This is a genomic window from uncultured Tateyamaria sp. (genome assembly GCF_947494755.1).
Taxonomy (GTDB): domain Bacteria; phylum Pseudomonadota; class Alphaproteobacteria; order Rhodobacterales; family Rhodobacteraceae; genus Tateyamaria.
Genome location: NZ_CANLVZ010000011.1, coordinates 1 through 115,343, shown reverse-complemented (window position 1 = coordinate 115,343; position 115,343 = coordinate 1). Strand labels below are relative to the sequence as shown.

Annotated in this window: 103 protein-coding genes and 1 pseudogene (1 of these 104 running past the window's edge); 51 read left to right on the top strand and 53 right to left on the bottom strand. The window is 61.7% G+C overall.

Translation table 11 applies throughout. The annotated features are described in order from the left end of the window. A protein-coding gene (locus Q0908_RS14355) for an L-rhamnose isomerase (RefSeq protein ID WP_299285779.1) crosses the window boundary here: on the bottom strand, positions 1–734 show its 5' portion. 505 nt of this gene lie to the left of the window's left edge; the window shows 734 of its 1,239 coding nt (coding positions 1–734); its start codon is at positions 732–734; its stop codon lies beyond the left edge, outside the window. 9 nt (positions 735–743) lie between these two features. After that, positions 744–2,846: a bifunctional rhamnulose-1-phosphate aldolase/short-chain dehydrogenase gene (locus Q0908_RS14350; RefSeq protein WP_299285776.1), complete on the bottom strand. Its 2,103-nt coding sequence runs from the start codon at positions 2,844–2,846 to the stop codon at positions 744–746. 185 nt (positions 2,847–3,031) lie between these two features. Between Q0908_RS14350 and Q0908_RS14345 the strand changes: the two genes are divergently transcribed. The 8 genes from Q0908_RS14345 to serS all read left to right on the top strand — a co-directional run bounded on the left by Q0908_RS14345 (position 3,032) and on the right by serS (position 11,623). Next, on the top strand, positions 3,032–3,832 hold the full coding sequence (locus Q0908_RS14345; protein ID WP_299285773.1) for a DeoR/GlpR family DNA-binding transcription regulator: 801 nt from the start codon (positions 3,032–3,034) through the stop codon (positions 3,830–3,832). A 38-nt stretch (positions 3,833–3,870) separates the two neighbouring features. Further along, positions 3,871–4,872, top strand: coding sequence for a rhamnose ABC transporter substrate-binding protein (gene rhaS, locus Q0908_RS14340; RefSeq protein WP_299285770.1), 1,002 nt, complete (start codon positions 3,871–3,873; stop codon positions 4,870–4,872). A 74-nt stretch (positions 4,873–4,946) separates the two neighbouring features. After that, positions 4,947–6,479: a sugar ABC transporter ATP-binding protein gene (locus Q0908_RS14335; RefSeq protein WP_299285767.1), complete on the top strand. Its 1,533-nt coding sequence runs from the start codon at positions 4,947–4,949 to the stop codon at positions 6,477–6,479. Positions 6,480–6,491: 12 nt separating this feature from the next. Then, a complete protein-coding gene (locus tag Q0908_RS14330; protein WP_299285764.1) occupies positions 6,492–7,475 on the top strand; it encodes an ABC transporter permease in 984 nt (327 codons plus the stop codon). Beyond that, a complete protein-coding gene (locus Q0908_RS14325; protein WP_299285761.1) occupies positions 7,472–8,458 on the top strand; it encodes an ABC transporter permease in 987 nt (328 codons plus the stop codon). Before Q0908_RS14330 ends, Q0908_RS14325 begins: the two co-directional genes overlap by 4 nt. Then, on the top strand, positions 8,458–8,772 hold the full coding sequence (gene rhaM, locus Q0908_RS14320; RefSeq protein WP_299285758.1) for an L-rhamnose mutarotase: 315 nt from the start codon (positions 8,458–8,460) through the stop codon (positions 8,770–8,772). Before Q0908_RS14325 ends, rhaM begins: the two co-directional genes overlap by 1 nt. Beyond that, the gene (locus Q0908_RS14315) at positions 8,769–10,154 is read left to right on the top strand and encodes an FGGY-family carbohydrate kinase (RefSeq protein ID WP_299285755.1); all 1,386 of its coding nucleotides are present in this window, start codon (positions 8,769–8,771) and stop codon (positions 10,152–10,154) included. The genes rhaM and Q0908_RS14315 overlap by 4 nt, the downstream gene beginning before the upstream one ends. Positions 10,155–10,330: 176 nt before the next feature. After that, the gene (gene serS / locus Q0908_RS14310; protein WP_299285752.1) at positions 10,331–11,623 is read left to right on the top strand and encodes a serine--tRNA ligase; all 1,293 of its coding nucleotides are present in this window, start codon (positions 10,331–10,333) and stop codon (positions 11,621–11,623) included. On the opposite strand, the gene Q0908_RS14305 is transcribed toward serS, so the two are convergent. Then, positions 11,620–12,696 (bottom strand): DUF2235 domain-containing protein, encoded by a 1,077-nt coding sequence (locus Q0908_RS14305; RefSeq protein WP_299285749.1) that lies wholly within the window; start codon positions 12,694–12,696, stop codon positions 11,620–11,622. The genes serS and Q0908_RS14305 overlap by 4 nt on opposite strands. A gap of 91 nt (positions 12,697–12,787) precedes the next feature. Between Q0908_RS14305 and Q0908_RS14300 the strand changes: the two genes are divergently transcribed. Further along, positions 12,788–13,483 (top strand): hypothetical protein, encoded by a 696-nt coding sequence (locus tag Q0908_RS14300; RefSeq protein ID WP_299285746.1) that lies wholly within the window; start codon positions 12,788–12,790, stop codon positions 13,481–13,483. On the opposite strand, the gene der is transcribed toward Q0908_RS14300, so the two are convergent. The 3 genes from der to Q0908_RS14285 all read right to left on the bottom strand — a co-directional run bounded on the left by der (position 13,480) and on the right by Q0908_RS14285 (position 17,082). Further along, positions 13,480–14,931 (bottom strand): ribosome biogenesis GTPase Der, encoded by a 1,452-nt coding sequence (gene der, locus Q0908_RS14295; RefSeq protein WP_299285743.1) that lies wholly within the window; start codon positions 14,929–14,931, stop codon positions 13,480–13,482. The two genes, Q0908_RS14300 and der, sit on opposite strands and share 4 nt — an antisense overlap. Positions 14,932–15,005: 74 nt before the next feature. Beyond that, positions 15,006–16,397, bottom strand: coding sequence for a PQQ-like beta-propeller repeat protein (locus tag Q0908_RS14290; RefSeq protein ID WP_299285740.1), 1,392 nt, complete (start codon positions 16,395–16,397; stop codon positions 15,006–15,008). Positions 16,398–16,407: 10 nt separating this feature from the next. After that, positions 16,408–17,082 carry a tetratricopeptide repeat protein gene (locus Q0908_RS14285; protein ID WP_299285737.1) on the bottom strand — a complete coding sequence of 225 codons (675 nt, stop codon included), beginning with the start codon at positions 17,080–17,082 and terminating at the stop codon, positions 16,408–16,410. Between the two features lie 246 nt (positions 17,083–17,328). Between Q0908_RS14285 and Q0908_RS14280 the strand changes: the two genes are divergently transcribed. Next, positions 17,329–18,642 carry an efflux RND transporter periplasmic adaptor subunit gene (locus Q0908_RS14280; RefSeq protein WP_299285734.1) on the top strand — a complete coding sequence of 438 codons (1,314 nt, stop codon included), beginning with the start codon at positions 17,329–17,331 and terminating at the stop codon, positions 18,640–18,642. Beyond that, the gene (locus tag Q0908_RS14275; RefSeq protein ID WP_299285731.1) at positions 18,639–22,529 is read left to right on the top strand and encodes an efflux RND transporter permease subunit; all 3,891 of its coding nucleotides are present in this window, start codon (positions 18,639–18,641) and stop codon (positions 22,527–22,529) included. The genes Q0908_RS14280 and Q0908_RS14275 overlap by 4 nt, the downstream gene beginning before the upstream one ends. Here Q0908_RS14275 and Q0908_RS14270 read toward each other — a convergent pair. From Q0908_RS14270 to Q0908_RS14260, 3 genes are all read right to left on the bottom strand, one after another. Next, the gene (locus tag Q0908_RS14270; protein ID WP_299285728.1) at positions 22,513–22,875 is read right to left on the bottom strand and encodes a hypothetical protein; all 363 of its coding nucleotides are present in this window, start codon (positions 22,873–22,875) and stop codon (positions 22,513–22,515) included. The genes Q0908_RS14275 and Q0908_RS14270 overlap by 17 nt on opposite strands. 64 nt (positions 22,876–22,939) lie before the next feature. Then, entirely contained in the window at positions 22,940–24,793 is a 1,854-nt protein-coding gene (locus Q0908_RS14265; protein WP_299285724.1) for an ABC transporter ATP-binding protein/permease, read from the bottom strand. Between the two features lie 70 nt (positions 24,794–24,863). Then, positions 24,864–26,285, bottom strand: a complete 1,422-nt coding sequence (locus tag Q0908_RS14260) for a LysM peptidoglycan-binding domain-containing protein (RefSeq protein WP_299285721.1) — start codon at positions 26,283–26,285, stop codon at positions 24,864–24,866. A 129-nt stretch (positions 26,286–26,414) separates the two neighbouring features. Between Q0908_RS14260 and Q0908_RS14255 the strand changes: the two genes are divergently transcribed. Beyond that, the gene (locus Q0908_RS14255) at positions 26,415–26,975 is read left to right on the top strand and encodes a TIGR00730 family Rossman fold protein (RefSeq protein ID WP_299285718.1); all 561 of its coding nucleotides are present in this window, start codon (positions 26,415–26,417) and stop codon (positions 26,973–26,975) included. A gap of 310 nt (positions 26,976–27,285) precedes the next feature. Here Q0908_RS14255 and Q0908_RS14250 read toward each other — a convergent pair whose 3' ends face one another. The 6 genes from Q0908_RS14250 to Q0908_RS14225 all read right to left on the bottom strand — a co-directional run bounded on the left by Q0908_RS14250 (position 27,286) and on the right by Q0908_RS14225 (position 32,629). Further along, positions 27,286–27,885, bottom strand: a complete 600-nt coding sequence (locus Q0908_RS14250; protein ID WP_299285715.1) for a superoxide dismutase — start codon at positions 27,883–27,885, stop codon at positions 27,286–27,288. Positions 27,886–28,004: 119 nt separating this feature from the next. Beyond that, positions 28,005–28,574 (bottom strand): sarcosine oxidase subunit gamma family protein, encoded by a 570-nt coding sequence (locus tag Q0908_RS14245; RefSeq protein WP_299285712.1) that lies wholly within the window; start codon positions 28,572–28,574, stop codon positions 28,005–28,007. Beyond that, the gene (locus Q0908_RS14240) at positions 28,567–31,581 is read right to left on the bottom strand and encodes a sarcosine oxidase subunit alpha family protein (RefSeq protein ID WP_299285709.1); all 3,015 of its coding nucleotides are present in this window, start codon (positions 31,579–31,581) and stop codon (positions 28,567–28,569) included. Before Q0908_RS14240 ends, Q0908_RS14245 begins: the two co-directional genes overlap by 8 nt. A 67-nt stretch (positions 31,582–31,648) precedes the next feature. Continuing rightward, positions 31,649–31,978 carry a sarcosine oxidase subunit delta gene (locus Q0908_RS14235; RefSeq protein WP_299285706.1) on the bottom strand — a complete coding sequence of 110 codons (330 nt, stop codon included), beginning with the start codon at positions 31,976–31,978 and terminating at the stop codon, positions 31,649–31,651. 87 nt (positions 31,979–32,065) lie between these two features. After that, positions 32,066–32,284, bottom strand: a complete 219-nt coding sequence (locus Q0908_RS14230) for a hypothetical protein (RefSeq protein WP_299285703.1) — start codon at positions 32,282–32,284, stop codon at positions 32,066–32,068. Positions 32,285–32,437: 153 nt separating this feature from the next. Beyond that, positions 32,438–32,629 (bottom strand): hypothetical protein, encoded by a 192-nt coding sequence (locus Q0908_RS14225; RefSeq protein ID WP_299285700.1) that lies wholly within the window; start codon positions 32,627–32,629, stop codon positions 32,438–32,440. Positions 32,630–32,760: 131 nt separating this feature from the next. Between Q0908_RS14225 and Q0908_RS14220 the strand changes: the two genes are divergently transcribed. Next, a complete protein-coding gene (locus Q0908_RS14220; protein ID WP_299285697.1) occupies positions 32,761–32,964 on the top strand; it encodes a hypothetical protein in 204 nt (67 codons plus the stop codon). Positions 32,965–32,984: 20 nt separating this feature from the next. On the opposite strand, the gene Q0908_RS14215 is transcribed toward Q0908_RS14220, so the two are convergent. After that, positions 32,985–34,229, bottom strand: coding sequence for a sarcosine oxidase subunit beta family protein (locus Q0908_RS14215; protein ID WP_299285694.1), 1,245 nt, complete (start codon positions 34,227–34,229; stop codon positions 32,985–32,987). A 224-nt stretch (positions 34,230–34,453) separates the two neighbouring features. Here Q0908_RS14215 and ccmI point away from each other — a divergent pair, with 224 nt between their 5' ends. From ccmI to Q0908_RS14200, 3 genes are read left to right on the top strand one after another with little or no spacing between them, the layout of a single operon-like run. Next, positions 34,454–35,671, top strand: a complete 1,218-nt coding sequence (gene ccmI, locus Q0908_RS14210) for a c-type cytochrome biogenesis protein CcmI (RefSeq protein WP_299285690.1) — start codon at positions 34,454–34,456, stop codon at positions 35,669–35,671. Further along, positions 35,668–36,144 (top strand): Holliday junction resolvase RuvX, encoded by a 477-nt coding sequence (gene ruvX / locus Q0908_RS14205; RefSeq protein ID WP_299285687.1) that lies wholly within the window; start codon positions 35,668–35,670, stop codon positions 36,142–36,144. The genes ccmI and ruvX overlap by 4 nt, the downstream gene beginning before the upstream one ends. After that, positions 36,141–36,383 carry a DUF1289 domain-containing protein gene (locus Q0908_RS14200; protein WP_299285684.1) on the top strand — a complete coding sequence of 81 codons (243 nt, stop codon included), beginning with the start codon at positions 36,141–36,143 and terminating at the stop codon, positions 36,381–36,383. The genes ruvX and Q0908_RS14200 overlap by 4 nt, the downstream gene beginning before the upstream one ends. On the opposite strand, the gene Q0908_RS14195 is transcribed toward Q0908_RS14200, so the two are convergent. From Q0908_RS14195 to Q0908_RS14180, 4 genes are all read right to left on the bottom strand, one after another. After that, positions 36,380–37,114 (bottom strand): hypothetical protein, encoded by a 735-nt coding sequence (locus Q0908_RS14195; RefSeq protein WP_299285681.1) that lies wholly within the window; start codon positions 37,112–37,114, stop codon positions 36,380–36,382. The genes Q0908_RS14200 and Q0908_RS14195 overlap by 4 nt on opposite strands. Beyond that, positions 37,111–37,932, bottom strand: coding sequence for a sulfite exporter TauE/SafE family protein (locus tag Q0908_RS14190; protein ID WP_299285678.1), 822 nt, complete (start codon positions 37,930–37,932; stop codon positions 37,111–37,113). Before Q0908_RS14190 ends, Q0908_RS14195 begins: the two co-directional genes overlap by 4 nt. A 45-nt stretch (positions 37,933–37,977) precedes the next feature. Then, positions 37,978–38,988: a tRNA dihydrouridine(20/20a) synthase DusA gene (dusA, locus tag Q0908_RS14185; protein ID WP_299285675.1), complete on the bottom strand. Its 1,011-nt coding sequence runs from the start codon at positions 38,986–38,988 to the stop codon at positions 37,978–37,980. Between the two features lie 538 nt (positions 38,989–39,526). Then, positions 39,527–40,639: an FAD-binding oxidoreductase gene (locus Q0908_RS14180; RefSeq protein WP_299285672.1), complete on the bottom strand. Its 1,113-nt coding sequence runs from the start codon at positions 40,637–40,639 to the stop codon at positions 39,527–39,529. A gap of 215 nt (positions 40,640–40,854) precedes the next feature. Here Q0908_RS14180 and Q0908_RS14175 point away from each other — a divergent pair, with 215 nt between their 5' ends. The 7 genes from Q0908_RS14175 to Q0908_RS14145 are packed head-to-tail and all read left to right on the top strand — an operon-like array spanning position 40,855 to position 48,612. Further along, on the top strand, positions 40,855–41,754 hold the full coding sequence (locus Q0908_RS14175; protein WP_299285669.1) for a MurR/RpiR family transcriptional regulator: 900 nt from the start codon (positions 40,855–40,857) through the stop codon (positions 41,752–41,754). Positions 41,755–41,796: 42 nt separating this feature from the next. Beyond that, positions 41,797–43,380 (top strand): ABC transporter substrate-binding protein, encoded by a 1,584-nt coding sequence (locus Q0908_RS14170; protein ID WP_299285666.1) that lies wholly within the window; start codon positions 41,797–41,799, stop codon positions 43,378–43,380. A gap of 39 nt (positions 43,381–43,419) precedes the next feature. Then, positions 43,420–44,346 carry an ABC transporter permease gene (locus Q0908_RS14165; RefSeq protein ID WP_299285662.1) on the top strand — a complete coding sequence of 309 codons (927 nt, stop codon included), beginning with the start codon at positions 43,420–43,422 and terminating at the stop codon, positions 44,344–44,346. Then, positions 44,346–45,191, top strand: coding sequence for an ABC transporter permease (locus Q0908_RS14160; RefSeq protein WP_299285659.1), 846 nt, complete (start codon positions 44,346–44,348; stop codon positions 45,189–45,191). The genes Q0908_RS14165 and Q0908_RS14160 overlap by 1 nt, the downstream gene beginning before the upstream one ends. A gap of 1 nt (position 45,192) precedes the next feature. Then, complete coding sequence (locus Q0908_RS14155; protein WP_299285656.1) at positions 45,193–46,143, top strand: ABC transporter ATP-binding protein; 951 nt, start codon at positions 45,193–45,195, stop codon at positions 46,141–46,143. Then, on the top strand, positions 46,143–47,129 hold the full coding sequence (locus Q0908_RS14150; protein WP_299285653.1) for an ABC transporter ATP-binding protein: 987 nt from the start codon (positions 46,143–46,145) through the stop codon (positions 47,127–47,129). Before Q0908_RS14155 ends, Q0908_RS14150 begins: the two co-directional genes overlap by 1 nt. 7 nt (positions 47,130–47,136) lie before the next feature. Further along, positions 47,137–48,612, top strand: a complete 1,476-nt coding sequence (locus tag Q0908_RS14145) for a M81 family metallopeptidase (RefSeq protein ID WP_299285650.1) — start codon at positions 47,137–47,139, stop codon at positions 48,610–48,612. Positions 48,613–49,413: 801 nt separating this feature from the next. On the opposite strand, the gene Q0908_RS14140 is transcribed toward Q0908_RS14145, so the two are convergent. From Q0908_RS14140 to Q0908_RS14130, 3 genes are read right to left on the bottom strand one after another with little or no spacing between them, the layout of a single operon-like run. Further along, positions 49,414–50,598: a pyridoxal phosphate-dependent aminotransferase gene (locus Q0908_RS14140; RefSeq protein WP_299285647.1), complete on the bottom strand. Its 1,185-nt coding sequence runs from the start codon at positions 50,596–50,598 to the stop codon at positions 49,414–49,416. Between the two features lie 8 nt (positions 50,599–50,606). Further along, complete coding sequence (locus Q0908_RS14135) at positions 50,607–51,797, bottom strand: saccharopine dehydrogenase C-terminal domain-containing protein (protein ID WP_299285644.1); 1,191 nt, start codon at positions 51,795–51,797, stop codon at positions 50,607–50,609. After that, on the bottom strand, positions 51,710–53,212 hold the full coding sequence (locus Q0908_RS14130) for an aldehyde dehydrogenase family protein (protein ID WP_299285641.1): 1,503 nt from the start codon (positions 53,210–53,212) through the stop codon (positions 51,710–51,712). The genes Q0908_RS14135 and Q0908_RS14130 overlap by 88 nt, the downstream gene beginning before the upstream one ends. A gap of 156 nt (positions 53,213–53,368) precedes the next feature. Here Q0908_RS14130 and Q0908_RS14125 point away from each other — a divergent pair, with 156 nt between their 5' ends. Beyond that, positions 53,369–55,108, top strand: a complete 1,740-nt coding sequence (locus tag Q0908_RS14125; protein WP_299285638.1) for a thiamine pyrophosphate-binding protein — start codon at positions 53,369–53,371, stop codon at positions 55,106–55,108. A gap of 111 nt (positions 55,109–55,219) precedes the next feature. Here the strand turns inward: Q0908_RS14125 and Q0908_RS14120 are convergent, their stop codons facing one another. Then, a complete protein-coding gene (locus Q0908_RS14120; RefSeq protein ID WP_299285635.1) occupies positions 55,220–55,354 on the bottom strand; it encodes a hypothetical protein in 135 nt (44 codons plus the stop codon). Positions 55,355–55,601: 247 nt separating this feature from the next. After that, positions 55,602–56,084 carry an Lrp/AsnC family transcriptional regulator gene (locus Q0908_RS14115; RefSeq protein WP_299285632.1) on the bottom strand — a complete coding sequence of 161 codons (483 nt, stop codon included), beginning with the start codon at positions 56,082–56,084 and terminating at the stop codon, positions 55,602–55,604. Positions 56,085–56,255: 171 nt separating this feature from the next. Between Q0908_RS14115 and Q0908_RS14110 the strand changes: the two are divergent. The 8 genes and pseudogenes from Q0908_RS14110 to Q0908_RS14075 all read left to right on the top strand — a co-directional run. Then, positions 56,256–56,672, top strand: a pseudogene (locus tag Q0908_RS14110) (acyl-CoA dehydrogenase family protein); the annotation flags it as partial. 9 nt (positions 56,673–56,681) lie between these two features. Continuing rightward, on the top strand, positions 56,682–58,868 hold the full coding sequence (locus Q0908_RS14105) for an alpha-ketoacid dehydrogenase subunit alpha/beta (RefSeq protein ID WP_299285629.1): 2,187 nt from the start codon (positions 56,682–56,684) through the stop codon (positions 58,866–58,868). Beyond that, a complete protein-coding gene (locus Q0908_RS14100; RefSeq protein ID WP_299285626.1) occupies positions 58,865–59,902 on the top strand; it encodes an ACP S-malonyltransferase in 1,038 nt (345 codons plus the stop codon). The genes Q0908_RS14105 and Q0908_RS14100 overlap by 4 nt, the downstream gene beginning before the upstream one ends. Next, positions 59,899–61,131 (top strand): FAD-binding oxidoreductase, encoded by a 1,233-nt coding sequence (locus tag Q0908_RS14095; RefSeq protein WP_299285623.1) that lies wholly within the window; start codon positions 59,899–59,901, stop codon positions 61,129–61,131. The genes Q0908_RS14100 and Q0908_RS14095 overlap by 4 nt, the downstream gene beginning before the upstream one ends. A 162-nt stretch (positions 61,132–61,293) precedes the next feature. Beyond that, positions 61,294–62,262: a TRAP transporter substrate-binding protein gene (locus Q0908_RS14090; protein WP_299285622.1), complete on the top strand. Its 969-nt coding sequence runs from the start codon at positions 61,294–61,296 to the stop codon at positions 62,260–62,262. Beyond that, a complete protein-coding gene (locus tag Q0908_RS14085; protein WP_299285618.1) occupies positions 62,225–62,851 on the top strand; it encodes a TRAP transporter small permease in 627 nt (208 codons plus the stop codon). Before Q0908_RS14090 ends, Q0908_RS14085 begins: the two co-directional genes overlap by 38 nt. Further along, positions 62,848–64,149, top strand: coding sequence for a TRAP transporter large permease subunit (locus Q0908_RS14080; protein WP_299285615.1), 1,302 nt, complete (start codon positions 62,848–62,850; stop codon positions 64,147–64,149). The genes Q0908_RS14085 and Q0908_RS14080 overlap by 4 nt, the downstream gene beginning before the upstream one ends. A 28-nt stretch (positions 64,150–64,177) precedes the next feature. Then, the gene (locus tag Q0908_RS14075) at positions 64,178–64,576 is read left to right on the top strand and encodes a universal stress protein (RefSeq protein WP_299285612.1); all 399 of its coding nucleotides are present in this window, start codon (positions 64,178–64,180) and stop codon (positions 64,574–64,576) included. Positions 64,577–64,869: 293 nt separating this feature from the next. On the opposite strand, the gene Q0908_RS14070 is transcribed toward Q0908_RS14075, so the two are convergent. From Q0908_RS14070 to Q0908_RS14055, 4 genes are read right to left on the bottom strand one after another with little or no spacing between them, the layout of a single operon-like run. Next, positions 64,870–65,358 carry a DUF6505 family protein gene (locus Q0908_RS14070; RefSeq protein ID WP_299285609.1) on the bottom strand — a complete coding sequence of 163 codons (489 nt, stop codon included), beginning with the start codon at positions 65,356–65,358 and terminating at the stop codon, positions 64,870–64,872. 1 nt (position 65,359) lies between these two features. Beyond that, positions 65,360–66,064 carry a biotin/lipoate--protein ligase family protein gene (locus Q0908_RS14065; RefSeq protein WP_299285606.1) on the bottom strand — a complete coding sequence of 235 codons (705 nt, stop codon included), beginning with the start codon at positions 66,062–66,064 and terminating at the stop codon, positions 65,360–65,362. Next, a complete protein-coding gene (locus tag Q0908_RS14060; RefSeq protein ID WP_299285603.1) occupies positions 66,061–67,116 on the bottom strand; it encodes an Mrp/NBP35 family ATP-binding protein in 1,056 nt (351 codons plus the stop codon). Before Q0908_RS14060 ends, Q0908_RS14065 begins: the two co-directional genes overlap by 4 nt. Further along, positions 67,117–67,308: a DUF6494 family protein gene (locus Q0908_RS14055; protein WP_299285600.1), complete on the bottom strand. Its 192-nt coding sequence runs from the start codon at positions 67,306–67,308 to the stop codon at positions 67,117–67,119. A gap of 95 nt (positions 67,309–67,403) precedes the next feature. Between Q0908_RS14055 and Q0908_RS14050 the strand changes: the two genes are divergently transcribed. Next, complete coding sequence (locus tag Q0908_RS14050) at positions 67,404–68,129, top strand: hypothetical protein (protein WP_299285597.1); 726 nt, start codon at positions 67,404–67,406, stop codon at positions 68,127–68,129. Here the strand turns inward: Q0908_RS14050 and Q0908_RS14045 are convergent. After that, complete coding sequence (locus Q0908_RS14045; protein ID WP_299285594.1) at positions 68,123–70,069, bottom strand: 4Fe-4S binding protein; 1,947 nt, start codon at positions 70,067–70,069, stop codon at positions 68,123–68,125. The genes Q0908_RS14050 and Q0908_RS14045 overlap by 7 nt on opposite strands. 349 nt (positions 70,070–70,418) lie before the next feature. Between Q0908_RS14045 and Q0908_RS14040 the strand changes: the two genes are divergently transcribed. The 11 genes from Q0908_RS14040 (at position 70,419) to Q0908_RS13990 (ending at position 80,293) form a co-directional block, all read left to right on the top strand. Further along, positions 70,419–70,949, top strand: a complete 531-nt coding sequence (locus Q0908_RS14040; protein WP_299285888.1) for a DUF3305 domain-containing protein — start codon at positions 70,419–70,421, stop codon at positions 70,947–70,949. Further along, positions 70,946–71,521, top strand: a complete 576-nt coding sequence (locus Q0908_RS14035; protein ID WP_299285591.1) for a DUF3306 domain-containing protein — start codon at positions 70,946–70,948, stop codon at positions 71,519–71,521. The genes Q0908_RS14040 and Q0908_RS14035 overlap by 4 nt, the downstream gene beginning before the upstream one ends. Next, on the top strand, positions 71,518–72,123 hold the full coding sequence (locus Q0908_RS14030) for a molecular chaperone (protein WP_299285588.1): 606 nt from the start codon (positions 71,518–71,520) through the stop codon (positions 72,121–72,123). Before Q0908_RS14035 ends, Q0908_RS14030 begins: the two co-directional genes overlap by 4 nt. A gap of 56 nt (positions 72,124–72,179) precedes the next feature. Beyond that, entirely contained in the window at positions 72,180–72,383 is a 204-nt protein-coding gene (locus tag Q0908_RS14025; protein ID WP_299285585.1) for a twin-arginine translocation pathway signal protein, read from the top strand. Between the two features lie 70 nt (positions 72,384–72,453). Beyond that, the gene (locus tag Q0908_RS14020; protein WP_299285582.1) at positions 72,454–75,522 is read left to right on the top strand and encodes a formate dehydrogenase subunit alpha; all 3,069 of its coding nucleotides are present in this window, start codon (positions 72,454–72,456) and stop codon (positions 75,520–75,522) included. Between the two features lie 13 nt (positions 75,523–75,535). Next, on the top strand, positions 75,536–76,132 hold the full coding sequence (fdh3B, locus tag Q0908_RS14015) for a formate dehydrogenase FDH3 subunit beta (protein WP_299285579.1): 597 nt from the start codon (positions 75,536–75,538) through the stop codon (positions 76,130–76,132). Between the two features lie 93 nt (positions 76,133–76,225). Then, positions 76,226–77,425: a formate dehydrogenase subunit gamma gene (locus Q0908_RS14010; RefSeq protein ID WP_299285576.1), complete on the top strand. Its 1,200-nt coding sequence runs from the start codon at positions 76,226–76,228 to the stop codon at positions 77,423–77,425. Continuing rightward, the gene (locus Q0908_RS14005) at positions 77,426–78,721 is read left to right on the top strand and encodes a c-type cytochrome (protein ID WP_299285573.1); all 1,296 of its coding nucleotides are present in this window, start codon (positions 77,426–77,428) and stop codon (positions 78,719–78,721) included. Continuing rightward, positions 78,718–78,846: a hypothetical protein gene (locus Q0908_RS14000; RefSeq protein ID WP_299285570.1), complete on the top strand. Its 129-nt coding sequence runs from the start codon at positions 78,718–78,720 to the stop codon at positions 78,844–78,846. The genes Q0908_RS14005 and Q0908_RS14000 overlap by 4 nt, the downstream gene beginning before the upstream one ends. Before the next feature lie 32 nt (positions 78,847–78,878). Continuing rightward, positions 78,879–79,583 carry an ABC transporter permease gene (locus Q0908_RS13995; protein ID WP_299285567.1) on the top strand — a complete coding sequence of 235 codons (705 nt, stop codon included), beginning with the start codon at positions 78,879–78,881 and terminating at the stop codon, positions 79,581–79,583. After that, positions 79,577–80,293: an ATP-binding cassette domain-containing protein gene (locus Q0908_RS13990; protein ID WP_299285563.1), complete on the top strand. Its 717-nt coding sequence runs from the start codon at positions 79,577–79,579 to the stop codon at positions 80,291–80,293. Before Q0908_RS13995 ends, Q0908_RS13990 begins: the two co-directional genes overlap by 7 nt. Here Q0908_RS13990 and Q0908_RS13985 read toward each other — a convergent pair. From Q0908_RS13985 to dctP, 3 genes are all read right to left on the bottom strand, one after another. Continuing rightward, positions 80,290–81,606: a TRAP transporter large permease gene (locus Q0908_RS13985; RefSeq protein ID WP_299285561.1), complete on the bottom strand. Its 1,317-nt coding sequence runs from the start codon at positions 81,604–81,606 to the stop codon at positions 80,290–80,292. The genes Q0908_RS13990 and Q0908_RS13985 overlap by 4 nt on opposite strands. After that, a complete protein-coding gene (locus Q0908_RS13980; RefSeq protein ID WP_299285559.1) occupies positions 81,606–82,154 on the bottom strand; it encodes a TRAP transporter small permease in 549 nt (182 codons plus the stop codon). Before Q0908_RS13980 ends, Q0908_RS13985 begins: the two co-directional genes overlap by 1 nt. Positions 82,155–82,222: 68 nt before the next feature. Beyond that, on the bottom strand, positions 82,223–83,209 hold the full coding sequence (gene dctP / locus Q0908_RS13975; RefSeq protein ID WP_299285556.1) for a TRAP transporter substrate-binding protein DctP: 987 nt from the start codon (positions 83,207–83,209) through the stop codon (positions 82,223–82,225). Between the two features lie 162 nt (positions 83,210–83,371). Between dctP and Q0908_RS13970 the strand changes: the two genes are divergently transcribed. Both Q0908_RS13970 and Q0908_RS13965 read left to right on the top strand, forming a co-directional pair. Then, positions 83,372–84,373 (top strand): aldo/keto reductase, encoded by a 1,002-nt coding sequence (locus tag Q0908_RS13970; RefSeq protein ID WP_299285552.1) that lies wholly within the window; start codon positions 83,372–83,374, stop codon positions 84,371–84,373. 28 nt (positions 84,374–84,401) lie between these two features. Next, complete coding sequence (locus Q0908_RS13965) at positions 84,402–86,279, top strand: FAD-dependent monooxygenase (protein ID WP_299285549.1); 1,878 nt, start codon at positions 84,402–84,404, stop codon at positions 86,277–86,279. Here the strand turns inward: Q0908_RS13965 and cysG are convergent. The 10 genes from cysG to Q0908_RS13915 all read right to left on the bottom strand — a co-directional run bounded on the left by cysG (position 86,276) and on the right by Q0908_RS13915 (position 100,146). Continuing rightward, positions 86,276–87,676, bottom strand: a complete 1,401-nt coding sequence (gene cysG, locus Q0908_RS13960; protein WP_299285546.1) for a siroheme synthase CysG — start codon at positions 87,674–87,676, stop codon at positions 86,276–86,278. The two genes, Q0908_RS13965 and cysG, sit on opposite strands and share 4 nt — an antisense overlap. After that, positions 87,673–88,608, bottom strand: coding sequence for a glycosyl transferase family protein (locus Q0908_RS13955; RefSeq protein WP_299285543.1), 936 nt, complete (start codon positions 88,606–88,608; stop codon positions 87,673–87,675). Before Q0908_RS13955 ends, cysG begins: the two co-directional genes overlap by 4 nt. Next, complete coding sequence (locus Q0908_RS13950) at positions 88,605–91,181, bottom strand: nitrate reductase (protein WP_299285540.1); 2,577 nt, start codon at positions 91,179–91,181, stop codon at positions 88,605–88,607. Before Q0908_RS13950 ends, Q0908_RS13955 begins: the two co-directional genes overlap by 4 nt. Further along, complete coding sequence (gene nirD / locus Q0908_RS13945) at positions 91,178–91,513, bottom strand: nitrite reductase small subunit NirD (RefSeq protein WP_299285537.1); 336 nt, start codon at positions 91,511–91,513, stop codon at positions 91,178–91,180. The genes Q0908_RS13950 and nirD overlap by 4 nt, the downstream gene beginning before the upstream one ends. Beyond that, positions 91,510–93,945 (bottom strand): nitrite reductase large subunit NirB, encoded by a 2,436-nt coding sequence (gene nirB, locus Q0908_RS13940; RefSeq protein ID WP_299285534.1) that lies wholly within the window; start codon positions 93,943–93,945, stop codon positions 91,510–91,512. The genes nirD and nirB overlap by 4 nt, the downstream gene beginning before the upstream one ends. A 5-nt stretch (positions 93,946–93,950) precedes the next feature. After that, on the bottom strand, positions 93,951–95,648 hold the full coding sequence (locus Q0908_RS13935; protein ID WP_299285531.1) for an ABC transporter ATP-binding protein: 1,698 nt from the start codon (positions 95,646–95,648) through the stop codon (positions 93,951–93,953). 5 nt (positions 95,649–95,653) lie between these two features. Further along, positions 95,654–96,727 carry an ABC transporter permease gene (locus tag Q0908_RS13930; protein WP_299285528.1) on the bottom strand — a complete coding sequence of 358 codons (1,074 nt, stop codon included), beginning with the start codon at positions 96,725–96,727 and terminating at the stop codon, positions 95,654–95,656. Between the two features lie 75 nt (positions 96,728–96,802). Further along, complete coding sequence (locus Q0908_RS13925; RefSeq protein WP_299285525.1) at positions 96,803–98,173, bottom strand: CmpA/NrtA family ABC transporter substrate-binding protein; 1,371 nt, start codon at positions 98,171–98,173, stop codon at positions 96,803–96,805. A 252-nt stretch (positions 98,174–98,425) separates the two neighbouring features. Continuing rightward, positions 98,426–99,565, bottom strand: coding sequence for a CmpA/NrtA family ABC transporter substrate-binding protein (locus Q0908_RS13920; protein ID WP_299285522.1), 1,140 nt, complete (start codon positions 99,563–99,565; stop codon positions 98,426–98,428). After that, entirely contained in the window at positions 99,562–100,146 is a 585-nt protein-coding gene (locus Q0908_RS13915) for an ANTAR domain-containing protein (RefSeq protein WP_299285519.1), read from the bottom strand. The genes Q0908_RS13920 and Q0908_RS13915 overlap by 4 nt, the downstream gene beginning before the upstream one ends. Before the next feature lie 236 nt (positions 100,147–100,382). On the opposite strand from Q0908_RS13915, the gene Q0908_RS13910 reads away from it, so the two are divergent. Continuing rightward, positions 100,383–100,673, top strand: coding sequence for a hypothetical protein (locus Q0908_RS13910; protein WP_299285516.1), 291 nt, complete (start codon positions 100,383–100,385; stop codon positions 100,671–100,673). Here Q0908_RS13910 and Q0908_RS13905 read toward each other — a convergent pair. From Q0908_RS13905 to Q0908_RS13885, 5 genes are all read right to left on the bottom strand, one after another. Then, the gene (locus tag Q0908_RS13905; RefSeq protein WP_299285513.1) at positions 100,670–101,329 is read right to left on the bottom strand and encodes a L,D-transpeptidase; all 660 of its coding nucleotides are present in this window, start codon (positions 101,327–101,329) and stop codon (positions 100,670–100,672) included. The two genes, Q0908_RS13910 and Q0908_RS13905, sit on opposite strands and share 4 nt — an antisense overlap. 117 nt (positions 101,330–101,446) lie before the next feature. Beyond that, entirely contained in the window at positions 101,447–102,847 is a 1,401-nt protein-coding gene (locus tag Q0908_RS13900) for a TRAP transporter large permease (RefSeq protein ID WP_299285510.1), read from the bottom strand. Then, positions 102,847–103,476, bottom strand: a complete 630-nt coding sequence (locus tag Q0908_RS13895; RefSeq protein WP_299285507.1) for a TRAP transporter small permease — start codon at positions 103,474–103,476, stop codon at positions 102,847–102,849. Before Q0908_RS13895 ends, Q0908_RS13900 begins: the two co-directional genes overlap by 1 nt. Before the next feature lie 67 nt (positions 103,477–103,543). After that, a complete protein-coding gene (locus tag Q0908_RS13890; protein WP_299285504.1) occupies positions 103,544–104,560 on the bottom strand; it encodes a C4-dicarboxylate TRAP transporter substrate-binding protein in 1,017 nt (338 codons plus the stop codon). 160 nt (positions 104,561–104,720) lie between these two features. Then, a complete protein-coding gene (locus tag Q0908_RS13885) occupies positions 104,721–105,815 on the bottom strand; it encodes a zinc-binding dehydrogenase (RefSeq protein ID WP_299285501.1) in 1,095 nt (364 codons plus the stop codon). Between the two features lie 431 nt (positions 105,816–106,246). On the opposite strand from Q0908_RS13885, the gene acs reads away from it, so the two are divergent. Beyond that, a complete protein-coding gene (gene acs / locus Q0908_RS13880; RefSeq protein WP_299285498.1) occupies positions 106,247–108,202 on the top strand; it encodes an acetate--CoA ligase in 1,956 nt (651 codons plus the stop codon). Between the two features lies 1 nt (position 108,203). Next, the gene (locus Q0908_RS13875) at positions 108,204–108,893 is read left to right on the top strand and encodes an adenylate kinase (protein ID WP_299285495.1); all 690 of its coding nucleotides are present in this window, start codon (positions 108,204–108,206) and stop codon (positions 108,891–108,893) included. 76 nt (positions 108,894–108,969) lie between these two features. On the opposite strand, the gene Q0908_RS13870 is transcribed toward Q0908_RS13875, so the two are convergent. After that, positions 108,970–109,506 (bottom strand): DUF992 domain-containing protein, encoded by a 537-nt coding sequence (locus Q0908_RS13870; RefSeq protein ID WP_299285492.1) that lies wholly within the window; start codon positions 109,504–109,506, stop codon positions 108,970–108,972. A gap of 178 nt (positions 109,507–109,684) precedes the next feature. Between Q0908_RS13870 and Q0908_RS13865 the strand changes: the two genes are divergently transcribed. Next, a complete protein-coding gene (locus Q0908_RS13865) occupies positions 109,685–110,692 on the top strand; it encodes an AraC family transcriptional regulator (RefSeq protein WP_299285489.1) in 1,008 nt (335 codons plus the stop codon). Here Q0908_RS13865 and Q0908_RS13860 read toward each other — a convergent pair. The 4 genes from Q0908_RS13860 to Q0908_RS13845 form a co-directional block, all read right to left on the bottom strand. Next, positions 110,677–111,876: an FAD-dependent monooxygenase gene (locus tag Q0908_RS13860; protein ID WP_299285486.1), complete on the bottom strand. Its 1,200-nt coding sequence runs from the start codon at positions 111,874–111,876 to the stop codon at positions 110,677–110,679. The two genes, Q0908_RS13865 and Q0908_RS13860, sit on opposite strands and share 16 nt — an antisense overlap. Further along, entirely contained in the window at positions 111,873–112,988 is a 1,116-nt protein-coding gene (locus tag Q0908_RS13855) for a CaiB/BaiF CoA-transferase family protein (RefSeq protein ID WP_299285483.1), read from the bottom strand. The genes Q0908_RS13860 and Q0908_RS13855 overlap by 4 nt, the downstream gene beginning before the upstream one ends. Before the next feature lie 177 nt (positions 112,989–113,165). After that, entirely contained in the window at positions 113,166–114,167 is a 1,002-nt protein-coding gene (gene wecB, locus Q0908_RS13850; protein WP_299285480.1) for a UDP-N-acetylglucosamine 2-epimerase (non-hydrolyzing), read from the bottom strand. Then, the gene (locus Q0908_RS13845; protein WP_299285477.1) at positions 114,164–114,532 is read right to left on the bottom strand and encodes a hypothetical protein; all 369 of its coding nucleotides are present in this window, start codon (positions 114,530–114,532) and stop codon (positions 114,164–114,166) included. The genes wecB and Q0908_RS13845 overlap by 4 nt, the downstream gene beginning before the upstream one ends. 27 nt (positions 114,533–114,559) lie before the next feature. Here Q0908_RS13845 and Q0908_RS13840 point away from each other — a divergent pair, with 27 nt between their 5' ends. Continuing rightward, positions 114,560–115,282: a hypothetical protein gene (locus Q0908_RS13840; RefSeq protein ID WP_299285474.1), complete on the top strand. Its 723-nt coding sequence runs from the start codon at positions 114,560–114,562 to the stop codon at positions 115,280–115,282. Positions 115,283–115,343: the final 61 nt, after the last annotated feature.

Genomic DNA, 115,343 nt, shown 5'->3' with positions numbered 1-115,343 from the left:
CGGATCGCATAACCCATGTAGAATTCGTGACTGCCCACGGTGCAGGCCTCGACCCCGATGCCGAACAGTTTGCTTTCCACGGCATCCAGCATCTGCGCCTTGTCCAGCGGCGGTGCGAGCATCGCATCGAGCGATGCGTCAAGGCGCTTACGCGCCGACATCCGATCAATCGGCGTGTCCTTGTAGCCATCGGGCACCCAGATGTTGTTCACGCAAGCCGAGCCGAGCGCCGCGCCCATCTGTGCCGCGATATCGCGGGACCGCTTGCCATGTTCGATCCAGAAGTCGCGAATGCCTTCGTCCGGGTGGCTGAGGGTCAGATTGTCGTCCGCCTTGGCATGGGCAAAGAAGGTCGGGTTGAAATCGAGCCCGATGCCCCGCCCCTTGGCCCAATCGACCCACGGCGCGAAATGGGCGAACTCGATTTCGTCGCGATCCGGGGTCGCGTCCGTGTCGAGATACATGGCGTGCAGGTTCAGGCGATGCGTGCCGGGGATCATCGCATAAGCGAAGTCGAGATCAGCGCGCAGCTCATCAGGCGTGCGGGCGCGGCCCGGGTGGTTGCCGGTGGCTTGAATGCCGCCGCCGGATGCGCCTGAGGTCTGCTCGAACCCGACGACATCGTCCCCTTGCCAGCAATGCATCGAAATCGGGATGGTCCTCAGCCGCGCCAACGCAGCTTCGGTGTCCACGCCCCATTCGGCAAAGGCGGCTTTCGCGCTCTCATAGCTCATGATCAGCCCCTACCGTGTGAACGCCTGGACGTTGCCTGCGTCCACGTTGATGATGTTGCCCGTGGATTTCGACGAGGTGTCGGCGGCAAAGAAATAACACGCCTCGGCGATGTCCTCCGGCAGCACAGACCGCTTGAGCATGGAGCGCTGGCGATACATCTCCTCCAGCCCGTCCTTGTCGGTGCCGTAGGTGCCAGCGCGCTGTTCCAGCCAGTCGCCTTCCCAGATCTTCGAGCCGCGCAGGACCGCATCTGGGTTCACTACATTGACGCGGATTCCGGCCTCCGCCCCTTCAAGGGCCAGACAACGGGCCAGATGGATTTCGGCCGCCTTGGCGGTGCAATAGGCGGCGGCATTCGGCGAGGCTGCCAATCCGTTCTTGGAGGCCACGAACACGACCGCCCCGCCCGTGTTCTGCACCCGCATCAGCTTGAACGCTTCGCGGCTGACCAGAAAATAGCCGGTGGAGAGGATGTCCATGTTCTTGTTCCACAGCGCCAGCGACGTGTCTTCGATGGGGGCCGACGATGCGATACCTGCGTTCGACACCAGAATGTCGATCCCCCCGAATGCGACACACGCGTCTGCAAAGGCCGCCGCGACCGCGTCTTCGCGGGTTACATTCATCACGACGCTGCGGACCACATCCTCGCTGAAGCGACCCGACAGGTTCTGTTGTGTGGAGGCCAGCGCCTCTTCGTTGATGTCGGCCAGAACAACGCATGCGCCTTCCTTGAGATAGCGTTCGGCCGTTGCCGCGCCGATTCCGCCTGCTCCGCCGGTGACCAGGGCCACACGACCCGCAAGCGATTTGGGCTTGGGCATGCGCTGCAGCTTCGCCTCTTCAAGCAGCCAGTATTCAATGTCAAACGCCTCTTGCTCGGGCAGGCCCTGATATTCACTGACGGCAGATGCGCCGCGCATCACGTTGATCGCGTTGACATAGAACTCGCCCGAGATGCGCGCCGTCGCCTTGTCTTTGGCAAAGGTGATCATGCCGACACCGGGCACCAGATAGACCACCGCATTCGGGTCGCGCAGCGCGGGGCTGTCGTCATGTTTGCAACGTGCGTAATAGGCCGCATAGTCCTCGCGATAGGCCTCTACCTGCTCTGGCAGACCGTTCAGGACCTGATCGATGTTTCCGGTTGCCGGATCGAAAGGCACGACGAGCGGGCGAATTTTGGTGCGCAGGAAGTGATCGGGACAAGACGTGCCCAACGCGGCGAGTGGGGCCATGTTCTTGGCATTTACGAACTGAAGCACTGTGTCACTGTCGTTGAAATGGCCGACCATATGCTGATTGCCCGACACAAAACCACGGATCGCGGGCATCAGGCGGGCCGCAATTTCGCGCCGCGCAGCGGGGGCCAGACTGTCATGGACCGCGCCGCCAAAGGCCGGCACACCATCGCTTCGCTCGGCCAGCCACTTGGTGGCGACATTGATCACATCAATGGTCTGGTCATAACATTCCTTTGCGGTGTCACCCCATGTGAACAGGCCATGGCTTTCGAGGACCACACCGTCGGCGTCGGGGTTCTCAACGCAGAATTTCTCGAGCCAGAGCCCCAGTTCATAACCGGGCTTCTTCCACGGCAGCCAGCCGATCCGGCTTCCGAAGATCTCCCGGGTCAGTTCTTTGGAATTCTTGGACGCGGCAATCGCAATGATTGCATCAGCATGGACGTGATCAACGTGCTTGCGCGGCACATAGGCATGCAGCGGCGTGTCGATTGACGCCGCACGGGGGTTGAGCCGGAACGTACAGTGCGGCAGGTACCCAACCATCTCGTCTTCGAACTCGACGCCGCGATAGAGCCCCTTCAGCGCCTGCAACTTGTCCATGTAAAGCGTTGCAAAGCCGTCCATTTTCATGGACCCGATATCGCCGCCCGACCCTTTGACCCAAAGCACCTCGACCTCTTGTCCGGTCAAAGGGTCCGTTTCCATCACCTTGGCCGATGTGTTCCCGCCGCCGTAATTCGTCACGCGCTTGTCCGAGCCGAGGATGTTCGAGCGATAGAGCAAAAGATCCGATTCGCTCATGCCCTTGGTGACCGCGTCGTCCCAACGGCTTTCGAGAAGCTGGGTTTCCAATGATTTCAACATGTTTCCTCCCGGTCAGCGCGATGCGCCTATCATCTGCGTTGCTCCGAAGCTGAGCGTCGCACTGGCCTTTGTCAATCACAATCAATCAATTTCAATCATGCTGCGCCGCAGAATGATTGCTTATGATTGTTTCTGATTGACAGATGCTCCGAATCTGCACACCGTAAAAGCCACGGGAGACGAATATGCATGAGAAAGAACGGCACACGATCATTCTGTCAGCGGTGGAAGAACGCCCCGTTGTCACGGTCGCAGACCTGTGCAGCCTGACCGGCGCGTCCGAGGCCACTATCCGTCGTGACATCGCAACGCTCGATCAGGACAAGCAGCTGCGTCGCGTGCGTGGTGGGGCAGAAGCATTGAACCCGCCGCAATTTGTCGGCCTTGCCGGGCGCCCCTTCTCTGTCAACGAAACCATGCGGATCGAAGAGAAGCAGGCGATCGCCGCAGCGGCGGTGGACCTGTGCGACGATGGTGATGCGATCATCATCAATGGCGGCACCACCACGTTTCAGATGGTGCATCCGCTGGCTGGTCGCCGGATGCAGGTCTTTACGAACTCGTTTCCCATTGCCGAACATCTGCTCAAGCATTCCAAGAACACCGTGATGCTGTCGGGCGGCACCATCTACCGCGAACAGAATATCATCCTGTCGCCTTTCGACAATGACGTGACCCGCAATTTCTGTGCGCGGCGCATGTTCATGGGCGCGCAGGGCCTCGGGCCTCTGGGCCTGATGGAGGCGGACCCCCTTTTGATCCAGGCGGAACAGAAACTGATCGGTCAGGCCGATGAGCTGGTCGTCCTCGCTGACAGCAGCAAGTTCGAACAGCGCTCGAGCCTTGTGCTGTGCCCGCTGAACCGCATCACGACGGTCATCACCGATGATCATATTTCAGACAAGGCGGCCGCCATGCTCGACGCCGCAGAAGTGACCCTGATCGTCACCCAGACAGGGGGCGCTCAGAAGAACATGGCCTCTTAGCCGGTCATCCAAGCGAGTTTACTTTAGGGAGGAAACCAATGAAACGTCGCACATTCACCGCACTCACCGCAGGGCTCAGCCTTGCTGCCAGCCTCTTTGGCACCACTGCCATGGCGCAGGACGATATGCGCATCGCACTTGTTGTAAAGGCACTCGGGATCGGGTTCTTTGAGGCCGCCGCACAAGGGGCCGAAGAAGCGGCCGCCGAACTGGGTGGCGTCGAGATCATCTATACCGGTCCCACCGACACCACCGCCGAAGGTCAGATCGAAGTGATCAACTCGCTGATCGCGCAAGGTGTTGATGCCATTGCCGTTTCGGCCAATGACACTGACGCGCTGGTCCCGACGCTCAAGAAGGCGATGCAGCGGGGCATCACGGTGATCTCTTGGGATTCCGGTGTCGCTCCCGAAGGGCGGCAGGTCCACCTGAACCCCTCATCCAATGCGCTGATCGGCAACATGATCATTAAGCTGGCGGCCGATCATCTGCCCGATGGCGGTGATGTCGCCGTGCTGTCGGCCACCACCACTTCGACCAATCAGAACATCTGGATCGAAGAGATGACCAAGGTGATGGGCAACTATCCGGGCATCAACGTCGTCTCGACCGTCTACGGCGATGATCTGGCCGACAAATCCTACCGCGAGGCAACGGGTCTGATGCAGTCCTATCCCGACCTTGATGCGATCATCGCGCCGACCTCTGTTGGCATCGTGGCCGCAGCCCAGGCCGTTGCGGATGCAGGCAAGATCGGTGAGGTCAACGTGACCGGCCTTGGGCTGCCATCCGAAATGGCAGGTGCCATCGAAAGCGGTGCGTCCAAGTCTTTCGCGATCTGGAACCCGATTGATCTGGGGTACTCTGCGACGATGATCGCCCACGCGCTTGCGTCCGAGACCGCAACGGCCGAGCCGGGTGCAGAGATTTCCATCGGGCGCGTCGGCACCATCACGCTGGACGACAACAACGAGGCGGCGATGGCCGATCCGTTCATCTACGACGCCTCCAACATCGATCAGTTCAAGTCGATCTTCTAAGTCGGCACCTGATCACTGGCGCGGGCCTTTGCCGGTCCGCGCCAAGACACACCCCTTTCACATTGAGACAGTTGATGCTGCAGCAAGCGGAGAAGCCTTTGCCGTCCAAAGACCGGCCTGTGTCACAGGCGGTGTTAGCCTTGGCAGACATCACCAAGACCTTTCCGGGTGTGAAAGCCTTGTCCGAGGTCTCGCTCTCGCTTTATCCGGGCAAAGTGACGGCCTTGATCGGGGAAAATGGCGCTGGCAAATCCACAGTGGTCAAGATCCTGACCGGGATCTATCAGCCCGACGGCGGCAGCATCCTTGTCGGTGACCGCCCTACCCCATTTCCGACACCGCAAGCCGCAGCCGACAGCGGAGTCACCGCCATCCATCAGGAAACGGTCCTGTTTGACGAATTGTCCGTGGCCGAAAACATCTTTCTGGGGCACGCGCCGCGCGGCGCATTCGGTCTTATCGACCGCAAGAAGACGACCGAACAGGCCCGCGCACTCTTGTCCAGCATCGGCGCGAACCTTGATCCCGACATCAAGCTCAAAGATCTTGGCATCGCCAACAAGCACCTCGTGGCGATTGCCCGTGCCCTCTCGATCAAGGCGCGCGTGGTGATCATGGACGAGCCCACCGCCGCCCTGTCGCACAAGGAAATCGAAGAGCTTTACGAGCTGGTCGAAAGCCTCAAGGCGCAGGGCAAGGCGATCCTGTTCATCAGCCACAAGTTCGATGAAATCTTTCGTATCGCAGACAACTACACCGTGTTCCGCGACGGCCAGTTGATCGGGGACGGTGCCATCGCCGATGTGACCGAAACCGAGTTGGTCAAGATGATGGTCGGTCGCGATGTGAGCCAGATATTCCCGGCCCGCACGCCAAACGCTGGCGATACCGTTCTGTCCGTCCATCGCTATGCACATCCGACCGAATTTGAGGACATCAGTTTCGAGTTGCGCCGCGGTGAAATTCTTGGCTTTTACGGTCTGGTTGGTGCGGGGCGCTCGGAATTCATGCAGTCCCTGTTCGGGATCACGCGACCCTCCGCCGGATCGGTCGATATCGAAGGTCAGGTTGTCGATATCAAGTCCCCTGCGGACGCCGTGGACAACGGGATCGTTTACGTGCCCGAGGATCGCGGCAAGCAAGGGGCCATCCTAGACCTGCCGATCTTTCAGAACGTCACCCTGCCCTCGCTCGGGCGGATATCCCAAAAGGGCTTCTTGCGCCTTGCCGATGAATTCAGATTGGCCCGCGACTATACCGAACGGCTCGATCTGCGCGCAGCCTCGCTCGACACCCATGTCGGAAACCTGTCGGGCGGCAACCAGCAAAAGGTCGTGATCGCCAAATGGCTTGCCACCCAGCCCAAGGTCATCATCCTCGATGAACCCACCAAAGGTGTCGATATCGGCTCCAAAGCGGCGGTGCACGAATTCATGGCCGAACTCGCCGCGCAAGGTCTGGCGGTGATCATGGTCAGCTCGGAAATCCCCGAGGTGCTGGGCATGTCGGACCGCGTGATCGTCATGCGCGAGGGACGCATCGTGGCAGAACTGGCGGGCGACGATCTGCAACCTGAAACACTTGTGCGCCACGCCGCTGGAATCTGAGGGAAACGCGCCATGCTCAAACGTCTGATCGCCTCGCGGGAAACGCTGCTGATCGCGGCCATCCTGTTGCTACTGGTGCTGATCTCGTCCCGTTTTCCCGCCTTTGTCGCACCATTCAACCTTGCCAATGTGTTCAATGACACGTCGCCGCTGATCCTGCTGGCGATTGGTCAGATGATCGTCATCCTGACCAAGTGCATCGACCTCAGCGTCGCGGCGAACCTCGCGCTGACAGGCATGGTCGTATCGATGGTGAATGTGGCGGCACCGGGCCTGCCGATTGTCGTGATCCTTGTCATCGCCATCGGTCTGGGCACGGTTCTGGGCATGTTCAACGGCATCCTCGTGTGGAAACTGCAAATCCCGCCCATTGTGGTGACCTTGGGCACAATGACCATCTTTCGCGGTTTCATCTTTCTGATTTCCGACGGCAAATGGGTCAACAGTCACGAGATGAGCCCCGCATTCAAGGCCTTCCCCCGCGCGGAACTTCTTGGCCTGCCGGTGCTCAGCTGGATCGCCATCCTTGCCGTCATTGTGTTCACCGTCGTCATGACACGCACCACGCTTGGGCGCGCGTTCTACGCGGCGGGCGGCAATCCGCATGCCGCGACCTATGCGGGGATCAACGTAGGCAAGACGCAGTTCTGGGCGTTCACGATCTCGGGGGCGTTGGCGGGGCTGACGGGCTATCTCTGGGTGTCGCGCTTTGCGGTGTCCTATGTCGATATTGCAGGGGGGTTTGAGCTGGACGTGGTGGCTGCCTGCGTCATCGGCGGTGTGTCGATCATGGGGGGTATCGGCACGGTCGTGGGTGCGCTCTTGGGGGCCTTGTTCCTTGGCATCATCAAGAACGCGCTGCCGGTCGTCGACATCTCCCCCTTCTGGCAATTGGCCATTTCGGGCAGTGCGATCATCATCGCCGTCGCCCTGAACGCGCAGGCCAACCGCAAGAAAGGCCGCATCATCCTCAAGCGCGCGGAGCACATATCATGACCACCACCGACCGCATCATCCCCGACCGCCTGCGCTCTGCGATGGAGCAGCGGCTGAAAAGCTGGGAAACCCTGCTGTTGCTCGTCGCCATCGGGATTTTCGCCGCCAACAGTTTTGCCTCGCCCTATTTCCTGAACGCCTGGAACCTCAGCGACGCGACATTCAACTTCACCGAAAAGGCGATGATCGCCTTTGCCATGGCGCTTTTGATCATCTCGGGCGAGATCGATCTGTCCGTCGCCTCGATCATCGCACTGGCCTCCACCGCGATGGGGGCCGCCGTGCAGATGGGTGTGGGCACGCCCGGCCTCGTGCTGATCGGTCTTGGGGTCGGCCTGCTGTGTGGCGCGTTCAATGGAGTCCTTGTGACCCGCCTCGGGCTGCCTTCGATTGTGGTGACCATCGGCACCATGAGCCTGTTTCGCGGTATCAGCTACATCGTGCTCGGAGATCAGGCGTTCCGGGGCTATCCAGAGAGCTTTTCGTGGTTCGGCCAAGGTTATGTCTGGTGGGTGATCTCCTTCGAATTCGTGCTGTTTGCGGTCATTGCGGTGATCTACGCGGTGCTTTTGCACCAGACCAATTTCGGGCGCGCGGTCTATGCCATCGGCAATAACGCGACGGGCGCGATGTTCTCGGGCATCCGTGTGAACCGCGTGAAATTCATCCTCTTCCTTCTGACCGGCCTGATGTCCGGCGTGGCGGCGATCTGCCTGACCGCGCGCCTTGGTTCCACCCGCCCCTCCATCGCGACAGGATGGGAATTGGAGGTCGTCACCATGGTCGTCCTCGGTGGTGTCAGCATCCTCGGCGGCTCAGGCACCATCGTCGGAGTCGTCATTGCGGCCTTCGTCATGGGGCTGGTCACCTTCGGGTTGGGCTTGCTGAATGTGCCGGGCATCGTCATGTCCATCGTCATCGGCGCGCTCCTGATCGGGGTCATCGCTCTGCCGCGCCTGTGGTCCATGTGGCGGGCACGCTGATGGAGAAATATGCGTTCAGGATGCAGTTGAACCCCGGCTGTCGCGAGGAATACATCAAGCGTCATGACGCGATCTGGCCCGAGCTGGTCACGCTTTTGAAGGAGGCGGGCGTGTCGGATTATTCGATCCATCTGGATGCTGAGACTGATATCCTCTTCGCTGTCTTGTGGCGCAAGGACGGGCACAAAATGGATAGCCTGCCCGCACATCCGGTCATGCAGAAATGGTGGGCGCATATGGCCGACATCATGCAGACCCACCCAAGCAGTGAGCCCGTGGCCACCCCGCTCGACACCGTGTTCCATATGCCATGACACGTCACGTCGCCGTCATAGATATCGGCAAGACCAATGCGAAACTTGCTCTGGTCGACCGGCAGAGCCTGACAGAAATCAGCGTCATCACCCGCCCCAACACGGTTCTGCCCGGCCCGCCCTGGCCGCATTTCGATGTGGACGGGCATTGGGCGTTTCTGCTGGATGGGTTGCGCGATCTCCATGCGCGCCACGGTGTCGATGCGATCTCGGTCACGACCCATGGCGCTTGTGCGGCGCTTCTGGATCAGGACGGCGCACTTGCCGCGCCAATCCTCGACTATGAACACCCCGGCCCCACCGAGACCGCCCAAGCCTATGATGCGATACGCCCCCCTTTCGAAGAAACGGGTTCGCCCCGATTGGCGGGCGGTCTGAACATTGGCGCGCAACTGTTCTGGCAGTTCCACACCGATCCGGGCTTGCACGCGCGCACGCAGCAGATCGTCACCTACCCGCAATTCTGGGGCGCAAAGCTGACGGGCGTGACGGCAAGCGATGTGACCTCTCTGGGCTGTCACACGGATTTGTGGAACCCGCATGCCGGTGAGGTCTCGTCGCTGGTGGCGGCGCTTGATCTGCAGGACAAACTTGCCCCCGTTCGCAAACCCCATGACCGTCTTGGCCCGATCCTGCCGTCCGTCGCCGAGCGCACCGGGCTGGCACCGGACACGCCCGTCTATTGCGGCATACACGACTCCAACGCCTCGCTTCTGCCGTATATTCTGGCGCAAGACCCTCCGTTCAGCGTCATCTCGACCGGCACGTGGGTCATTGCTATGTCCATTGGGGGTCGGAAAACGCCGCTCGACCCTGCCCTCGACACGCTGATCAACGTGACCGCGCTTGGCCATCCGGCCCCCTCTGCGCGCTTCATGGGCGGGCGCGAACATGATCTGGCGATGGGCGGCCCCTACCCGGACCCGACGCCCGATGACCTGCATCACATCCTGTCACACCGGATCATGCTCCTGCCCGCCCTCGCCCCGGAGAGCGGGCCCTTCAAAGGGCAGGCGTCGGGATGGATCGGGGACGAACCGGGCGTGGGAACAGGTCAGCGTGGGGCCGCAGTGGCGCTTTACCTCGCGCTGGTGACAGCCGAATGCCTGTGCAGCATCGGTCATGACGGGCACATCATCGTCGAGGGCCCGTTCGCCAACAATCGGTTCTACCTCGAAATGCTGAGCGTCGCGATGGAGGCCGATGTGTTCCGCTCATCCGGCACAACGGGCACAAGCGCTGGCGCGGCCCTGCTGGTGGGCGGAGAGACACGCGCGCAGCCGATCAGGGATCGCCCCATTGCAGTGGATGCCGAGAACAAACCCTTGCTTGTCGATTATGCGGGCCTCTGGCGACAGACGGTGCGACAAAGAACGCAGTAGCCCCATCGCTCGCCAGAGCGCACCGCGCTGCGTCCGGAACCTGTAACGCTCGGCTGACACCAGGCGTTCCGCATCTGCCTCATCCGCGGCGCAACACCCCAAACCCCTCTTCCCCCCCGCTTCAAGGTCGGGCATACCCGCCTCACCTGAAATCATGATCAACAAGGACCAGACCCATGCACGACATTCGCGCCATCCGCGCCAATCCCGCCGCCTTTGACGCCGCTCTTGCGCGCCGAGGGGACGCGGGTGTGTCGTCTGACCTGCTGGCCCTTGATGAGGCGCGCCGGGCCAAGATCCAGGCCGCCGAAACCGCGCAGGCCGAACAGAACAAGGCCAGCAAAGAGGTCGGTGCCGCCAAAGGCCGCGGCGATGAGGCCGAGTTTGAGCGCTTGCGCGCACTGGTGGCCGACAAAAAGGCCGAGATCGCGGCGATGCAGGACGAGGCCAAGGCGCTTGACGCCCAGTTGACGGACGCGCTTGCCCGTATCGCCAACCTGCCCGCCGACGATGTCCCCGAGGGCGCGGATGAGGACGACAATGTCGAAGTGAAGACGTGGGGGACGCCTCGAACCCGTAATTTCGCGCCCAAAGAGCATTTTGATCTGGCCTCTGTCGCCCCACACATGGATTTCGAGACCGCAGCCAAGACCTCCGGCAGCCGCTTTGTGATGCTCAAAGGGGCGGTCGCGCGCATCCACCGCGCGCTGGCCCAATTCATGATCGACACCCATGTGGATCAAAACGGCTTAACCGAGGTGAACAGCCCCGTGCTGGTGCGCGAAGAAGCGATGTATGGCACCGACAAGCTGCCCAAATTCGGCGAGGAAAGCTATCGCACCGAAGAGGGGATGTGGCTTGTGCCGACCTCCGAAGTGCCGCTGACCTATTCGGTGGCGGGCGACGTGCTGGAGGCAAGCGCGCTGCCGATCCGGCTGACCGCCCACACGCTATGCTTCCGCTCCGAAGCGGGCAGCGCCGGGCGCGACACCGCAGGCATGTTGCGCCAGCACCAGTTCGAGAAGGTCGAAATGGTGTCGATCACCCATCCCGACGACAGCGACGCCGAACAAAAGCGGATGCTGGGCTGCGCCGAAGGGATCCTCGAGGCGCTCGAGATCCCCTACCGCACAGTGATCCTGTGTACGGGTGACATGGGCTTCGGCGCGCGGCGCACCTATGACATCGAGGCGTGGCTGCCCGGCCAGGATGCCTACCGCGAGATCAGTTCGGTCTCGACCACGGGCGACTTTCAGGCACGGCGCATGAATGCGCGGTTCAAGCCTGCCGATGGGGGCAAGCCGCAATTCGTACACACGCTCAACGGCTCGGGTCTGGCCGTGGGGCGGTGCCTGATCGCGGTGCTGGAAAACGGACAACAGGCGGACGGGTCGGTGGCCTTGCCTGCCGTGCTCGCGCCCTATCTTGGCGGAAAATCGACGCTGACGGCGGACGGTACGCTCGCCTAAATGCCAAGTGAGCCGGGGCGGTAATCGGGCCGCCCCTGCGATCTTGTGCGCACGGAGGGGTGAACCTCCCAGCTTTGCTTGGGGCCTTGCCTCCACTTTTTCAGGAACGACCGGCGGTCGGCCAATTCGGGCGCATCGCACAGCGGATCCGGGGCCACCGGCGGGAATGTCTCACCCGGCGTCAAGGCGAGCCGCCCGGCCCCCTGCACCACCCAGTCAAGCGCAATGGACGACAAGGGCTGCGCCGCACCAGACCCGCCCACGATCGAATGATTGCCGACGAACCACAGCTGTTGATAGGGGCGCAGCGGGCCTGTCACACCCCTGTTAAGCCCCTTATTTCCATCAAGATTATCCCATTTTGCGGGCTTGTAGAACACCCGCCGCTCGTCCAGCGCAAGCGCATGGCGCGCCGATTGCACGAGGCTCGACAGCTTCATGTCATGGAACTTGTATTGCCGGTTCCACATCGACGCAACGGGCCCCAACAACGACGGTGGAATGCCCCGCGCGCCCACCGTGTCCCACACGCCGAGATAAGCGATTTCGACCAGGCGCGAGGTGTCGTTGCGCCACGCCATGTCCGTGTCCGACGTGGCGAACCGGGGCGACATCCGGCGCCGCGCCTCGCGGATATGATCGGCATCGGGGTGGTTGGCGTCACCGCGCTTGCGGTAAAGCTCGAAGGCTTCGTTCACCGCCTCGGCGCTCGTGTCTTCGATGATACCGCATTTGCGGATCATCCCTGCCACCGACCGCGCCGTGAAGGCGCCGCGCGAAAAGCCGAACAAATAAATCTCGTCCCCCGGCTCATAGACTTGGGCGAGAAACTGATAGGCCTGTTTCACCTTTGCATCCAGCCCCCAGCCGAACGCCCCGCCGCCCCATTTGTTAAAGAACCGTTTGACCCGCCCGTCAAAACGCTGATCGGTGCCTATGCCGGGAAAATAGGCTGTCACCTGTCCCTTGGCCGGGTCCGACACAAGGGCGCGTTGTAGTTTGTGCACGCTTGTCGGCTCTTGGATCGAGGGGGAATTCCACGTGCCGTCACAAAAGATCGCAATGCGGGTCATTTCTTATCAAGTCCTTGAAATATCGCCAAAAGCTCTACTCTAATGGTCTCAGACTACGCTCAGATACTTTTTTCGTAAACGGTGGAAAACCATGCCTTACCTCGTCGCGCTGCTGACACTTGCCTTTGCAGGCTCAACCCTTTGGGTGCCTGATTTTGGCGGGTTCGACCCTGACCACTTTCCGGTGCCACAGGACGATCCCGCAGTGCAGCCTGCCGGTTATGCCTTTGCGATCTGGGGCGTAATTTACCTGTGGCTGCTCGTGTCCGCTGCGTTTGGCGTGCTGCGCCGCCCTGATGCGCCCGATTGGCAGGACATGCGCGGCCCCTTGGCGATTTCGCTGGCGGTGGGCGCGATCTGGTTGCCTGCCGCGGTCCTCAGCCCGGTTTTGGCGACCTCGCTGATCTGGGCCATGCTGGTGCCAGCCCTGATCGCCCTGATCCGCAGCCCGGTGCATGACGCGGGGTGGGCGAGCCTGCCCATCGGGCTTTATGCCGGCTGGTTGAGTGCGGCAAGCTGTGTGGCCATTGGGCTGTTGCTGGCCGGGTATGGCCTGCTGGCCGAAATCCCGACCGCCGTGATCATGATCATCGCGGCCACGGCCCTTGCGACCTTCATCCAAAGCCGGTTGAACCGCGCGCCGACCTATGGTGTGGCCGTGATCTGGGCCTTTGTCGGGATTATCGTGGCCGCGCCCACATTGATCGCCGTGATTGCAGCCGTCGCCAGTTTGATCGTTGCGGTGCCGACCGTGCAGGCCGCACGCGGGATGACGCAGCGGCTTTAGCTGCGCCGCCCGTCGGTATGCTTGCGCAGTTTTGATGGCGGTGCCTTTTTGCGCCCCTTGTAGGGATTGGCATCATTCTGCCCGCGCATGTAAAGCCGGATAGGCGTGCCAGGCATATCAAAGTCGAGCCGTAAGCCGTTGACAAGATAGCGGTTATAGCTTTCAGGCATTTTGTCGGGATGGCTGCACATCACCACGAAACCCGGAGGCCGGGTCTTGGCCTGGGTCATGTAGCGCAGCTTGATCCGTTTGCCCTGCGGCGCGGGGGGCGGATGCGCCTCCAGCATACCGGTCAGCCAGCGGTTCAACTGCGCGGTGGTCACGCGGCGGTTCCAAACATCATAGGCGCGCAGTATCGCACCGTGCAGCCGGTCGATCCCCCGCCCCGTCTTGGCCGAGACTGTCACCAGAGGCGCGCCGCGCAATTGCGGCAAAAGACGCTCGAAACTTTCCTTCAGGTCGCGCAGCTTGGCCTGCTTGTCGTCCTCGATATCCCACTTGTTGATGGCGACCACGACCGCGCGCCCCTCGCGTTCGGCAAGGTCTGCGATGCGCAAATCCTGCTGCTCGAACGGGATCGCCGCATCGAGCAAAACCACCACGACCTCGGCGAATTTCACAGCGCGCAACCCGTCGCTAACGCTCAACTTCTCCAGCTTTTCCTGCACCTTGGCGCGCTTGCGCATGCCTGCCGTGTCGAAAATGCGCATCGGCGTGCCGCCCCAATCGGTGCGCAGGGAAATGGCGTCGCGGGTGATGCCCGCCTCGGGGCCGGTCAGCAGGCGGTCTTCGCCGACGATCTGGTTAATGAGGGTCGATTTGCCGGCGTTGGGACGGCCCACCACCGCGACCTGCAGGGGTTTGGCATTGGTGGGTTGAGCGACGTAATCCGGGTCATCCTCGTCCACCTCGACATCCACCTCGGGGGCATCGTTATCGGCCTTTTCGGCATATTGATCCGCCAGCGGTTGCAATTGGGCATAGAGGTCGTTCAACCCCTCGCCATGCTCGGCAGACAGGCGGATCGGCTCGCCCAGACCAAGCGAGAACGCCTCAATCACGCCTGCATCGGCGGCCGATCCCTCGCCCTTGTTCGCGGCGAGCAGAACATGCGCAGATCGCTTGCGCAAGATTTCGGCAAAGACTTCGTCGGTGGGCGTCACGCCCGCACGGGCGTCGATCATGAACAGGCACACATCGGCCATATCCACGGCCCGCTCGGTCAGGCGGCGCATCCGGCCCTGCAGGCTGTCATCGGTCGCCTCTTCAAGGCCCGCCGTATCAATCACGGTAAAGCGCAGATCCGCCAGCCGCCCCGCCCCTTCGCGCAGGTCACGGGTCACCCCCGGCTGGTCATCCACCAACGCAAGGCGCTTGCCCACAAGGCGGTTGAACAGCGTCGACTTGCCCACATTGGGGCGGCCAACAATAGCGAGGGTCAGGGTCATGGCCGGGTCCGCATCCAAGGATCAGAGGCCGCACATAGACCATCTGCGCCCGCTCGAAAAGGACCAAACGCGCCTTAGCGGTAAGCGATCAGCTGGCCTTTGCGCGACACCACATAAAGGGTCTGGCCCGCCACAACCGGTGCCGTGGTGGCCCCGCTCGGGATTTCGGTGGTGCCCACAAGCGCGCCGGACGCCGGATCATAGCTGCGCAGCACCCCGTCAGAAGAGGCGACGTGCAGCCGTCCACCCGCAAGGATGGGTCCGTGATGGGCAAAGACTTCGGACTGTTGCGTAGGGCGGTCCTTGACGAAATTGGGCAGCGGCATGCCCCAGATACGGCTACCATCCGCCGCGTCGAGACGCAGCAATTCGTTGCGGTCACTGACCAGGAAGACGCTGTCGGCCACTGGCAGAACGGTGTCGATGGCCCCTTCGTCAGCTGTCCAGATGCGGTTGCCGCTGCCGGCGGCGACCGCAACCGTGCGGCCCGATTGGTTGCCCGCGTAAATCACCCCGTCGCGTGCGATGGGCCGGCCCGTGACGTCGCCGAATTTGGCCAGCGCGCGCCCTTCGCGTTCACCCAAGACGGACGCATCCCACCGGCGCAGACCGCCCTGACGGAACACCGCGCGCATCTCGCCCGAGCCAAAGGAAAAGACGGCCAACCCATCGGTCACAATCGGAGCCGGTGCGCCCAGCACGTTGGTCAGGTTTTCGGACCCCGTGACCTGCCATTCAATCCGTCCGTTGGATTTGTCCAGCGCCCAACCGGTGTCATCCCCGGCCATCACATAGACGAGATCACCAAACACTGTCGGACGGCCAGACCCGGTGCCCTCTAGCTTTTGCGCCCAGATTTCGGCACCCGTAGCCGCATCCAGTGCGGTCAACGCGCCAAACCCGGTCGCGACATATAACACATCGCCATCCGCGGCGAGCCCGCCGCCGGTTGCGTCACCCGACTTTGCCCCATCAGGCAGCACATCGGTCTGCCAAAGAACAGCACCCGAAGTGGACACGGCTGTTACCTGAGTTTCGGAATCCAGTGTGAACACCCGTCCACCTGACACAACAGGATCCGCCACGATGCGGTGTTTGCGGCGGTCCCCTTCGCCGATATTGACAGAGAACACAGGGGTAAGCGTCGCATTGAGCCGCGGGTGGTCGGTGCGAAAATCCGGTGTGCCAAACCCTTGGGCCGCATCCGCATTGGCAACCTGTGCAGGCAGGCTGATGGCGCGGGCCTCATCGGTGACGGCCTCGGCGGCTGCGGTCCCCTCTTCGTCTACGGGCGTGCTCGAAGACAGCACCGAGGTGACCGGTTCGCGCTTGCCGGGCAATATGATCTCTCGTTGGGCGCAGGCGGCCAGCAGTGTCGCCGATATCAGGCAAAGCCCAAGTGTTGTCCTGGCAGGGCTCAGCCCCAGCCGATTGGCCCCAATGGTCCCCATGCGCGAATACCTCATCGTGCAGCCTTTATTGCTCGTTCTCAGTTGTTGGGGCCTGCGGATCGCCGCCCAACGCCACCATTGCCTGTAGGGCGCGTCGTTGCAAGCCTGGGGTCGCTTCGGCGTCCTCAAGGATGCTTTGGAAACGGGCGATGGCAGCGTCCGTATCCCCCTCCGATATGTCGATCAGGGCCAGTTGCTCAGTCGCAAGCATCCGCAAGGGAACACCGGGCACAGCGAGGGTCTCGAACCCGGCGCGCAAGGTCGCAGGGTCTATCACGTCGGCCTGCAACATCAATGATTTGAAAGTGGCAATCTGGCGGTAGATCAGGGGGATATCCCCGTTATCCGTGACCGATTGCAAGGTCTGCGCCGCCGCCTCGGGTTCACCCGCATCGGACTGCGCCCCTGCGGTCATAAAGGCCAGCACGGCTGCACCCTGGGGCGTATCAGCGGACACATCGGCCAGGGCCGCAGCCCGGCCCGCATCCTCGTCCGTGGTCAGGGCTGCCAGCATCGCGTCGCCAAGCGCCTGCGCGCGCGCGTCCTGTTGTGCGCGACGATACTCATTGTACCCGGCCCCGCCCACGATCAGCACGATCGCAAGTGCGGCGATCCAGCCATATCGCTTGAGATAGCCATAAAGACGGTCGCGGCGGACCTCGTCCGTGACCTCTTCGATAAAGCTGTCGGTGTTGCTCACGCCCGCATTCCCCTTGTCTGGCGACAGATTTGCCCTGCCATGCCCAATATTTGCGCCTCTCTTATCCTGCCCCAGCCCCCAAGCCAAGTACCACAAACAGCGCGCGCTCTTGCCGCAATCCGGCAACATTGCAGTTCAAGCTCAAAAAAAGTAATCTAAACTGGTTAGTTTAGTCGTATGACACCTTATATCGGACCTTAAGCGCGATCCATCGCGCGTTCAAAAACCATAAGGGAAGTGCACGAAATGCGGTTTGTGTCGTTTGTATTGGCCATCATCGTGGCGACGGGCTTGTACTTCTGGGTGATCGAACGCGAGCGCACCTTGGCGTTCTTTGAGAACCGCGCGGCGCAAGATGACCCCGAAATGGCCCAGACCGAAGACGCCAGTGCCGACGCCGAAGAGGAAGAGGAAGAAGCGGCAGCACCCGAAGCGGGACCCGGATTGATCAAAGTGGTCGTGCGCCGCTCGACCGCGCGCGAGATTGACAGTGCCGTGATTCTGCGGGGCCAGACCCAGGCCGCCCGTCAGGTCGATGTGCGCGCCGAGACGTCCTCGACTGTCCTGTCCCCGCCCTTGCGCAAAGGCGCGTTTGTGGAAGAAGGCGAATTGCTGTGCCAGCTTGACCCTGGCACCCGCGATTCCGCATTGGCCGAGGCCCGCGCCGGTCTGGCCGAAGCCGTCGCCGGCAAGACCGAAGCCGAAGCCCGCGTACCCGAAGCCGAAGCCCGCGTGATCGAGGCCCAGGCCCGCATCGACGAGGCGCTGGTGAACCAGAACGCCTCCCGTCGGTTGAGCGAAGGGGGCTTTGCCGCTGAAACCCGCGTCAAGAACAGCGACGCCGCCGTGGCCGCCGCCCAAGCGTCCTTTGAGGCGGCGATCGCCGGTGTGAGTGCCGCCAAATCCGGTTTGCAATCGGCAGCAGCGCGGATCGAAAGCGCCTCTGCCGCAATTGCAACGGCTGAAAAGGAAATGCAGCGCCTCGATATCCGCGCGCCCTTTGCCGGGACGTTGGAAAGCGACACCGCCGAACTCGGCTCGCTTTTGCAGCCCGGATCGCTGTGTGCGACGGTGATCCAGCTTGATCCGATCAAGCTGGTCGCCTTTGTGCCCGAAACCGAGGTGAACCGCGTTGATGTTGGCGCAACGGCCCGCGCCCGCCTTGCCGCCGGAGGCCAACAGGTGTCGGGCGAGGTCGAATTCCTGAGCCGTGCGGCCGATCCCACCACCCGCACCTTCCGCGTGGAAATCGAAGTGCCCAACCCTGATCTGACCATCCGCGATGGGCAGACCGCCGAAATCGCCATCTCGGCCGCCGGGGCGAAGGCGCATCTGTTGCCCTCGTCCGCCCTGACCCTGAACGAGGACGGACGCCTTGGTCTGCGCACCGTGGATGATGCGGGCATCGTCGCGTTCCAACCCGTCGACGTCGTGCGCGACACCGATCAGGGTATCTGGCTCACCGGACTTGACGATCAGATCAACGTCATCGTCGTGGGACAGGAATTTGTGACCGCAGGCGTGCAGGTCGCCCCCACCTTTCAGGAGCAAACCCAATGACCGGTGTTGTTGAGTGGGCCGCCTCGCGCGCCCGGATGGTTCTGGCCTTTATTATCCTGTCCCTGACCGTCGGTACGGTCGCCTATATCAGCCTGCCCAAAGAGGGCGAGCCCGACATCGAAATCCCCACGCTCGTCCTTTCCGTCCCCTTCCCCGGCATTTCAGCCACGGACGCCGAAACGCTGCTGATCCAACCGATGGAAACCGAGTTGGGTGATCTGGACGGGCTTGACCGGATGACCTCCACCGCCGCCGAGGGCTATGCCAACGTGGTGCTGGAATTCGAGTTTGGCTGGGACAAGACGCAAGTCATGGCTGATGTGCGCGACGCCATGGACAGCGCCGAGGCAGAATTCCCCTCGGGCTTTGAACAGTACACACTGGATGAGTTCAACTTTTCCGAATTTCCCATAGTCATCGTGAACCTGACAGGCCCCGTGCCCGAGCGTACCATCACCCGTGTTGCCAAGGACTTGCAGGACGATCTTGAGGCGATGGACGCCGTGCTGGAGGCATCCGTTGTCGGCAGCCGCGACGAGATGGTCGAGGTCATCATCGACCCGTTGCGCCTTGAGGCCTACAACGTCACCGCTGGCGAGTTGATCACTGTGGTGCAGAACAACAACCAGTTGATTGCCGCCGGTGAGATCGAAACCGATCAGGGCTCTTTCGCCGTCAAGATCCCCTCCTCTTTTGACGAAGTGCAGGACATCTACACCCTGCCCATCAAGACCAATGGCGACCGTGTCGTGACGCTTGGTGATCTGGCCGAGATCAACCTGACCTTCGAAGATCGCGTCTCAACCGCCCGCTTTAACGGTCAGGACACTGTGGCGCTGCAGGTGGTGAAACGCAAAGGCTTCAATTTGATCGACACCGCCACCGAGGTCAAAGAACTGGTGGCCACGAAATCCGCCGAATGGCCCGAGGGGCTGATCGCGGCAGTCGAGGTGGGCACGTCAAACGACATGAGCCGCGAAGTGGCCTCCATGGTTGGCCAGCTTGAGGGGTCGGTTCTGACGGCCATTGCGCTGGTGATGATGGTCTCGCTCGCCTTTCTGGGGCCCCGCGCCTCGTTGCTGGTGGGCTTTGCCATCCCGACCTCGTTCCTGTTGTGCTTCGTGCTGCTCGCGATCATGGGCATCTCTGTCTCCAACATCGTGATGTTCGGGCTGATCCTGTCTGTCGGGATGCTCGTCGACGGGGCCATCGTCGTCGTGGAATACGCGGACAAGCGGCAACAGGCCGGCTCCGGCCCCATGCGATCCTATGTCGAGGCGGCAACACGCATGTTCTGGCCGGTCGTATCCTCGACGGCCACCACGCTTTGCGCCTTTCTGCCGATGCTGTTCTGGCCGGGCGTGCCGGGGCAATTCATGGGTATGTTGCCCGTCACGCTGATCTTTGTCCTGTCGGCCTCGCTGATCGTGGCACTGATCTATCTGCCTGTGATGGGCGGAGTGCTCGGGCGTTTGACCATCTGGCTCAGCACGCAAAATGTGCGCATCGCCTCCCTGCCCTTGTGGACCCATATCGCACTGTTCGGGTTGGCCGCCGTAATGATGGTTGGTCTGGTGGCCATCCCGCTGCTTCAGGGCAATATCGGCGCAACGCTTGGGGCGATGGATCAGCAATCCATCTGGCAATCCGTTCTGCCCACATTCCTGAAGGTGTTTGCGATGGCCCTCGGTATCGTTGTGCTGGCAGGATTTGCCTTGGCGGGGCTGGTGTTGTTTCTGCTCAGCCTCTCGGCTGTCCTGTTGCGCATGGGTTGGGCTGGAATCTGGGCGGGGCGCAAGGTGTTCGGCCAGCGCACGCGCAAGGTCCGCTCGGGCTATCAACGGTCCAACTTCGGCTATCTGATCCAGGGCATCGTGGGCAATCCGATCATGCCACTGGCGATGATCGGATTTGTCTTCGTCTTTGTGGGCACTACGCTGATCTATTTCATCAACAACAACCGCGGCGTTGAATTCTTTGTCGCGACTGAGCCCGAACAGGCCATCGTCTATGTGCTGGCACGCGGCAACCTAGGGCTTCAGGAAAAGGACGCGTTGCTTGGTCAGGTCGAGGATGTGATCAACGCCCATCCCGGCATCCGCAGCGCCTTTGCATTCGCCGGCGCGGGCGGGTTGAACGCCAACACGGGCGGCGCAGGCTCACCAAAGGACGCCATCGGGCAGGTCCAGCTGGAAACGATCCCGTGGGAAGAACGCCCCGATGCGACGGAGGCGTGGTTCACCCTGCCCCTGATCAATTACACCGTCATGCGCGAGGTGAAATCGGCCGACTTTGACGGCGACACCGTGCTGAATGAGCTGACCGAAGAGCTGGGCCAAATCCCCGGCATCCGCACCGAAGTCCTGCCGCTGGCCCAAGGCCCCGCCTCGGCCAAGCCGGTGCATCTGCGCATTAAAGGAGATGATTGGCAGGACTTGTTGAACGCGACCGCCACCGCGCGCCAGGCCTTTGACACCACCCCCGGCCTCGTGCGGATCGAGGACACGCGCCCCCTGCCCGGCATCGACTGGCAAATTGACGTGGATGTGCAAGAGGCAGGTCGCTACGGCGCGGATGTCGCCACGGTGGGCGCGATGGTGCAACTTGTGACGCGCGGTCTGCTGCTTGATACGATGCGTGTCGACACCTCGGACGAGGAGATCGAGATTCGCGTCCGCCTGCCCCAAGCCGACCGGGTTCTGTCGACCCTCGACACGCTCAAGGTGCGCACGGCGGACGGTCTGGTGCCGCTGGCCAACTTCATCACCCGCACGCCTGTGGCCGAACTGGCCCAGATCAACCGGGTGGACCAGAAACGCTATTTCGACGTCAAGGCGGACGTGTTTGATGGCCTGCAAAAACTGACCACTACGGCGGAGGTTGACGGCGTACAAACACCCGTGATCGCCGCCACCCTGCGCCCCGCAGCGGACGGTCCGATCACCTCAGAAGACGGAGTGCGTTACAGCGTCCTGGCCCTTGGCACCGCTGCGCCCGGCACAGACTTGCAGGCCGCGTTAGACGCGGGCGACCTGCGCCTTGAGCCGGTCAATGCCAACGAGCGGATTGCAGAGATCACCAAATGGCTTGACACCGGCCCATTCGAGCAGGGGATCGAGTTTGAATGGACCGGCGACCAAGAGGATCAGGCCGAATCCGGGGCTTTCCTCGGTCAAGCCTTTATGGGTGCTTTGGGGCTGATGTTCATCATCCTGCTGGCCCAGTTCAACAGCGTTTACAATGCGTTGCTGGTGCTTGGAGCCGTGGTGCTGTCCACCGCAGGCGTGCTGATCGGGATGCTGGTCATGGACCAGCCGTTTTCAATCATCATGACGGGCACAGGGATCGTCGCTCTTGCCGGGATCGTTGTGAATAACAACATCGTACTGATCGACACCTATCAGGAATACGAGCGCTACATGCCCCGGATCGAGGCGATCATCCGCACCGCGCAGGACCGTATCCGCCCCGTTCTGCTGACGACCGTCACCACGATGGCCGGCCTTGCGCCCATGATGTTCGGGCTCAGCCTCAATTTCGGCGATGGCGGCTACACCGTCGATAGCCCGACCGCGCTCTGGTGGAAGCAGTTGGCCACCGCTGTCGTTTTCGGCCTTGGGATCGCCACGGTGCTGACGCTGATGGTGACGCCGTCGATGCTGGCGCTGCGGGTCTGGGTCGTGACCTACGCGATGTGGCTCAGCCAGTTGCTGGCAAAACTGTCCTTTGGCCAGGCAAGCACCGCAGCGCGGGACTGGTCGCTGGCGCGCGATTGCCGGGTGATGGACAACCGCGAGCTGGTCTGGGATTTCGATGCGGAGCCGGGGCGCGACAGCGCGCAGTCCGAACTGCCCTTCCCCGACGCGCCGCTCAAGGCTGCGGAGTAGCGTCCTTGCCCGCGCCAGCTGCACGCGCGGTGTCGGGCAGATCGGCCCACCACTCGGCATAGGATGAGTTCTTGGGGTGGCGTCCACCTTCGTCGGGGGTGCCATCATCCCACCAGACCGGCCCACGTTCGCCCAAAGCGTGCTTGGCAGCGTCCACCGCATCACGCGCGGCACGCGTCTCGACCTCATCCTTTGCAAAACGCACCGCGCGGCGGGCCTGCATCAACGCCTTTACAGCCGCCCGGCGCGTCGTGTCATCAAGGCGCGGATCGGTCTTGCGCCACAGCCGGGATTTCGCCACGAAATAGCGCCCATCTGGGGTTTCGGGATAGTCCTTGCGCGCCATCAGGCCGTGCCCTGCGGGACGGTGGGCGGGGCGTCTTTGCGCCAGCAAACAGCGCCGGGGCCCGTCACGCGTCCTCTGCCTGTTGACGCTGCCAAAGCTGCGCATAGCGCCCCTCAGCAGCCAGCAAGGCGTCATGGGTGCCGGTCTCGACGATCACGCCCTTTTCCAGCACCACGATCCGGTCCGCTTCGGCGATGGTGCTGAGGCGGTGCGCGATGGTCAGCACGGTGCGCCCCTGCCCGGCGGCATTCAGCGCCTCCTTGATGTCCTGTTCGGTCTCGGTGTCAAGCGCGCTTGTCGCCTCGTCCAGCAGCAGGATCGGCGGGTTCTTGAGCAACGTGCGCGCGATGCCCACGCGCTGTTTTTCACCGCCTGACAGCTTCAGCCCCCGCTCACCCACAGCCGTCTCGTACCCATCGGGCAACGCCTGCACGAAATCGTGGATCTGAGCGGCGCGCGCGGCGGCGACAATCTCGGCCTCGGTGGCGTTGTCACGCCCATAGGCGATGTTGTAGCGGATCGTGTCGTTGAACAGCACCGTGTCCTGCGGCACGACCCCGATGGCAGCATGCAGGCTTTCCTGCGTGACATCGCGCACATCCTGTCCGTCGATGCGCAAGGCCCCCGACCCCACATCGTAAAACCGGAACAGGAGCCGCCCGATGGTCGACTTGCCCGAGCCTGTGGAGCCGACAATCGCCACCATCTCGCCCGGTTCGGCCACCAGCGACACGCCCTTGAGGATCGGGCGCGCCGGGTCATAGCCGAAATGTACATCGTCCAGTTCGACCCGCCCGCCGGTCACTTTCAGCGCCGGAGCGTCCGGGGCATCCACCACCTCGGCGGGCTGTTCGAGCAGATCGAACATCTCGCCCATATCCACCAGCGCCTGCCGGATCTCGCGGTAGACGGTGCCCAGAAAGTTCAGCGGCATGGTGATCTGGATCATGTAGGCGTTGACCATGACGAAATCGCCCACTGTGAGGCTCCCGTTCTGCACGCCCACCGCCGCCAGCACCATGACCCCGACAAGGCCCGCGGTGATGATGACGGACTGACCGAAGTTGAGGAAGGCCAGCGAATAGCTGGTCTTGAGGGCAGCGACTTCATAGCCCTCCATCGCGCTGTCATAGCGGCCCGCCTCGCGACGTTCGGCCCCAAAATACTTGACCGTTTCATAGTTCAGCAGGCTGTCGATGGCCTTTTGGTTGGCGTCCGTGTCCTGATCGTTCATCACCTTGCGCAGCTTCACGCGCCATTCGGTCACGGCAAAGGTGAACCAGACATAGATCGCGATGGTGACGGCCACAATCAGCAGATACCACGCATCAAACAGGATCGTGAGGATAATCCCGATCAGCGCCAGTTCCAGCACCAGCGGTCCGATGGAGAACAGCAGGAAGCGCAGCAGGAATTCGACGCCCTTGACCCCGCGTTCGATGATGCGGCTGAGGCCGCCGGTCTTGCGTGTGATGTGATAGCGCATCGACAGGCGGTGAATGTGCTGGAACGTCTCAAGCGCCAGCATCCGCAGCGCGCGCTGCGCCACGCGGGCAAAGATCGCATCACGCAACTGTTGAAAGCCGACATTGAACAGGCGTGCCACGCCGTAGGCAACCGTGAGCCCGATGGCCCCAAGCGCCAGCGCCGACGTCCCCTCGCCCGCCAGCACGTCCACCGCGTCGCGGTAGATGATGGGGGTATAGACCGACACCAGCTTGGACAGGATCAGCGCCAGCATCGCCAGCACCACGCGCCGCTTTACCCACGGCTTGTCGGCAGGCCAGAGATAGGGCGCGACCTTGCGGATCGTGCGCCAACCCGAGCGGCGCTCGGCCTCGGCTACGGAATTGTCGGGGTCGGGCTGAGGGTGCGCCGCCCCTTTCGGAGCGGTCGATGCTGTGGTGTCAGCGGGCATGGAAAGACGTCCTTGGAGTATTGACGCCAAGACATAGCCCGGTCACGCCAGACTTGCCAGTGCACGCACCCTATTCGGGCAAGGCAAACACCTGACCCGGAAAGATCAGGTCGGCATCGCGAATGTTCACGCGATTGGCCTCGAACACATCGACATAAAGCCGCCCGTCGCCGTATCGATCGCGCGCAATCCCCCAGAGCGTATTGCCGGTCTGCACGGTCACTTGGGTGACGGGTGCGTCGCTCTCTTCTATCGCGGCCAGCACTTCGGGATCTTCGCGGCGGAACGGGGTTTCGACGCGGCTTGTCACCTCACCCGCATCATTCAATTCATCCACGCGCAAGGTGTAGACGCCGGTGTCGATCTGCGGCAGGTCGCCCCGCCAACTGCCGTCGCCCTGCACGTCCAGATCGGCCACGGGGCGATTGTCCACATAGACGCGCACGACCGCCGCCTCGTCCTGCGCGCGGCCTGCCAGTTGCACGTCCCCGTCATCGTCATAGCTGATCGTGTCGATCTCGATATTCTCGAGGGTTTCGGGCGCGGCTACGTTCAACACCGCGACCCCGTCTTCGGTGGATCTGAGCACGTTCACGGCCGTCGCATCGTCCCGGTTGCCGTCGCTCGGCGCGGCCGCAACGTCGTCGGGCGTGGCCGCGGGCTGCGCCGGTGTGGCGGGTGCGAGGGAGGCGATTGCCGGTGCCTGGAGCGGTGTGCCGTCCGTCTGCTCAGTCGGGCTGCCCGCCTGCTGCGTGGTGCTGGCCGATGGCTCGGCCGTGTTGTCGGGCTGCGGCGCCGGGCGGGCCGTCCGGTCCGTTGCGCTCGCCGTCTCGGTATCCGTCGCGGCGGGCGCGCTACCGTCAGCGACGGCCACATCCTCCGTGGGGGTGGTCTGGGGCTGCGCGCTGCCGGGTGCGTCTGTGGGCGGCACGGCCGCCGCGATCACGGGCACCTCCGTCTCGGGCGCGGTAATGCCGGGCGCTTGCGGGCGCGCGGGTGCCTCGGCCCCGGCCACCAGCTTGTCCTGCGGGGCAAGAATGATCTCGTCGAGCGAGGCGACCTCCTGCAGACCGACCCGCTGCACAAGGGTCAGCACCCGGGCCTTGGCGCTGTCGGGCAGGATTGTAATGGCCGCGAACGATCCGCCCTCATCGGCGGTGACAGAGATGTTTTCGACCCCGTCCAGCAACACCGAGACGGTGCTGCCCGGTGCGGCGCGGCCCGCGATGATCGTCAGCCCGTCGGCTTCCAGCCGCACCTCGTCAATGGACGGTGCTGCAACGGGGGCTGGCGTGACCTCGGGGGTTTGCGGCTCTTGGGTGGGGGCCTCGGGCACGGCCGCGACGGCCTCGACCGCAGGGGCTGCCTCCGGCACCGATGCCTCGTCCTGTCGACTGATGAAAACGCCTGCGACGACGGCCACAATCGCCAGCACTGCAACCGATCCCAAAAGCGCGCCGTTTGACCCGGCCATGGCCGCCCATTTCGACATTTTCGACCCTCATTTACGCATCTGCTGTGCGTGGTTTGATTGCGCTTGCATAACAGGCGGCTTAACAACGGTCAAAACACGCGCGCACCCGGTCGATCACTTTCCCGCGCCATGTCTTCGGAGCCTGTCATGCCCAAACCATCCATCTGCGTCTATTGCGGCTCTCGGCGGGGGCGTCACCCGGCCTATATGACCGAAGCGGCGGCACTTGGGACCGGTCTGGCACAACGCCGCTGGCGGCTGGTTTACGGGGCCGGAGACGTAGGGCTGATGGGGGCTGTGGCGCGTGCTGCGCAGGATGCAGGGGGCGAAACCTTTGGGGTGATCCCGCAGCATCTGGTCGATTGGGAGGTCGGAAAGACGGACCTGACCCGCTATGTCGTCACCGAAACCATGCATGAGCGCAAGAAAGTCATGTTCATGAATTGCAACGCCGTGGTGGTGCTGCCGGGTGGGGCCGGATCGCTGGACGAGCTGTTCGAGGTGCTGACCTGGCGCCAGCTTGGCCTGCATGACAAGCCAATTTACCTTGTGAATACAAAGGGCTATTGGGACCCTTTGGTCGCGCTTCTGGAACATGTGGTGTTTTGCGACTTTGCCGACGCGAGCCTGCTGGATTTCATCACCGTGACCCGCACGGTGGACGAGACGCTGGAGTTGTTGACCGAGGTCGTGCCGCAACCGGACTGACACGACCGCGCGCATCCCCTTGAGCGAGGATCGCCTGTATCTGCGCTTGTCGTCCTCATTTGGCCAACAAAACCACCGCCTAAGCCAGCGCGTCTCGAGGGCGCGACCCACACCATCTCTGACATAGACGCGACGGCACTTCCCCGGCTTTCCTCATCGATGATGAACGCAGCGTTTAAGGTCCCTATCACCCATCCCCGGATGTGACGGTTTTGCCACAAGACCAAACGCAAAACGCAGCGCGCCCGGTCACCAACAGGGCAACCGGGCGCGCGCTGTTCATCAGGTGCCCCAAACAGGGGCAATCAGATCACATCCTCGATGCGACGTTTTCCCAGTTCACCAGATTGTCGAGGAAGTTCGACAGGTAGTCCGGGCGCTTGTTGCGGAAGTCAATGTAGTATGAGTGTTCCCACACATCGCAGCCCAGCAGAGCGGTCTGGCCGAAACAGATAGGGTTCACGCCGTTCTCTGTCTTGGTGACCTTGAGGCTGCCGTCCGCGTCCTTGACCAGCCATGCCCAACCAGACCCAAACTGGCCCGCGCCTGCGGCTTTGAACTCGTCCTTGAACTTGTCGACCGAGCCAAAGTTTTCGGTGATCGCCTTTTCCAGCTCGCCGGGCATGCCCGCATCGCCGGGGCCCATCATTTCCCAGAACTGGTTGTGGTTCCACAACTGGCTGATGTTGTTGAAAATGCCGTTCTGGGCAACGGCACCCTTGTTGTAGGTGCCCAGAATAATCTCTTCGAGAGATTTGTCAGCCCACTCGGTTCCTTCGATCGCCTTGTTGCCGTTGGTGACATAGGCGTTGTGGTGCAGGTCGTGGTGATATTCCAGCGTCTCTGCGGACATGCCTTTGGACGCAAGCGCGTCGTGGGCATAGGGAAGGTCGGGAAGTGAAAAAGCCATGTGGGCCCCCTTTGGTGTTAGTTCCGGTGTATGCCTTACAGATTGTCCGCCTGTGGGCAAGATCAAGGACTATTCGCCAGCAAAAAGCACAAAGTCGAGGCAGTGCGCCGCATCGACTTTCAGAACCGCCCGACCTCACTGCCTTTCTGCGCCGCAACGCAAAGCAGGTCGAACATGTACCGCGCCTGACTGCGAAAACAGATGATGTGGAACGTGTCCGTATCCGCAATCCAGAAGGCCGCCGCCGTCTGCGCCATACGGGTCCGCCGGAACATGCCCGGCTGAAAGCTCCGCTCGGACACATCAACGGGGGCAAGTTTGGCCATCACCGCGCGCGCATGCACGCCCGCAATCTGAAACAGCGCCCGCGCGTCAGAGACATCGACGGCCAGCACATGTGCCTTGATCAACGCCTTATCCAGCTTGGCGATGATGCCCTGCACGTCACCGTAGGGGCACAGGATCAGCACCTCGTCCGGCGACATCCACGCGACCGCAAAGGCACCGTCCTGCGCAACCTGCCCCTGATCCGGCACAGCCAGCCCGGTGTTTGATTTCACCGCTTTTTTCAGCACGGCCATGCTGAGATCACCGCGCAGGGTGATCATCCCCTGCATCGGCAATTCCGCGACATCTGCGATCCCGTCTGTGAAACGGACCCCGTTCAGGGCGGTGACAGCCTTAGACATTCTGCTTCTCCCCGTCAGGATCGTAAAACACCGGGCTTACGATCTTGGCCTTGTAGGTGGTGCCATCGGTGCCCGGAAACTCCAGCACCTCGCCCATACGGTCGGGTCCGTGCAGCACCAGCCCCATCGCAATGCCCTTGTTCAGATTGGGCGAGTGATAGCTGGACGTAACCCGCCCCTGCATATTGCGCTGGCCATTGGCATTGGTGCCCTCGGCCACCGCATAGGCCCCGTCAGGCAGGGTCGATCCGTCCGTGCTTTCCAGCCCCACCAGCTTCCAGCGGGCCGGGTCGGCCATGTGGCTGCGCAAATGGGCGCGCTTGCCCAGATAGTCGTCCTTTTTCTTGGACAGCGCCCAGTGCAACCCGAGGTCTTGGGGGATCACTGTGCCGTCGGTCTCGTCCCCGATCATGATAAAGCCCTTTTCGGCGCGCAGAATGTGCAGGGCTTCCGTGCCGTAGGGCATGACGCCCAAATCGGTGCCGACCTTCATCAGTGCATCCCAGAATGCCTGCCCTTCGCTCGCGCGCACGGCGATTTCATAGCTGAGCTCACCAGAAAACGAGATGCGATAGGCGCGCACAGCGAACCCGCCAAGCGTGCCGTCCGCCCACCCCATAAAGCCAAGCGCGTCTTTGGAGACATCCATGCCCCCAAGGGCTTCAAGTGCTTTGCGGGCATTGGGGCCGACCACGGCGACTTGGGCATATTGCTCGGTCACGTTGGCGACATAGACCTGCCAGTCCCACCATTCGGTTTGCAGCCATTCCTCCATATGCGCATGGATGCGCTCGGCCCCGCCGGTGGTGGTGTGGCAAAGGAACGTGTCTTCGTCGATGCGGGCCACGACCCCATCATCGATCAGAAACCCGTTTTCGCCGCACATCAGCCCATAGCGGCATTTGCCCGGTTTCAGCGTGCTCATCATGTTGGTGTAGAGCATATCGAGGAAGCGCCCCGCATCCGGCCCCTTGACGATGAGTTTTCCAAGGGTCGAGGCATCAAGCAGCCCAAGGTTTTCGCGCACATTCTTTGTCTCGCGCATCACCGCGTCATGGACGGATTCGCCGCTGCGCACGTAGGCGTAGGGACGCCGCCAATGACCAACAGGTTCCCAATCGGCACCGTTGGCATCATGCCAGTCATGCATGGGCGTGCGCCGAATCGGCTGGAACACGTCGCCACGTGCTTCGCCGCCGATGGCCCCCATCGAGATCGGAGTATAGGGCGGGCGGAATGTGGTTGTGCCGGTCTGCGGGATGGGTTGATTTAGTGCATCAGAAAGGATCGCGAGGCCATTGATATTGCTCAACTTCCCCTGATCTGTCGCCATGCCCAGAGTGGTGTAGCGCTTGGCGTGTTCGACGCTTTCGAACCCTTCTTGAGCGGCGAGTTGCACGTCGGATACCTTTACGTCGTTCTGATAATCGAGCCACGCCTTGGCCCGCAGATCACGGCCCGCGCCTTGGGGCATTAGCCAGACCGGGGCCATCGGTGCCTCGTCAAGGCAGACACCGTCGGGGGCATTGGTCTTTTTGGGGGTAAAGCCCGTGGCCCGGGCCGCGGCGCGCCCCATCGCATGGGCATCCCCGAGGATTTCAGTAAGGCCGAAATGCCCGTTGGCAGAGCCCGCAGGGCTGACAAAAGGACTGCCATCCGCGCCGATGGGCGCTTTATCCACATCTGGGCGGAACATTGCCCAATCGGCGTCCCAGAACAGCTTGCCCCCGCAATGCGACCATAGGTGGACGACAGGCGACCACCCCCCCGACATGGCGACGACATCGCATGCGATCTCTTCGACGGTGGCCCCCTCGCCCGCTTGCGCACAGACGGAAACGCCGGTCACGCGCTTGGCCCCTTGCACCTTGGCCACCCCGTGACCCATCATCACCCGGATGCCTGCCGCCTTGGCCTCGGCCATCAGGGGGCTGTCCACGGGCAAAACGCGCGCATCCAGGATCGCAGGCACCTCCAACCCCACATTCTTGAGGACCAAAGCGGTTCGGTAGGCATCGTCATTATTGGTGACAACAACGGTCCGATCCCCGGCGCTGACCCCGTAATTGATCGCGTAATCGCGCACCGAAGCGGCGAGCATCACGCCGGGGATGTCATTGCCCGCAAAGGACAAAGGCCGTTCTATCGCGCCAGTGGCGGTAATGATGTGCCCGGCCCTGATCCGCCAGAGGCGGTGGCGCGGGCCATCCATGTCCGGCGTATGATCAGTGAGTCGTTCGTACCCCAGAACATAGCCGTGATCGTAAACCCCCGCGCCCATCGTCCGGGCACGCAAGGTCACATTTGGCAGCTCAGCGAGGTCCGCAACCAGTTCTTCCACGAACTTATCCACAGGTTTACCGTCAACCGTGCCGCCATCGACGGGCGCGCGCCCGCCCCAATGGGCCGTCTGTTCCAGCACCAGCACCTGCGCGCCCGATTGCGCGGCGGACCTGGCCGCTTGCAGCCCGGCAATGCCGCCACCCACAACCAGCACATCGCAAAACGCATACAGGTGCTCGTAGGTGTCCCAATCGCGGCCCTTTGGCGCTTGGCCCAGACCGGCGGCCTGCCGGATGAAGGGCTCATAGACATGTTTCCACAGGGGACGCGGGTGGATGAACATCTTGTAGTAAAAGCCCGCAGGCATGAAGCGCGACAGCTTCGCGTTGATCGCACCCACGTCGAATTCGAGGCTGGGCCAGTGGTTCTGGCTGGTGGCAAGCAGCCCCTCGAACAGCTCGGTGGTGGTGGCGCGCTGGTTGGGTTCGAACTTGCCCTCGACTCCGAGGTTGACCAGCGCATTCGGCTCTTCGGGGCCAGCAGCCACGATTCCGCGCGGGCGGTGATACTTGAACGAGCGTCCCACCAGCATCTGGTCATTTGCCAAAAGGGCGGAGGCGAGCGTGTCGCCCTCGTACCCGGTCATGGGCGCACTGTTAAAGCTGAAGCGGACCGCCTTGTCGCGGTTCACCAAGCGGCCTTGCGTTGCCAGTCGTGTGCTCATGATGTGCCCTCGTACCGGGCGGAGGCGTCGGCGCCTCCGGCGGGCATATTTTTGGAACAATGAAAGATCAAGACACGGCCCCCCATGACCACCCCGGCCGTCTGGCCGAGATTTTGGCGCGCAGGTCTGGCGGGGGTTCAAGCGTTTGGGCGGGATAGGTGCCGAAGATTTCAAGCGTCATGGTGCAGCGCGCGGCGTGAAACCACTTGCCGCAGCCGTAAACATGCCGCCAGCGCTCAAAATGCACCCCCTTGGGGTTTTGGCGCATGAACATGTAGTTTTCGAAGTCATCATCGCTTGATCCGGGACCAAAGCGCGTCAGATGCGCCTCGCCACCTGCGTGAAATTCGCTTTCTTCGCCTGTTTGGCCGCAACACGGGCAGGTCAGGATCAGCATGGGCGGGCTCCGATCAAAGGCCCAGACACACAAAAAGCGGACGTCGTGAGACGCCCGCCTGATGCAGCCTTGGGAGGGGTGGCTAGGTTATTCTGTTGGTGCGACTGTACCTTCTGTTGCGGGTGCAACTTCGGTCGCGGGTGCAATGGCGTCCTGGCCAGCAGTCCCGCCAGTCGATCCACCGCCGATGGATCCGACCAAAGCCAGGATCGCGACGACACCGACAATGAGTGCAAAGGCGATAAGCAGGCCGCGCCCACTGACGCCATCACCGCGGTGTAGGTTGGGGTTTGGATAGTCTGACATGTTGTAGCCTCCATTGAATGGATGCTCAGAACATCAGATTTGGGCGATGTCTCAACCCGCGGGGGGCCTGGCCGCGCATTTCGGCCAAGCCCAGCCAATTTCGCGACATCCAGGCGGCTGCGTCCCGCCGGATATCGCCGATATGACCTGTATTCAGTCGCCTGAGGTGGCTTCTTCGACTGCTGCGCCTGCACCTTCAACGCTGATGGTAAGCTCGTCCCCGCCGGTGTCGCCGGAGTAAACCATGTAGACAAGCCCCGCCACAACGACGACCAAAGCGCCGACGATGAAAGCCAGAAATCCGTTGCCACTGGATGTGTTATGTTGCGATGTGTGGTCAGCCATTTTACTGTCCCCTTCTGTGTTTCGATTACACAGATAACGTCGCGTGGCCTTGATTGGTTCCTCGACCGGCCTTGGCCTGCGCCCCACGTTTCGGTTAGGCTGCAGTCAACTTTGATCGACAGGAGCGGGTGATGAGCAAGGAAATGGGTGCCATTCTGGTCTTTGGCGCGATCATCGTGGGCGCGATCGTGATGTTCGTGCTGGAACAGCGCGCCGCAGCCCGCCGCAAGGAGGCCCGAGGGGGTCGCGAGATCGACGTCAGCGACCTGATCGCCTTCGGCTCGGCGGCGGGTGAAGGCACCAGGACCGCCCCCCCCAACACCCCTAAACGCTGATCTGATCGGCGCGGCGCACATCAATGCGCCACCCCTGCCGCGACGGACTCGTCGATAAACTTACCGGCGCGGAACCGGTTCATGTCGAATTCCTCGGTCAGCGGCGAATGCCCCTTGGCGATCAGCTCGGCCATGGCCCAGCCCGAGCCCGGGATCGCCTTGAACCCGCCGGTCCCCCAGCCACAGTTCATGAACATCCCCTCGACCGGGGTTTTGGACAGGATTGGCGAGCGGTCCCCCGTCACATCCACGATCCCACCCCATTGCCGCAGCATCTTGAGGCGCGATAACATCGGGAAGGTTTCGATCAGCGCGCGCACCGTTTCCTCGATATGGTGGAAGGAGCCGCGTTGGGTGTAGTTGTTATACCCGTCCGTGCCGCCCCCGATCACCATCTCGCCCTTGTCGGACTGGCTCATGTAGCCATGAACGGTGTTGGCCATCACGACCACGTCCATGCAGGGTTTGATCGGTTCGGACACCAGCGCCTGAAGGGCCACGGACTCGATGGGCAGACGGAAGCCCGCCATATCGGCCAGATGCCCTGAATGGCCCGCGACCACGACACCCAGCTTGTCGCAATCGATCGCACCCTTGCTGGTGTCCACGCCCACGACCTTGCCGCCTTCGCGGCGCACGCCCGTCACTTCGCATTTCTGGATCACGTCCATGCCCATGTCCGAGCAGGCCCGCGCATAGCCCCACGCCACCGCGTCATGGCGCGCCGTCCCCCCGCGCGGCTGCCACAGCGCGCCAAGCACGGGATAGCGCGGCCCGTTGATGTCGATGATCGGGCAGAGCTCCTTGACCTTTTCGGGGCCAATAAATTCGGTCGAAACCCCTTGCAGCGCGTTGGCGTGCGCCGTGCGCTGATAGCCACGGATTTCATGCTGGGTCTGGGCCAGCATCATCACGCCGCGCGGAGAGAACATGACGTTGTAGTTCAGGTCCTGAGACATGGTTTCGTAAAGCGAGCGCGACTTTTCGTAGATCGCCGCCGACGGGTCCTGCAGGTAATTCGAGCGGATGATCGTCGTGTTGCGCCCCGTATTGCCCCCACCGAGCCAGCCTTTTTCAAGGATGGCGACGTTGGTGATCCCGTAATTCTTACCCAGGTAATAGGCCGTGGCCAGCCCATGCCCGCCTGCGCCCACGATAATCACATCGTATTTCTTTTTCGGCTCGGGCGCACGCCATGCGCGTTCCCAGCCAGTGTGGTAGCGCACCGCTTCACGCGCGATCGCAAAGGCAGAATAACGTTTCATAACGCGGCAGGCTCCGGCACTGGAATCGATGACAATCGGTGCGTTTGTAATGACGCCTCAGGCAAAGGAAAAGGATTGTGGCGGCGGCACTTCTTGGCAGTTTTGCGACACGTATTGGCACCCAACTCACGACAAGCTGACCAGAGCCAAAGCGCGGCGCGCCGCTTTGGCTCTTTTGCTGGTCCCATCAAGCCGTTACATGGGCTGAGGAGCAAAGGCAGGGCATGACGATTTTCTGGATCATTACGGCTGTTTTGACGGTGCTGGTCGTGGCCAGTCTGGCCCGCGCGATCCTGCGCGGAGTCGAGGCCGAGCGCCCGCCAGCGGCCTATGATCTGGATGTCTACCGGGACCAGTTGAAAGAGGTCGAGCGTGATCTGAGCCGGGGCGTTGTGTCGGCCGAGGATGCCGAACGCGCGCGCACCGAAGTGTCGCGTCGTATTCTGGCCGCCGACGCCGCGATGCAGGCCCACGCTGACGCGCCGCGCCGTTCGGGCGGAGGCATTCTGATTGGAGTGCTAGCGGCGGGAGTGATCGCCAGCGCCTACGCGATCTATCTGCAATTGGGTGCGCCGGGATATGGTGATCTTGCGCTCGCTGACCGGATCGAAAACGCCGAATTGGCCCGCAATCAACGCCCCGACCAAACCACCGCCGAAGCCGGTTTGCCCGACACGCCCCCGGTTGATGTCGAACCTGATTTCGTGGCCTTGGTCGAACGCCTGCGCACCGCTGTGGCCACCCGGCCCGACGACATCCAAGGCATCGAATTGCTCAGCCAGTCCGAGGCCCGCCTCGGTAACTTTGCCGCCGCCCATGCCGCCAAGGCGCAGGCGATTGCAGCCAAGGGGGACGAGGCCACTGCTCAGGATTTTTCGGAATATGCCGACCTGCTAATCCTGGCCGCCGGGGGCTATGTGTCGCCCGAGGCCGAGCAGATACTCGAGCGCACCTTGGCGATGGACCCCGCCGATGGGCCTGCGCGCTATTATTTCGGCGTGATGATGTCCCAGACCGGGCGGCCTGACACTGCGCTGCGGGTGTGGGATCAATTGCTGCGCGAGGGGCCACCGGATGCCCCCTGGATCGCCCCCATCAGTGCCCAGATCGACGAGATGGCCGCGCGCGCCGGTGTGAACTACGCACGCCCTACCATCGGCACCGGGCGTGGGCCGTCCGCTGCGGATATCGAGGCCGCAGGCGACATGAGCCCGGCTGAGCGGCTTGAGATGATCCAGGGCATGGTGAGCGGCCTCAGCGACCGGCTGGCCACCCAAGGGGGCCCGGTCGAGGATTGGGCGCAGTTGATTTCCGCCCTCGGCGTGGTTGGCCAGATGGATCAGGCTGCGGCCATCTTCGCCAATGCCCAAGAGGTGTTTGGCGATGATCCCACGGCGATGGACACGCTCAACCGCGCCGCCGACCGTGTAGGTCTGCAATGATAACGGATGACACCCACGCCTTTGTGGCCGCCCTGCCCCCCATGCGCGCGCTGATGGGGCTGGATCTGGGCGACAAGACCATCGGGGTGGCCGTATCGGACACGTTTCAGTCCGTCGCGACTCCTCTGGAAACGGTGCGGCGCAAGAAATTCGGGCTGGATGCCGCCCGCTTGCAGGCGCTGATCGCCGAACGGTCGGTGGGGGGCCTCGTTCTTGGTCTGCCCCGCAACATGGACGGCTCCGAAGGGCCGCGCTGTCAGTCCACCCGCGCCTTTGCCCGCAATTTCGAAAAGCTCTGGGACGGCCCAATCACCTTCTGGGACGAACGCCTGTCCACCGTGGCGGCGGAAAAAGCACTGCTTGAGGCGGATACGACCCGCAGACGTCGCGCAGAGGTGATTGATCACGTCGCTGCAGGCTATATCCTGCAAGGGCTGCTGGACCGGCTGGCAGTGATCAAGAGGCAGGCATGAGCGACATTCCCCAAAACCTCGTCTGGCGGCGCAACGAGATCGAAAGCCCCTGCGTGCAGATCTGCGTGATCCACCCCGAGACGCGGCTGTGTACAGGCTGCGCACGCTCGATTGACGAGATCGGGGCATGGAGCCGGATGAACGCCGACGAGCGCCGCGCCATCATGGATGAATTGCCGACCCGCACGCCCGCACCCACAGGACGGCGTGGGGGGCGTGCCGCGCGCCTGAAACGCTAGGGTGCCAGCCAGTCGGCTGGATCATCGAATTCCGGTCTGAAAAACGCGATCGTGCGTTCCGGCCCGTCCGGCCCGTCCCAAGGTGCTGTGCCGTGTAGCGCAAAGCGGTGGATGAGGAAGGATTGTCCGGGCGTCGCCGTGATGGGCACCGGTTCGATCTGCGCAAACACCTCTTTGCGGGCGGCGTGGTAGGCGTCCGTCAGGTCCACCTCGCCCACCTCGCGCCCCGCAATGGTATCCGCGATTGCGGCTTGCATGATTACATGGCTGCCGGGCCAGATCACCGTGGGGGCCTGCGGTGCGAGGTTCAGTGGAAGTCCAAGAATGTAGGCGTGAAACTCGCGCGCGTACCGACGACGCTCCGGCCCGTCGGGCAGTAAGCCATCCACATGCGCGGCATGGCGTTTGATCCGGTAGGCGTGGTTTGCGTCGCTCTGATCCGGGTCCTGTTGGGGATAGCCGGGATAGATGATGGACAGTTGGGCGGCGTGGTGATGCAGGAGCGGGACGTGATCCTCCCACGGGCCGCGCAGCGGCACGCCCTCAATGGCCCCGATTACATCGTTCGGCAAGGCGTCCACGCCTACGAACCACGTATCACCATGACGCAGATTGGCTGCCTGCTTGGCGGGATCGGCGGCGATCTGGCGGGCCACACGCGCCGCGGCCTGTGCCCACCGCGCGACGGATGGCTCCGCGTCGAAGACAACGAACCCGTCCCGCCCGATCATCCGATCAGCGCGCGGCGCAACATGTTGAGCGCCACCAGCACCAGAAACACCGCAAACACCCGCTTGAGCGGGCCGGGATCCATCGCATGCGCCAGTTTTACCCCCCATGGCGTCGTGATCAGCGTCATCGCGATGACAACGACAAAGGCGGGTAAGTTGACCGCACCGATGGTGAAGGGCGGCACCGGTCCCGCGACATCGACCAACAAAAAGCCGATGACCGAGGGCACCGCAATCAGCACGCCGAACCCTGCCGCTGTCGCGACCGCGCGGTGGATCGGCATGTTGAACAGGGTCATGAGTGGCACGCCGAAACTGCCGCCACCGATCCCCATCAAGACGGACAGAAAGCCCATACTCGGCGACAAAGCTGCGCGCCCTGCCCCGGTCGGCATCGCCTGCCCGAACCGCCAGCTTGCGCGCCCGAAACCCATGTAAAGCCCAACAATAAGTGCCAGCACACCAAAGATCGCCTGCAACGTGGTCGAGCGCAGTTGCGCAACGACCAGCATCCCCAAAACCGCCCCGATCACGATCCCCGGTGCCCATGTGCGCAGCACGTCCAAATCCACCGCGCCCTTTTTGTGATGGCCCAGAACCGAGCGCACCGAGGTCACGATAATGGTCGCAAGCGAGGTCGCCAGACACATCTGCATGAGGTCAGGCCCGCCATAGCCAAGCGTCTGAAAGGCATAGAAAAAGGCAGGAACCAAGACGATCCCGCCACCCACACCCAAAAGGCCCGCAAGTACGCCTGCGAACGCACCGATCACGGCCAGAACAACCAGCATTTGAATCAATAAGACAGTCTCAGGCATGGTGCGCGTCCCAGATTGCACCCCCGAACCGGGGCGTGCGACCTGCTACACCGCTTTTGCGGTCTCGGCCAGAGCACTTACATGGGTCACGGCCTGCTCGACCAGGTCGGGACCTGCGCCGGGGCGGGTTGCGCCTTCGCTGAGGGTACGTCGCCAGCCACGCGCACCGGGGCGGCCCGCGAACAGCCCAAGCATATGCCGGGTGATCTGATGCAGGCGCCCGCCCGCGCTCAGATGCGCCTCGATGTAGGGGAGCATGGCCGCCACCGCGTCCTCGCCCGTGCGATCCGGGCCATTGCCAAAGATGCGCCGATCCGCCTGCCCCAGAATATCCGTGGGCTGGTGATAAGCGGCGCGGCCCACCATCACACCGTCAAGGCCGCTCTCAAGCAATTTCTCAGCCTCATCAATGGTTTCGACGCCACCGTTGATAGAGATATGTAGGTTGGGAAACAGCCCTTTCATCCGCATGACCAGATCATAATCGAGCGGCGGGATATCGCGATTTTCCTTCGGGGACAGCCCCTTGAGCCACGCTTTGCGCGCATGGATCGTGACGCGTTCGCAGCCTGCGGCGACGATCTGCGACAGGAATTCGGGCAGCACGATTTCGGGGTCCTGATCATCCACACCAATGCGACATTTGACGGTGACGGGCACGTCGACCACATCGCGCATCGCCCGCAAACAGGTGGCCACGAGGCTCGGCTGACGCATCAGAACGGCGCCAAAAGTGCCCGATTGCACGCGGTCGGACGGGCAACCGCAGTTCAGATTGATCTCGTCATATCCCGCATCCGCGCCAAGACGCGCAGCCTGCGCCAACTCCCGCGGGTCAGAGCCGCCAAGTTGCAGCGCCACCGGGTGTTCGTCCGGGTGATGGTCCAGCAAATGCACTGCCCCACCGCGCACCAACGCCGGGGCCGTCACCATTTCGGTATAGAGCAAGGCCCGCCCGCTGAGCTGGCGGTGCAGGTAGCGGCAGTGGCGGTCGGTCCAGTCCATCATGGGCGCGACGGACAGGCGCGCTGACTCGGTGGCTGCGTTCAGGGGCATTCAGCGATCTCCTTGGGGCCGCCAGCATTCGCGACGAACCCGCTGTGCACACCATACGCACACTTCACCAGGTCTGCCACCTTGCCCCGTGCAAAAGCAGGTAGAAGGCGGTATTTGGGCGGGCCTGGCAGCTGCCCAGTCTCACGATATCGTAAAGTCGAGTTTCAACGCTGAGCGATGATTATCACCGAGTTGCTCTGAGAAGCCGACATGGTTGCAGAACGCGGCCAAGGTCCGAAAAGAGATCAAACTGACCGATGCTTCAAACCGCGCCGGCAGCTGAATTCCGTGGAAAGCTGCCATTGACAGATCCAGAAGCGGCCCACCGTGGGCTCCTGTCAGGAAAGCAACCGTGGCACCGCAGCTTCCAAAAAAGCGCGCTGGTCGACGCCGAAGCCTCGCCATGCTGTGGGCGGTCGGAAAACGCCGCGTAGCCAACGGCCTTTGAGACTGCAATGGCGTCTTGAATGGGCCGGGAGCGGTAGCTTCGAGTTGGCAAGTCGAAAGACGACGCGATCACTGATCCAGACTGCGCCACCTATAAGCGCGCTGGCGAGATTGCGCTTTGGGACACGCCGCGCTTTTCGAAATCGTCCGGCAGGCGGTTGTGTTGGATAAGGGACCTGGATGCCTTCGCCAGCGCCGGTCCCATCATGATTCCATAGCCACCCTGCGCAGCGAGCCAGAAGAAGTCGTCTAGCGCACCATCGAATCCCACGACCGGGGCACCGTCGGACACGAACGTCCGAAGTCCGGCCCAACTGTGTTCTATGCGGCGCACGTCGATGATGGTGTGGCGCTGGAGCCAATCGGCGGCCAGGGCGATGTCGAGTTCTTCGGGTTGCGCGTCTTGGGGGTCGGTCGGTGTTTCGTCGCCGAACGACGCCATGATGCGCCCGGCCTCGGGCTTGAAGTACGCCTCCGAACCGGCCATGTCGACGGCGGAGAGCGAGTTGATCTTAATATCCACGGGGGCGTCGGCGACAATTGCGCTTCGACGCTTCGGGACCAGCCCGAGCGTCCGGGCGCCTGCCATCGCTCCGATTTGATCTGCCCAGGCGCCCGCGGCGTTGATCACGATGGTGCCCTGAATTGTACTGCCGCCAACGTCGATGTCCCACTGCCCAGCATGGCGAACAATCGTTCGGACGCGCGCATTGCAAAAGAGCTGTCCGCCCAAAGACTTGAAGCCGCGCAAGTAGGCTTGATGGAGCGCGTCCACATCGATGTCCATCACGCCCGGCTCATAGGCCGCCGCAGCGACCACTTCAGGACGCAGAAGCGGCACAAGCGCCAGAGCCTTAGTTGCCGAAAAATGGTGAACAGGCGCCTCATCCGCAGCGGTTGCGACGATCGTATCAAGGCAGGCCTCTTGCCCCGGCCCGGCAATCGTCAGTAAGCCACGTGGTGTCAGCAGCGGGTGATTGGCGAAGCCGCTTGGAGGATCGCGGAGGAACGGACTGCTGCCCGCATTGATCGCACGTACAACAGCGCTTCCGTAATTGGGGGTGAAAAGCGCCGCCGAACGGCCCGTGCTGTGATAGCCGGCCCGAGACTCCGCCTCGATCAACGCGACGGATCCAATTTGAGCCAGTTCGAAGGCCACTGAGGCACCAGCAATCCCGGCGCCGATGACAGCATAATCGTACATAGTATCGACCCGCCTTTCCATTTCAGCCGGTCAAGTGGCCCATCGCCCCTTCGAGACATGACCAGCGGAACGGGATGTTACGGCATCGTGCCGTCACCAAATGCCTGATTGGCAACCGGTAACAGATGGGGATCACAAAGGCTGCAATTAAAATTAAACATTTTGACAAAATGTTAGAAAACTTTCATTGATACTGCCGAGGGGGGTAATTTGGTATGACCGCATCCGTTCGCGAACGATTGACGACAAGTCTGGCCACCGCTTCGAAAGCCGACCGAATTCTGGCAAACTTCATGCTTTCGGAACTGTCGAGCCTTCCGTTTGAAACGGCGGCCAGCCTTGCGGCGAAAGTCGACGTCAGCGAGCCGACGGTCGGTCGGTTCTGCAGAACCTTGGGCTACAAGAGTTTCAAGGACCTGAAAGACCATCTGAAGCAGGACATTGGCCAGCAACCCTGGCTGGTCAGCGACAGGCTTCGGGAACTGCGCGAGCGGGCCGCCGCGGGCGAGGATCAGCTTGCGGCCGGGCTCGAGCTTGAAATCTCGGCCCTGGTTTCGATTTACGAACTGGCGCGGACGCCGGAATGGACCCGTGTCGTGAAGCGATTGGCGTCCACGCCCAATGTCTATGCGGTCGGGTTCCAGACAGAACGGGGAATGGCGCAGATACTGGTCAATCAGTTGCAATACCTGCGCGATGGCGTGCGGATGCTGGACCTTGCCGGCGGCAGTTTTGCCGAAGTGCTGGTATCGGACCCCGCCCAGTCCTGCCTGGTCATTTTCGAGGCGCGCCGTTACTCGCGGTTGTCGCGTGACCTTGCGATTGAAGCAAAGAAGGTCGGAATTCCAGTGACACTGGTGACCGATCCTTTCTGCGATTGGGGTCGCGATCTTGTCGACGAGATGTTCGTCGTGCCCACCGAATTTAACCAATTCTGGGAGTCGACGGCCCAGATGGCAAGTCTGGCCAACCTGTTGGTCAACGGCGTTTTTCTGGAGCTCGGCCCAAAAGTCGAAGCGAGAATGGAAATCGTCACGCAGCTCTACAGCCAGTTCACCGGCTACGTCGGCAAACCAGTCAACCGTACATCTCAGTCAGGGGGCAAACCGGCTTGACGCAGACCACCATTGATAACGATAACAATAAGGAATTCTGCAATGCGCTACATCTCCAAGACACGACTTCTCGCCAGCTCGATGCTGGTTTCAGCCAGCGTGTTCGGTCTTGCCCTTGCGGCCGAGGCCCAGGACGCGACATTCGTCGTTTCGGCACAGAACGTCGGCACGCCGAGCTATAACCCGATCAACGGCACCCGGCTGAACGATGCTATTACGTTGATCTTTGATCGCATGGTTATTCAGGACGCCGATCAGACCTTTCACGGCCAGCTTGCCACCGCGTGGGAATCGACAGCCGACGGCATGTCCTGGACGTTCAAACTGCGCGAGGGCGTGACATTTCACGACGGTGAGCCATTCAACGCGGAAACCATCGTTTGGTGGATCCCGCAATTTGCCGAAACCGAAAACGCGTTCATGACAGCCGCCATCGAAAGCGTCGAGGTGATCGACGATTTGACCGTCCGGTTCGTGATGGCGAACCCTGATCCAAACCTTTTGTCGAACATGTCATCGGGCTTCATGAGCATTCCCTCGCCCAAAGCATTTGATGCCCTGGGCGATGATTTTGGCGTGACCGCTGCAGTCGGCTCCGGGCCATTTAAACTGGAAAGCTTTACTGTTGGTCAGGAAACGGTGCTATCGGCAAACGAGGATTACGCCTGGGCGTCCGACCTGTCAGAGAACCAGGGCGCGCCCCATATCAAGACGCTGACATTCCGAGAAATTTCAGAAGATTCCACCGCCTTCCTCGAACTCAGCACGGGCGGTGTGGATCTGCTATATAGCGTGCCAACCGACTTCCTGCCGCGCCTTGAAAGCGAAGCGTCGGTTCAGGTCGGCACAATGCCGGGCACCGGTTTGTTCTATATTCCCATCAACACCACCGTTGAGCCGTTCACCGATATAAAGGTGCGCGAAGCCACCGCCTTTGCCATCAACCAGAAGGAAATTCTGGACAATCTCTATGGCGGCGTCGGTTCGGTCGCCAATACTTTTCTGATCGACTCGCTTCTGGCAGCAAACGTCGACCCGGCGTTGAGAATTTCCTACGATCCGGAGCGTTCCAACTCCATATTGGAAGACGCCGGCTGGATCATGGGCTCTGACGGTGTTCTGGAAAAGGACGGGGCCAAACTTCAGGTTGCGCTCTGGACCCAGAACGGGACGGAATTCAAGCGTGTGACCGAGGTGGTTCAAGCGCAGTTGAAGGCCGTCGGCATTGGAGCGGACATCACGGTCTTTGACAGTGCCACCATCAATGACCAGTACCGCAAGGGCACAGATCACCAGCTGGCAGTCCGCTCTTATTCCTGGGCCAACGCGGACATCATCGACTGGTTCTTTTCCGGTCAGCGCCTTGGTTATCCGAACGTGTCGATGTGGAACGACCCCAAGGCAGAGGAAATGAACATCGCCGCGATGAGCGGGTCACGTACCTGGGAAGAACGGGTCGCAAACTTCACGACCTACCATGAGTATGTCCTGAGCCAGTACGTCTTCGCGCCGATCTATCAGCCCGTCCAGATCTACGCCTATGACAAGGATGCCATTTCCGTGCCCGAGGCTATTCGGGGAACGCGTCTGCAAAGCCAGACCGTGGTCGACATCACGGTCAACTGAACCGCGCTCCACTGCAACGCATAGGAACGAGGCACCGGAATGATCAGCTTTTTCATCAAGCGGCTCTTGCTGCTCATTCCGGTCTTCCTTGCCGTGTCACTGGTTATCTTTATGATCGTGCACCTGGTTCCGGGCGATCCGATCGACAATCTTGTCCAGATCAATTCCTCGCCCGAGCAAAAGGCGGCGCTGGCGGCCAAGTACGGGTTGGACAAACCACTCTACCAGCAATACGCGATCTGGCTTGGAAATGCCCTGACCGGCGATCTTGGTGACGCGATCATATTGCGGCGCCCGGTCTCGGATTTGATTGCGCAGAACCTGCCGCATTCACTGACGCTTGGCGCACTGGCACTTCTGTTTTCGACCGTGGTCGGCATCGCAGCGGGCGCGCTGGCTGCGATCTACAAGGACAGCTGGATCGACCGGGTGACGATGGCGCTGATCCTGCTCGGCTCAACTGTGCCGGGTTTCTGGCTTGGCTTGCTTCTCATCATGCTCTTTGCAGTGCAGCTTGGCTGGTTTCCGGTGTCGGGCGCGCGAAGCTGGGATGCGCTGGTCTTGCCGGTCCTGACCATTGGACTGGGCGGCGTGGCGCTTGTTGCGCGCGTGACGCGCGTCGCCATGATGGAAACGGCGCGCAAGGACTTTGTCATGATGCTGCACGCCAAGGGCGTGCCGCCGTGGCGAATTGAACTGCGCCATGTGCTGCGTCACGCGTTGCTGCCCGTGGTCACGATCCTGTCGCTGCGCATTGGCTGGATTCTTGGCGGTGCGGTTACCGTCGAATTCGTCTTTGCTCGCCCCGGTCTTGGCTCACTGCTGATTACATCGTTGAACCAGCGCGATTACCCGGTCGTTCAGGGCGCTCTTCTGATGCTCGCTGTTGCCGTGATGCTTGGCACATTGCTGGGCGACATCGTTCAAGCCGCGATGGATCCACGTGTGCGCGAAAGGATAGAATAATGACGGCTTTCGCCCCCATCAGGACGGCCATACGATCGCCACGCGGCGGCGTCTCTGCTGCTGTTTTGGTTCTTGTTGTGGCCTGCGCGCTGTTTGCCCCGCTGGTCGCGCCTTATGCTTACGACATCCAGAACCTGCCGGGCGCAAACACCGAGCCCGGCGCAGCCCACTGGATGGGCACCGATGAATTCGGGCGAGATCTGATGTCACGCATTATCTTTGGCGCGCGGACCTCGCTGTCCGTGGCTGTCACCGCGATTTCGATCTCGGTAGCTGCCGGGCTGACGCTGGGCGCGATGGCGGGCTATTTCGGCGGCTGGTTCGACCGAGCCGTCACCGCGGTCGTCGATCTGACCTGGTCTTTTCCCGAGATCCTGATCGCGCTGATCCTGATCGCCATTATCGGCCCCGGTCTGGAAAGCACGATGGTCGCCATCTCGATCGCCTATCTTGCGCAGTTCACGCGGCTGACGCGGGCGCAGATCATGGCGCTCAAGAATGAGACCTACGTGGAGGCAACGACAAACCTCGGCGCCGGGCATTTCCACATCATCTTTCGCCATCTTTTGCCAAACGCACTGACACCTGTGATCGTGGCCGGCATGCTGGCAACGGGAGATGCGATCATCCTGGAAGCCACGCTCGGCTTCTTCGGCCTTGGCGCCCAGCCGCCGACACCAAGCTGGGGGGCGATGATGTCGAGCGGGACGGCACAAATCTTCATTGCGCCCTGGATCATCATCTTTCCGGGTCTGGCCATCGCGATAACGGTCATCTCGATAAACCTGTTCGGTGACGCGTTGATAGAGGCGCTGGACATCCGCAACCGTCTGAGGAGCGTTTGATATGGCGCTTCTTTCGGTTCAGGGTATCTCGGTCTCTATCGGGGCCTTGAACCCCTTGGAGGGTATCACCTTTGACATCGACAAAGGTGAAATCCTGGGACTGGTCGGCGAATCCGGCTCTGGCAAGTCGCTGACGGCCATGTGCGTCATGGGATTGCTGCCACGCATCGGCGGCTCCATCACCAAAGGCTCCATCGTCTTTGACGGGCGCGATTTGATCGGACTTCCCGAGATCGAGTTGCGCCGATTGCGCGGCAAGCGCATCGCGCTGATCAGCCAGAACCCGATGACATCGCTGGATCCGATCATTCGCATCGGTGCGCAGATTGACCAGGTCTCAAACCTGCATCTGGGGTTAAGCGCCGAGGCGGCGAAGGCCCGCAGCCTTGAGTTGATCGCCCAGTTGCGCATTCCGGAACCCGCTGCGATCCATCGCGCCTATCCGCATCAGCTTTCAGGCGGCATGAAACAACGGATCGTTATCGCCATGGCGCTTGCCGCAGACCCTGACCTGATCGTTGCTGATGAGCCTACAACGGCTCTCGATGTCACCATCCAGGCCCAGATCATACAGATCATGGTCGAACTGGTCCGCGACCGCGGCCTTGCGCTCATGCTGATCACCCATGACATGGGCGTGGTGGCACAGGCCTGCGACCGCGTCGTTGTTCTCTATGCCGGTCGGGTCGCGGAAATGAACGGGATTGGCGAGATTTTTGCCGAACCGAAACACCCATACACGCGCGAACTCATTCGGTGCATTCCGCGGTTCGGGCAGGCACCAGGAAGCCTGAAGGGGATACCCGGCACCGTGCCAAGCATCGTCGATTATCCCGATGGCTGCCGCTTCAATCCGCGCTGCAGCAACGCTCAGGCACTTTGTCGCGACCAGGCCCCTGCACTTGAGCCCAAATCATCGGGTCTCGCGGCCTGCCATTTCAGCGAGGTTTGATGATGGATGCTTCGGTCCCACGCGACGACAGCCTTGTGACGATAACTGACCTGACCCGCGAGTTTTCATCCGGAGACGGTTTCATGAAGCCGCGCCGCACCATGCGCGCGGTCAATGACGTCTCGCTGGATGTCCCGCGGGGCAAGGTCACCGGTGTTGTCGGCGAAAGCGGATGCGGCAAGTCCACCTTGGCGCGTCTGGTTCTGCGTTTGCTGGAGGCCACCGAAGGGAAAGTGATCTTTGACGGCAAGGATCTGGCGACCCAGTCGCAGTCCGAGATGCGCAAACTGCGCCGTCAGATGCAAATGGTGTTCCAGGATCCGTATTCTGCCATCGACCCGCGCTATACGATCCGCCGCGCCTTGCTCGAACCCTTCAAAGTGCAGGGTGAGGCCAAGACGGCGGCAGAGGGTAAAGCGACAGTGGATGAGTTGATCTCCATGGTTGGTCTCAGCCCGCGCATGATGGACAGTTTCCCCCACCAGTTGTCTGGCGGTCAGAAGCAGCGCGTGGGGATCGCACGCGCACTGGCGCTGCGCCCATCGTTTCTTGTGCTCGACGAGCCGACCGCGTCCTTGGATGTCTCGATCCAGGCGCAAATCATCGACCTGTTGGAAAGCCTGAAGGAAGAGCTTGGGCTGACCTATCTTTTCATCAGCCACGATCTCAGCCTTGTTCGATATTTTTGCGACCGTGTTGTGGTGATGTACTTGGGACGCGTCATGGAGATTTTGCCGGGCGCTGAGACGCAGCCGCGACATCACTATGCCCATGCGCTTCTCGACAGTAATTTCGAGCCCGACCCGACCCGGCGCAAGATCGTCACGATGCTGGGCGGTGAGATACCAAGCCCCTTTGCGAAGATCCCCGGATGCGCTTTTGTAGCGCGTTGTCCTGCGGCCAGCGATATATGCAAGCGCGAACGTCCGCCCCTTACACGACTGGGCGACGGTCACATGATCGCCTGCCACAACCCGATGGATTGAATTGCAGATGAGCTTTCGCGTTCTGAGTGCAGAGATAAGTCACGAAACAAATACCTTCTCGATCCGCCCAACAGACCTTGCAGCGTTCAAGGGCCGGTACTTCCTTCTGGGTGAGGATGCCATCCGCGAACGAGGGCAGGCAAACACCGATCTTGCCGGGTTCCTTGATGTCGCACGCGACAGGGGATGGCGACTGACACATGCGGTCAGCACATCTGCGCCACCCGGCGGGCTGGTCACACCGGGCACATTCATGGCGCTGGCCGCGCCGGTCTTGACGCTTGCTCTTGCCCAGGACTTCGACGGTATCTTGCTTTCACTGCATGGCGCCATGGTGATTGACGGCGCCGAGGACGGTGAAGGGATGTTCCTTGCGCGGCTCAGGGAGGTGGTGGGCCCCGATGTTCCCATCGCTATCACGCTCGACCCGCACGCCAATGTCAGCCAGGAGATGTCAGACCTGGCCGACATCATCGTTTCCTACAGGACCTATCCCCATGTCGACATGCGCGACTGCGCCGTATTGGCAGGAGAGATACTTCATCGGACCATGTCGGGCGAAATTGCCCCGAAGACGCTGCGGGTTCATCGACCGATGCTTGAAGAAGTCAATGGCGGACGCACCGATGCCGGCCCGATGATCGAACGAAACGCGCGCGCCTTTGAGCATGAGCGGCTCCCTGATGCCTTCGCCGTCAGTATCAATGCGGGTTTTGGCAATGCCGATATTGCCGATGTCGGGCCAACGGTCCTTGTCACTTATCAGGGCGATCCTGCGCCACATGAAAGGCTTGCCAATGAGCTCGCCGACGACATCTGGGACCGGCGGTTCGAGGTTCTCAACGAGTATCTCAGCGTCGAAGCCGCCGCCGCACTTTGCGCGGACTACGGGGCCGAAAACGGCCCTATCGTCGTTGCCGATTATGCCGATAATCCCGGTGGGGGTGCGTATGGCGATGCGACTTCATTGCTTGCCGCGCTGCTGGCTGCAGGCGCCGGCAATGCATGCTTTGGGCCGTTGGTCGATCCGGAAGCAGTAGAGTTGTTAAGGACACAGACCGTCGGTCAGACCGTCACACTTGAAATTGGAGGCAAGACCGACCCCGACCGTGGCGGCGGGCCAATCACGGTGACGGGCACACTCAAGATGCTCAGCGATGGCAACTTTACTGGGACAGGCCCGATCCTTGGCGGCCTTCACCGAAGTTGGGGGCACACGGCCGTCCTCAGCGTGGCAAGAATCGATATCTTGATTGTAACCAACGCAACCCAGATGCTTGACCTAGCGCAATTCCGAACGTTTGGCATCGATCCCGCCGAAAAGGCTATCGTCGCCCTGAAGTCGATGCAGCACTTCCGCGCCGCCTTCGAGCCGATCTCTTCTCGTATTATCGTTTGCGATAGCGGCGCGCTTTGCACACCGGACCTCGCCAGACTGCCCTACCGCAATGTGCCGCGTCCGATCTTCCCACTCGACCGATAGGGAAGTGTTTGCCGCGCCACGGCCGCCACGTGGTGGCGCAGGGCAAGCCCGAGTTAACGGGGTGCCTTGATAGTCCGCTCACCCGTGTCGAGCAGTATGGGCTCGCACACGCTGGCAACGTCCGTTCCCCGCTCAATGCGTTTCTTACGAAAGTTGCGAAGTTCAACAAGCAGCCGCTAGAAACCGTGAACCGATATGATGCTTTGTCCGCGAAGCGGATGTGCATACCGCCAACTTCGTAGGGCTGCCTTCAGCCGGAGATACGACCCCTGCAAGCCGGCCATCTTCAAGTCCTCGTCCCTGGCGACCACCCAAGAGCATCAGAGAGACCAATCTATGCCTGCCGACCGAATTTCCTGCGACGCTACACAAAATCACGCGATCCAAACATGAACATTAGTTGCAAACGACGCCCTGCAACCTATTGAAATCATATCGAAATCCTTGCAATCCATCATCGGCGCAACGGACAGGTGCCAAGGCGAGACGCTCTGCGATCTTCTTTCCATTGCTGACCTTTACCGCAGGTTCAGCAATCCTGCCAGAGCGTCATTTAACCCCGCTTCCTACCCATCCGGGGCCGTTTTCGGAGGGGATACAAAACATGTTGCGACTGGCCGGCATGTCATCGCTCCCCCTTCCCTGTTTCTCTTTGGATGGTATTGCCCAAAGCGTAGGCGTAAACTTAGCCCCGTTCGGCTTTCACGGCTCGGGACGGTTTCGCCCATGGGTTTGCAACACCCCGTCACGTGCGCAGGTGCCGCCGCTATCCAAACTGGAGCGCCGATTGTCGATCTCACTTCACTTCGCAGCAAGCGCCGCGTCGTTCAGCCGATCAAGGCCATTCAGCAAGTCCGTTTCCCCATACGCGAAAGACATCCGAAAATGCCCGGGCATCCCGAAGGCGCGCCCTGGGACTAAAACAAGGCCCTCGGTCTCAAGCGCATGGCGGCAGAAATCCGCGTCATCGGAGAGAGACGTATTGGCAGAGATCAAGGCGGCGCAGGACGGAAAGACATAGAACGCACCGTCGGGTTCTGGGCATGTGATGCCGTCCACCGCGTTCAATCTGTCGATAACGATATCCCGGCGGGCGCGAAACGTGGCGCGCCGCGTATCGACATGGTCCGATGCCATCTCGAGCGCGGCCAACGCAGCGGCTTGGGAGATTGAGGACGCGCCGGACGTGATCTGGCCCTGCACCGTGGTCATCGCCTCAATCAAAGCGGGTGACCCGACACCCCAGCCAATGCGCCAACCGGTCATCGAATGCGCCTTTGAAACGCCGTTCACAACCAGAAGGCGGTCAGACAGTCCCAGCATTGCGGTCGCGCAGGAGGCAAAGGGCACATAGCAGATGTGTTCGTAAATCTCGTCCGACAACAGCCATACGTGCGGGTGGCGCAACAGGACCGTCTCGAGCGCGGCCAGTTCATCGGAGCTGTAAACCGCACCGGTCGGGTTTGATGGCGAATTCAGCATCACCCATCTGGTTCTGGGCGTGATCGCATTTTCCAACTGCGCAGGACTGATCTTGAACCCTTGAGACGCATCGCAATTGACGATGACGGGGGCACCCTCAAACAGCTGGACTGTGTCGACATAGGTCGACCAGTACGGGGCGGGAATGATGACTTCGTCGCCCGGGTTCAATGTCGCGGCAAAGGCATTTGCGATGACCTGTTTTGCCCCGGTGCTGACAATGACGTTTTCAGGGCCGTGATCGCCGTGCGCATGGCGCGCAATGGCGTCTCGCAATGCGGGCGTGCCTGCGGTTGGCGTATAGCGGGTGTCGCCCTTTTTCATCGCAATGATAGCGGCCTCGCAGATATGCGGTGGGGTCGGAAAGTCCGGCTCCCCCGTTGCGAAGGACAACACGTCATGGCCCGCAGCGCGCCGGCGGTTGGCCGCCTCGGACAACTGGACAATCTGGGAAAGCGCCATGCCCGAGATGCGGTCCGCTTTTGTAAACTTGGGTACGGACATCTGTTCGGTCATTGGCCGTACAGGCTCCCGGTGCGGGTTTTCAGAAAATCTTGCAAAGGGATCTCTTCCTGTTTGAGAAAACCCTGGTTGGGAAGTGTTCCGTCACGGACCATTTCGATGGTTGCGACGACCGATGCAGCCGTCGTCCAGGCAATCGCGGTGCGTTGCTTGCCTGCGACGTTCAAAGGCTTGTAACCACGAACAAATTCGCGCCGTTGCAGCCGACCATTCGCAGTACCTTCGGCAGCCACGTGAACATAGACGACATCATCTTCAACCGGTGGCTTGGCGTTGACGAGAATTTCGCCAGCCTCTTTGCGACGGTCGCGCATCAGCAGCTCATGGAAGAAGAAGTTCATTTGTGCGGCATGTCCCGGATAGCGCATCGTTTTGTAATCGATGTTGGCGACACGTCCCAGATAGGTGTCGCACATGGTCCCCAGCCCGCCCGACGTCGTAAACGCCTCAAGCCGAACGCCGTCGATGTAGATGTCTTCCAGCCATTCCATTGCCGAGACCCATTTCACCTCGTCATTCTCGATCACCTCGCAGTCGTTCAGATACTCGTTCACCACGCCTTCGGGCGACCAGTTGAACGCATATCCCATCAGCCCGGTCGGGTTTTGCGGCAATGCTCCGACGCGCATCTTGCAGCTGCGGCAGTCATCCAGCGATGCGATCAGGTCCGCTCCGACGATGCCCACAAAACCCGGAGCAAGACCGCATTGCGGGGCCATCAGCCCCTTCGACGTTTCGCTCAGGGCAATGATCGCCTTGGTGGTTGGCACGTCTTCGGTCAGGTCAAAGTAGTGGATACCCGCGTCATGCGCGATTTGCGCAAGCGCTGCGTTGAGGGTGAATGGCAAGCAGGACAGCACCGCATCCTGAGCCGCAAATTCCGTCGCCACTTGGCCGGTGTTGTTGAGATTAAGCGCCTTTATGCCAAATGGCATTGCGTCAGCGGATGGCTGCATGTCGATTCCGGTGACATCGAAGCCGGACTCGTGCAACAACTCGGCGGCAAGCGCGCCGACTTTTCCCAAACCCAAAACTGCAATTTTCTTCATGACTTTATATTTCCTGTGGACAGCATTGACGTGCATCCGATCCTTCAGATGTCGAACTTGATGCCTTGGGCAAGCGGCAGTTCGCGGGAATAGTTCACGGTATTTGTCTGGCGTCGCATGTAGGCCTTCCACGCGTCCGAGCCGCTTTCGCGACCGCCGCCAGTGTCCTTTTCGCCACCAAACGCGCCGCCGATTTCGGCACCCGATGGCCCGATGTTGACGTTTGCGATGCCACAGTCCGACCCTGTCGCGGACAGGAACGTCTCGGCCTCGCGGATGTCGGTCGTGAAGATACAGGATGAGAGGCCTTGCGGGACGTCGTTCTGCAGGGAAATCGCCTCGTCCAGGTCGGTGTATTTCACCGCATAGAGAATGGGCGCAAAGGTTTCGTGATGCATGATCGCTGACTGGCCCGGCATTTCGACAATCGCCGGTTTTACATAGGCCGCATCCGGATAGGTGTCTTGCTGGGCCTGACCGCCGCCATGGACCGTGCCGCCCTCGGCCTTTGCTTGTGTCAGGGAAGCCTCCATGGCCATCATCGCAGCGGTATCAATCAATGGACCAACCAATGTTGCTGCATCAAGCGGATCGCCAATAGGCAGGGTTTCGTAAGCCGCAATCAGACGGGGCACCAACTGGTCATAAACGTCTTCGTGCACGATCAGACGGCGCAGGGACGTACAGCGCTGGCCGGCGGTCCCGACGGCGGAAAAGACGATGGCCCGAAGCGCCATTTCCAGATCAGCGGACGGGGCGACGATCATCGCATTGTTTCCGCCCAGTTCCAGAATGGTCTTGCCAAGACGCTTGGACATATCCGCCGCCACCGCCTTGCCCATCGGCACCGACCCGGTTGCCGAAATGATCGCGACATCGGGTGAGGCCGTCAGCGCCTCGCCGATTTCGCGCGCGCCGATCAGGCACTGGACCAGACCGTCAGGGGCATCCGTGCCGAACCGTGCCATCGCGCGCTCACAGATGACCTGAACGGCCATCATCGTGAGCGGCGTTTTCTCGGATGGTTTGGCGATCACGGGATCGCCACACACAAGGGACAGAGCGGCGTTCCAGCACCACGGTGCCACGGGAAAATTGAACGCGGTGATCACGCCGCATGTGCCGGCGGGGTGCCATGTTTCGCGCATCGTGTGACCGGGGCGTTCGGAGGCGATGGTCAAGCCGTAAAGCTGGCGCGACAGACCAACTGCGAAATCGCAGATGTCGATCATTTCCTGCACCTCGCCCAGGCCTTCCTGATAGATCTTGCCACATTCCAAAGTCACAAGCCTGCCAAGGTTTTCTTTCTCGGCCCGCAACTCTTCGCCCAGAATGCGCACCAATTCGCCACGGCGCGGACCAGGGACCTGCCGCCACGCTTGAAAGGCCACTTTGGCTTTGGAAATGGCGGCCTGTGCCTCTGCCAGGCTGTGTGTTTTCACTTCGGCAATGACCGATCCGTCGACCGGCGTCGTCACTTTGAGCGTGCCACCCGTCACCTGATCAAAGGTCAGCCCGCAGGCGGAAAGGATAGATTGAAACGACATGTCGGTCTCCGGGATTGCTGTGCTTTTCCAAGACACTGCCAATCCGCATCCCCGGTGTGGCCCAGTAAATTGCCAGCAAACTGTCGAAATCCGACATTTCGTCGGATGCGTTTCGGCGGCTTGTGCAAGCTAGCTTGAGCAGCAAAGGAGACCGTTATGCTAGGTGCAGATATACTTGTTGAAATGCTGGAACGCTATGGTGTGGAGACCATGTTTGGTGTTCCGGGCGACACGAATGTTCCGCTTTATACCGCCCTGCAACGCCGCACTGGTACGATCGAGCACGTGATGTGCCGCGATGAACGCAGCGCTGGCTATATGGCGGATGCCTATGCGCGGATCTCTAACAAGGTTGGCGTCTTCGAAGCGCCCTCTGGTGCCGGTGCGATGTATTCGCTGCCGCCTGTGGCCGAGGCGCATGCGTCCTCCGTGCCTGTGATCCTGTTGACGATCGATGTGCCATTGTCGGGCGAAGGGCGTGGCGTGATCACCGAGCTTGATTGCGTCAAGCTGTTTGAACCCGTCACCAAAGCCTCGATCCAGATCAAATCACCCGAGAAAATCCCTGAAATCATCCGCCGCGCTTTCCGGACTGCCACCACCGGCAAACCGGGTGCCGTTCATCTGGTCATCCCCGAGGACATGCTCAAGGCTGAGGTGCCCGACGGCGAATTTTCTCTTCACGCCGAGGAGGAATGCAAGGTCTTTCCCGCCTATCCGACCATGTCGGAGCCCGGCAAAGTGGATGTGTTGCTGGACATGATCGAACAGGCGGAGCGCCCCTTGCTGGTCGCAGGAGGCGGAGCCAATCGGTCGCGTGCGCGCGCTGCTTTGCAGCGGTTTGCTGAACACATGAATGTGCCCGTCGTGACGACGATCACCGGCCAAAGCACGATGCCGGATGATCATCCGCTGGCCATCGGCGTGATTGGCGACAATGGCTATCATCCTCATGCGAACATGGCTGTCGAGGAGGCCGACCTTCTGATCTACCTCGGCTCCAAGGTCGGATCGGTTGTCTCTATCGGATGGACATTTCCATCGAAAAACCCGGACCGCAAAGTGGCGCAGGTCGACATTGATCCGCAGGTGCTGGCCAATATGACCGAAAACACGTTGTCGCTGGCTGGCGATGTGCGGCTGGTCCTCGAGGCGCTGGTCACAGCCGCAGAAAAGAAACCCGCCAAAGACAACACATGGGTCAACACGTTGAACGGCTATCGGGATGAATTCTGGCAAGGGGCAGAGCCGTTATTCCACGATGTCGAATTGCCGCTGCGGCCGGAACCGGTTGTGCGGGCATTCTCGAAACTGTTGCGCCATCCGGTGAATATTCTGTCTGATGCTGGCACGCCGACACCTTATATGACGCGGTTCCTGCGCATGGGTGACACCGAAAGTACGTTCATCATCCCGCGCGCTTATGGGGGATTGGGCTATGCCATTCCGGCTGTGGTCGGCGCATGGAAAGCAGAGCCTGACAAGACCACGATCGGGCTGTTTGGGGATGGCTCGTTCAACATGAGCGTAGGCGAGCTGGAAACCCTGGTACGGCTCAAGTGCCCAGCCAAACTTATCCAATTCAACAACGGGTGCTTTGGCTGGATTAAGGGATTGCATCGCATGCAGGGCCGAGGGGCTAATGACTGCTATTCGGTGGATTTCACCCAAGCCAATGCCGCGCGCATCGCGGAATCCTTTGGCCTGAAGGCTTGGCGCGCACAAACGCTGGAAGAATTTGAAGAGGCCTTTGCCGCGGCTCTGGTCCACGATGGCCCCTGCTTCATCGATGTCGTTATTGAATCGCTCGCCGAACGGGTTCCGCCGGTCTATTCGTGGCTCAAAAGGACCGGGCGCGACCCGTTGGCCCTGCACTCTGAAAAGCTCGAGTTCTGAAGCCAGCCACATCATCCGCGCTGCATCCAGGATGCTGAGCACCGGCACCCCGGTCGCCGCGCGAATGGCTGCTGCATAAGGCGGCAGGTTTCCGCATTCCAACAAGATGCATCAGATGTCGGAGGCGTTTGCGATCAGTTCGCTTGCCTGCTGGACGGCGTCTGCGTCGATGGCCTGTGCGCCGAAATCCTGCGCCGACGCTGCTTGCCGTTCGAGGATCGCATCAGCAAAAGCTGCAACACGCACCCGAGACGATTTCGATCCTTGTCGAAAATAGGCAGCTGTCCGCACTGCCCGCATCCCGCCCGCACGCGCGCGAATTTGATGTCTCGACTCAGTCCCCCTGGAAAGTGGTCGGGGCTGGCATGAACTGGCATATGTTCTCGGCCCGGCTGGCATTTGGCCCAAGCTAAATGCCAACCGAAAACTGTGTCACCCGGCAGATCGTCAAGACACCAGCAATATGTGGGCAAAATGCCGTGTCACCGGACAATCAGGCCGTGTCATTCAGGACTTGTTCGGTAATGCGTTGCGCCGTTTCCTTGTATCGCCTGTCAAAACGTCGGCCAAAAACGACAAAGGATTTTGTGCGGAGAACGCCGGGCATCATGCCGATCTCATCGATAACGATGTCCAAATCCTCGATCCGGGGGGCCTCTACGCTGACGAACAGATCAAACTCGCCATTGATGGACAAGCACACACGCACTTCGGAATATTGCGATATCCTCTGCAGTATTTTCCGTGTTTCCTGCTGTTTTATCTCGATAAAAACCATCACCTGCACGTTTTCGGTGCTTGGGTTCCTGCTCAGCACGACCGAGTAGCCGGTGATCACACCGTCTTTTTCCATCCTTGCAATACGCTCGTGGACGGTCGACCGCGCGACATCCAGCCGCGCTGCGATGTTTGACGTCGATTCACGTGCATTGCGTTGAAGCTCGCGAATGATCTTGCGATCAAGCTCGTCCTTCAACCATTTTGAGGCGCTTGCTGTCATATTGCCGAGAAAGGCACGATTCTCGGCATATCGTCAAGTTACACCCATCCGAAACTCGCTAGTCTGGAGGGGAAAACCAACGGATGTACGGATAGCGAAATGCTGGATGCACTCAAGCCAAAAGACCGTTCCGACCTTGCTGACTTTGCCTGGGGTGCCATGGGGGCCGCCGAATTCTGCTGGCATGCCGCCCGGCAATACGGGCTTGATCGCAAGCAGTTTGGCAGACCGCTCGCGCAAACCCGGTTGTTCCAGAAAAAGCTGGCGGACATGCAGACGCAGATCGCCCTTGGCCTTAATGCTGCGTTGCAGGTGGGCAGATTGTTTGATGATGCGAAGGCCGCGCCCGGGATGATCAGCCTGATCAAGCGCAACAACTGCGGCAAAGCCTTGGACATTGCGCGCATGGCGCGCGATATGCATGGGGGCAACGGTATTTCAGGTGAATTCCAGGTTATGCGGCATAGGACGAACCTTGAGACGGTGAACACCCGTGAAGGCACCCATGATGGGCACGCCCTGATCCTTGGTCGGGCGCAAACGGACCTTCAGGCCTTTTTTTAGGAAATTGTCATGGATCGCGCAGCTATTGTTCACGAGAACTTCCATCGCCGTCTCAACGAAAACGACCTGCCATCAGGGCCCCTGCCCCATAGCGCGTCTCAAGAACAGTTGATACAGTTGTTCCGGGCGCAGTGCCTTTCGCGCCAATTGGACCGCACCAGCCGTGATATGCAAAAGGCTGGTCAGGGCTTTTACACAATCGGCTCCAGTGGGCACGAAGGCATGGCAGCGGTTGCCCTGGCGCTTCGCCCCAGTGATATGGCGTTTCTGCACTACCGCGATGCCGCGTTTCAAATTGCGCGTGCGGGTCAAGTGCCGGGTCAAACGCCCGCTTGGGATATTTTGCTGAGTTTTGCGGCCTCCTGCGAGGATCCGATTTCAGGTGGGCGACACAAGGTGCTTGGGTCGGATGCACTGAACATACCGCCTCAGACTTCGACCATTGCCAGCCATTTGCCGAAAGCCGTAGGCGCGGCCTATTCCATCGGACTGGCCAAGAGAAATCGGCCAGAGCATGTGCGCATGCCGAGTGATGCGATTGTCATGTGTTCGTTCGGAGACGCCTCTGCCAATCACTCGACCGCACAAGGGGCCATTAACACGGCCTGCTGGACCAGTTTCCAATCGGTCCCATTGCCCCTGCTGTTCGTATGCGAGGACAACGGCATCGGGATTTCCACGCCAACGCCCCAAGGTTGGATCGCCGCCAACTTTGCGCAACGCCCAGGGCTGCGATATTTCACCTGCGATGGATTGAATGCGGATGAAACCTTGCGCGTTGCACAAGAGGCCGCCGCCTATGTGCGAATACGACGCAAACCTGCTTTCTTCCACGTGCGCACCGTCCGTCTTTATGGCCATGCGGGTTCAGACATTGAAATCAGCTACCGCGCAAAGAAGGCGATCGAGGCGGATGAAGCCAACGATCCGTTACTTCACTCCGTGCGACTGCTGCGCGATAGCGGTGCCTGCCAACCCGCCGAGGCGCTGTCGATTTACGAAGAAACTGGCGCGTTGTGCCGTCGCATTGCGGATCAGGTTGTCACGCGTCCCAAACTGAGGACCGCGCTGGACGTGTCGGCGAGCCTTGTTCCCCCTGTGCGGGACTGTGCGCCGACCAATGGGCCATCGGCTTCGACACGGGCCGCCCTTCTGGGCAGCGACCTGCGCGCCATGACCGAACCGCAACCGATGGCCCGCCTCATCGGTTGGGCACTGACCGATCTGATGCTGGATCATCCCGAAGTCGTGTTGGCGGGCGAAGATATTGGACGCAAAGGCGGTGTCTATGGCGTGACACAAAAATTGCAGGCGCGGTTCGGTGCGGACCGGGTGATCGACACATTGCTGGATGAACAAGCCATTCTGGGGCTGGCCATCGGGCTTGGTCAAAACGGCTTTGTCCCGGTCCCCGAGATACAGTTCCTGGCCTATCTTCACAACGCCGAGGACCAGTTGCGCGGCGAGGCCGCAACGCTCAGCTTTTTCTCGAACGGGCAATATACCAACCCGATGGTGCTGCGCATCGCCGGGCTGGGGTATCAAAAGGGCTTCGGCGGGCATTTCCACAACGATAACTCGCTGGCCGTGCTGCGTGACATTCCCGGGATCATCATCGCATGTCCGTCACGCGGCGATGATGCGGTCGCAATGCTGCGCGAAGCCGTCCGACTGGCGCGAGAAGAGCAGCGCGTCGTGGTTTTTGTCGAGCCGATTGCGCTGTATCAAACGCGCGATCTGCACGAGGCCGGTGACAATGGTTGGCTATCGAGCTATCCCGCACCACAACGGCGGATCCCCCTCGGCGAGGTTGGCGTCGCGGGCACCGGGACGGACCTTGCGATTGTGACATACGGAAACGGTCGTTACCTGTCGACGCAAGCGGCCAAGGTACTTGACGCCGCTGGCATAAAGACCCGGGTGATCGACATGCGCTGGCTGGCCCCGATGCCACAGGATACGCTGATCGCACACACCCGCGATTGCGCGGCAACGCTTGTCGTTGATGAATGCCGCAGGACAGGCAGCCAGTCCGAGGCGCTTGTGGCGCTGTTCTCCGAAGCGGGACACCGGAACGTGAGCCGCGTCACGGCAGAGGATTGTTTTATCGCGACGGGCCCGGCCTATGCCGCCACTTTGCCATCGGTTGACGGCATTGTTGCTGCGGCCAAAGCTTTGTGCGGAGACGGATCATGAAAAAGACGGCAGTCGTCATTTGTCCGGGTCGCGGAACATACAACAAGACGGAATTGGGATACCTTACCCGTCACCATGGGGACCAATCCGATCTTTTGGCGCAATTTGACGCCTATCGGACGGCTCAGGACCAAGAGGCTCTGAGCATTCTGGATGGGGCCGACAGATTTTCGGCAGCAAAATACAGCCGTGGAGATCATGCCTCGCCGCTGATCTATGCGTCTTCGCTCTTTGATGCGATGGCGATCTCAGAGGACTATGACGTGGTCGCCGTGACCGGCAATTCGATGGGCTGGTACATTGCTTTGGCTGTTGCCGGTGCTGTAACGCCTCTGGACGGGCTGAAGGTGGTCAATACGATGGGCACCCTGATGCACAAGCGCCTGATCGGCGGGCAGACATTGTACCCGTTCATAGACGATGACTGGGCAGAGATATCTGGTGAGCGGGACCGTGTGTTGTCGCTGATTGCAGAGATCAACGCGCAGGCGGGCCATGCGCTCGCGGTCTCGATCCATCTGGGCGGCATGATCGTCGTTGCAGGAGATGAGGCGGGACTAAGCGCCTTTGAAGCCGCCGTGGACCCTCGGCAGGGCCGGTTCCCGATGCGGCTGCCCAATCACGCCGCATTTCACACCGCTCTGCAATCGCCGGTGGCCGCTGAAGGTCAGGCCGTGCTGGGCGAGGACGTGTTCGCCAGTCCGCAGATTCCGCTGGTCGATGGTCGTGGCGGGGTCTGGTACCCAAAGGCCAACACGCCATCTGAGTTGCGCGCCTACACGCTTGGGCATCAAGTCACTGAAACCTACGATTTCACTGCCGCGATCCGCACAGCCGCTCGAACATTTGCGCCCGATGTTTTCATATGCACCGGTCCCGGAGCAACACTGGGCGGCGCAATTGCGCAGTCCCTGATCAGGGCCGATTGGCTCGGCTTGGCCAGCAAGGCTGCATTCATGGACCGCCAGTCCACGGACCCCATCTTGATCTCGATGGGGCGCGAAGACCAGCGTGGCCTGGTCGTCCGATCATGACGCGCACTGCGGTTGTTGGTGCCGGAATTGTCGGTATTTGCTGCGCAATTGCGCTGGCCGATCAAGGTCACAAGGTCACGTTGATCGACAAAGGGGAACCCGGTCAGCAAACCTCGCGGTGGAATGCGGGGGTGCTTGCAACAAGTTCGGTGATCCCGCTGAACAACCCTGGCCTGTTTGCGAACCTTCCCCGGTTGTTGACCGGTCGCCACCCCGGTTTTCATTTGAATATGGCGGCGGGCTGGACGCTGCTGCCGTGGGCTGCGCTATTCCTCAACAACAGCCGCGCGGTTCGATCAGATCGCAGCGTTGCGGCACTCACTGCCTTGATCACCGCATCACGGCATGATCACGAACGGTTGTGCGCACGCAGTCGCTATGACGGGTTAGAGCAAAACGGTTGGCTGATGCTGTATCGGGGTGAAGCTGGCGCCGCACGTGCCGCCGCGCAACAACAGGTGCTGGCTGCGCGCGATGTCGAGGCGAAGGCCCTGCCGGTATCCCAACTCGCAGAACTGGAGCCGCATCTAAAGCCGGACTTTTCCGGTGTGCTCCATGTCACGCAAAGCGCGCATACCGATCCGTCAGCACTGTTTGCAGCTTACCTCGCCCTTGCAACGTCATTGGGCATCACACTTGTGCGTAACGACATTGGGCGGGTGTCGACCTCGCAAGGCAGCCTGGCGCTTGGCGGATCATCCGGTGACCTTGGGACATTCGACCACGTGGTCCTGACATTGGGGCCTTGGTCCAACGACATCTTGCGCGAGTTGGGGTGCCCGCTGCCGATGGCAATTGAACGTGGGTATTTGCAGGTGTTTGACAGTGCCGCGCCGCTGAACCGGCCCATTTTTGACGTTGATGGCGGCTATGTCGCCGCCGCGCGTCCGGCGGGCATACAGATATCGACGGGCACGGAGTTGACGCGGCTTGATATCGCCCCCAACCGGCAACGCATGAACGCCCCGTTGCGGATGGCGCGTACTGCATTGTCTCTGGGCGCGCCGCGCGCCGATGAAGTTATTGTCGGAAACAGGCCAAGCCTGCCCGACAGTTTGCCGGTTATCGGCGCTGTTCGCGCCGTACCCGGCCTGTGGATTGCCACGGGTCATCAGCATGTGGGCTTTAGCACGTCTGCGGGAACCGCCAGTTTGCTGGCGTCTTTGATGAACGATCAAATGCCGACGATTGATCCCAAACCCTTCAGTCCTTCGAGATTTGGGCTCTGAGTCGCGAACACGCATCGACAGCGCCCCGCGCCGCTGCACGATCCAGCACGGAATTTCCGACGAAATGCCGGAAGGAGTTTACAAACCGGCAAATTGCGCCCCTTTATCCGACAGCACCTCCCTCAAAGCTGGAGAATAGACATAGTCAACTGGGAGTAGACAATGAACACCTTCACAAAACTCGCCGGATCAGTAGCCCTGCTGCTGGCCGCCACGTCGGCGCATGCGGAAAAATGGGACATGGCGCTGGCCTATTCTGCGACGAACTATCATTCCGAGATTGCCGCGGAATTTGCTGCGGCCGTGACCGAAGCAACTGGTGGAGATCTTGAAGTCGTCACCCATCCGGGCGGGTCGCTGTTTGGTGGTTCCGAGATATTTGGTGCAGTGCGCAAAGGCCTGGCCCCCATTGGCGAGCGCCTGATTTCGGCTTTGGGCAATGACAATGCGCTGTTTGAAGTGGACTCGGTGCCGTTCCTCGCCACCGGTTTTGCGGACTCAAAGAAGCTTTATGACGCATCCAAACCCGCATTGATCGAGGCCCTCGAAGAAAGCCGCCTGCACTTTCTCTATTCCTGCCCTTGGCCGCCACAGGGGTTCTACTCGGTCAAGGAAGCCAATTCGCTGGATGACCTGTCTGGTCTGAAATTCCGCGCCTATAACGCAACCACGTCAAAGATGGCCGAAGGTCTCGGCATGTTGCCCACCAAGATTGAGGCCGCCGAATTGAGTCAGGCATTTGCAACAGGTGTTGCGCAATCGATGATCTCGTCGGGATCGACGGGTTATGACCGCAAGTTGTGGGAGCATGTCAGCCACTATTACGACGTCAAAGCATGGCTGCCGCGCAACATGGTCATCGTGAACGGCAAAGCGTGGGGACGGCTGTCAGAAGATAATCAGGCCGCCTTGACCGCCGCCGCGGCTGATGCCGAAGCCAAATGCTGGGCCAAGGCCGAAGAGCTGGACAGCTGGTATATCGAACAATTCGAGGCCAACGGCATGAAGGTTGAGAAGCTCAACCGCGAGATGCAGGCCGAATTCGAACGGGTTGGCGCAGAGCTGAAAGCCGCCTGGCTGGAACGTGCCGGCGATGCTGGTGCCGCAGTGCTCGAAGCCTACGGCAAATAAGACCATGAACGGGCGGCTCTCAGGGCCGCCCGTTTCGATTGGGATGGGGGGGAAACAGATGTTTCGCAGAATATCCAGCGCGCTCGACACGGTTTACAAGATCGGCGCGGCAGCTTCCGGGGCCTTGCTTGTCTTGCTTTGTTGTCTCGTTCTGTACAGCATTTCGTCGCGCATGTTCGGCTTCTTTGCTGGCGGTGCTACGGATGTGGCGGGCTACGTCATGGCCACCAGTACCTTCCTGGCCCTTGCCTATACGTTCCGCACGCAAGGGCACATCCGCGTGGCCCTGTTGATCCAGAATTTTCACGGCCACCAACGCCGGATCATCGAAATCCTGTGTCTCGCGGTCATGTCCGTCGTCATGGCGTTTCTCGCCTTCTATATGTACCGCCTGGTCTATGACAGTTGGGACTTTGGCGAACGCAGCGAGGGTGCCGACGCGATCCTGATATGGATCCCGCAGCTGCCGGTTGCCATTGGCGCATTCCTGCTTGCCGTTTCGGTTCTGCACAGCCTGATTCAGGCCATCTTCGACTATGACGCGATCAACCCTGAAACCAGCGAACATGAAGGGCCGAGTGAAGTATGACCGAAGCATTTGCCGTAACAATCTTCCTCGCGACCCTCTTTATCCTTCTGGGACTGGGCGTCTGGGTTGGGGCTGCCCTTCTGACCACAGCCATCGTGGGGATGTGGCTTTTCACCTCGACGCCAATCGGCGACGCAATGGCCGTAACGATCTGGTCTGAACAATCGTCATGGACGCTGACGGCCCTGCCGCTGTTCATCTGGATGGGTGAGATCCTGTTTCGAACCAAACTATCGGAAACGCTGTTCAAGGGCCTGGCCCCGCTGCTGCGCGGGCTGCCGGGCGGCCTCTTGCACGTCAATGTCGGGGCCTCGGCGGTGTTCGCTGCGATCTCGGGGTCATCTGCTGCGACGGTGGCGACAGTCGGCAAAATGTCCATCCCTGAACTGCGCGAGCGCAAATACCCCGAAAGCATGATCATCGGCACTTTGTCGGGGGCCGGCACCTTGGGCCTGCTGATCCCGCCGTCCATTTCGATGATCATCTTCGGTGTGACGGTCAACGAAAGCATCTCGAAGCTGTTTATGGCCGCTATGATTCCGGGGCTGTGTCTGGCCTTGCTCTTCATGGCGTACATCGCCGTCTGGTCCCTTATCAACCGCAAGACATTCAACCCGATTTTCGATGCCGTCGGGTCCGAACCCTTCTTGAAGCGGATGGCGGATTTGCTTCCGGTGCTGCTGCTGATCGGCGCGGTCATCGGGTCGATCTACTCAGGCGTCGCGACAGCGACCGAGGCAGCCGCGCTTGGCGTTCTGGGGTCGATCCTGTTGTCCATGGTGCAGCGCAGCTTTACCTGGGCCAGCTTTTCGGAAAGCATTATGGGATCGGTCCGGACAACGGCCATGATCATGCTGATCCTGATGGGTGCGGGTTTTCTCTCCCTGGCGATGGGCTTTACAGGTATTCCACGTGCGCTGGCCGAAACCATCGGTGCGTGGAACCTGTCGCCCATCGCACTTATTGCGATCCTGACACTGTTTTACATCATCCTGGGCTGCTTTCTGGATGGGCTGTCCTCGATCGTTCTGACGATGGCAGTGATCGAGCCGATGGTCAGAGCGGCGGGCTTCGACATGCTGTGGTTCGGTGTCTATCTGATGATCGTGGTCGAGATGGCGCAGATTACCCCGCCCATCGGGTTCAACCTGTTCGTGCTGCAGGGCATGACAGGGAAAGACATGGGTTTCATCTCCAAAGCCTCCTTCCCGATGTTCTGCGTGATGTGCTTCTTCATCATCATCCTCGTGTTTTTCCCCGGCTTGGCCACGTGGTTGCCCGAAGTCTTGAGCAAATAGGAGCACGACTATGTCCAAAAGAACCTTGTTGGCGCTGGTCGACATCGCTCATCGCGACAACGCTGTTGCGCTTTGCCGGGAGGCTGTTGTGCAACAGCGCCCCGGTGACGAGCTGCACGTCGCATATGTCATGCCCTACGGCCATTACAGCTATGTCGAGCCCTTTGTTTCCGAAGACAGCATCAAAGCTGCCGCCAAGCGCGCCCATCAAGAGTTGAGCGAGATCGCGCAGGACGCGGACATGGTCGCCTCCGAACACGTTTTGCGCGGCAACGTCGGTGAACAGGCGCTATTGCTTGCCGAAAAGACCGGCACCGATCTCTTGCTTCTCAATGCGCATCGGCCCGGCGTGCGCATTCATACCTTGGGGTCCTACGCCACACAAATTATCCGCCATGCGCCATGCTCGGTGTTGGTGTGTCGATGAATTGAACGGCGCGAGCGGACAATGCGGCCTGCGCATCGCCTTCCCTCGGATGTAATTTTTCACAGCGGTCCAATCTTTCACATCCGGAAGGCTGCAATGGCGGCGTACTATACCTGATGGCACGGCGCTCCGCCGGACTGCGCATATGTCGCGCCTGACAAGCATTAAGCGGCAGCGATCCCTCGCGGCGCGCCACGCTAAGGCGCGCAGTGGGTCAGCGGTGAAGGCGCATGAAAGCGAAGGGTGTCGCAGTTTTGCACGCAGCGGCCGGTCTCTCGGGCCAACATGAGTGCCTAGTGCGGGTCATCATCCAGTGAGCCGTGGATCGCGAACTGATCCAGGTCCGCATCGCGCGGTTCGACCAGCCGGTAGCTTTCCTTTACCCCCGCTTCGGTCAATTCGCGCGAGACCAGCAGCAGCGTGTTGGGCGGTTGGGCGCCGCAGATCTCGGCCATCTGCATGACCTCTTCGCGCGCCACGCCCTGTGCCGCCTCCAGCGAGGGTGCGCCGTAAACATCCACAAAATGCTGGGCCAGCGCGGTGACAATCGCCTCGATTTCCACCGGTTCGATCTGGGTGATCGCAACGACTGTGACCCGCCCGAACGTCTCGACCCCAAGCCAGCCGTTTGCGAAGGCCTGGCGCGCCTTGCCCGCCAGATCCGCCTCGCCCCAGTTCGAGAACTCAAAGCCCCCCGAGATGCACCATTCCCCGGTGCGCGCCGGGCTGTGAAAGATGTTCATGTCGCTTTCGTCAAAGTGGATTGCGCGTGCGAGCATCATGTCAGGGGCCCTCCAAAAGCTGCGTGAGCGGGATCAGGTGCGTGGTGTCTGCATCGCGCAACAACATCCCGAAATGTTCGTCCACGCCCAGATATGTGCCGCTGTGGCCGTTGATCCGGGTCGGTTTGTCGATGCCATGGGCCAAGGCCGTCCATTCCGAATGCACAGGCGCGCGGCCCCGCTCAAGCCACGTGTTGATCCCCACAAGCGTGTGTTTGACCCAGGATTCAAGCAGGCGTGCGGCGTCCACCTCGGCACATCCTTCGGCATAAAGCGCGGTCCGGTCGGGTGTGTACCCGGTGTCGTCATCTTCGGGCCAGAGCGACAATTCAAGCCCGATCGCAAGCCAATCGGGTTCCGTCTGTTGGTCGTGCGTCGATGCGGCCATCCGCAGCCGACCGCAGGCCGCCCCGTTGACCCGGATGCCACCGTGCCAGTCCAGATGCACCGCAACCTCGGGCGGGGCGAGCGCACCCAGAGCGTTCTGAAACCCAACGCCGCAAAGTGGCAACATCACCACCGCCTCTTGCAAAGGCACCTCGGGCGCGAATACCAAGGCGGCTTTCAGCATGTTCGCCCCGAGATCGTAAGTCACCAGTCCGGCATCACAGCCCCGCACCGCCTCGGCGCGCGCGACCTCGAACGGATCGTCGCCCGCCTCCACCGCCAACCCGTCAAAGACCGGAGGAAAGGACGGTTCAGTCACGCTTTGTCCGCCTCGATCAGCGCGCGGGCCACTTCGCGGAAGGCCTGAGCCTGCGCGCTTTCGGGTTTGGAGACGACGATCGGTGCCCCGCCATCGGCGGCCACCCGGATATCCAGATGCAGCGGAATTTCGGCCAGCAAAGGCACCCCCAGCTTTTCAGCCTCGGCCCGCACGCCGCCGTGGCCAAAGACATGTTCCTCATGCCCGCAATTCGAACAGATATGCGTGCTCATGTTCTCGATCATCCCGATGACGGGCGTACCCATCTGGTTGAACATGTCGATCCCCTTGCGCGCATCAAGCAGCGCCACATCCTGCGGGGTCGATACGATCACAGCCCCGTCCAGATGCGCCTTTTGCGCCAGTGTCATCTGCACATCGCCCGTGCCCGGCGGCAGGTCCACGATCAGCACATCCAGCGCGCCCCACTGCACCTGCCCGAGCATTTGTTGCAGCGCGCCCATCAGCATCGGACCACGCCAGACAACCGCCTGATCCTCGTTCGTCATGAGGCCAATGGACATCATCGTCACGCCGTAATTGCGCAAGGGCAGGATGATCTTGCCATCGGGGCTTTGCGGGCGGCCCGACACGCCCAGCATCCGCGGCTGCGAGGGGCCATAGACATCCGCGTCGAGCACGCCGACGCGCCGTCCTTCGGCGGCCAGCGCGCAGGCCAGATTGGCGGTGACGGTTGATTTGCCCACACCGCCCTTGCCCGAGGCCACGGCGATGATCCGGTCGATGCCCGCGATCTTTTCCGGCCCCTTGGGTTCGGATTTGCGGCCCGTTCCAAGGTCGGGAGGTGTTGCAGGTTTGGCATGGGCGGTCATCACGATTGCGACGGAGGCCGCCCCCAAAGCGGTCAGCTTTTCCTCGGCCTCGGCTTTCGCGGGCAGGAACGGATCGGGCTGATCGACCTCCATCACGAAACGCACCGCGCCGTCCTCGACATTGAGGGCGCGCACCAGCCCCGCCTCGACCAGATCAACGCCCGAGGGGGCCTTGACCTCTCTCAGGCAGACCAGAACATCTTCGCGGGTCAGAGCCATCTATGCGCCTTCAATCTTGCCGGTGACGACGTGTTCGAGGTCGAGGCCATCGACGGTCAGCACCACCTTCGCCTCGAAGGTCTTACCACTAGTCTCGCCCGCCTCGCGCATGGCCGCTTCGATGGCCTGCTGCGAGGTCACCCCCACCTGTTTGAGGAATTTGCGCATCGACATGTTGAAATCATCGCTCATGGGGACGTCCTTTGGCTGGTCGCAGTTGTTGACGGAAGTACCCTAGCGCCCCTAGGCTGGATCGCAACCAGACACATCCGAAGGCTGCGCACGCGATGGCGAGGACACTGGCATTTCTGTTCATTCTGCTGGCAGGGCCGCTGGTCGCGCAGGACAAGGCGTTTACCCTCCACGCCCCCGCAGCACTGATCGAGACGGGGTTTCTGAAACACCTGCTGCCGCGCTTTTCGCTCAAGACCGGGGTGCGTGTGAATCTGGTCGAAGCGGATGGGGATGCGCACATCGGGGCGGAGGGCACGCCGATCTTTGCCCAAGGGGATATGATCTGGCATCTGGCCACCGGTGACGGACCGCATATGGATGCGTTTCGCGACTGGCTGTTGTCGGATGTCGGCGCACGCACGATCGAGGCATTTGCACCCGACGGCACCGCAGTGTTCAGCGCGGATGTGGGCACGGTTATCGTGCGGGATCAGGTCACGCTCAGCGGGGATGCGGCCCTCGGCGAAGCGGTCAGCCTCAAGCAATGCGGGCGCTGTCATGTGGTCAACGACACGAATCGGATGAACGCCATCGGCTCCTCCCCCTCCTTCGCGCTGATGCGCACCTTTCCCGACTGGCAGACCCGGTTCGAGACGTTCTTTCTGCTCAAACCCCATCCCGCCTTTACTCAAGTCGAGGACGTGACCGAACCCTTTGCCGAACACCTGCCCTCTCCCATCGCGCCGATCGAGGTCACGGTTGAGCAGATCGAGGCGATCACCGCCTATGTCGGCTCGATTGAGCCCGCCGACCTCGGGGATCCGATCCAACTTCAGTGATCCTTGCGCTTGGCGAAATAGTCGTCTGAGGTGCGCACGCGCGGGCGCTCGCCGCCCTGAAACGGGTTGTTTTCTGAATGGTATTGCGCCTGGATCCGGCAGTTCTCGCACATCTGGATCATCTTGGCCGCGTCCGAGGTCGCAAACATCGCGTGCTTGCCCGCCAGTTTTTCGGTGATCTTGGCGATGGTGGATTTGGACCCGAACAGGCTGCCGCACTCGATGCAGGCGAAGGGTTCTTCCTCGTTGATGACCTGCTGTCGCAGGGCGGCGTCGGTGAGGTCCATTTGCGGCTGCAAGGTGATCGCCTGTTCCGGGCAGATCGTGCTGCACAGCCCACATTGGAGGCAGGCGTCCTCCTGAAAGCGCAGTTGCGGCAGGTCAGCGTTATCGCCCAGGGCGCCCGATGGGCAGAGCGATACGCAGGACAGGCAGAGTGTACAGGCGTCCTTGTCCACCAGCACCGCCCCATAGGGCGCGCCCTCGGGCAGTGCCACGACCTCGGCATTCGGCTGCAGCGCCTTGGCCGACAGCCGCGCGACTTGGCGGCGTGATCCGAGCGGCAGGACGGGCGCGCAGGCCACGGTCGCGGGCGCGTCTTCGGCCAGTGTCGCGCAAAGGGCATCGGGGTCGCTCACATGCAGCAGCCGCACCGCTTGGGCATCGGCCATTGCCATCGCCAGTTCCGCCTGCGCTTCGATCACAGCGAGTTCTGTCCTGGGTGACATCAGCACATCCACATGTTCGAACCCGCAGGCCAGCGCGGCCAGCATCTCCGCATGGCCAAACCCCGACAGCGCGTCGACCTCGAGCGGGATGACCTGCCCCGGCAGACCGTTTCCGAACCGCGCCCCAAGCGCGATCATCTCGCGCCCATGGTCCGCGTCATGCACCAAAAGGCGCGCATTTGTGCCACCGGCTTTGCGGTAGGTCGCGGCCAGCGTTGTGAGCCGTTTGAACACCGTCTCGACCGGGGGCGCGTCATAGCTGATCGCCCCGGAGGGGCACACCGCCGAACAGGACCCGCAGCCCGCGCAGATCATCGGGTCAATCGCCACATGCTCACCTGCCGAGGTGATCGCGCCCGTAGGGCAGACGTTCAGGCAGTTGGAACAGGCCGCTTGTTCGGCGCGGCTGTGGGCGCACAGGGTCGGCTCGAGCCGCACATAAAGCGGCTTTTCAAAGGTGCCGATCAGTTGGGATGCCTCCAGCACCGCCGCTGCTATCGAAGGCGGATGGGTGGGGTCCGCGCGCAAATATCCTTCGCGTTTATGGGGCGCGGGCACCAGCGCAGTGGTGCCGCTGAGATCAAGCACGACATCGCAGCCCGACACAGCACCATCCTGCGGCGCGCTGAGATCAAAGGCTCCGCGCCCGCCCGGCATCACCTGCTGAAACGCGTCCAGTTTGACCGTGAACCCGCCAAGCGCGCCTGAGACGTTACGCACCTGCCCGACAACACAGTCAAACCGGCGGTCCGTGGGGATCAGATCGGCCGAGGGCACAAGAACGGTGACGGCCAGCACATCGCAAAGTTCACCCGCCGCAGCAATCGCGGCCTCGCCGCCGACGATCAGGCATGTCCCTTCGGACACGACATCGACCGATTTGCCCATGGGCAGCACCAATGCGGCCTCTGCGGCCAGCGCAGCCATCTTTGGGGCCACGTCGCCCGTGCCCCACCCGGCCCGGTCACGCAGATCAACAAAGCTGGGGGTGTCGACATTGAGAGCGGCAGCCAGTTCCTCAAAGGTCTGGCGTTCCTGCTGGCAGGCGATCATCACGCCGCCCTGCCCCAATGCCGCCTCGACGGCGGAGATCTGGGCCGTGCACAGGGCGGTGTGAACCTTGGAACAGCTCAGGTCCGACCCGTTTGCGATTGCATCTGCATCAACATTTTGACTGCCCGCACAGTCGCACAATATCAGATGTCTGGCCATGGCGTGATCCCCCTGTCGCAGCGCCCGAACCGGCGACGCGCCAGCCACGCTAGTCGCGAATCTGCACCATGGTAAACCGCCTTTGTGCGCTTTGGCCTGCGCGCGTCCAATTGCTGCATCCGCGAAAGGATTTTTGCCAAAACCGAGTATGCCATCCATTTCACCCCTTTTGGCCGCTCGACATGCAAAAAAGGAACGGAACCGCACGCCGCGCCGCAGCATCGGGAGATGCACCAGAACGCACGCGTAGAAAAACTTCTTTGCGAATTGCCGAGGATGATTAAGGTGGAGGGACAAACGGCCCCTAGCCGGAGTTACAGTGCAAAGCGACAGTCAGAAATCCATTTCAATGCCTCTGGGCATCGTCATCCGGCAATCGCCGGGTGTGACCCGTTGGGTTGCGCATGTCTGGAAGGCCGTCGCCGTCCTGCCCGGCGCGGCCAAGGCAGACTGGAAGGAGTTGCGCCGCGATGGCGAGACCGTCGAATATCACGCTGCGACTTTGCCGCTTGAATTGTTCCGCACCGATACCGAAGCGTATCTGCACGGCCTCTCTGCCAAAGTGCCCGCCATCTACGTCGTGATGCGCCCCAGCACCGAAAGCCGCCCGCTTGATGTAGTGCTGGCCACCGCCTCGCCCTACGAGGCGCAGGACTATGCGGACACGGGCGAGGAACTGGTCGAAAAGGTGCCGATGCCCGAGGGGCTGGTCGCGTGGATCCGGGACTTTGTCGAGCTGCACCACGAGGATGAGGTTTTCGTCAAACGCCGCCGCGACAAGACCCGGGTGGATCGCAAAGAGGACGGGATCGGCGATGCGCGCATCCGCCAGGTCGCGGATGTGTACCGCGCACCCACATCCAAGGAGCGGGTGCATTGAGCGCGCGCGCTGATTTCTGGGCCCGCCGCCGGGCCGGGGTTGCTGCCGAAGCGCAAGCCGAAGATGCCGCCCGCGCTGCCGAAGCGCAGGCTAAAGAGCAAGCCGCGTTTGACGGGATGGAGGAGGCCGAGGTGCTGGCCGCGCTGAACCTGCCCGACCCCGACACCCTTGTGAAAGGTGATGACTTCACCGCCTTCATGGCCAAGGCCGTGCCCGATTATATCCGCCGCCGTGCCTTGCGCGCGTTGTGGCGGTCCAACCCGGTGCTCGCCAACGTCGATATGCTTGTGGACTACGGTGAGGACTTCACGGACAGCGCCATGGCCGTCGAAAACATCCAGACCGCCTATCAGGTGGGTAAGGGCATGTTGAAACATGTCGAGGAAATGGCCCGGCAGGCCGCCGAGCGCGACGCGCCACAAGAATTGGAAGAGGACGAGCCGCCGGTCATTGCGGACGTGATCGAGGACGATGCGCCGGTCGAGACCGCATATGCAGAGCCCGAAGACGACGCATCACCCCCCAGCCCTGCCCCCCGCCGCATGAAATTCACAGTAGAGGATGCCGCGTGAACGCTGCCGAAGATATCCGCGTCTCTGCCGAGGATCGCCTGCGGGCGGACCTCTACAACTTTCTTGGGCTATTGCTCTCCCATCCCCCCGATCAACTGCTGATTGACCAATGCGCCGGGCTTTCGGGTGATGACAGCGCCTTGGGTCAGGCGATTGCGGGCCTGTCGCGCGTCGCCGCCGTCAGCAAACCGCGCAAGGTCAGCAGCGAATTCAACGCGCTCTTTGTGGGCCTCGGTAGGGGCGAGTTGCTGCCCTATGCCAGCTACTACCTCACAGGCTTCCTGAACGAAAAGCCGCTGGCAAACTTGCGCAGCGACATGGCAACGCGGGGCATGACCCGCGCCCAGAACGTGTTCGAACCCGAAGACAACATCGCGTCCCTGATGGAGATGATGGCGGGCATGATCGTAGGTCGCTTCCGCGGCCCCGCCAGCCTTGATGATCAAAAACTGTTCTTTAACAAGCACATTGCCCCCTGGGCCGGACATTTCTTTACCGACCTTGAGGCGGCCAAAAACTCGGTCTTTTACGCCTGCGTGGGCAGCGTGGGCCGGGCATTCATGGATATTGAGCGCGAAGCGTTTCGCATGACGACCGGCTGAGCCGGTCACACATTCGGTGGGGACGCCCGCCACAACACGAAGGAGGGAGACATCCCATGACGACAAAAGCCCAAACCGAAAAGGCCGCCGGCAAGAACCGCCGCGACTTTCTGAAACTGGCCGGGACGTCCGCCCCTGCCGCCGCCGTGGCACTGGCTGCGGGTGCTGGTACCGCCGAGGCGAACCCCGTCGATCCGACATCCGAGACCATGCAAGACACCGCGCACACCCGCGCCTATCTCGACAGCGCCCGGTTCTGATTGACCGGACGCTAGCACTTTTCAGGCACCGGGCGCGCTGGCGCGCTCAGGCACCAAGGGAGTAAGACACATGCTGAAGAAGAAAACCAACGGGACCGCACGACGCCCTCAACGCAGCGGCGTTCTGTCCGATATGGCCGAAACCTCCGTAGATCGCCGGGCCTTCTTGCGCGGATCCGGGTTGGCCATCGGCGGGCTGGCGGCGATTTCCGCCACCGGGGGCACCGTGACCCAGGCCCAGGCCGCCACCGCGTTCACCGGCGAGGTCGAGACCATCAAATCGGTCTGCACCCACTGTTCGGTCGGCTGCACTGTCATCGCCGAGGTCAGCAACGGCGTCTGGACGGGTCAGGAACCCGGATGGGACAGCCCCTTCAACCTCGGGGCCCACTGCGCCAAGGGTGCGGCGGTACGCGAACACGCCCACGGAGAACGTCGCCTCAAGTACCCGATGAAGAAAGAAGGCGGAGAGTGGAAGCGCATCAGCTGGGAACAGGCCATCGACGAGATTGGCGACGGCATGATGAACATCCGCGAGGAAAGCGGGCCGGACTCGGTCTACTGGCTCGGCTCGGCCAAGCATAACAATGAACAGGCGTATCTGTTCCGCAAGTTCGCCGCCTATTGGGGCACCAACAACGTCGATCATCAGGCGCGCATCTGCCACTCGACGACCGTTGCGGGTGTGGCGAACACATGGGGCTACGGTGCCATGACCAACAGCTACAACGACATCCACAACTCCAAGGCGATCTTCATTATTGGCGGCAACCCGGCCGAGGCGCACCCTGTCTCGCTGCTGCACCTGCTGCGCGCCAAGGAGCAGAACAACGCGCCCGTGATCGTGTGCGATCCGCGCTTTACCCGCACGGCCGCCCATGCGGACGAGTATGTGCGCTTCCGTCCTGGCACGGACGTCGCACTCGTCTGGGGTATTCTCTGGCACATCTTCGACAATGGGTGGGAGGACAAGGAATTCATCCGCACCCGCGTCTGGGGCATGGACCAGATCAAGGAAGAAGTCGCCCGCTGGACCCCTGAAGAGGTCGAGCGCGTCACCGGTGCCCCCGGCTCGCAGCTCAAGCGCGTGGCCCGCACAATGGCCAACAACCGCCCCGGCACCGTGATCTGGTGCATGGGTGGCACCCAGCACACCAACGGCAACAATAACACCCGCGCCTATTGCGTGCTGCAACTGGCGCTTGGCAACATGGGCACGTCTGGGGGTGGCACCAACATCTTCCGCGGCCATGACAACGTGCAGGGGGCCACCGACCTTGGCGTTCTGTCACACACGCTGCCGGGCTACTATGGCCTGTCGGCAGGGGCCTGGGCCCATTGGGGCCGCGTCTGGGAAGAAGACGGCGATTGGCTACGTGCCCAATTCGCGACCGGCAAGGACGCCGATGGCAACGAGACCACCTTGCAGAACCTGACCGGCATCCCGGTGTCGCGCTGGATCGACGGGGTGCTCGAAGACCCCGAGAACATGGACAACCCCAACAAGGTGCGTGCCATGGTGCTGTGGGGCCACGCGCCCAACTCACAGACCCGGCAGAAGGAAATGAAAACCGCGATGGAGCAGCTCGACATGCTCGTCGTGGTCGATCCCTACCCCACCGTGTCAGCGATCCTGCATGACCGCACTGATGGGGTGTATCTGCTGCCCGCCTGTACGCAGTTCGAAACGCGCGGCTCGGTCACGGCCTCCAACCGCTCGCTCCAATGGCGCGACAAGGTGGTCGATCCGCTGTTTGAATCGCTGCCCGACGAAGTCATCATGGCCAAGTTCGCCAACAAGTTCGGTTGGGGGGATCGGCTCTTCCGCAATATCGAGATGGACGATCCCGAAACGCCCAATGTCGAAAGCATCACGCGCGAGTTCAACAAGGGCATGTGGACGATCGGCTATACCGGGCAAAGCCCCGAGCGGATCAAGAAACACATGGCCAACCAGCACACGTTCGACCGCACCACGCTGCAAGCGGTGGGCGGCCCGGCGGATGGCGACTACTACGGTCTGCCATGGCCAAGCTGGGGCACGCCAGAGATGAACCACCCCGGCACGCCGAACCTCTATGACATGTCCAAGCCCGTGTCCGAGGGTGGCCTGACCTTCCGCGCTCGCTTTGGCGTAGAACGCGATGGCGAGAACCTCTTGGCCGAGGGCGTCTATTCGGTCGGCTCCGACATTCAGGATGGATACCCTGAATTCACCTACCAGATGCTTGTTGATCTGGGCTGGGACGGCGAGTTGACGGACGAAGAACGCCGCTCAATCGCGAAAGTGGCCGGTGTGACGCTCAATGCGGTCAAGGAGGGTGATATCGGCAACTCCGACGACGGGGATGCGGCAACGGACACCGCCGCCGCAAGCGGTCTGACCCAACCCTCGGGCACCCAGGGCGCTGATGAAGAGGTGGGCGAGCAATCCATGTCGCCCTTCCCCTCGGACTTCAACGAACGCGCGTCCGGAATCAACTGGAAAACCGACCTTTCGGGCGGCATCCAGCGGGTTGCCATTGCGCATGAGTGTGCGCCCTTCGGCAACGCCAAGGCCCGTGCGGTCGTCTGGACCTTCCCCGATCCGGTGCCGCTCCACCGCGAGCCGCTTTATACCAACCGCCGCGATCTGGTCGAAGACTACCCCACATACGAGGACCGCAAGTTCTACCGCTTGCCGACTATGTATGCCTCGATCCAGAAGAACGACTTTTCCAAGGATTACCCGATGATCCTCACGTCAGGGCGGCTGGTCGAATACGAGGGCGGCGGAGACGAAACCCGGTCGAACCCCTGGCTGGCCGAGTTGCAGCAGGACATGTTCGTCGAGATCAACACCCGCGACGCCAACAATCTGGGCGTACGGGACGGTGAACAGGTCTGGGTGGAAGGCCCCGAAGGCGGCAAGGTCAAGGTGATGGCCATGGTCACCGAACGGGTGGGCGAAGGCGTGGCCTTCATGCCGTTCCACTTCGGCGGGCACCTTGAGGGCGAGGACCGCAGGGACAAGTATCCCGACGGGGCCGACCCTTACGTGCTGGGCGAAAGCACCAACACCGCACAGACCTATGGCTATGATTCAGTGACCCAGATGCAAGAGACCAAAGCCACTCTCTGCAAAATCTGGACAGCGTAAGGAGGACATAAAAATGGCCGCAAGAGCAAAATTTCTCGTCGACGCCGAACGCTGCATCGAATGCAACGCCTGTGTCACCGCCTGCAAGAACGAGCACGAAGTGCCGTGGGGCATCAACCGACGCAAAGTCGTCACCATCAATGACGGCTCACCCGGTGAACGCTCGATCTCGGTGGCGTGTATGCACTGTTCGGACGCGCCCTGCATGGCTGTCTGCCCGGTCGACTGCTTCTATCAGAACGAGGAAGGGGTCGTGCTGCACTCAAAGGATCTGTGCATCGGGTGCGGCTACTGCTTTTACGCCTGCCCGTTCGGCGCGCCCCAGTTCCCCCAAGCGGGCAACTTCGGATCGCGCGGCAAGATGGACAAATGCACCTTCTGCGCCGGTGGCCCCGAAGAGACGCACTCGACCGCCGAATTCGCCAAGTACGGGCGCAACCGGATCGCGGAAGGCAAGCTGCCGATCTGCGCCGAAATGTGCGCGACCAAGGCCCTGCTCGCCGGGGACGGCGACGTGGTGTCGGGCATCTACCGCGAGCGCGTCGTTGCGCGCGGCTTTGGCTCCGGTGCATGGGGCTGGGGATCAGCATACGGCCAGCAAGGCGGCTAATCGGCCCTGACTGGACCACGAGACCACAGATCAGGGCGGCCCAGGCAACGGGTCGCCCTTTTTCACCACTACGCCACGAAAAGGGATTTCGGGATGTTTCGCACGTTGATCGCACTGCTGCTGTTGTCGTTTGCCACAGCTGCCTACGCGCAGGACACTACCGCCCCTGCCCCGGACCGCTCGGCGACGGGGGGCGCGCAGACGCTTGAGGACATTCTGGCCCGCCAGCGCGGCGAAGAGGTGGACAACACGTTCCGCTCCAGCGCGACGGGCGACCCGGACAATGCGGCGGGTATCGCGAGCCAGTTGGGCACGCTTGGCGGGGCATCTGACCCGGAGTTGTGGCGCGCGTTGCGCTTTGGCTCAGCCGACATCACGGCCTCCAATAACGGCCCCGCCGCCACAACGCTGATCCAGGACGGCGGCATGCGCTGGCTGCTGTTCCGCCAAGGGCCGCTGGCGACCTACGGGGCCTACTTGCTCGGTGGCACGCTTGTGCTGCTGGCGCTGTTCTTTCTGATCCGGGGCCGCATCCGCATCGAAGGGGAACGGACCGGGCGCACCATCGAACGGTTCAAGGCCGTGGAACGGTTCGGCCACTGGCTGCTTGCGGGCTCTTTCATCCTGCTTGGCATCACCGGTCTTGTGTCGCTGTTCGGGCGCAAGGTGCTGATCCCGGCCTTCGGGCACGAGGCCTTCGCGATGCTCGCGCTTGCCTCCAAGTGGATCCACAACAACGTCTCGTGGGCGTTCATGATCGCGCTGGTGATGATCTTCGTGATGTGGGTCTATCACAACCTGCCCCACCGCTCCGATATCAACTGGCTGCTCAAGGGAGGCGGCATCTTCGGCAAGGGGCACCCCCCGGCCAAGAAATTCAACGCCGGACAAAAGCTGATCTTCTGGTCCGTGATTGTGCTGGGCACCTCAATTTCGGTGTCCGGTCTGGCGCTGCTCTTCCCCTTTGAACTCAATATGTTCGCCGCCACCTTCGCCAAGCTGAACAGCTTTGGCATCTCGGGCGCTTTGGGGTTGGGCGAATTGCCCACCGCCCTCGCCCCGCATGAGGAGATGCAATACGCCCAGCTTTGGCACGCGATCGTCAGCTTCGTACTGATGGCGATTATTCTGGCCCACATCTACATCGGTTCGGTCGGCATGGAGGGGGCTTACGACGCCATGGGTTCGGGCGAGGTCGAAGAACAGTGGGCGCGCGAGCACCATTCGCTTTGGGTCGAAGAGGTGAAGGCCAAGGAGGCCGCCGCCCCCAAAAGTGCCACGCCCGCCGAATAGATGTGGCGCGCACTGGCCATAGCGGTGCTGGGCGCGACCCCTCTGGCGGCGCAGGAGTTCTTCACGCTCAAGGGTCATGGCGGACCAATCATGGATGTGACCGTGTCGCCGTCGGGCCAGATTGCGACGGCGAGCTTCGACAATTCGGTGGGGATCTGGGAGGGCGATGTGCCGGTCTGGCGCGAAGGACACCGGGCGGCGGTAAATGTGGTGCGGTTTGTGGACGACACCCTGTTGGCTTCGGGCGGGGACGACAATCAGCTTTGGCTGTGGGACGGTGACGCGGGGCGTCAGGTCGCGACCCATACGGCCAAGATCGTCGACATTGCTGTGTCGCCGGACGGGCAGACCATCGCCACGGCGTCTTGGGATCACACAATTGGGCTGACGCAGATGGATCAAGGCAGCACTGCCCATCTGAGCGGACATAAACAAGGTGTGAATGCGGTCGCGTTCGATGCCGATGGCGACACACTCTATTCCGCCTCCGTTGATGGCACGATCCGGTCTTGGGACACGAGCGATCCGACAGCGGCCCCGACCGTCATCGCCAAACACGGGTTCGGGGTGAACAAACTGGTGGTGAACGATGCGAAAGGCTGGCTGGCCTATGGCGCAACAGATGGCGGCACGCGGATATTGGACCTGAGCACCGGCGAACCGATCGCCGACTTCACGCTTGATCGGCGCCCCATCCTGTCGATGGCGTATGCGCCGACCACACAGACGCTCGCCGTGGGTGACGGGCAAGGCTACATCATGCTGATCGACACCGAGGATATGAAGATCACCCATGACTTTCGCGCCGCGCGCAACGGCCCCGTCTGGGCGCTCGCCTTTTCGCCCGATGGGCAGAACCTGCACGCAGGCGGGATCGAGGACATTGTCTATTCCTGGCCTGTGGACACCATGACCACGCTCGACCCGATGGCCGACACGCCGCGCAGCTTTCTGGAAAAGCCCGAAACGCTGACCAATGGCGAGCGGCAGTTCAAACGCAAATGTTCCATCTGCCACACGCTAAGCGCAGGCAGCGCGCGTCGGGCGGGGCCAAGCCTACACGCGCTGTTCGGGCGGCGCGCGGGCACGGTGGCGGACTACACGTATTCCGAGACCTTGCGCGGCTCGGATATCATCTGGACAGCGCAGAGCATAAATGCGTTGTTCGATATCGGCCCGGACCACTATATTCCGGGCACCAAGATGCCCATGCAGCGGATCGTCGACCCCAAGGACCGCGACGATCTGATCGACTATTTGCGCACCAACACGGATGCAGAAAGAGACCTGAAATGAAAGCGATGTTGTTGGCCTTTGTGGCGATAGGCGTAATTTCGGTGGGGTCCTATTTCATCCTGGGCGAGGTTGGATTTTCGAGCCAGGAACGTGGGGCCGGCGCGGCTGTCCGGCTCGACGATTGATGTTGACCGCGCACTAAGGCAGTTTTCCTGAGATGAATGACATCTGGGCCGGGATACTGGCCGCCTTTCAGCTTATCGTCTCGCTGGACGCCGATCTGGTCGAAATCACCTTGCGCTCGTTGCAGGTGAGCCTGTCAGCCCTCGTGATCGCGTCCCTGATGGCCCTGCCTTTGGGCACGTGGCTCGCCATCCGCCGCTTTCGGTTTCGCCGCGCTGCGATTGCGACCCTCAACGCGCTGATGGGCCTGCCCCCGGTGGTGGTGGGGCTGATCGTTTACCTTTTGCTATCGCGCTCGGGCCCGTTCGGCGTGCTGGGTCTGCTGTTCACACCAACGGCCATGATCATCGCGCAGGTCATCATCATCACACCGCTGATTGCCTCTATCACCCATCAGGCCATGCGCGAGTTGTGGGCCGAATATCACGACCTGCTGATTTCGCTGAACACCAGCCAGCGGCAACGGGTGGCCACGCTGATCTGGGACGGGCGGCGCGCACTGCTGACCGGCGCGCTGGCCGGTTTCGGGCGCGCCATCGGCGAAGTGGGCGCGATCATGATCGTGGGCGGCAACATCGACAACGCGACGCGGGTTCTCACCACCGCCATCGCGCTTGAAACGGGCAAGGGGGATTTTGCGCTCGCCCTTGGCCTTGGGTTCATCCTGATTGCTCTGGCGCTGATGGTGAACTTCGCCATCCACACCTTGTCGCGCACCGAACGGCACGGCACATGGTAATGTCACCTCTATCAGTGTCTTTGCGGGACGTCTCGGTCAAACGGCGGGGCAAGACGATCCTTGGCCCCATCGATCTGGACCTGGGTGAGAGCGGGTTCACCGTGGTGCTTGGTCCCAATGGGGCGGGTAAGACCACGCTGCTGAAGGTGCTGCACGGGGTCGAGCGTGTGTCAGGCGGAACGGTGCAATGGTCCGCACCTGCGGACGCAGCACAACAGGCGCAGGCCTACGTGTTTCAGCGGCCCATCATGCTGCGCCGGTCGGTGCGCAACAATCTGGCCTATCCGTTGCAGTTGCGCGGCACGTCCAAAGCCGAGATCGCGCGAGAGGTGTCGCTCTGGGCCGCGCGGGTGGGCCTGATGGATGTGCTCGACCAACCCGCCCCGCGTCTGTCCGGCGGCGAGAAACAGAAACTCGCCCTCGCCCGCGCGCTGATCCGCCAGCCGTCGGTTCTGTTTCTGGATGAGCCCTGCGCGAACCTCGATGGCCGCTCAACCCGCGAGATCGAGGCGGTGCTGCGCGCCGCCCATGACAGCGGCACCCGCATCATCATGACCACGCACGATCTGGGTCAGGCGCGCCGTCTGGGCAGCGACGTGGTATTCCTGCTGAACGGGGCGCTGCACGAGCAGGGCCCTGCCACGCAGGTTTTTGCACAGCCCGCACAGCCCGAAACCAAAGCGTTCCTTGACGGCGACATCGTCGACTAGAACGATGGCCCCATCACCGCATCGGGCAACCACGTGGCCAGACCGGGGAAAAAGCACAGCAGGATGATCGCGATGACCATGCAGCCCACGAACGGCAGCGATCCGGTGAGGATGGTCTTGAGCGAAATGTCCGGCGCGATTCCGTTGATGACATAGAGGTTGAGGCCGACAGGGGGCGAAATCAGCCCGATCTCCATGTTGATCGTCAGCACGACCGCGAACCAGATCGGATCGAACCCTGCGGTCGTGATGATGGGCAGCAGGATGGGGGCCGCCATCAGGATAACGGCGACGGGCGGCAGGAAGAATCCCGCGACGATCAGAAACACGTTCACCGCCCCCATCAGGACCCACGGATTCACATCCAGCGTGCCGATCCAGTTGGCGATGGACTGGGTGATGTAAAGGCTTGAGAGCATGTAGGAAAACACACCGGCGGCGGCGATAATGAACAGGATCATCACGCTTTCCTTGGTGCTGTCGCGCAGCACGACCCACAGATCGCCGGGATTCCACAGCTTGTAGATCACCATCGCGATCAGCAGACACAAAAGCGCACCCACGGCGGCCGTTTCAGACGGCGTCGCCACCCCACCATACATCGCGTAAAGCACGCCAACGATGATCGCGAGAAAGGGCAGCACGCGCGGCAGGATTTCGAACTTTTGCCGCCATGTGTAATTTGTCGTGGCAAGCAGTGCCCGGTCGCCCGATTTCCACGTGGAATAAAGCGACCACGCCATGAACAGCGCCACAAGCAGCACCCCCGGAATGACGCCTGCGAGGAACAGCCGCCCAATCGAGGTCTCGGTCGCGATGCCGTAGACGATCATCGTGACGGACGGGGGGATCAGGATGCCGAGCGTGCCGCCTGCCGCGATGGAGCCTGCCGCCACCCCGTCCGGGTAGCCGCGCTTGCGCATCTCGGGGATGCCCATCTTACCGATGGCCGCACAGGTTGCGGGGCTGGAGCCCGACATGGCCGCAAACAGTGCACAGGCCCCGAGGTTCGAAATCACGAGGCCGCCGGGCACGCGGGTCAGCCAACGCTCGAGCGCCTCATAAAGGTCCGCGCCCGCGCGGGTCGAGGCGATGGAGGAGCCCATGATGATGAACATCGGGATCGAGAGCAGCGCAAAGTTGTCGAGCTTGCCGAACAGGATTTCAGGCAGCAATTCAAGCGAGCGCATCCCGTCGAAGATCAGCAGAAACCCGGTCGAGACGATCAGCAGCCCAAGGGCGACCGACACGCCGGAAAAGAGGACAAGGATCGTGCAGACAGCGACCAGCGCGCCAAGCGTGAGCGGATCCACTATGCGTCCCCCAGACCAAAAGGTGTGTCGATCTTGAGCACGAGCGCGACCAGATCGGCGATCAGTTGTAAAAGGAACAGCGCAAACCCGATAGGCAGCGCGGCATAGGGAATCCACAGCCGCACACCCCATACGGTGTCGGACTTCCAGTTGCGCTCATAGGCGAGGTGCCAGAACTCCCACCCGAAAAACAGCATGATCGCGACCATCAGGATGGACTGCGATAGGGTAAAGACGGCCATGCCATAGCGGGCACGCGGCCCAAGCGACAGCGGGATCAGGTCCACGTTCACATGGCCCCGCAGCCGCTGCACGTAGGGCAACCCGATCAGAGTGGCCCCGATGGCGAGGTAGACAACCGCCTCGGTCTGCCACACGGTCGAGCCGTTCAGCACGAAGCGGATAAAGATCATCTGGCAGGTGATCGCCACCGCCGCCACGATCATGCCCGCCGAAAAGAAGCCCGCGATTGTCGAAAGGGTCGCCACGCCGCGCAGAAACGGGTTGTTGCCCGTCTGCGCCGCCTTGGCCGCACTTTGGCCCGCCATCACACTATCCCTGAAATCTGGAGTATTGGATCAGGAGGGCGCGCGGCAGCGCCCTCCGGTGTTTTGGATCACTCGACAGCCAGCGCCATATCAAGCAGTTCCTGCCCATCGGGCACTTCCTCGACAAAGGCTTTGTAGGAGGTTTCCTGCGCCAATGCGCGCCACGCCTCAAAATCCTCGGCCGACATCTGGGCGATCTCGACGCCCGCATCGCGGAACACCTGTTCGGACGCCGCATCCTGCTTTTTTGCCTCTTCCAGATAGAACGCCTCGGCCTTGGCGGCCGCCTCGGTCAGCGCGGTCTGCTGTTCGGGGGTGAGGCTGTCGAACTTGGATTTGTTCATCAGCAGGGGTTGGTACATGAACCACAGCGCCACATCACCCGCAGGGGTATAGCAGCTCACCTGCTCGTAAATCCGATAGGACACGAAAGACGAGGACGAGGTGTTGGCCGCCGTCAGCACGCCGGTCTGCATGGCGTTGTAAATCTCGGACGAGGCCATGGAGGCAATCGACGCCCCTGCCCCGGCCAGCATCTGTTCGAACGCCTTACCGGCGGCGCGGGTCTGCAGGCCCTGCACGTCTTCAGGCGCGGTGATGCACTTGTCCTTGCCGACGAAACCACCCGCAAGATAGCCGTGCACCAGCACCATCACGTCATCCTCGGCCATCTTTTCCTCGAGCGCGGCCATGAAAGGCGACGCACTCAGGCGCGCGGCGTGATCGTGGTTTTTCACCATGCCGGGCATCAGCGTGAGGTTGAAGGCGGGTTGCTGGCCCCCTGCATAGCTGAGCGGCAACACGGTCATATCGAGCTGCCCGCGGCTGAGGGGGCGGTACTGCTCGCGCGGCTTGAACAGCGACTTCGAGCCAAAGATCTGGATGTCGAGGCCCACATCCGCCTCGGCCACACCGTCGGCCACGATTTGGGCAACCTGATGGCGCACATCCGTGTTCGACCATTGATGCGACAGGCGCAGCGTCTCGGCGCTGGCGGCGGTTCCAAAGGTCAGGCACGCAGCCGCAGCGGCTGCTGTCAGAGCAGTTAACTTCATAGAGTCCTCCCAGACTTGTCTTCGGGATCTCACGTCCCGGTGGCGCGGAGTCAAAGTTTTGAAGGTTTGGCCTTTCAAGTCAATTTTATTGTCGCAAGGGCGCGGGCAAGGCGTTTTACTGCACAGCAGGTCCTGACAAACCGACCCCAAAAGGAGCCCGATATGCAGACCCGCCCGCTTGGCCAAAACGGCCCTCACGTGCATCCGCTCGGGATCGGTGCGATGTCGTTCTCGAATTTCTACGGGGCCACGAACGAGGCCAACAGCCACGCCATTCTTGATGCGGCCCGCGTCGCCGGTGTGACCCATATCGACACCGCCAACGTTTATGGGATGGGCACGTCCGAGACGGTCATCGGCACCTATCTTGCCGCCAATCCGGACGCGCGCGATCATTTCACCATTGCCACCAAAGGGGGCATCACACGCAATCCCAATGGTCCCGGCAACATCTTTGACAACTCCCGCGCCCATCTGGAGGCTGAACTTGACGCCAGTCTCAAGCGGCTCGGCGTCGAGGCGGTCGATCTTTACTATGTCCACCGGCGCGATCCGGCCCTGCCCATCGAAGAGGTAACCGAGACGCTGGCCGCACTGGTCAAATCCGGCAAGACGCGCGCCATCGGCTTTTCCGAGATCGCGCCGACCTCGCTGCGCCGCGCCCACGCGGTCCATCCTGTCGCCGCCGTTCAGTCGGAATATTCGCTCTCGACCCGCTCACCCGAGATGGGTCTGGTGCAGACCTGCGCCGAAATTGGCACTGCCCTGGTCGCCTTTTCGCCGGTGGGCCGGTCCTTGCTGACGGACACCCCCCTCAGCCACTCCGCCGTGCAAGACCTCGGCTTTCTGGTGAATAACCCCCGGTTTGTGGAGCCGAATTACAGCGCCAATATCGCAGCAACCGTCCCCTTTCGCGCGCTCGCTGCTGATATGGGGCTGCCTGCGGCGGGTCTCGCCATCGCATGGCTGCTGGCACAGGGTGATCACATCATCCCCATCCCCGGCACGCGGTCAGTGGCGCATTTCCAGCAACTTCTTCAAGGGGCGACACGCACCTTGAGCGCGGAGGAGTTGGCGGCCATCGACGCGGTGTTGCCCATCGGATGGGCGCACGGCGACCGTTATTCCCCAGCGCAGTGGAACGGGCCCGAAAAATACTGTTAGATGTCCCAACCAAAGGTGAGGTGCGCCCGTGCAATACCATGAAAGCGGCTTTCGCCCCGGCGATCCGTCCGTGGCCCGTGCCGCCGAGATGGCCGGTCAGACCCCTGATATCGTTGACGTCTTGATCGTGGGCTGCGGCCCGGCGGGCCTGACGCTGGCCACGCAGCTTTGCCCCTTCAGCGACATATCGGTGCGGATCGTGGACCAGAAACCCGGCCCCCTTGAGGTCGGGCAAGCCGATGGTATCGCCTGCCGCTCGATCGAGATGTTCGAGGCGTTCGGATTTGCCGAAAAGGTCATCAAGGAAGGCTACCAGGTTAATGAGGTCACGTTCTGGCGCCCGGACGCGGATCGCCCTCTGGCGCGCGTGGACCGGATTGAGGACGTGGCCGAAGACCTGTCGGAAATGCCCCATGTCATTCTCAGTCAGGCGCGCATCCATGATTTCTATCTCGAACAGATGCGCAATTCGCCGCGCCGCCTGACGCCGGACTACAACCGCCGTCTGATCGACCTTGTGCGCCCTGATGACCCCGACGCGCCCATCACCGCCACCTTCGAGCATGTCGATGCGCCCGAGATCCAAGAAACAATCCGCGCACGGTTCGTGGTGGGCTGTGACGGGGCGCGCAGCGGGGTGCGCCGGGCCTTGGGGCATCGCTTGGAAGGCGACTCGGCCCGCCAGCTTTGGGGCGTGATGGACATACTGCCGCGTACGGATTTTCCCGACATCCGCCTGAAATGCGCGATCCAATCGGCGGATGCGGGCAGCATCCTCGTGATCCCGCGCGAGGGCGGCTACATGGTGCGCCTTTATATCGAACTGGATGCGCTGGCCGAGGGCGAGCGTGCGGCGGACCGCAACGTGACCGCTGACAGCATCATCGCCAAGGCCCGGCGCATTCTTGCGCCTTACACGCTGGAGGTCGCCGAGGTCGCGTGGTGGTCGGCCTATGAAATCGGGCAGCGCGTCTGTGATGCGTTCGACGATGTACCCGAGGCGGCGCGTGGCAGCCGCGTGCCCCGCATCTTCATCGCGGGTGATGCCTGCCATACCCACAGTCCCAAGGCCGGTCAGGGCATGAATGTGTCGATGGCCGATGCGTTCAATCTGGGCTGGAAGCTGGCGTGCGTGTTGCGTGGCCAGGCAGTGCCGCACCTGCTCGACACCTACGGACAAGAACGGCAGGCCACGGCGCGCGAACTGATCGACTTTGACCGCGACATGGCTCGGCTGTTCAGCGCCAAGCCCCGGACGGACGCTGAAAAAGCGCAATTCCAGCACTATTTCCAGCGCCACGGTCGTTACACCGCCGGGGTCGAGACATGCTATGCCCCGTCCCTCATCACCGCCACGCCCCGCGCGCCCAACCTTGCCACGGGGTTTGCAGCCGGAACCCGCTTTCACTCCGCTCCGGTGATCCGGTTGGCGGATGCCAAACCGCTCCATCTTGGTCATGTGCTGAAGGCGGATGGGCGCTGGCGGGTGATGCTGTTTGCTCCGCGCGGGGACAAGGGTGCCGAGGGTGGGCCGCTTGCCCAGATCTGCGCGGGCCTTGGCCAAGGGAACGGTCTGATCGCGCGCTACACACCGCAAGGTGCTGATATTGATAGTGTTCTGGACATACGTGCCATCCTGCAAAGCCCCCACCGCGAGGTGGATCTGACCAAACTGCCCGCGCTGCTGCTGCCGCAAAAAGGGCCCATGGCCCTCACGGACTATGAAAAGGTGTTTTGCCCATCGCTGGATGGCCCCGACATTTTCGACCTGCGCGGCGTGGATCGGGACCGCGGGGTCGCTGTCCTGTTGCGCCCCGATCAATATGTGGCCGAGGTGGCCGCATTTGATGAGATATGGCGGATTGACGCGCTGCTTGGCGCTGTGTTGCGCCCCGCGAGACCTTAGGCGACGCTGCGATCAGCAACGGACATGGTGCCCGGTTGGGCCTGCGCCTTGGCCGGCCAGCTGATAAACACCATAGCAGCGCCCGTGATCGCGCGGTCCATCAACGTTTGTTCAAGGGTCGAGATGGTGCAAGTGGCCGACACCTGACCAGCGCGTTGGGCTTTGGCAACGACCTTGACCGCAAAGGGCACATGCGGATGGCGATCCTGCAAGGCGCGTGCAATCGCCGGGGCGGCACCAACCGCCATGTAAAGCGCCACGCTGATCCCCGGCTGGATCGCATCAATCGCAGCAGGCACCACGTATCCGTCGGCGCGGTGCCCGGTCGTCAACACCAGCGTGTCGATTTGCCCCCGTTCTGTCAGGCTGTCGCCCACCGCCGCCGCCGCAGCGCAGGCGGCTGTGATACCGGGAACGACTTCGAACGGAATATCGGCTTGCGCCAACGCCGCCATCTCTTCGGTGCTGCGTCCAAAGACGCCCGGATCCCCACATTTCAAACGCACCACCCGCTGCCCGCGCTTGGCTGCGGCAACCACGCTTTGCGTGATTTTCTCCTGCGGCCAGCTATGACAACCCGGTGCCTTGCCCACATAGATGCGCTCGGCGTCGCGGCGGGCCAGCTCCAAGATCTCGGGATCAAGCAACCGGTCGTAAAAAATCACATCCGCTTCCTGCAGGCGTTGCACACCGCGCAGGGTGATCAGATCTTTGGCCCCCGGCCCGGCCCCGACAAGGCTGACGCTGCCCTGTTGCATATCCCCGAAATCGTCCCGCTCAATCGCAGTCTTGATCATCTTGGCCGCCGCCCGTTCGGCCCCGCTGACAAAGGTGCGGCGGGGGCTGTCATTGAACACCCATCGCCACAAATCCCGCCGACGGCGCGGGGCAAGGCGGGCCGCCGCCGCCGCCCGCAACCGCCCTGCCAATGCGGCCAGATCGCCCAGACGGGGCTCCAGCGTCTCTTCGAGCCGGGTCTTGATCTGGCGGGCCAGCACGGGCGCTGTGCCTTCGGTGCCGATGGCAACCACGACCGGATCGCGGTCCACGATCGAGGGGGTGATCGCGTCACATAAGGCCGGCTGATCCACGACATTGACCGTCGCCCCACCCGCCTTGGCCAGATCATGCAGGGTCATATCCGCAGCCGGGCACCCCGTGGCGACAAAGACAAGCGCGCTGTTCTCAAAGTCGGCAGGCCCAATCGGACCCGTGCGATGTGTCACCCGTCCGCATGCGTTAAGGCTGGCCAATTCGGCGTCCAGATCGGGGGCCAGGATCACAACTTCCGCCTCGGTCTTCAGGATCAACCGCGCCTTTTGCGCTGCCTGTTCCTGACCGCCTGCGATCACGACGCGGCGGCCAGCCATTTGAAGGAACATTGGAAAGGTTTTCATGCGAGACGACTTTCTTGCTGGTGACGCGCGACCCAAAGGGCGGCGGCCATGTCTTGGGCGGCGGTGACCGTGGGGGTAGCCTTGAGGGACCAAAGCGCCAGCGCCGCCGTCCCTGTGACCGTGGCGACCGCAAACGGGTCTTGCACAGCGCCATGCCACAGCCCACACAGATCAACGCGGTGATCGACGTCATGCAGCCGCCGGGTCTGATCCGAAAGAGGCGCGCAATGTTCGGCAATATGGGTGCCATCGCGCAGGCCGAACAGGGTGGTATCCTTGGACGGATGACGCTCGAACTCGCCGCCGCCGCCCTTGATGATGGTCAAATCCCTTTGACCCAACAAGGCCGCAGCATTCGCCTGAAGGCCGCGATAAGACGGGTGAAAAACGCCCTGCACGCTGACCGGTGCGCGGGAGGGGTTCCACATCCGCAACACTGTATTGAAACAGGATCGCAGACCAAAAATATCACGCAATTTCAATATTTTGAACGCCTTGTGGCACAGCGTCTGAAGCGGATCATAGCTGACATTTGGCCCCATCAGATCAACCACATCGGCGACCGCAACCATTTGAGAGGGATGCGCATTCCAGCCGTGCAGGTGAACCCGGTATCCCGCCTGCCCGACAAGATTTGCGGCCAAGACGAACAGCGGCGCACCCCGGCTCCGCCCCGCCGCATAAGAGGGCCAATCAAGGTCGGCCTCGGCCACGCCCGCTTGGGCAAAGGCGCGCAAGGCGCGTGTGAAGCCCGCGATCTCAGCCGGGGTTTCGCCGCGCATGCGCAGGACCATCAGCAAGGCCCCCACGGCCTCGGGGGCGGCTTTGTCGGCCAGAATCAGCGTCATCGCTTCAAATGCTTCTTCCAGCGTCAGCGGGCGCGCCCGGCCCTGTCCGCGGGCTACGATCCGGACATATGGCGCAAGGCTCATTCGGCGGCCATGGGCACCGTCGTGCCCTCCAACAAGGCGGCAAGTTCAGGTTTGCACGACCCGCAATTGGTGCCTGCGCAGGTCGCGTCCCCCAAGGCGGTAACGCTGTGGGCCCCGTTCGCGACAGCCCCGAGCAGTGTGTTGCGCCCCACTTGGAAACAGGCGCAAACGGTCGCGCCGGGGTCCGGTTGATCCGTCGGGGTGCGGCCAGCAAGCGCGGCGAGTGGCGCGATATCGGTGCCGATGCAAGCAATCGCCGCTGTGCGGGACAACACGACCGGCGCCGAGGATATGAACATCAGCGCGGTGATCCGCCCCTCAACCTGAAAGGCCACGCGCACGGCACCCGTCGCGGGATCGGTCTGGATGGAGGCAGTGCCCTCCGCCTCGCCCGTCAAAGCCCGCGCTTCGGCCACCCAGTCCAGCGGCACCCTGCGCCCTGCAAGTTCTACCTGCCATCCGGTCACCGTGCGCGATACGGCAGCGTAGGGCGCGTGCGGCGTCAACGCCTGCGCGCTGGCCACAAACCCATACCATTTCGCCTTGAATACCGACGCCGTGACCGCGCCTGCCTTCAGTGCAGGTTGCCCCGAAATCGGATCGCTCACGGGGGCGGTCATGCGATTGATCACGCCGTTCGAAGACGTGAGCCGGGTCCAATGCATCGGCGCAAACAACTGCCCGGGTGCGACCCGCGACGTCACGAGCGCGCGCAGGATCACCTCACCTTGCGCGTTTTCAAGGCGGATCAGATCCCCCGGCGCGGCGGTCAAAGCATCGGCATCGCGCGGGTGCAGTTCCACATAAGGTTCGGCCAGATGCGCGCCTAGACGGGGGGCCTTGCCCGTCCGTGTCATCGTGTGCCACTGGTCGCGATTGCGCCCGGTGTTGAGCTGGAAGCGGGGCCTCAGTTGGGGCGGGGCCACGACCGGCACCATGCGTGCCTTGCCATCCGAATGATAAAACCGCCCGTCCGCAAAGAACCGATGGTCGTTGCGCGGCCATTGCGTTGGCACAAGAGTGGCATAGTCGGCATCTGCAAAGATGCTCAGATCGAGATCGCGGGGAAACTGCGCTGTGGCGGCGTCAAGGGCGATATATTCGGCGAACACGTCAGCGGGTCCGCGATAGTCAAAGGCCGCGCCAAAGCCCATGCGCGCAGCCACGTCGCTGATGATCCGCCAATCGGCACGCGCGCTGCCCGGCGGGGGCAGAAAGCTGCGCTGGCGCGAAATGCGGCGTTCGGAATTGGTGACGGTCCCGTCCTTTTCGCCCCACCCCAAGGCTGGTAAACAGACATGGGCCAGATCGGTGGTGTCCGTGCGTTCCATGATGTCCGAAGTCACCACGAAGGGCACGTTCGCGATGGCACGGGCGACATGATTGCTGTCGGGCATCGAGACGGCGGGGTTGGTCGACATCACCCACAATGCCTTGATCTGACCGCCTGCACAGGCCTCGAACAAGTCGATGGCCTTGAGGCCGGGTGTGGTGCAGATGGTGGGGCTGTTCCAGAACTCCTGCACGGCGTGGCGGTGATCCGGCTCGCCCAGCTCAAGGTGATTGGCCAGCATATTTGCCAGCCCCCCCACCTCGCGCCCGCCCATCGCATTGGGCTGGCCAGTCGCCGAAAACGGACCCATGCCCGGCTTGCCGATCCGGCCCGTGGCAAGGTGACAGTTCAGGATCGCGTTCACCTTGTCCGTGCCGCAGGACGACTGGTTCACCCCTTGGGAATAGACCGTGACGACCTTTTCGTGCCCCGCCCACAGAGCATAGAACGCGGCAAGCTCTTGCGCGGACAGACCGCTGCCTTGCGTGTCGGTGGCGCGGGCTGCCGCGATGGTCTCGGCCACGCCATTCACATGACGTGCCGCGAAATTCTGATCGATCAGGTCATGATCAGCAAGATGCGCCAGCAACCCGTTGAACAGCGCGACATCTCCGTCCGGTGCGATGGCCAGATGCATGTCCGCCAGATCCGTGGACGCAGTGCGGCGCGGATCGACGTTGACCACACGCATATGCGGGCGTGCCGCCTTGGCCGCTGCGATCCGCTGGTAGAGCACCGGGTGACACCACGCGAGGTTCGAGCCAACCAGCACGACCACATCCGCCAATTCAAGGTCGGCATAGGTACCGGGCACTGTATCGGTCCCGAAGGCGCGCTTGTGACCCGCTACCGAGGACGCCATGCAAAGTCTTGAATTCGTGTCTATATTTGCCGATCCGATGAATCCCTTCATCAGCTTATTGGCAACGTAATAATCCTCAGTCAGCAATTGGCCCGACGCATAGAAGGCCAGGCTGTCGGGTCCATGTTCGGCAATTGTGGCGCTGAATTTCGACGCCACCAGATCAAGCGCGCTGTCCCAGTCAGCCCGCTGCCCATCGACCTTGGGGTGCAGCAGTCGTCCCTCCAGATCCGTCGTTTCGCCCAAGGCCGACCCTTTGGAGCAGAGCCGCCCGAAATTCGCCGGGTGGTCGGGGTCGCCCTTGATGGTGCCATCCGCCCCGGCCAGCACACCGCAACCCACGCCGCAATAGGGGCATGTCGTCCGGGTCAGCGTCATGCCGCAACACGCGCGCGCAGAAAGGCGCGATCAAGCAGCACACGCCCCTCTTCGACCCGCGCGGCATATGTTGCCACCTGCCCTTCATCGTTGCCCTGCGCCTGACCCGTTTCCAGCGAAATGACCCAATTGTGCAGGGGGCATGTGACGGATGTGCCATGCACGATGCCCTCTGCCAGCGGCCCGGCCTTGTGCGGGCAGGCGTTATCGAGCGCAAAGACCTGATCATCCCCGGTGCGAAACACGGCCACGCAGCCGAGCGCCGTTTTCACCATTCGCGCGCCGCGCTGTGGGATGTCGCCCAGGGCGGCGATGTCGATCCAGTTACTCATTCCGCAGCCTCCAATGACAGGTTGGCGAGCGGGCGATATGTCTCGGCCCGGGTGCTTGCATGTTCGGCCCAAGGATCCTTGCGATAGATCGACTGGCTGACTTCGAACCGATCCACCAGCGCCATGCGGCTGTCCAGATCATCCACAATCCGTTCGCTGATCCAGTCGAGGCCCACCTTGCCCATCCATTTGTAAATCCGGTCGAGATACTTGGCGTTCTCGCGATAAAGCTGGGTCACCGCCTTGATAACGTCCACCGCCTCTCGTTCGGTTGTGACCTGCACCAGCAATTCGGTTTCCTTCACATCCATGCCCGCCGCACCGCCGATGCTGACCTGATAGCCGCTGTCGACGCAGATCACGCCAATGTCCTTGCAGGTGGCTTCGGCGCAGTTGCGCGGGCATCCCGACACGCCCAGTTTCAGCTTGTGCGGCGTCCAGGCGCCCCAAAGCTGCTTTTCCAGCTTGATGCCAAGCCCGGTGCTGTCTTGTGTGCCAAAGCGGCAATGGTCTGTGCCGACGCAGGTTTTGACGGTGCGCAGGCCCTTGGAATATGCATGACCCGACACCATCCCCGCCGCGTTCAGATCGGCCCAGATATCGGGCAGATCCTCGCTGCGCACGCCCAACAGGTCGATGCGCTGCCCACCCGTGACCTTCACCGTGGGCACCATGTATTTGTCTGCCGCATCGGCAATCGCGCGCAACTCGTTTGGCGTGGTGATCCCGCCCCACATGCGCGGCACGACGCTGAAGGTGCCGTCTTTCTGGATGTTGGCGTGTTTGCGTTCGTTGATGAACCGGCTTTGGGGGTCGTCGCGGTATTCCAGCGGCCAGTCCGCCAGCAGGTAGAAATTGAGCGCAGGCCGGCACACATGACAGCCACACGAGGTCTTCCAGCCGCATTCCTGCCAGACCGCAGGCATTGAGGTGAGGCGTTGCGACTTGATCATGCGCCGCACGTCCTCGTGGGTCATGTCGGTGCAGGCACAGATCGACTGGGCCGCAGGCAGAACGAAGTCATCGCCAAGGGTGACAGCCAGCACCTGTTCGACGAGCCCGGTGCAGGTGCCGCAGGACCCCGACGCCTTGGTGGTGGCACGCACCGCCCCCAGATCGGTCGCTCCGGCGGCAATCGCATCTTCGATCTGGCCCTTGCAAATTCCGTTGCAGCCACAAATCTCCGCGTCACGCGGTAAGGCTGCAACACCCGCTAAAGGGTCCAGGGGGGTCCCCCCCTGATAGGCCGGGCCAAAGATGAGCGTGTCACGCATCCCGGCAATGTCGGTCTTGTCCCGGATCAGTCCGAAGAACCAGTTGCTGTCGGCGGTGTCCCCATACATCACGGCCCCGACGACCACGTTGTCCGCGATCACCAGACGGCGATAGACGCCGCGCCCGGGATCGCGAAACACGATGTCCTCGCGCCCCGGCCCGTCCATGAAATCCCCGGCGCTGAACAGATCGCAGCCGGTGACCTTGAGCTTGGTCGACAGCTCCTTTTGCACAAAGGCGGCCTCAGCCCCCGTGAGGGTCTGCGCGGCGACCTTGGCCTGATCATAAAGTGGGGCGACAAGGCCAAAGATCGCGCCGTCATGTTCGACACATTCGCCCACGGCCAGAATATCGGCGTCAGATGTGACCATCTGATCGTCCACATGGATGCCCTTGCCCACGGCCAGCCCCGCCTCTTGCGCCAGCGCGGTGTTGGGCCGGATGCCCACTGCCATGACCAGCAGATCGCAGGGTAACTCGGTGCCGTCATCCAGCAGCAGCGCACGCACATGGCCGTTCTCGCCCAAGATCTCCTTGGAGTTGGCCGAACATTTGACAGTGATCCCCTTGTCCACCAACGCCTTGCGCAGGAGATAACCGGCGGCTTCGTCCAACTGCCGCTCCATCAGGTGCGCCATGATGTGTACGACCGTGACGTCCACACCACGCGCGGCCATGCCTGCCGCCGCCTCAAGGCCCAGCAAACCACCGCCGATGACCACGACTTTGTTGCTCGCGCCAAGGGCCATCATCCGTTCGGTGTCTTCGAGGTCGCGGTAGGCGATGACGCCCTCCAGATCGTGACCGGGCAGCGGGATCATGAATGGGTTCGATCCGGTGCCGAAGAGCAGCTTGTCATAGGGCACAACATCGCCATTGGCGGCTGTCACCGTCTTGGCCACGCGATCAATCTGCGCAATCCGCTCGCCAAAGCGGCAAGTCACGCCGTTGACCTCGTACCAGTCCGCATCGTGGGTGACGATGTCGGCGTAGCTCTTGTCGCCCGCCAGCACCGGGGACAGCATGATGCGGTTATAGTTGCCGCGCGGTTCGGCGTTGAACAGGGTCACGTCATAGCCTGCCTCGCTCTCGAACAGATGTTCGAGAACGCGGCCCGTGGCCATTCCCGCCCCGATCACAACGAGTCTCGTGGTCATATCCGTCACTCCGCTGCGATGGTTTTGGGCTTGGGCACACCACCCGTCGCCGGTGACTTGGGCGTGGCCCCGTGTTCGTATTCCTCAAGGAAATCAAGCACGTCCTGGCGGTAGCTGTAGTAGTCAGGATGCTCCAGAAGCGCCTTGCGGGTGCGCGGGCGTGGCAGCTTCACATCTGTGATCTTGCCGATGGTCGCACGCGGCCCGTTGGTCATCATCACCACCCGGTCAGCCAGCAGGATCGCCTCGTCCACGTCGTGGGTCACGCAGATCGCCGTGACTTTGGTGCGCGACCACACCTCCATCAGCACCTCTTGCAGCTCCCACCGGGTGAGACTGTCGAGCATGCCAAACGGTTCATCCAGCAGCAGCAGCTTGGGCGACAGCGCGAAGGCGCGCGCGATCCCGACCCGCTGTTTCATGCCGTTCGAAAGGTTGGCCGCCCCCTTGTCCATGCTGTCGGCAAGGCCGACGCGTTCGAGGTAGTACTCGACCACATCCTGACGCTCCGCCTGGCTGGCCTTGGGATAGACCTTGTCGACACCAATCGCGACATTCTCCTTGGCGCTGAGCCAAGGGAACAGGTTGGGCGACTGAAACACGACCGCGCGTTCGGGGTCCGCCCCTTCGACGTTCCAGCCATCAAGGCGAATGGCCCCTTTGGAGATCGGGTTGAGCCCCGCCGCCATGGTCAGCACCGTTGATTTGCCACAGCCCGAGTGCCCGATCAGCGAGATGAACTCGCCCTTGTTGATCTTGAGGTCGAAGTCCTCGACCACGGTGAGCGGCCCCTTGGGCGTGGGATAGACCTTGTGCAGGGCCGAGAAGTTCAGGAACCGCTCTTCCAGCCCGCCGGCCTGCGCCTTGGCAACGGCAGCGGGCACGCCGTGGATCGGGGTCACGTCCGGCAAAGCGCGCGTTTCCTCGACCTTGGCGGCGATGCCGACATCCATCAGATAGGTGGTCACCTGCGCCCGCAGCGCCTTGAAGGTCGCATCCTGGTTCATCGCCAACCGGTCGCGGGGGCGTGGGATATCGACCTTGATGGGCGCCGCAAGCGTGCCATCCGGGTTCAACGGCACGATCCGGTCGGCCAGCAGGATCGCCTCGTCCACGTCATTGGTGATCAGGATGCAGGTTTTCTTGTCCTGCTCCCAGATGTCGAGGATTTCGTCCGCCAGATTGGCCCGGGTCAGCGCATCCAGCGCCGAGAGCGGTTCATCCAGCAGCAGCATTTCGGGGTTCATCGCAAGGGCGCGGGCCACGGCAACGCGCTGTCGCATGCCTCCCGACAATTCGGCGGGCCGACGAGCCACCGCATGGGCAAGCCCGACCATCGACACGTAATGGTCGATCTTGGCGGCGCGGTCGGCCTTGGACAGTTTGGGAAAGACGGAATCGACCGCCAGCCCCACATTGCCGCCCACCGTCAGCCACGGCATCAGCGAATAGCTTTGAAAGACGAGCCCGCGTTCGGGGCCCGGTTCAGTGATCGGCGCGCCTTTGAAGGTGACGCTGCCGCTGTCGGGCATTTCGAGCCCTGCAATCAGGTTCATCAGCGTCGTCTTGCCCGTGCCCGAAAATCCGAGGATGGCGACAAACTCGCCCTCCTCCACATCAAGAGTGATGTTCTTGAGAACTTCGGCACGTTCAAGCCCGGTGCCAAAACCCTTGTTCACGTCTTTGAAGGACAGGATGCTCATACCGCTCACCGATTGGCCGAGAAGGTGAACATGGATTGCAGCGCATACATCACCCGGTCGAGCAGGAAGCCGATGATCCCGATGGTAAAGACCGCGACCATGATGCGCGCCAACGATTGCGAGGACCCGTTTTGGAATTCGTCCCAGACGAATTTGCCAAGGCCGGGGTTCTGGGCCAGCATTTCGGCGGCGATCAGCACCATCCATCCTACCCCAAGCGACAGGCGCAAGCCGGTAAAGATCAGCGGCAGCGCCGAGGGCAGCACCAGCTTGGTGATCTTGGTATAGGTGTTCATCTTGAGCACGCGGCTCACGCTCACCAGGTCCTTGTCGATGCTGGCGACGCCAAGGGCCGTGTTGATCAGCGTCGGCCAGAGCGAGCACAGCGTGACCGTAATGGCGGAGATCAGGAAGGATTTGGAGAACATCCCGTCATTCGTGGTGTAGACGGCCGAGACGATCATGGTGACGATGGGCAGCCATGCCAGCGGTGAGACCGGTTTGAAAATCTGGATCAGCGGGTTCAGCGCCGCATTCGCGGTGACCGACAGCCCGGCGGTGATGCCAAGGGGGATGGCGACGGTGGACGCGATCAGAAAGCCGAAGAAGACCGTTTTGATCGAGGTCCAGATCTGATCGTAATAGGTCGGTTTGCCGGTATAGGTGCGCTCGCGGACGCGATCCTCGCTGCCATTGGCGATCAGCTCGGCATTGCGCGCCTCTTGGCGTTCGTAAAAGGCGGCTTCCTTGTCGCCTTCGCGCAGGGCGTCGGCATGCAGCACGCCGACCTGCTCCCAGACCTGCGCAGGCCCCGGAACCGCACCAAGCGATGTCTGCACCTTGGGCGCAAGACTGGCCCAGACGATCAGGAACAGCGCGATGGCCAGCAGCGGTACGCCCAACAGCCGCCAGATCTCGCCCGCCTGCGCCTTGGGGTTGTCCCCCGCCGCGGCCTTGAGGATCGGGGTCAGCCAGGCCAGGCCAAACACCTGAAACCACGCGTCGGCCTTGTTGATACGGGTGAAACGGCGCGCGCGCCGCGCCTCGAGGTCAAGTGTGTCCGGGTCGATAACGGTCATGTCTGGGTTCCAACTGCTGTGGTTGAGACGTGGGAAAGCGGCCGGCCCTGCGCGGTGCAGGGCAGGCGCGCGCGGTCAGCCCTGAATTTCGCTGTCCACGATGGTCTGCCCGCTTTTCAGGCCGATCGGCAGGCTGTCGATATAAGCATTGGGGGTGCGCCCGTCGTAGCCGATACCGTCGATGATATCGCCCGCCGGTGTCGGGGCCTTGAAGCCGTCGCTGTCCCAGGGGAAGTCGGCCTCGTCCGCCAGCCCTTCGTCCACAAGCATCCGCGCGGCCTGCAGGTAGATGTCGGGGCGATAGACTTTCTCCGCCGTCTCGAAATACCACTCATCCGGCTTCGTGTCGGGGATCTGGCCCCACCGGCGCATCTGGGTCAGATACCAGATCGCATCAGAATAGAACGGGTATGTGGCGTTGTAGCGAAAGAACACGTTGAAGTCGGGGGCCGGGCGCACGTCGCCCTTTTCGAACTCGAAAAAGCCCGTCATCGAGTTGGCGATCACGTCCGCATCGGCACCCACATATTCCGAGCGCGCCAGCATCTCGACCGCTTCGGGGCGGTTGGCGTTGTCGTTTTCATCCAGCCAGATCGCGGCCCGGATCAACGCCTTGGTCAAGGCGAGCGTGGTATTGGGGTTTTCCTTGGCGAAGGCATCTGTGATGCCGAACACCTTTTCGGGGTTGTTCTTCCACATGTCGTAATCGGTGATGACCGGCACGCCGATATTCTTGAACACCGCCTGCTGGTTCCACGGCTCGCCCACCGCGTAGCCAAAGATCGTGCCAGCCTCCATCGTGGCGGGCATCTGGGGGGGCGGTGTGACCGACAGCAACACGTCTGCCGCGATCTGACCCGAAATGTCCTGCGGACTGTAGTAGCCTGGCTCTAGCCCGCCCGCGGCCAGCCAGTAGCGAATTTCGTAATTGTGGGTCGAAACCGGAAAGACCATGCCCATGTTGAAGGGCTCGCCCCGGTCCTTGTAGTCCTCGACCACGGGGGCCAGTGCGCTGGCGCTGATCGGGTGCTGGGGCCTGCCGTCATCCATGAGGGGCACGCTCGGCTTCATCTCATCCCAGATCTCATTTGAGACGGTGATGGCGTTGCCGTTCAGGTCCATCGAGAAAGGTGTGATAATGTGGGCCTCTGTGCCGTAGCCGATGGTGGCCGCCAGCGGCTGACCGGCCAGCATATGCGCGCCATCAAGCTGGCCGCTGATCACGCCGTCCAGCAGCACCTTCCAGTTGGCTTGTGCGTTGAGGGTCACAAACAGCCCCTCATCCTCGAAGTAGCCAAGCTCGTAAGCGACCGCCAAGGGGGCCATGTCGGTCAGCTTGATAAAGCCAAAGGTCAGCTCATCTTTTTCAAGGTCCAACAGCTCGGCCGAGGCGGCGGTGGCCAGCAGGCTTGTCGTGGCAAGCATCATGGCGCGCAATGTCTTCATGTCCTGTTCCTTTCTGTGCCCCGGTCCGGGGAAAACGAAAAAAGCCGCACGTCGGGTTCACGGGGGAGGAGGTCCGTGGTCCTGACGAGCGGCTTTGCTCTTGTTATGATGCACGACCAGCATTGGCCGGTGCGGGTAAGAAGGCGTCGATGCCCTTTGATACGATGCTGACGCTTGGCCGGAGGATGCGCAATTTTTTTCTGCACTGCCGCATGAATTTCTGTGCTGGTGCAGAAAGTGCCCAAGAAATGGTCAGGTGTGAGGGCCGAAATCAAAGGTTCTGCCGTCAAAGAAGGCATCAGGTGCAAGAATCATATGCCCATGCGACGAGGCCACAGCCGTCTCGAACTTGAGCGACCCTTCGACTTTTTCGGACGCTCCCGGCATATCAGCTCCGAGGCTGGCGAGGTTGCGGCGAAACAGGTCGGTGCGGAAACAGTCCTTGGCTTGCGCGATCATGCCCGCATCGGCCCCAAGCTGGGCTGCGATCCAGGCGGCATGGCTGCGCCAGGGGAAATTGGCGGCATGTTTGTGAAACTGTACAAAGCGCGTCACCTTCAGTGGCCCCAGATCCGCCCCCGGCGTGATGTGCCCGGTCAGTGCAGGATCAATCAGGTCGGCAGACAGGTTCAGGTGTTCGCTGCGTCCAAGGATCTCGATGGCGAGGGGTTTGTTCTTTTTCGCATCAAGCCATTTGGCGGCCCCATAGACGGCCCGCATCAGGCGGCGCACGGTGTCGGGGTTCTCGCTCACCCAGTCGGCGCGCGCAGCCAGCACCTTTTCAGGGGCGAATTTCCACACATCGCCCCCCGTCATCATGATCTGCCCCACCGCGCGCTGCACCGCGACACTGCCCCACGGCTCGCCCACCCAGAACGCGTCCACTTGGCCCGCAGCGACCGCATCGGCCATGCGCGGCGGGGGGACTGTGACCTCTTCTATATCCACGCCGGGCATCGCGGAGGTCCAGTAGGACAGCAAAAGCCGGTGCATTGAGTAGTGAAACGGCACCCCAATGCGCATTGGTCGACCAAGGCCCGCGAGCCGCTGAAGCAGCGTCTGGGCATCGCCAAATTGCACCGCGCCCAGATCACCTGCCAGCGCCTCGGACACGCCAAATACCGTTCCGTTCACGGACAGGACCATGAGCGTGTCGATCCGCGCAGGCAGCCCGCCTAACCCGATCGACATCGCAATGGGCATCGGCGACAGCATCTGCGCCGCATCCAGATGGCCCAAGGCCAGCATATCGCGCAAAGCCGACCACGAAGGCTGGCTGATCAGGTTCAACTCGAGCCCCTCTTCGGCGGCAAAACCCAGTTCGCGCGCGATCACCAGTGGGGCGCAATCGACCAGCGGCACATATCCGCAGTTCAACACCGTGTGCGTCATGACAACAGGTCCGCCGCAGTGACCAGCGCGTTGGCCACATCAATGACCTTGCGGCCCTGATCCATCGCCGTCTTGCGCATCAGACCATAGGCGTCGTCCTCGGATAGACCGCGTTGACGCATCAGGAACCCTTTGGCCCGGTCTATGGTCTTGCGATCCTCCAGCGCCTGTTTGGCAGCGTCCAGTTCCGACTGCATCTGGCGCATGATCTTGAAGCGGGCAATGGCCGTTTCCAGCACTGGCTTGATCCGGTTCATCTTGAGCCCATCGACCACATAGGCACTGACCCCCGCGCTGAGGGCCGCCTTGGTCAGATCATCGTCGGTGTGATCCACGAACAGGGCCACCGCCCGTTTCGTCGTCTCGCTGGCCATGGTGATATGCTCAAGCGTATCGCGATCCGGGTTGGCCAGATCAATCAGCACGATGTCGGGCGCAAATTCCTTGACCGTGCGATCAAGGCCGGAAATCTGAGCCAGCGCCTTGACATCGCGCCACCCGGCCGAGGTAAGCGCATCCACGATCTCGCGCACGCGCGCGGGGTCTGTTTCGACAACAAGGATGCGAAGGTCTTGGGCCATGGCGCTGTCTTCGGGCGTTGGCTGGCAAAGTTACATCTGGATCGGCGCAGGTCGCCTGACGCACAAACGGTCTAGTGCGAAAATGAGGCGCTTTAGCAGCCCCTGCCCAGGGATCAGGCGGTTTAAGAACGGAGCCGAACCACCCATTCGACAACGCACAACACGCCACCGCATTGCGCGGACGCCCGCAGAATGCGACAAAGCACCAGATACCAACTCAGGAAAGAGGATCGCACATGTTGCTCCGCACCAAGGCCGCGCTGATGATTGCACTGACAGGGGCCGCGTGCACCGATCTGCCGGGCGGTGGAACGGGTGGCGGATTTATCGGCCAGTTGCCCGAAGGCGTCGTGGACATTGCAGCCCCCGGCCAGAACCTCAATCAGGTGCGGTTGCTGCCCGAGGATGGGTGTTACTGGTATCTGCACAGGGGGCCGGTGGAATCCACATTGCTTCCGCTGCGCACCAGAACGGGCGCGCCGATCTGCACCCAGGCGCAGACCACTGCCGCCAACGCCAGCTCTTAACTGCTTGCCGTCACGCCGTTTTCGGCCGGGTAGAGGATCGCGCGCGAGCCGGGCGAGACCTCTTCGTAAAGCCCGATGATATGCGCCATCACCATGCGCACGCAGCCCGAGCTGGCCCGCCCCCCGATGGAGCGGGGATGCGGTGTGCCATGGATGCGCAGGTAGGTGTCGCGGTTGCCCACGAATAGGTAAAGGGCGCGCGAGCCAAGCGGGTTCGTCGGTCCGCCCGGCACGCCATCAGCGAATTGTTCGAACTGTTCGGGGTCGCGTTCGATCATATCCGCAGTGGGCGTCCACTTGGGCCACTTGGCCTTGCGACGGATATCATAGGTCCCCGGCTCGTAGAGGTTGCCCCGTGCGATGGACACGCCATAGCGTGCTGCCGTGCCGTCAGTGCCGATGTGATAAAGATAGCGCGCGACTGCATCCACGTGAATGTCGCCGGGGGTGAGGCCGGGATTGTGTTCGACCCGTTGCGGCAGATAGCGCGGGTGAAAGCCCCACGGGTTCGACGTCGAAGGATCGTAATTTGCGGGCGTCACCTGCGCATCCCACCGCGCCCAGTCTGCCGACGTGGATTGCGCCAGCGCCGCCCCCGTCAAAGGTGTCGAAAACAGCGCAGTGCCTGTTGCGATAAAGTGGCGTCTGGTCAACATGTGCAAGGCCCCCCCAAGGTCCGTGGTTGCCGTATTAGAGCCGACAACGAATGGCAACGTCCATACACTTCTGCGTGGGCCGTCCTCCGCCTAACGCATGGGCGCGCGCCCGGTTCCCTATCCCGCGAGCGACGGCAACCACAAAACGATCCCCGGAAAGGCAACCAATCCCGCGATGGTGAAGGCATCAGCGATGAAAAACGGCGTGACGCCCTTGAACACGTCTTGCACGCTTAGATCATCGCGCACGCCTGCGACCACGAAACAGTTGAGGCCGATGGGCGGGGTGATCAGACAGAACTCGGCCATCTTGACCACCAGTATGCCAAACCAGATCGCGCACATGGGGCCTGACATGCCGAATGTGCTGTCCGCCGCACTCACGAACTCGCCCCCGTTCAGCGCCATGACCGCCGGGTAGACGACAGGCAAGGTCAGCAGCAGCATCCCGATCGCGTCCATGAACATGCCCAGCACCGCATAGGCGAGCAGGATGCACACAAGGATCAGCATGGGCGAGACGGTCAGCGAGGTGATCCAGTCCGAAAACGCGCCCGGTAGATCGGCAAAGCCAAGGAAGCGCACATAGATCAGCACCCCCCAGATGATCGTAAAGATCATCACGGTCAGCTTGGCGGTCTCGATCAGGGCGTCCTTGAGTTCCTTGAACCGCATGCCCCGGTAAAGCGCCATGAGGAACACGATGAACGCGCCGACGGCGCCGCCTTCGGTCGGGGTGCCCCACGCGTCGCCAAAGGGGTTGTAGACAAAGAAGATGATGATCACGACCACCGCCACGATAGGCAGTGCCGGGGGCAGTGCGACCAGCCGCTCTTTCCACGTGAACCCGGACACCGGCGGGCCGACATTTTTCCAGATCAGCGCGATCCCGATGATCATGGCGGCATAGATGATGGCCGAGAACGCGCCGGGGATGAAGCCCGCGAGCAGCAGCTTGCCCACGTCCTGTTCGACGATGATCGCATAGATCACGAGGATGGCCGAGGGCGGGATCAGCGAGGCCAGCGTGCCGCCTGCCGCCACGACCCCGGCGGCGAATTGTTTGTTGTAGCCGATCTTGAGCATTTCTGGGATGGCGATGCGCGCGAATACGGCGGCCGTTGCCACGGATGCGCCCGACACGGCGGCGAACCCTGCGGTGGCGAATACGGTCGAAACGGCCAGCCCGCCCGGCACCCATGCGATCCAGCGTTTGGCGGCCTCGAACAGGGCCGTGGTCAGCTTGGCATAGTACGCGAGATAGCCGATCAGGATAAAAGTGGGGATCAGGGACAGCGCCTGAGAAGACACTTTGGAATGAGGGACTTGGCCTGCGATCTTCACGCTGATCTCGACGGCCTTACCAAGCTGCGCGGGGTTGTAGTCGAAGCCGTTCCAGCGCAGCCAGACAAGGCCGAAGAACCCGGCCAGACCAGCGGCAAAAGCGACGCGCATACCCATGAAAACCATGAACAACATGCCACCCGTAGTCCACAGACCAATCGTGATAGGATCCATCAATCTGCCCCTTCCAAGGACTTGGCCTCGGCGATGGCCTGTTCGGCGACGCTCTGGATCAGGGGGACGGCCACGGGCCGCTCGAGGTTCAGCCAGAAGGCGCGGGCATAGCCCACGGCCTGCAGCACAAGGCGCAGGCACAGCACGCCGAACGCGACCGGCACGATCAGTTTGCTGGGCCAGATGGGCAGCGAGATGTCGATGGAACTGTCACGGCTGCACAGGGGCCGGGCACAGTCAAACGAGCGGTCGAAATGCGCCCATGAGCCCCAGACAAGGGCGATCATCAGCACCAGGATCAGCAGGATCGACACCAGTTCGAAGAACCACAACCAGCGCCCCTTCATCGCGCCGATGATGATGTCCATGCGGATGTGCCCACCGTTGCGCTGCACATAGGAGACACCCATGATCGCGATGAGCGGCATCAGCATCTCGATCAGATCGACATAGCCAAGCAGCGGTTTTTCAAAGAATTCGCGGCCCGTCACGGAATAGGCCGCAAGGAACATCAGCGAAAAGGCGGCCAGACCGCTCAGCAACGCCATGACCCGCTCGATCGGGACAAGGCCGCGGTCAAGCCGGCTGAGCAGGCTCGAATCTTCGAGGACCGTTGAGGTTCCCGCCATGACTGGCCCCTTTTTTTTGTGTAGGTTTGGGGTGTCGGGTGGGTGATACTGCCCACCCGACCTTGGCTTAACTGCCGGACTTGGCGTCGGCCAGTGTCTTGACCACGAGGTCATAGAGTTCCTGACCGGGCAGGCCCTGCCCTTCCATGTCGGCAATCCATTCGTCGCGGATCGGATCGGCCGCCTTGGCGCGGAATTCCTCGATCACGCCGGCATCGATCTCGACCTTCTGGACGCCCTTCTCTTCGAGCACGGAATCCCAACGCTCAAGCAGTTCGGCGTAGTTGGCGAGGTAGTGATCAATCGCTTCGGGTACCGAGCTGTCAAGCGCTTCACGCTCGGCATCTGACAGCGCCTCATAGGCGTCGATGTTCACGACGACCGGGCAGTTGACGGTGCCGGGGTTCAGGTTCGCAGTCCACCATTCGGCCTGGTTGATCGTGCCGAAGGACAAGTGGGCGTGTTGCGCAAAGGCGACCGTATCGACGACGCCCGATTCCATGGCCTGATAGGCTTCGGTCGCGGTCACGGATGTGGGCACACCACCCACGGCAGCAAAGGCGTTGCCGATGCCACCGGTCGCACGCACGCGCATGCCCTCGAAGTCCGCAAGGCTGGCGCGCGGCGCGCCAGTGCCCACGAGGTTATATTGAGGCATGGGCGAGGTCATCAGCAGCTTGGCGTTCCACTGCGCCATTTCCTCGGTCGCGGCGGGGTGCGCATAGACGGCAGCGGACACAGCCACTTCCTGTTCGAGATTCTCGACCCCGAGGAAGGGCAGCTCGAGCACGGTGATCACGCGGTTCTTGTCACGGTGATAGCCAGCGCAGAATTGCGCCATCTCAAACGCACCGATGCTGATCCCGTCAAGGTTTTCGCGGTTCTTGGACAGGCCACCATAGCTGATGTTCATGGTAAACTCGCCATTGGTCTTTTCGCTGACCAGTTCAGCCAGCTTTTCGACGTGTTCGGTAAAGGCGCGGCGTTTGCCCCAGACCGATACGTTCCACTCGGTGGCGGCGGCTTCGAGCGCGAACGTGCCCGAAATCGCAGTGACAACGGCGCCGATTGCAAATTTGTTCATGTGTTTCTCCCTGAGATGCGGGACGTGGTGGCCCGCTTGAGGCAGAGGCTAGCGTGGCATTGCGGCGCTGCCAAGGGGTGGATCTGGCACATGGGGGCGCTGCCCCCGGGCCTGTGGCCTCCCCCGCGGTATTTTTTGTCAAAAGAAGATGCAGGCGTGTTCAGGGCACCACCACGATATTGCCCACGTGGACCTTGTCGATAAAGGCGGTCTGTGCGGCGCGCAACTCTGCCAGCTTGTATGTGGCGGCCAGCAGCGGTTTCACCTCGCCCCGCTCGATATACCCGATCACGTCGCCAAAGATGTTGAGCGGCACGACCGTCGAGCCGGTAAATGTCAGATCGCGCAGGTAGAAGGTGCGCAGGTCCAGTTCGACCAGCGGCCCGGCGATGGCCCCTGAGCAGGTGTAGCGCCCGCCGCGGGCCAGCACGTCGATGACGGACGCAAAAGCCGGACCGCCCACGATGTCCGCCACGACAGTGACCGTGTCGCGCCCGATGGCCTGTTTGAGTGCGCGTTTGAGGTTGTCCGGCTGACGCGGCAGCAGTGCATCTGCGCCCAAAGTGGCCATCTCGGCGTGCTTTGCCGCAGAGGCCATCCCCACCACCACCGCCCCGCGCCGTTTGGCCAACTGGATCAATGCCGAGCCGACACCGCCGGACGCGCCGGTGACCAGCACCACGTCCTGCGTACCGACATCGGCGCGCGCCAGCATCCCCTCGGCCGTCGTATATGAACACATGAAGGTTGCCAGTTCGGCGTCGCTGAGCGCGCTGTCCACCACCCCGACCCCGCGATGATCTGCGGTGGTATATTGTGCAAAGCCGCCGTCCCGCTCACTGCCGTAATACCCGGTCTTGTCCCGGTTCATCGGGTCCGACCAGTCGCGCAGCCATCCATCGGTCATCACCCGCTTGCCCATCAGATCAGAGGGGCCGTTGGCTCCGACTGCCACAACGATGCCCACCGCATCTGCGCCCTGAATACGCGGGAAGGTGATCGGAGCCCCGCCCCAACTGGGGTCTTCGTCGTCGATGGCGTCATACCCGTCCCCCGAAGTGGCTGCCTTCACCGCCTTGGAATACCAGCCCACCCGGGTGTTGACGTCGGTGTTGTTCAGCCCGCAGGCCCCAACCTTGATCAGCACATCGTCAGGACCGACAGACGGCATCGGCCACTCAGTATGAAATTTGAGTGCATCCATGTCGCCATGCGCGTGCAGAACAAAGGCATTCATCGTCTCGGGCAAGCTCATCTGGCGCAGCTCCTGTTTCGGGCGCGGGGGATATGATCCCGTTCAGCGCACAGCAATAGGGGCCCGTTTCGGGTTGATGCAATGGCGCTGTATGGAATAGGGCCTGCGCGGGAGATGATTTTGAACGGCGTTGGAGAGATGCGGAGGGCGGTTTGCGCGGAACCGGTCAACTTGCACATTGACCTTTAAGCTCTTGTAATAGCTTTCATTAACCACATATTAAGGCATAAAATTTACAAACTTTACAGCCCGCCGGAAACATATTTACAGCAAACCCGCGCCCCGTCAGCGTTTTATTTCATTCTCCATCGCTTTGGCTATGATCGCAGCCAAATGGAGGAGGACCCGCGCCCGATTGCGCCGCCACAGGAGGATGGCCGCACCCGGACGCCCCTCCGACATATCAAACTCAAGACCCCGCGGAGGACCCCATGCCCGACACCAAAACCCATGCCCCATCCACCGAAATGGCGGCCAATGCCCATGTGGACGCCGCCAAATATGATGCGATGTATGCCGCCTCGATCAACGATCCGGAGGCGTTCTGGGACGAACATGGCAAGCGTATCGACTGGATCAAGCCCTACGAGAAGGTCAAGGACGTCAGCTATGCGTTCGGCAACGTCAATATCAACTGGTACGCCGACGGCACACTGAACGTCTCGGCCAACTGCATTGATAGGCATCTGGCAACGCGCGGCGCTCAGACGGCCATCATCTGGGAGCCCGATAGCCCGGACGAAGACGCCCTGCACATCACATACAAGCAATTGCACGCAGAGACGTGCAAGATGGCCAATGTGCTGAAATCACTGGGTGTTGGGCGCGGGGACCGCGTTGTTCTCTATATGCCCATGATCCCTGAGGCCGCCTATGCGATGCTGGCCTGCACGCGGATCGGGGCGATCCACTCCATCGTCTTCGCAGGCTTTTCGCCTGACGCGCTCGCCGCCCGCGTATCAGGGTGCGACGCCAAGGTCGTCATCACTGCCGACGGTGCCCCGCGCGGCGGGCGCACCACCAACCTCAAGGACAACGTCAATCAGGCGCTCATCAACGTGATGCACGACACCCACTGTCTGGTGGTCAAACGCACAGGCCAGCAGATTGCGTGGCGCGACGGGCTGGATCACTGGCTGCATGAGGCGGCTGAAGGCGTCGATGCAGACTGCCCGCCCGAGGAAATGAACGCCGAAGACCCGCTGTTCATCCTGTATACCTCAGGGTCGACCGGTCAGCCGAAAGGCGTTGTTCACACGACCGGAGGCTACATCGTCTACGCCGCTCTGACCCATGAAATCACTTTCGACTATCACGATGGCGACGTCTATTGGTGTACGGCCGATGTGGGCTGGGTCACAGGGCACAGCTACATCGTATACGGGCCGCTGGCGAATGGGGCCACAACGCTGATGTTCGAGGGGGTGCCGACATATCCCGATGCCTCGCGCTTCTGGCAGGTCTGTGAAAAGCATAAGGTGGCGCAGTTCTACACCGCGCCCACCGCGATCCGCGCGCTGATGGCCCATGGCAACGACCCGGTCGCCAAATGCGATCTGAGCAGTCTGAAACTGCTTGGCACCGTGGGCGAGCCGATCAACCCCGAGGCGTGGAACTGGTACAACGACGTGGTCGGCGGCGGGCGCTGCCCGATCGTGGACACGTGGTGGCAGACCGAAACAGGCGGGCACTTGATGACCCCCCTGCCCGGCGCGCACGCGACCAAGCCCGGATCGGCGATGAAGCCGTTCTTTGGGGTGAAGCCGATTGTGCTGGAGCCGACCACGGGCGAGATCATCGAAGGCAACGGGGTCGAAGGGGTGCTCTGCATCGCCGACAGTTGGCCCGGCCAGATGCGCACCGTGTGGGAAGATCACGAGCGCTTCGAGAAAACCTATTTCAGCGATTACAAGGGCTACTACTTTACCGGCGATGGCTGCCGCCGGGACGAGGACGGCGATTACTGGATCACGGGCCGTGTCGATGACGTCATCAACGTCTCGGGCCACCGGATGGGCACGGCGGAAGTCGAAAGCGCGCTGGTGGCACACGCCAAGGTGGCTGAGGCCGCTGTTGTCGGCTATCCCCATGATATCAAAGGACAAGGCATCTATTGCTATGTCACGCTGATGAACGGGCAGGACCCTGATGAAGATCTGCGCAAGGAGCTGCGGACCTGGGTGCGCAACGAAATCGGCCCCATCGCCTCGCCCGATCTGATCCAGTGGGCGCCCGGCCTGCCCAAGACCCGGTCGGGCAAGATCATGCGCCGTATACTGCGCAAGATCGCCGAGGATGATTTCGCCGCACTTGGCGACACCTCAACGCTGGCGGACCCATCCGTGGTTGATGATCTGATCGAAAACCGCATGAACAAAGGGGCCTGAGGTGGACGCCGCCAAGGCCGCGCCGCCACCCGTTCTGATCCTCCTCGGCCCGCCCGGCGCGGGCAAGGGCACCCAGGCGCGCATGCTTGAAGATCGGTTTGGCTATGTTCAACTCTCCACCGGCGATCTGCTGCGCGCGGCAGTGGCGGCGGGTACTGAGGCGGGCAAAGCTGCTGATGACGTGATGAAATCCGGCGGGTTGGTCAGCGACGAGATCGTGATCGACATCCTGCGCGACCGGATCAACGCGCCGGACTGCGCGTCCGGCGTGATCCTCGACGGCTTTCCGCGCACGGCAGTGCAAGCCGAATCGCTTGACGCGTTACTGGTGGAATCCGGTCAACGCATTGATATCGCTGTCAGTCTTGAGGTTGATGACGAGGCGATGGTGGATCGGATCGCGGGCCGCTACAGCTGCGCGGGGTGCGGCGAGGGCTATCATGACACCTTCAAGAAACCTGCCAGACCCGACCAATGCGACCAGTGCGGTGGCACCCAGATGAAGCGGCGCGCAGATGACACCGCCGAGGCTGTGGGCACACGGCTGAAAGCATATCACGCTCAAACCGCCCCATTGATCACCCATTACGAGGAGGCCGAGGTTTTGCACCGGGTGCGCGCGATGGGTCCCATTGATGAGGTCGCCACAGCGCTTGGTACTGTTGTCAGACAGGCAACCGCCACCGCCTAAAGCGTTGCCGCCCAACGCAAAAGGGGCGCGCCATCGCTGGCGCGCACCCCTCTCCACTCGCCACTCCCTCGTGGTCTTAGCCCTCAACGCGTTGCAGTTTGATGTTACCCACACCCAAAGCCAGATTGACGCCGGTTTGCGCGCCAAGACTGATGGGCTGCAACGTCAACTGATCTTCGCCGCCACCGACCATAACGTTGCCTTCGACGCCGACGCCAAGCGTGGCCTGCGCGGACACACCACGATAGGTGCCGTTCAAGCCCGCCTCAGCCGCGCTGCGTTCGGTCGGGGCCAGAACCAGCCACGACATGACGCCCTTTTGGGTGCCGCCAACGCTTAGGCCAAAGCGGGTGATCTCGCCGACATAGGCTTCGTTTGCCAGCCCTTCCTGGGCGGGATCAAAGGTGCAATCGAGCGTGCGGGCCTGTTTCAGGGCGATCAGCGCCGAAGTATCCTCGACCTCGCAAGTCAAGGCACCGATTTCGGTATGTTTCACCGTTTCGCCGTCGCCGACTTCGGTGCTTTCCGCACTGGACTGCGCGAAAGCCGCCCCGCCGCTCATCACCGCGACTATGGTCAGGGCGGGGGCAAAATTACGGATGTGGATGGACATGGATTGGGTCCTTTCAAAATGGAAAGTGCGGTGCCGGCCTGGCCCCGCCATCCTCTTCATAACGCAGCCCCAATCCAAAAGGTTCCGCAGCTGGCGCACATTGCAAATCCCGCCAATCGACCAGCAATACGCGCCACAGCGCTGGTAAATCGCTGCATCTTTGCCCAAACTGGAGCGCATGAGCAGCATCGATCACATCCATTACAAAATCGCACGCACAACCCAGCAATTGTGCGGCTTGTTGCAGATCGACCCTGCCGATGTTCTGCGGCGGATGCGCTTTCCCGCCGACTTTCTCAGCACCGAGGGGCGCGGCGTCACGGCGGCGGATTTCTTTACAGGGTGGGAGGCGATCCTCGCCCAGTCAGGACGCGACGACGCGCCGCTGTTTCTGGGGCAAGCCTATGCGCGCGGCCCGTTCAATCCGGCCTTTTTCGCCTTCACCTGTAGCCCCACGGTTGCAGTCGGTCTGGCACGGCTTGCGCTGTTCAAACCGTTGTCCGGCCCACTTGATCTGCGCCTGTCGCGCGGACCGGATAGGGCGCTGATCATCACCAAGACGTCCAACACGCCCAACCACCCCCTGCCCGCCAGTTTCGGCGCGACCGAGCTGGTATTTCTGATCGAAGCGATCCGCACCTGCACCGGCCAACATGTCACGGCGCGCGCAGCTACGTTGCCGGCCCGCCTGCCCTGCCATGACGCGATTGCCGCCTTTCTTGGGTGCGACATCGCCATTTCCAGCCCCACAACCCTGCATCTGGCCGCGGAAGATGCGGATCGCGCGCTGTTGTCGGCGGACGCGGATCAGTGGGCGCAGATCGAACCGACCTTTCGCCGTCAGATGGAGGTGCAGACGGCGGCAAGCCCAGTCACGGCCCGCCTGCGCACGGCCCTGCCCGATATGTTGCCTGCGGGTGAGGCCAGCGTGCAGGCCGCCGCCAGTCGCCTGCGCCTCAGCACCCGCAGCCTGCAACGCCGCCTCAACGAAGAAGGCACGCGATTCCAAGAGGTTCTGGACAGCACCCGCGAAGTGCTCGCCCGCCAATACCTGTGCAACACAGACCTCAAGATTGAAGAGATCAGCTATTTGCTGGCTTACCGCGATCCCAATTCGTTCTACCGCGCGTTTCAGGGATGGACGGGGCAAACCCCCATGGCGGTGCGCAGTCAGGTCGCGTCCTGAAGAGCCGTGCGCGCGTCATAGCGATAGACCCAGTCCTGGCGCGCGTGGATCAATCCGGGCACCAGCCGCGCCCCAATCGCCATCGGTCCGTAAAACCCGACGCGCCCCAGGGCGGACCCTTTGTGAAAGATGCGCGCATTCGCGGCTGAGCCTTTTTGGATGCGACTGGTGCGGGCGATCCGCGCATTGAAATAGCGCGCAAACCCTGCATCGACCGAGGTCGCATCGCTCAGCGCGTCGGCCAAAACCCACGCGTCCTCAAGCGCTTGCACTGCCCCTTGCGCCATTGAAGGCAACATCGGATGAGCCGCGTCCCCCATCAACCCGACCCGCCGGTCATGCCATCGCGGCAAAGGGGCCCGATCAAACAGTGCCCACCGGTTCAGTGTGTCGGCCTTGGCGATCAGGGTCGAAATCACCGGGTGCCAGCCTGCAAAGGCCGCTTGCGCGTCGGCTTTGCTGCCTTCGATCCGCCAGCCTTCGCGCGCGGGTTCTGCCTGTTCGACCATCCCAACGAAATTCGCCAGCGTCCCGGCCCGCAGCTGTGTCGTGACGCCATGTCGCCGGTCCCCCGCCCAGACACAGGCGGTGGGCGGCGGCGCAAGATCGCCCAACGCATCCACCGGAACCACTGCGCGCCACGCCATATTCCCGGTATAGCGCGGACGATCCGGCCCGAGCATTTGGGTGCGAATGGCCGAATGCAGCCCGTCAGCTCCGATGATGCAATCGCCATCCGCCGTGCCGCCATCATCAAAGCGCAGCGTAGCGGTGCTGTCCGTTTGCGCAAAAGCAGTGACAACCCGCCCGGTCTGCACTGCATCCGGTGCAAGTGTGGCAAGCCGCGCCGCCAGCGCATCCGCCAGATCCGCGCGATGAATCTGCGTATAGGGCGCGCCCCAACGCTCGCGGGCGCAAGTTTTCATCGGTAAGTGAAACACCTGCCGACCGGAGCGCCCCATACGCATCTCGATGGCGTCGGGTTCAAATACAGCGTGTTCCAGATGTGGAACGACGCCTAGTCCGTCCAGCACCCGCCAGCCGTTGGGCGAGATTTGCAGGCCCGCCCCCAGTTCGCTCAGGGCCGGGGCCTGTTCGAAAACACTCACGTCCCAGCCTCGCAAGCGCAGGGCAATGGCGCTGGCCAGCCCGCCGATCCCGCCCCCCGCGATCAGGGCCTTCATGTGAGGGCTCCGTCGGCGCGCATTTGTGCAATCTGATCAGTGTCATAGCCAAGGTCGCTGAGCACCGCGTCGGTGTCACCGCCCGGTGCACCCGGTGCGCGTGGGTCCGGCGCAGGCGTGGCGGAAAACCGTGGCGCAGGCGCGCTTTGGCGCACACCATCACGGTCGATGTAAACGCCACGCTGCCCCAGATGCGGATGCTCTGCCGCTTCCTGCATGCTCAGAACCGGGGCCACGCAGGCGTCCGTGCCCTCAAAGACCGCCGCCCATTCATCCCACGTGCGCGTGGCGAAGATGTCTGCCAGTCGCGCTGTCAGCTGAGGCCATCCCGCGCGGTCCATCTGTGCAGGCAACGCTGCATTTTCCAGCCCCAATCCCCGCAGCAACAGCGCATAAAACTGCGGCTCAAGCGCGCCAACCGCCACATCGCGCCCATCCGCGCAGCGATAGCAGCGGTAAAACGGGGCACCGCCATCCAGCCAATTGCCCCCCGGCGCGCCCCAGGCGCCTTGCGCCATCAGCCCGTGGATCAGACCCATCATTGCAGGCACCCCGTCGATCATGGCCGCATCAACCACCTGACCCCGCCCCGTCACCCCGCGCGAGATCACAGCCGCAAGCAGCCCATAAAGCAGAAACATCGTGCCCCCGCCGTAGTCCGCCACAAGGTTCAGCGGCGGTTTCGGAGACCCCTCGGGCGTGCCCATCATGTGCAGCACGCCCGTCGTTGCCAGATAGGTGATGTCATGACCGGCCAGATGGGCCATCGGCCCCGCCTGCCCCCACCCGGTCATGCGCCCGTAAATCACCGTGTCAGGACAGGTATCGGGCCCGAGGCCCAACCTCTCCATCACGCCCGGGCGGAACCCTTCGATCACGATATCCGCCGCCGCCATCATCTGCCGCGCGACCCCTTGCCCGGCGGGTGACTTGAGGTTCAGTGCAATGGACGTCTTGCCTCGGCGGTTGATGTCATGGGACTGCGCCGGGCCCGAAACCTTGTCGATCACACAGACCTGCGCGCCCAGATCCGCCAGCAACTGCCCTGCCAGCGGCGCCGGCCCGAGGCCGGAAAACTCTACCACTTTCAGACTGTCCAATGGTCCCGGCATAGGTCCCCCGCCCGTTGTCACGCTTCGGGAGTATATTTGGTGGTTTTGGGAACAACAGCCCTATCGAACTCTATGCGCTTTCAGGGCCCCGCGTTGCTGGCGCATCGCGGCCCAAACTGGTCCTGCGCCAAGGTCAAATTCACTGCAATTGCTATCGCTGGATCAGCAGCCCGGATGTCACGCAAGCATAGCCTCTACCGCCTTGAGGATCGCGACCCTGCTGTGACCGTCGCCGTAAGGAGCGACGTCGGCACCGGTGGTTCCCACCGCAGCGAGAATTGCAGCAGCGATTGTGTCAGCATCCGTTGGCGGGACGACCCTGTTCCAACCGGCAGCCACGAGTTCAACCCACTCGGTCTCATCGCGCAGAGTTACGCATGGCGTGCGATGAAAAAACGCCTCTTTCTGCATTCCGCCTGAATCGGTTGCGATCACAGCGGCCGCCATTTCGCAGGCGACAACGTCAAGATATCCAAGAGGCGGCACAATAGTGATCTTCTCAAGCTGGCCCTCCAAGCCGAAATCGATCAGGCGCTGACGCGTTCGGGGATGCAGGGGGCACACAACAGGCATCTCGGCCGCGACCTTGGATAAGCCGCCAATGACGGCAGACAGACGGGCCGGATCGTCTGTGTTCTCTTGGCGGTGAATTGTTGCTAGGACGAAGTGTTTTTCCGCCAAACCTTCCAGCACGGACGGCAGGCCGCGCATCGTGACAATGTCGCTGAACATGAGAGCCGTGTCGTACATCACATCTCCGACCTGCACGATACGATCCGGGGCGATACCCTCCGCGCGCAAATGCTGAAACGCTGTATCCGTTGGCGGCAATAGAAGATCGGCGCAATGATCGGTGAGCACACGGTTGATTTCTTCGGGCATGGCCCGATTGAAGGACCGCAGCCCCGCCTCGACATGCGCAACGGGGATACCCAACTTGGCAGCCACCACTGCGCCTGCCAGCGTCGAATTGGTATCACCGTAGACAAGGACAGCATCGGGCGCTTCTGCGTCCACTATCGGTTCAAGGTTTTCGAGCATCCGGCCCGTCATGGCCCCATGTGACCCCCGATTGATGTTGAGCATATGGTCGGGTTTTGGAATGCCCATTTCCGTGAAAAAGATGTCCGACATCTCCAGATCATAATGCTGGCCCGTGTGGACCAATATCTCTGTCATGTCCGTCCGACGGGCAACCTCTGATGAACGACTGCGGCCTTGATGACTTGGGGGCGCGCGCCGATCACGGTGAGTATGCGGACCATCGGGCTCTCCTTATCAGGTTGGGCGAAGATATCGGAAACATCGCTCATGTAGAAGGTGCGAAAAAATGGCGCGAAAACCATGCGCTTGGCGGTCGGGGTAAACCGCAATCGTGTTAGAAAAGCAACTCTATCTTCGTCCTGACCGACGTCGATCTGATGTTGATCACAAGCGGTTGCTGCGACCGCATTTACACGGGCAGGTGCATCTAGAAATAGACTGCGGTCGTACGCCTTCTGTTGGGGAGGGGCGCGAGGTGTAATGAGCGGCTGTACCGACAAGTGCCTCTGTCAACAAAAGAGGAACACATGCAGAAACCGCGCCTTTACGCCCTACTTGGACGCACCCCTCGCCTCAACAGCTCAAGAGGGGATCTAATAAACGAAATGCGGTCGTTGCGGATTCTATCAACGCATTTCGATGTCTATTATAACAACGAACGCTTTGTTGAAGGTTTGACAGAGATCGGAAATCCCTCGGGCCTCGGCCCAGATACCGAGTACGACTACTATTATCTCAGAAACAGTCCGGACGTGTTTTCAGGGATCGACGGACGGCGCATCGCTTTTGCGTATCCTTACGACAGCCAAACATTTGAAAATGCGTATGGTCTGATCGTGCCAACAGCCAACTGGAAGCGGCATTTGTTGGCACAAACGGACGATAGCCGCAGAAAAGTTTCTGATGCCTATGGTTGCGATATCCCGACTGTCACGGCCCCTGTCCTAGTCGTGGGTCAGTCACAGGATCCGGGTATACTTAAAGAGGTGACGAATGAGCGGGACATTTTTCCCCTCCGTACCAAGACGACGATGGCGGCCAAAATTTTTGGATATTATGGAAATCTGAGCAACGATCTTTATCCAAGAATGGCGTTTCGAGCACTCGAACGCCTTGCCGACGAGCAAGGTACCGGATCGGATATTCTAGTTGTCTTGGCTGGTCATTTTCGGAAAAATTCAAAGATTTCGCTTCGAAAGGGCGTGCACATCGGCAACGTTCCCTACGACAAGATTGACCTGCTCCCCTGAGAGTCCGTGTTTATAAGTTAGCTCTGTTCAGGTTTTGGTCCTCTTCTGACCGGTTAGCATA

Bases quoted from the DNA above. Each gene is read 5' to 3' on its own strand.
- Q0908_RS13885 (WP_299285501.1), bottom strand. From the start codon at position 105,815: ATGAGCTTGCCCGAGACGATGAATGCCTTTGTTCTGCACGCGCATGGC.
- Q0908_RS14150 (WP_299285653.1), top strand. From the start codon at position 46,143: ATGATGGATGCTTCGGTCCCACGCGACGACAGCCTTGTGACGATAACT.
- Q0908_RS14050 (WP_299285597.1), top strand. From the start codon at position 67,404: ATGGCGAGGACACTGGCATTTCTGTTCATTCTGCTGGCAGGGCCGCTG.
- fdh3B (WP_299285579.1), top strand. From the start codon at position 75,536: ATGGCCGCAAGAGCAAAATTTCTCGTCGACGCCGAACGCTGCATCGAA.
- Q0908_RS13860 (WP_299285486.1), bottom strand. From the start codon at position 111,876: ATGAAGGCCCTGATCGCGGGGGGCGGGATCGGCGGGCTGGCCAGCGCC.
- Q0908_RS13895 (WP_299285507.1), bottom strand. From the start codon at position 103,476: ATGGCGGGAACCTCAACGGTCCTCGAAGATTCGAGCCTGCTCAGCCGG.
- Q0908_RS14245 (WP_299285712.1), bottom strand. From the start codon at position 28,574: ATGTCTAAGGCTGTCACCGCCCTGAACGGGGTCCGTTTCACAGACGGG.
- Q0908_RS14170 (WP_299285666.1), top strand. From the start codon at position 41,797: ATGCGCTACATCTCCAAGACACGACTTCTCGCCAGCTCGATGCTGGTT.
- Q0908_RS13865 (WP_299285489.1), top strand. From the start codon at position 109,685: ATGAGCAGCATCGATCACATCCATTACAAAATCGCACGCACAACCCAG.
- Q0908_RS14060 (WP_299285603.1), bottom strand. From the start codon at position 67,116: ATGGCTCTGACCCGCGAAGATGTTCTGGTCTGCCTGAGAGAGGTCAAG.
- Q0908_RS14080 (WP_299285615.1), top strand. From the start codon at position 62,848: ATGACCGAAGCATTTGCCGTAACAATCTTCCTCGCGACCCTCTTTATC.
- Q0908_RS13910 (WP_299285516.1), top strand. From the start codon at position 100,383: ATGTTGCTCCGCACCAAGGCCGCGCTGATGATTGCACTGACAGGGGCC.
- Q0908_RS13935 (WP_299285531.1), bottom strand. From the start codon at position 95,648: ATGAGCATCCTGTCCTTCAAAGACGTGAACAAGGGTTTTGGCACCGGG.
- serS (WP_299285752.1), top strand. From the start codon at position 10,331: ATGCACGACATTCGCGCCATCCGCGCCAATCCCGCCGCCTTTGACGCC.
- Q0908_RS13930 (WP_299285528.1), bottom strand. From the start codon at position 96,727: ATGACCGTTATCGACCCGGACACACTTGACCTCGAGGCGCGGCGCGCG.
- Q0908_RS14250 (WP_299285715.1), bottom strand. From the start codon at position 27,885: ATGGCTTTTTCACTTCCCGACCTTCCCTATGCCCACGACGCGCTTGCG.
- rhaM (WP_299285758.1), top strand. From the start codon at position 8,458: ATGGAGAAATATGCGTTCAGGATGCAGTTGAACCCCGGCTGTCGCGAG.
- Q0908_RS14070 (WP_299285609.1), bottom strand. From the start codon at position 65,358: ATGATGCTCGCACGCGCAATCCACTTTGACGAAAGCGACATGAACATC.
- Q0908_RS13995 (WP_299285567.1), top strand. From the start codon at position 78,879: ATGAATGACATCTGGGCCGGGATACTGGCCGCCTTTCAGCTTATCGTC.
- Q0908_RS14290 (WP_299285740.1), bottom strand. From the start codon at position 16,397: ATGAGGTATTCGCGCATGGGGACCATTGGGGCCAATCGGCTGGGGCTG.
- Q0908_RS14225 (WP_299285700.1), bottom strand. From the start codon at position 32,629: ATGGCTGACCACACATCGCAACATAACACATCCAGTGGCAACGGATTT.
- Q0908_RS14130 (WP_299285641.1), bottom strand. From the start codon at position 53,212: ATGTCGTTTCAATCTATCCTTTCCGCCTGCGGGCTGACCTTTGATCAG.
- Q0908_RS14175 (WP_299285669.1), top strand. From the start codon at position 40,855: ATGACCGCATCCGTTCGCGAACGATTGACGACAAGTCTGGCCACCGCT.
- Q0908_RS14055 (WP_299285600.1), bottom strand. From the start codon at position 67,308: ATGAGCGATGATTTCAACATGTCGATGCGCAAATTCCTCAAACAGGTG.
- Q0908_RS14235 (WP_299285706.1), bottom strand. From the start codon at position 31,978: ATGCTGATCCTGACCTGCCCGTGTTGCGGCCAAACAGGCGAAGAAAGC.
- Q0908_RS14335 (WP_299285767.1), top strand. From the start codon at position 4,947: ATGCTGCAGCAAGCGGAGAAGCCTTTGCCGTCCAAAGACCGGCCTGTG.
- Q0908_RS14275 (WP_299285731.1), top strand. From the start codon at position 18,639: ATGACCGGTGTTGTTGAGTGGGCCGCCTCGCGCGCCCGGATGGTTCTG.
- Q0908_RS14260 (WP_299285721.1), bottom strand. From the start codon at position 26,285: ATGTCGAAATGGGCGGCCATGGCCGGGTCAAACGGCGCGCTTTTGGGA.
- Q0908_RS14195 (WP_299285681.1), bottom strand. From the start codon at position 37,114: ATGATCGGGCGGGACGGGTTCGTTGTCTTCGACGCGGAGCCATCCGTC.
- Q0908_RS14010 (WP_299285576.1), top strand. From the start codon at position 76,226: ATGTTTCGCACGTTGATCGCACTGCTGCTGTTGTCGTTTGCCACAGCT.
- Q0908_RS13870 (WP_299285492.1), bottom strand. From the start codon at position 109,506: ATGTCCATCCACATCCGTAATTTTGCCCCCGCCCTGACCATAGTCGCG.
- Q0908_RS14025 (WP_299285585.1), top strand. From the start codon at position 72,180: ATGACGACAAAAGCCCAAACCGAAAAGGCCGCCGGCAAGAACCGCCGC.
- Q0908_RS14040 (WP_299285888.1), top strand. From the start codon at position 70,419: ATGCCTCTGGGCATCGTCATCCGGCAATCGCCGGGTGTGACCCGTTGG.
- Q0908_RS13970 (WP_299285552.1), top strand. From the start codon at position 83,372: ATGCAGACCCGCCCGCTTGGCCAAAACGGCCCTCACGTGCATCCGCTC.
- Q0908_RS14020 (WP_299285582.1), top strand. From the start codon at position 72,454: ATGCTGAAGAAGAAAACCAACGGGACCGCACGACGCCCTCAACGCAGC.
- Q0908_RS14300 (WP_299285746.1), top strand. From the start codon at position 12,788: ATGCCTTACCTCGTCGCGCTGCTGACACTTGCCTTTGCAGGCTCAACC.
- Q0908_RS14240 (WP_299285709.1), bottom strand. From the start codon at position 31,581: ATGAGCACACGACTGGCAACGCAAGGCCGCTTGGTGAACCGCGACAAG.
- Q0908_RS13920 (WP_299285522.1), bottom strand. From the start codon at position 99,565: ATGACGCACACGGTGTTGAACTGCGGATATGTGCCGCTGGTCGATTGC.
- cysG (WP_299285546.1), bottom strand. From the start codon at position 87,676: ATGAAAACCTTTCCAATGTTCCTTCAAATGGCTGGCCGCCGCGTCGTG.
- Q0908_RS13915 (WP_299285519.1), bottom strand. From the start codon at position 100,146: ATGGCCCAAGACCTTCGCATCCTTGTTGTCGAAACAGACCCCGCGCGC.
- ccmI (WP_299285690.1), top strand. From the start codon at position 34,454: ATGACGATTTTCTGGATCATTACGGCTGTTTTGACGGTGCTGGTCGTG.
- Q0908_RS14000 (WP_299285570.1), top strand. From the start codon at position 78,718: ATGAAAGCGATGTTGTTGGCCTTTGTGGCGATAGGCGTAATTTCGGTG.
- dusA (WP_299285675.1), bottom strand. From the start codon at position 38,988: ATGCCCCTGAACGCAGCCACCGAGTCAGCGCGCCTGTCCGTCGCGCCC.
- Q0908_RS13955 (WP_299285543.1), bottom strand. From the start codon at position 88,608: ATGAGCCTTGCGCCATATGTCCGGATCGTAGCCCGCGGACAGGGCCGG.
- Q0908_RS14005 (WP_299285573.1), top strand. From the start codon at position 77,426: ATGTGGCGCGCACTGGCCATAGCGGTGCTGGGCGCGACCCCTCTGGCG.
- nirD (WP_299285537.1), bottom strand. From the start codon at position 91,513: ATGAGTAACTGGATCGACATCGCCGCCCTGGGCGACATCCCACAGCGC.
- Q0908_RS14090 (WP_299285622.1), top strand. From the start codon at position 61,294: ATGAACACCTTCACAAAACTCGCCGGATCAGTAGCCCTGCTGCTGGCC.
- Q0908_RS14190 (WP_299285678.1), bottom strand. From the start codon at position 37,932: ATGCCTGAGACTGTCTTATTGATTCAAATGCTGGTTGTTCTGGCCGTG.
- Q0908_RS14145 (WP_299285650.1), top strand. From the start codon at position 47,137: ATGAGCTTTCGCGTTCTGAGTGCAGAGATAAGTCACGAAACAAATACC.
- Q0908_RS14265 (WP_299285724.1), bottom strand. From the start codon at position 24,793: ATGCCCGCTGACACCACAGCATCGACCGCTCCGAAAGGGGCGGCGCAC.
- rhaS (WP_299285770.1), top strand. From the start codon at position 3,871: ATGAAACGTCGCACATTCACCGCACTCACCGCAGGGCTCAGCCTTGCT.
- Q0908_RS13980 (WP_299285559.1), bottom strand. From the start codon at position 82,154: ATGGCGGGCCAAAGTGCGGCCAAGGCGGCGCAGACGGGCAACAACCCG.
- acs (WP_299285498.1), top strand. From the start codon at position 106,247: ATGCCCGACACCAAAACCCATGCCCCATCCACCGAAATGGCGGCCAAT.
- Q0908_RS14305 (WP_299285749.1), bottom strand. From the start codon at position 12,696: ATGACCCGCATTGCGATCTTTTGTGACGGCACGTGGAATTCCCCCTCG.
- Q0908_RS14345 (WP_299285773.1), top strand. From the start codon at position 3,032: ATGCATGAGAAAGAACGGCACACGATCATTCTGTCAGCGGTGGAAGAA.
- Q0908_RS14125 (WP_299285638.1), top strand. From the start codon at position 53,369: ATGCTAGGTGCAGATATACTTGTTGAAATGCTGGAACGCTATGGTGTG.
- Q0908_RS14330 (WP_299285764.1), top strand. From the start codon at position 6,492: ATGCTCAAACGTCTGATCGCCTCGCGGGAAACGCTGCTGATCGCGGCC.
- der (WP_299285743.1), bottom strand. From the start codon at position 14,931: ATGACCCTGACCCTCGCTATTGTTGGCCGCCCCAATGTGGGCAAGTCG.
- Q0908_RS14155 (WP_299285656.1), top strand. From the start codon at position 45,193: ATGGCGCTTCTTTCGGTTCAGGGTATCTCGGTCTCTATCGGGGCCTTG.
- Q0908_RS14315 (WP_299285755.1), top strand. From the start codon at position 8,769: ATGACACGTCACGTCGCCGTCATAGATATCGGCAAGACCAATGCGAAA.
- Q0908_RS14270 (WP_299285728.1), bottom strand. From the start codon at position 22,875: ATGGCGCGCAAGGACTATCCCGAAACCCCAGATGGGCGCTATTTCGTG.
- Q0908_RS14105 (WP_299285629.1), top strand. From the start codon at position 56,682: ATGGATCGCGCAGCTATTGTTCACGAGAACTTCCATCGCCGTCTCAAC.
- Q0908_RS13990 (WP_299285563.1), top strand. From the start codon at position 79,577: ATGGTAATGTCACCTCTATCAGTGTCTTTGCGGGACGTCTCGGTCAAA.
- dctP (WP_299285556.1), bottom strand. From the start codon at position 83,209: ATGAAGTTAACTGCTCTGACAGCAGCCGCTGCGGCTGCGTGCCTGACC.
- Q0908_RS14220 (WP_299285697.1), top strand. From the start codon at position 32,761: ATGAGCAAGGAAATGGGTGCCATTCTGGTCTTTGGCGCGATCATCGTG.
- Q0908_RS13950 (WP_299285540.1), bottom strand. From the start codon at position 91,181: ATGACGCTGACCCGGACGACATGCCCCTATTGCGGCGTGGGTTGCGGT.
- Q0908_RS14280 (WP_299285734.1), top strand. From the start codon at position 17,329: ATGCGGTTTGTGTCGTTTGTATTGGCCATCATCGTGGCGACGGGCTTG.
- Q0908_RS14255 (WP_299285718.1), top strand. From the start codon at position 26,415: ATGCCCAAACCATCCATCTGCGTCTATTGCGGCTCTCGGCGGGGGCGT.
- ruvX (WP_299285687.1), top strand. From the start codon at position 35,668: ATGATAACGGATGACACCCACGCCTTTGTGGCCGCCCTGCCCCCCATG.
- Q0908_RS14350 (WP_299285776.1), bottom strand. From the start codon at position 2,846: ATGTTGAAATCATTGGAAACCCAGCTTCTCGAAAGCCGTTGGGACGAC.
- nirB (WP_299285534.1), bottom strand. From the start codon at position 93,945: ATGACCACGAGACTCGTTGTGATCGGGGCGGGAATGGCCACGGGCCGC.
- Q0908_RS14230 (WP_299285703.1), bottom strand. From the start codon at position 32,284: ATGTCAGACTATCCAAACCCCAACCTACACCGCGGTGATGGCGTCAGT.
- Q0908_RS14045 (WP_299285594.1), bottom strand. From the start codon at position 70,069: ATGGCCAGACATCTGATATTGTGCGACTGTGCGGGCAGTCAAAATGTT.
- Q0908_RS13840 (WP_299285474.1), top strand. From the start codon at position 114,560: ATGCAGAAACCGCGCCTTTACGCCCTACTTGGACGCACCCCTCGCCTC.
- Q0908_RS14200 (WP_299285684.1), top strand. From the start codon at position 36,141: ATGAGCGACATTCCCCAAAACCTCGTCTGGCGGCGCAACGAGATCGAA.
- Q0908_RS14140 (WP_299285647.1), bottom strand. From the start codon at position 50,598: ATGTCCGTACCCAAGTTTACAAAAGCGGACCGCATCTCGGGCATGGCG.
- Q0908_RS13855 (WP_299285483.1), bottom strand. From the start codon at position 112,988: ATGCCGGGACCATTGGACAGTCTGAAAGTGGTAGAGTTTTCCGGCCTC.
- Q0908_RS13905 (WP_299285513.1), bottom strand. From the start codon at position 101,329: ATGTTGACCAGACGCCACTTTATCGCAACAGGCACTGCGCTGTTTTCG.
- wecB (WP_299285480.1), bottom strand. From the start codon at position 114,167: ATGACAGAGATATTGGTCCACACGGGCCAGCATTATGATCTGGAGATG.
- Q0908_RS13900 (WP_299285510.1), bottom strand. From the start codon at position 102,847: ATGGATCCTATCACGATTGGTCTGTGGACTACGGGTGGCATGTTGTTC.
- Q0908_RS14215 (WP_299285694.1), bottom strand. From the start codon at position 34,229: ATGAAACGTTATTCTGCCTTTGCGATCGCGCGTGAAGCGGTGCGCTAC.
- Q0908_RS14160 (WP_299285659.1), top strand. From the start codon at position 44,346: ATGACGGCTTTCGCCCCCATCAGGACGGCCATACGATCGCCACGCGGC.
- Q0908_RS14095 (WP_299285623.1), top strand. From the start codon at position 59,899: ATGACGCGCACTGCGGTTGTTGGTGCCGGAATTGTCGGTATTTGCTGC.
- Q0908_RS14180 (WP_299285672.1), bottom strand. From the start codon at position 40,639: ATGTACGATTATGCTGTCATCGGCGCCGGGATTGCTGGTGCCTCAGTG.
- Q0908_RS14100 (WP_299285626.1), top strand. From the start codon at position 58,865: ATGAAAAAGACGGCAGTCGTCATTTGTCCGGGTCGCGGAACATACAAC.
- Q0908_RS14165 (WP_299285662.1), top strand. From the start codon at position 43,420: ATGATCAGCTTTTTCATCAAGCGGCTCTTGCTGCTCATTCCGGTCTTC.
- Q0908_RS14085 (WP_299285618.1), top strand. From the start codon at position 62,225: ATGCTGGTGCCGCAGTGCTCGAAGCCTACGGCAAATAAGACCATGAAC.
- Q0908_RS14325 (WP_299285761.1), top strand. From the start codon at position 7,472: ATGACCACCACCGACCGCATCATCCCCGACCGCCTGCGCTCTGCGATG.
- Q0908_RS13890 (WP_299285504.1), bottom strand. From the start codon at position 104,560: ATGAACAAATTTGCAATCGGCGCCGTTGTCACTGCGATTTCGGGCACG.
- Q0908_RS13925 (WP_299285525.1), bottom strand. From the start codon at position 98,173: ATGAAGACATTGCGCGCCATGATGCTTGCCACGACAAGCCTGCTGGCC.